At 70.7% G+C, this 110,647-nt stretch carries 109 protein-coding genes (2 of these 109 only partly in view); 62 read left to right on the top strand and 47 right to left on the bottom strand.

The window, feature by feature from the left end; genetic code table 11:
* Positions 1–48, top strand: partial view of a histidine--tRNA ligase gene (hisS, locus tag HNR00_RS02805; RefSeq protein WP_183564573.1) — the 3' portion only. The gene continues 1,464 nt to the left of window position 1, outside the view; 48 of the gene's 1,512 nt are visible here — the last part of the coding sequence; its start codon lies beyond the left edge, outside the window; the stop codon is at positions 46–48.
* A gap of 290 nt (positions 49–338) precedes the next feature.
* On the opposite strand, the gene HNR00_RS02810 is transcribed toward hisS, so the two are convergent.
* The 7 genes from HNR00_RS02810 to chpT form a co-directional block, all read right to left on the bottom strand.
* Entirely contained in the window at positions 339–545 is a 207-nt protein-coding gene (locus HNR00_RS02810; protein ID WP_183564576.1) for a DUF4926 domain-containing protein, read from the bottom strand.
* A 58-nt stretch (positions 546–603) separates the two neighbouring features.
* Positions 604–1,458, bottom strand: a complete 855-nt coding sequence (locus tag HNR00_RS02815; protein ID WP_183564579.1) for a CheR family methyltransferase — start codon at positions 1,456–1,458, stop codon at positions 604–606.
* Entirely contained in the window at positions 1,455–2,612 is a 1,158-nt protein-coding gene (locus HNR00_RS02820) for a protein-glutamate methylesterase/protein-glutamine glutaminase (protein WP_183564582.1), read from the bottom strand. The genes HNR00_RS02815 and HNR00_RS02820 overlap by 4 nt, the downstream gene beginning before the upstream one ends.
* 94 nt (positions 2,613–2,706) lie before the next feature.
* Complete coding sequence (locus HNR00_RS02825) at positions 2,707–3,093, bottom strand: response regulator (protein ID WP_183564585.1); 387 nt, start codon at positions 3,091–3,093, stop codon at positions 2,707–2,709.
* A gap of 11 nt (positions 3,094–3,104) precedes the next feature.
* Entirely contained in the window at positions 3,105–3,587 is a 483-nt protein-coding gene (locus HNR00_RS02830) for a chemotaxis protein CheW (RefSeq protein WP_183564588.1), read from the bottom strand.
* A 27-nt stretch (positions 3,588–3,614) separates the two neighbouring features.
* Positions 3,615–6,347 (bottom strand): hybrid sensor histidine kinase/response regulator, encoded by a 2,733-nt coding sequence (locus HNR00_RS02835; RefSeq protein ID WP_183564591.1) that lies wholly within the window; start codon positions 6,345–6,347, stop codon positions 3,615–3,617.
* A 329-nt stretch (positions 6,348–6,676) separates the two neighbouring features.
* Positions 6,677–7,423 carry a histidine phosphotransferase ChpT gene (chpT, locus tag HNR00_RS02840; RefSeq protein WP_183564594.1) on the bottom strand — a complete coding sequence of 249 codons (747 nt, stop codon included), beginning with the start codon at positions 7,421–7,423 and terminating at the stop codon, positions 6,677–6,679.
* A 386-nt stretch (positions 7,424–7,809) separates the two neighbouring features.
* On the opposite strand from chpT, the gene HNR00_RS02845 reads away from it, so the two are divergent.
* The 13 genes from HNR00_RS02845 (at position 7,810) to HNR00_RS02905 (ending at position 21,022) form a co-directional block, all read left to right on the top strand.
* Complete coding sequence (locus HNR00_RS02845; RefSeq protein WP_183564597.1) at positions 7,810–8,715, top strand: 3'(2'),5'-bisphosphate nucleotidase CysQ family protein; 906 nt, start codon at positions 7,810–7,812, stop codon at positions 8,713–8,715.
* A gap of 135 nt (positions 8,716–8,850) precedes the next feature.
* Complete coding sequence (locus tag HNR00_RS02850) at positions 8,851–9,441, top strand: DUF1134 domain-containing protein (RefSeq protein ID WP_183564600.1); 591 nt, start codon at positions 8,851–8,853, stop codon at positions 9,439–9,441.
* 433 nt (positions 9,442–9,874) lie between these two features.
* Positions 9,875–10,567 carry a hypothetical protein gene (locus HNR00_RS02855; protein ID WP_183565446.1) on the top strand — a complete coding sequence of 231 codons (693 nt, stop codon included), beginning with the start codon at positions 9,875–9,877 and terminating at the stop codon, positions 10,565–10,567.
* 190 nt (positions 10,568–10,757) lie between these two features.
* Positions 10,758–11,033: a 3',5'-cyclic-nucleotide phosphodiesterase gene (locus HNR00_RS02860; protein WP_183564603.1), complete on the top strand. Its 276-nt coding sequence runs from the start codon at positions 10,758–10,760 to the stop codon at positions 11,031–11,033.
* Between the two features lie 222 nt (positions 11,034–11,255).
* Positions 11,256–11,609: a hypothetical protein gene (locus HNR00_RS02865; protein ID WP_183565449.1), complete on the top strand. Its 354-nt coding sequence runs from the start codon at positions 11,256–11,258 to the stop codon at positions 11,607–11,609.
* A gap of 151 nt (positions 11,610–11,760) precedes the next feature.
* Positions 11,761–13,029 (top strand): diaminopimelate decarboxylase, encoded by a 1,269-nt coding sequence (gene lysA, locus HNR00_RS02870; RefSeq protein WP_183564606.1) that lies wholly within the window; start codon positions 11,761–11,763, stop codon positions 13,027–13,029.
* 274 nt (positions 13,030–13,303) lie between these two features.
* Entirely contained in the window at positions 13,304–16,021 is a 2,718-nt protein-coding gene (locus HNR00_RS02875) for a TIGR02302 family protein (RefSeq protein WP_183564609.1), read from the top strand.
* Between the two features lie 69 nt (positions 16,022–16,090).
* Positions 16,091–16,276, top strand: coding sequence for a twin transmembrane helix small protein (locus HNR00_RS02880; RefSeq protein WP_183564612.1), 186 nt, complete (start codon positions 16,091–16,093; stop codon positions 16,274–16,276).
* Between the two features lie 150 nt (positions 16,277–16,426).
* Positions 16,427–17,068: an acyloxyacyl hydrolase gene (locus HNR00_RS02885; protein WP_183564615.1), complete on the top strand. Its 642-nt coding sequence runs from the start codon at positions 16,427–16,429 to the stop codon at positions 17,066–17,068.
* Between the two features lie 239 nt (positions 17,069–17,307).
* The gene (locus HNR00_RS02890) at positions 17,308–17,880 is read left to right on the top strand and encodes a cob(I)yrinic acid a,c-diamide adenosyltransferase (protein WP_183564618.1); all 573 of its coding nucleotides are present in this window, start codon (positions 17,308–17,310) and stop codon (positions 17,878–17,880) included.
* A 335-nt stretch (positions 17,881–18,215) separates the two neighbouring features.
* A complete protein-coding gene (locus HNR00_RS02895) occupies positions 18,216–18,965 on the top strand; it encodes an electron transfer flavoprotein subunit beta/FixA family protein (RefSeq protein WP_183564621.1) in 750 nt (249 codons plus the stop codon).
* Between the two features lie 70 nt (positions 18,966–19,035).
* Positions 19,036–19,989 (top strand): electron transfer flavoprotein subunit alpha/FixB family protein, encoded by a 954-nt coding sequence (locus tag HNR00_RS02900; RefSeq protein ID WP_183564624.1) that lies wholly within the window; start codon positions 19,036–19,038, stop codon positions 19,987–19,989.
* A gap of 151 nt (positions 19,990–20,140) precedes the next feature.
* A complete protein-coding gene (locus HNR00_RS02905) occupies positions 20,141–21,022 on the top strand; it encodes a 3-hydroxybutyryl-CoA dehydrogenase (RefSeq protein WP_183565452.1) in 882 nt (293 codons plus the stop codon).
* A gap of 156 nt (positions 21,023–21,178) precedes the next feature.
* Here HNR00_RS02905 and upp read toward each other — a convergent pair whose 3' ends face one another.
* From upp to HNR00_RS02920, 3 genes are all read right to left on the bottom strand, one after another.
* On the bottom strand, positions 21,179–21,829 hold the full coding sequence (gene upp, locus HNR00_RS02910; RefSeq protein ID WP_183564627.1) for a uracil phosphoribosyltransferase: 651 nt from the start codon (positions 21,827–21,829) through the stop codon (positions 21,179–21,181).
* Between the two features lie 102 nt (positions 21,830–21,931).
* Complete coding sequence (gene glgX, locus HNR00_RS02915) at positions 21,932–24,025, bottom strand: glycogen debranching protein GlgX (protein WP_183564630.1); 2,094 nt, start codon at positions 24,023–24,025, stop codon at positions 21,932–21,934.
* A 147-nt stretch (positions 24,026–24,172) separates the two neighbouring features.
* Complete coding sequence (locus tag HNR00_RS02920) at positions 24,173–25,594, bottom strand: alpha,alpha-trehalose-phosphate synthase (UDP-forming) (protein ID WP_183564633.1); 1,422 nt, start codon at positions 25,592–25,594, stop codon at positions 24,173–24,175.
* Between the two features lie 516 nt (positions 25,595–26,110).
* On the opposite strand from HNR00_RS02920, the gene HNR00_RS02925 reads away from it, so the two are divergent.
* The 10 genes from HNR00_RS02925 (at position 26,111) to HNR00_RS02970 (ending at position 32,565) form a co-directional block, all read left to right on the top strand.
* Positions 26,111–26,587: a hypothetical protein gene (locus tag HNR00_RS02925; protein WP_183564637.1), complete on the top strand. Its 477-nt coding sequence runs from the start codon at positions 26,111–26,113 to the stop codon at positions 26,585–26,587.
* Positions 26,588–26,605: 18 nt separating this feature from the next.
* Positions 26,606–27,016, top strand: coding sequence for a phage holin family protein (locus HNR00_RS02930; protein ID WP_183564640.1), 411 nt, complete (start codon positions 26,606–26,608; stop codon positions 27,014–27,016).
* Positions 27,013–27,399 carry a DUF3618 domain-containing protein gene (locus tag HNR00_RS02935; RefSeq protein WP_183564643.1) on the top strand — a complete coding sequence of 129 codons (387 nt, stop codon included), beginning with the start codon at positions 27,013–27,015 and terminating at the stop codon, positions 27,397–27,399. The genes HNR00_RS02930 and HNR00_RS02935 overlap by 4 nt, the downstream gene beginning before the upstream one ends.
* A gap of 66 nt (positions 27,400–27,465) precedes the next feature.
* On the top strand, positions 27,466–28,254 hold the full coding sequence (locus HNR00_RS02940) for a hypothetical protein (RefSeq protein ID WP_183564646.1): 789 nt from the start codon (positions 27,466–27,468) through the stop codon (positions 28,252–28,254).
* 206 nt (positions 28,255–28,460) lie between these two features.
* A complete protein-coding gene (pxpB, locus tag HNR00_RS02945; protein ID WP_183564649.1) occupies positions 28,461–29,186 on the top strand; it encodes a 5-oxoprolinase subunit PxpB in 726 nt (241 codons plus the stop codon).
* Positions 29,183–30,202 carry a 5-oxoprolinase subunit C family protein gene (locus HNR00_RS02950; protein ID WP_183564652.1) on the top strand — a complete coding sequence of 340 codons (1,020 nt, stop codon included), beginning with the start codon at positions 29,183–29,185 and terminating at the stop codon, positions 30,200–30,202. Before pxpB ends, HNR00_RS02950 begins: the two co-directional genes overlap by 4 nt.
* 46 nt (positions 30,203–30,248) lie before the next feature.
* Positions 30,249–31,328 (top strand): apurinic/apyrimidinic endonuclease family protein, encoded by a 1,080-nt coding sequence (locus HNR00_RS02955; protein ID WP_183564655.1) that lies wholly within the window; start codon positions 30,249–30,251, stop codon positions 31,326–31,328.
* A 41-nt stretch (positions 31,329–31,369) separates the two neighbouring features.
* Positions 31,370–31,558: a nitroreductase family protein gene (locus tag HNR00_RS02960; RefSeq protein ID WP_183564658.1), complete on the top strand. Its 189-nt coding sequence runs from the start codon at positions 31,370–31,372 to the stop codon at positions 31,556–31,558.
* 29 nt (positions 31,559–31,587) lie between these two features.
* Entirely contained in the window at positions 31,588–32,139 is a 552-nt protein-coding gene (locus HNR00_RS02965; protein ID WP_183564661.1) for an RBBP9/YdeN family alpha/beta hydrolase, read from the top strand.
* A 147-nt stretch (positions 32,140–32,286) separates the two neighbouring features.
* Positions 32,287–32,565 (top strand): hypothetical protein, encoded by a 279-nt coding sequence (locus HNR00_RS02970; protein WP_183564664.1) that lies wholly within the window; start codon positions 32,287–32,289, stop codon positions 32,563–32,565.
* Positions 32,566–32,751: 186 nt separating this feature from the next.
* Here HNR00_RS02970 and HNR00_RS02975 read toward each other — a convergent pair whose 3' ends face one another.
* From HNR00_RS02975 to dut, 3 genes are all read right to left on the bottom strand, one after another.
* On the bottom strand, positions 32,752–33,381 hold the full coding sequence (locus HNR00_RS02975) for a TetR/AcrR family transcriptional regulator (RefSeq protein ID WP_183564667.1): 630 nt from the start codon (positions 33,379–33,381) through the stop codon (positions 32,752–32,754).
* Positions 33,382–34,008: 627 nt separating this feature from the next.
* Positions 34,009–34,206 carry a hypothetical protein gene (locus HNR00_RS02980; RefSeq protein WP_183564671.1) on the bottom strand — a complete coding sequence of 66 codons (198 nt, stop codon included), beginning with the start codon at positions 34,204–34,206 and terminating at the stop codon, positions 34,009–34,011.
* A gap of 103 nt (positions 34,207–34,309) precedes the next feature.
* Positions 34,310–34,786 carry a dUTP diphosphatase gene (dut, locus tag HNR00_RS02985; protein ID WP_183564674.1) on the bottom strand — a complete coding sequence of 159 codons (477 nt, stop codon included), beginning with the start codon at positions 34,784–34,786 and terminating at the stop codon, positions 34,310–34,312.
* 119 nt (positions 34,787–34,905) lie between these two features.
* On the opposite strand from dut, the gene HNR00_RS02990 reads away from it, so the two are divergent.
* The 3 genes from HNR00_RS02990 to HNR00_RS03000 all read left to right on the top strand — a co-directional run bounded on the left by HNR00_RS02990 (position 34,906) and on the right by HNR00_RS03000 (position 37,047).
* Complete coding sequence (locus tag HNR00_RS02990; protein WP_183564677.1) at positions 34,906–35,691, top strand: DUF429 domain-containing protein; 786 nt, start codon at positions 34,906–34,908, stop codon at positions 35,689–35,691.
* 13 nt (positions 35,692–35,704) lie between these two features.
* On the top strand, positions 35,705–36,220 hold the full coding sequence (locus HNR00_RS02995) for an NUDIX hydrolase (protein WP_183564679.1): 516 nt from the start codon (positions 35,705–35,707) through the stop codon (positions 36,218–36,220).
* Positions 36,221–36,363: 143 nt separating this feature from the next.
* The gene (locus HNR00_RS03000; RefSeq protein ID WP_183564682.1) at positions 36,364–37,047 is read left to right on the top strand and encodes a carbonic anhydrase; all 684 of its coding nucleotides are present in this window, start codon (positions 36,364–36,366) and stop codon (positions 37,045–37,047) included.
* 276 nt (positions 37,048–37,323) lie between these two features.
* On the opposite strand, the gene HNR00_RS03005 is transcribed toward HNR00_RS03000, so the two are convergent.
* A complete protein-coding gene (locus HNR00_RS03005) occupies positions 37,324–38,028 on the bottom strand; it encodes a DUF4142 domain-containing protein (RefSeq protein ID WP_183564685.1) in 705 nt (234 codons plus the stop codon).
* A 122-nt stretch (positions 38,029–38,150) separates the two neighbouring features.
* On the opposite strand from HNR00_RS03005, the gene HNR00_RS03010 reads away from it, so the two are divergent.
* The 4 genes from HNR00_RS03010 to bfr all read left to right on the top strand — a co-directional run bounded on the left by HNR00_RS03010 (position 38,151) and on the right by bfr (position 41,434).
* Complete coding sequence (locus HNR00_RS03010; RefSeq protein WP_183564687.1) at positions 38,151–39,293, top strand: acyltransferase family protein; 1,143 nt, start codon at positions 38,151–38,153, stop codon at positions 39,291–39,293.
* Positions 39,294–39,422: 129 nt separating this feature from the next.
* Positions 39,423–40,286 (top strand): universal stress protein, encoded by an 864-nt coding sequence (locus tag HNR00_RS03015; RefSeq protein ID WP_183564689.1) that lies wholly within the window; start codon positions 39,423–39,425, stop codon positions 40,284–40,286.
* Between the two features lie 324 nt (positions 40,287–40,610).
* Positions 40,611–40,886 carry a (2Fe-2S)-binding protein gene (locus HNR00_RS03020; protein ID WP_183564691.1) on the top strand — a complete coding sequence of 92 codons (276 nt, stop codon included), beginning with the start codon at positions 40,611–40,613 and terminating at the stop codon, positions 40,884–40,886.
* 50 nt (positions 40,887–40,936) lie between these two features.
* The gene (gene bfr, locus HNR00_RS03025) at positions 40,937–41,434 is read left to right on the top strand and encodes a bacterioferritin (protein ID WP_056240891.1); all 498 of its coding nucleotides are present in this window, start codon (positions 40,937–40,939) and stop codon (positions 41,432–41,434) included.
* A 122-nt stretch (positions 41,435–41,556) separates the two neighbouring features.
* Here the strand turns inward: bfr and msrA are convergent, their stop codons facing one another.
* On the bottom strand, positions 41,557–42,285 hold the full coding sequence (msrA, locus tag HNR00_RS03030) for a peptide-methionine (S)-S-oxide reductase MsrA (protein WP_183564693.1): 729 nt from the start codon (positions 42,283–42,285) through the stop codon (positions 41,557–41,559).
* An 11-nt stretch (positions 42,286–42,296) separates the two neighbouring features.
* Complete coding sequence (gene msrB, locus HNR00_RS03035; RefSeq protein WP_183564695.1) at positions 42,297–42,806, bottom strand: peptide-methionine (R)-S-oxide reductase MsrB; 510 nt, start codon at positions 42,804–42,806, stop codon at positions 42,297–42,299.
* Between the two features lie 370 nt (positions 42,807–43,176).
* Between msrB and metX the strand changes: the two genes are divergently transcribed.
* Both metX and metW read left to right on the top strand, forming a co-directional pair.
* On the top strand, positions 43,177–44,382 hold the full coding sequence (gene metX, locus HNR00_RS03040) for a homoserine O-acetyltransferase MetX (protein ID WP_183564697.1): 1,206 nt from the start codon (positions 43,177–43,179) through the stop codon (positions 44,380–44,382).
* Between the two features lie 11 nt (positions 44,383–44,393).
* On the top strand, positions 44,394–45,083 hold the full coding sequence (metW, locus tag HNR00_RS03045) for a methionine biosynthesis protein MetW (protein ID WP_183565455.1): 690 nt from the start codon (positions 44,394–44,396) through the stop codon (positions 45,081–45,083).
* 111 nt (positions 45,084–45,194) lie between these two features.
* On the opposite strand, the gene HNR00_RS03050 is transcribed toward metW, so the two are convergent.
* From HNR00_RS03050 to HNR00_RS03095, 10 genes are all read right to left on the bottom strand, one after another.
* Positions 45,195–45,986 carry a lysophospholipid acyltransferase family protein gene (locus tag HNR00_RS03050; RefSeq protein WP_183564699.1) on the bottom strand — a complete coding sequence of 264 codons (792 nt, stop codon included), beginning with the start codon at positions 45,984–45,986 and terminating at the stop codon, positions 45,195–45,197.
* Positions 45,987–46,119: 133 nt separating this feature from the next.
* Positions 46,120–47,877, bottom strand: coding sequence for a gamma-glutamyltransferase (gene ggt, locus HNR00_RS03055; RefSeq protein WP_183564702.1), 1,758 nt, complete (start codon positions 47,875–47,877; stop codon positions 46,120–46,122).
* Between the two features lie 36 nt (positions 47,878–47,913).
* A complete protein-coding gene (locus HNR00_RS03060) occupies positions 47,914–48,198 on the bottom strand; it encodes a hypothetical protein (protein WP_183564705.1) in 285 nt (94 codons plus the stop codon).
* Positions 48,199–48,487: 289 nt separating this feature from the next.
* Positions 48,488–49,498, bottom strand: coding sequence for an NAD(P)H-quinone oxidoreductase (locus tag HNR00_RS03065; RefSeq protein ID WP_183564708.1), 1,011 nt, complete (start codon positions 49,496–49,498; stop codon positions 48,488–48,490).
* A gap of 301 nt (positions 49,499–49,799) precedes the next feature.
* On the bottom strand, positions 49,800–50,156 hold the full coding sequence (locus tag HNR00_RS03070; RefSeq protein ID WP_183564711.1) for a DUF1330 domain-containing protein: 357 nt from the start codon (positions 50,154–50,156) through the stop codon (positions 49,800–49,802).
* Positions 50,157–50,855 carry an orotidine-5'-phosphate decarboxylase gene (pyrF, locus tag HNR00_RS03075; protein ID WP_183564714.1) on the bottom strand — a complete coding sequence of 233 codons (699 nt, stop codon included), beginning with the start codon at positions 50,853–50,855 and terminating at the stop codon, positions 50,157–50,159.
* On the bottom strand, positions 50,855–51,565 hold the full coding sequence (locus HNR00_RS03080) for a uracil-DNA glycosylase family protein (RefSeq protein ID WP_183564717.1): 711 nt from the start codon (positions 51,563–51,565) through the stop codon (positions 50,855–50,857). Before HNR00_RS03080 ends, pyrF begins: the two co-directional genes overlap by 1 nt.
* 121 nt (positions 51,566–51,686) lie before the next feature.
* Complete coding sequence (locus HNR00_RS03085; protein ID WP_183564720.1) at positions 51,687–54,041, bottom strand: calcium-binding protein; 2,355 nt, start codon at positions 54,039–54,041, stop codon at positions 51,687–51,689.
* Between the two features lie 182 nt (positions 54,042–54,223).
* Positions 54,224–55,345 (bottom strand): AI-2E family transporter, encoded by a 1,122-nt coding sequence (locus tag HNR00_RS03090; protein ID WP_183564724.1) that lies wholly within the window; start codon positions 55,343–55,345, stop codon positions 54,224–54,226.
* A gap of 35 nt (positions 55,346–55,380) precedes the next feature.
* Positions 55,381–55,836, bottom strand: a complete 456-nt coding sequence (locus HNR00_RS03095; protein WP_183564727.1) for a molybdenum cofactor biosynthesis protein MoaE — start codon at positions 55,834–55,836, stop codon at positions 55,381–55,383.
* Positions 55,837–55,974: 138 nt separating this feature from the next.
* On the opposite strand from HNR00_RS03095, the gene HNR00_RS03100 reads away from it, so the two are divergent.
* Both HNR00_RS03100 and HNR00_RS03105 read left to right on the top strand, forming a co-directional pair.
* On the top strand, positions 55,975–56,994 hold the full coding sequence (locus HNR00_RS03100; RefSeq protein WP_183564730.1) for a gamma carbonic anhydrase family protein: 1,020 nt from the start codon (positions 55,975–55,977) through the stop codon (positions 56,992–56,994).
* A 218-nt stretch (positions 56,995–57,212) separates the two neighbouring features.
* The gene (locus HNR00_RS03105) at positions 57,213–58,367 is read left to right on the top strand and encodes a protein-L-isoaspartate O-methyltransferase family protein (RefSeq protein WP_183564734.1); all 1,155 of its coding nucleotides are present in this window, start codon (positions 57,213–57,215) and stop codon (positions 58,365–58,367) included.
* A 79-nt stretch (positions 58,368–58,446) separates the two neighbouring features.
* Here the strand turns inward: HNR00_RS03105 and HNR00_RS03110 are convergent, their stop codons facing one another.
* Together HNR00_RS03110 and HNR00_RS03115 are read right to left on the bottom strand one after the other, a co-directional pair.
* Positions 58,447–59,145 (bottom strand): DsbA family protein, encoded by a 699-nt coding sequence (locus tag HNR00_RS03110; protein ID WP_183564737.1) that lies wholly within the window; start codon positions 59,143–59,145, stop codon positions 58,447–58,449.
* A gap of 122 nt (positions 59,146–59,267) precedes the next feature.
* The gene (locus tag HNR00_RS03115; protein ID WP_183564740.1) at positions 59,268–62,684 is read right to left on the bottom strand and encodes an acyl-[ACP]--phospholipid O-acyltransferase; all 3,417 of its coding nucleotides are present in this window, start codon (positions 62,682–62,684) and stop codon (positions 59,268–59,270) included.
* 308 nt (positions 62,685–62,992) lie between these two features.
* On the opposite strand from HNR00_RS03115, the gene HNR00_RS03120 reads away from it, so the two are divergent.
* The 4 genes from HNR00_RS03120 to hisG all read left to right on the top strand — a co-directional run bounded on the left by HNR00_RS03120 (position 62,993) and on the right by hisG (position 66,974).
* A complete protein-coding gene (locus HNR00_RS03120; RefSeq protein ID WP_183564743.1) occupies positions 62,993–63,622 on the top strand; it encodes a TetR/AcrR family transcriptional regulator in 630 nt (209 codons plus the stop codon).
* A gap of 247 nt (positions 63,623–63,869) precedes the next feature.
* The gene (locus HNR00_RS03125; protein WP_183564746.1) at positions 63,870–64,748 is read left to right on the top strand and encodes a TIGR01459 family HAD-type hydrolase; all 879 of its coding nucleotides are present in this window, start codon (positions 63,870–63,872) and stop codon (positions 64,746–64,748) included.
* Positions 64,749–64,857: 109 nt separating this feature from the next.
* Positions 64,858–66,000: an ATP phosphoribosyltransferase regulatory subunit gene (locus tag HNR00_RS03130; protein WP_183564749.1), complete on the top strand. Its 1,143-nt coding sequence runs from the start codon at positions 64,858–64,860 to the stop codon at positions 65,998–66,000.
* On the top strand, positions 65,997–66,974 hold the full coding sequence (gene hisG, locus HNR00_RS03135; protein ID WP_183564752.1) for an ATP phosphoribosyltransferase: 978 nt from the start codon (positions 65,997–65,999) through the stop codon (positions 66,972–66,974). The genes HNR00_RS03130 and hisG overlap by 4 nt, the downstream gene beginning before the upstream one ends.
* 151 nt (positions 66,975–67,125) lie before the next feature.
* Here the strand turns inward: hisG and HNR00_RS03140 are convergent, their stop codons facing one another.
* The 4 genes from HNR00_RS03140 to hemE all read right to left on the bottom strand — a co-directional run bounded on the left by HNR00_RS03140 (position 67,126) and on the right by hemE (position 69,623).
* On the bottom strand, positions 67,126–67,560 hold the full coding sequence (locus HNR00_RS03140) for a hypothetical protein (RefSeq protein WP_183564755.1): 435 nt from the start codon (positions 67,558–67,560) through the stop codon (positions 67,126–67,128).
* 89 nt (positions 67,561–67,649) lie between these two features.
* Positions 67,650–67,997 carry a lysozyme inhibitor LprI family protein gene (locus tag HNR00_RS03145; RefSeq protein ID WP_183564758.1) on the bottom strand — a complete coding sequence of 116 codons (348 nt, stop codon included), beginning with the start codon at positions 67,995–67,997 and terminating at the stop codon, positions 67,650–67,652.
* A gap of 86 nt (positions 67,998–68,083) precedes the next feature.
* A complete protein-coding gene (gene hemJ / locus HNR00_RS03150) occupies positions 68,084–68,524 on the bottom strand; it encodes a protoporphyrinogen oxidase HemJ (protein WP_183564761.1) in 441 nt (146 codons plus the stop codon).
* A gap of 31 nt (positions 68,525–68,555) precedes the next feature.
* Positions 68,556–69,623, bottom strand: coding sequence for a uroporphyrinogen decarboxylase (hemE, locus tag HNR00_RS03155; protein WP_183564764.1), 1,068 nt, complete (start codon positions 69,621–69,623; stop codon positions 68,556–68,558).
* A 764-nt stretch (positions 69,624–70,387) separates the two neighbouring features.
* Here hemE and HNR00_RS03160 point away from each other — a divergent pair.
* The 10 genes from HNR00_RS03160 (at position 70,388) to HNR00_RS03205 (ending at position 79,433) form a co-directional block, all read left to right on the top strand.
* Positions 70,388–71,218 carry a pyruvate, water dikinase regulatory protein gene (locus HNR00_RS03160; protein ID WP_183564767.1) on the top strand — a complete coding sequence of 277 codons (831 nt, stop codon included), beginning with the start codon at positions 70,388–70,390 and terminating at the stop codon, positions 71,216–71,218.
* A complete protein-coding gene (locus HNR00_RS03165; RefSeq protein WP_183564770.1) occupies positions 71,218–72,354 on the top strand; it encodes a glycosyltransferase family 61 protein in 1,137 nt (378 codons plus the stop codon). Before HNR00_RS03160 ends, HNR00_RS03165 begins: the two co-directional genes overlap by 1 nt.
* A gap of 12 nt (positions 72,355–72,366) precedes the next feature.
* Positions 72,367–72,981, top strand: coding sequence for a Maf family protein (locus HNR00_RS03170; protein WP_183564773.1), 615 nt, complete (start codon positions 72,367–72,369; stop codon positions 72,979–72,981).
* Between the two features lie 15 nt (positions 72,982–72,996).
* Positions 72,997–73,980, top strand: a complete 984-nt coding sequence (locus tag HNR00_RS03175) for a cation diffusion facilitator family transporter (protein WP_183564776.1) — start codon at positions 72,997–72,999, stop codon at positions 73,978–73,980.
* On the top strand, positions 73,977–74,813 hold the full coding sequence (locus HNR00_RS03180; RefSeq protein WP_183564779.1) for a shikimate dehydrogenase: 837 nt from the start codon (positions 73,977–73,979) through the stop codon (positions 74,811–74,813). The genes HNR00_RS03175 and HNR00_RS03180 overlap by 4 nt, the downstream gene beginning before the upstream one ends.
* On the top strand, positions 74,810–75,436 hold the full coding sequence (coaE, locus tag HNR00_RS03185) for a dephospho-CoA kinase (protein ID WP_183564782.1): 627 nt from the start codon (positions 74,810–74,812) through the stop codon (positions 75,434–75,436). The genes HNR00_RS03180 and coaE overlap by 4 nt, the downstream gene beginning before the upstream one ends.
* Positions 75,433–76,776 (top strand): leucine-rich repeat-containing protein kinase family protein, encoded by a 1,344-nt coding sequence (locus tag HNR00_RS03190; protein ID WP_183564786.1) that lies wholly within the window; start codon positions 75,433–75,435, stop codon positions 76,774–76,776. Before coaE ends, HNR00_RS03190 begins: the two co-directional genes overlap by 4 nt.
* 54 nt (positions 76,777–76,830) lie before the next feature.
* Positions 76,831–77,553, top strand: coding sequence for a DNA polymerase III subunit epsilon (dnaQ, locus tag HNR00_RS03195; protein ID WP_183564789.1), 723 nt, complete (start codon positions 76,831–76,833; stop codon positions 77,551–77,553).
* A gap of 113 nt (positions 77,554–77,666) precedes the next feature.
* A complete protein-coding gene (locus tag HNR00_RS03200; protein ID WP_183564792.1) occupies positions 77,667–78,125 on the top strand; it encodes a ribbon-helix-helix domain-containing protein in 459 nt (152 codons plus the stop codon).
* A gap of 78 nt (positions 78,126–78,203) precedes the next feature.
* The gene (locus HNR00_RS03205; protein ID WP_183564795.1) at positions 78,204–79,433 is read left to right on the top strand and encodes an extracellular catalytic domain type 1 short-chain-length polyhydroxyalkanoate depolymerase; all 1,230 of its coding nucleotides are present in this window, start codon (positions 78,204–78,206) and stop codon (positions 79,431–79,433) included.
* A 7-nt stretch (positions 79,434–79,440) separates the two neighbouring features.
* Here HNR00_RS03205 and HNR00_RS03210 read toward each other — a convergent pair whose 3' ends face one another.
* From HNR00_RS03210 to secA, 4 genes are all read right to left on the bottom strand, one after another.
* A complete protein-coding gene (locus tag HNR00_RS03210) occupies positions 79,441–79,890 on the bottom strand; it encodes an NUDIX hydrolase (protein WP_183564798.1) in 450 nt (149 codons plus the stop codon).
* Complete coding sequence (locus tag HNR00_RS03215) at positions 79,887–80,675, bottom strand: 4'-phosphopantetheinyl transferase family protein (RefSeq protein ID WP_246390232.1); 789 nt, start codon at positions 80,673–80,675, stop codon at positions 79,887–79,889. The genes HNR00_RS03210 and HNR00_RS03215 overlap by 4 nt, the downstream gene beginning before the upstream one ends.
* Positions 80,676–80,886: 211 nt before the next feature.
* A complete protein-coding gene (locus tag HNR00_RS03220; protein ID WP_183564801.1) occupies positions 80,887–81,300 on the bottom strand; it encodes a GNAT family N-acetyltransferase in 414 nt (137 codons plus the stop codon).
* A gap of 7 nt (positions 81,301–81,307) precedes the next feature.
* Positions 81,308–84,223, bottom strand: coding sequence for a preprotein translocase subunit SecA (gene secA / locus HNR00_RS03225; RefSeq protein ID WP_183564804.1), 2,916 nt, complete (start codon positions 84,221–84,223; stop codon positions 81,308–81,310).
* A gap of 340 nt (positions 84,224–84,563) precedes the next feature.
* Here secA and HNR00_RS03230 point away from each other — a divergent pair, with 340 nt between their 5' ends.
* The gene (locus tag HNR00_RS03230) at positions 84,564–85,472 is read left to right on the top strand and encodes a peptidylprolyl isomerase (protein WP_183564807.1); all 909 of its coding nucleotides are present in this window, start codon (positions 84,564–84,566) and stop codon (positions 85,470–85,472) included.
* A gap of 349 nt (positions 85,473–85,821) precedes the next feature.
* Positions 85,822–86,034 (top strand): hypothetical protein, encoded by a 213-nt coding sequence (locus HNR00_RS03235; RefSeq protein WP_183564810.1) that lies wholly within the window; start codon positions 85,822–85,824, stop codon positions 86,032–86,034.
* Positions 86,035–86,113: 79 nt separating this feature from the next.
* Here HNR00_RS03235 and HNR00_RS03240 read toward each other — a convergent pair whose 3' ends face one another.
* From HNR00_RS03240 to HNR00_RS03250, 3 genes are read right to left on the bottom strand one after another with little or no spacing between them, the layout of a single operon-like run.
* Entirely contained in the window at positions 86,114–86,860 is a 747-nt protein-coding gene (locus HNR00_RS03240) for a uracil-DNA glycosylase (protein WP_183564813.1), read from the bottom strand.
* The gene (locus tag HNR00_RS03245) at positions 86,857–88,362 is read right to left on the bottom strand and encodes a bifunctional metallophosphatase/5'-nucleotidase (protein ID WP_183565458.1); all 1,506 of its coding nucleotides are present in this window, start codon (positions 88,360–88,362) and stop codon (positions 86,857–86,859) included. Before HNR00_RS03245 ends, HNR00_RS03240 begins: the two co-directional genes overlap by 4 nt.
* Positions 88,363–88,372: 10 nt before the next feature.
* Positions 88,373–89,329: a class I SAM-dependent methyltransferase gene (locus HNR00_RS03250; protein WP_183564816.1), complete on the bottom strand. Its 957-nt coding sequence runs from the start codon at positions 89,327–89,329 to the stop codon at positions 88,373–88,375.
* A gap of 204 nt (positions 89,330–89,533) precedes the next feature.
* Between HNR00_RS03250 and hemH the strand changes: the two genes are divergently transcribed.
* A complete protein-coding gene (gene hemH, locus HNR00_RS03255) occupies positions 89,534–90,616 on the top strand; it encodes a ferrochelatase (protein WP_183564818.1) in 1,083 nt (360 codons plus the stop codon).
* Positions 90,617–90,859: 243 nt separating this feature from the next.
* On the opposite strand, the gene HNR00_RS03260 is transcribed toward hemH, so the two are convergent.
* Positions 90,860–91,270: a PBECR3 domain-containing polyvalent protein gene (locus HNR00_RS03260; protein WP_183564821.1), complete on the bottom strand. Its 411-nt coding sequence runs from the start codon at positions 91,268–91,270 to the stop codon at positions 90,860–90,862.
* A gap of 360 nt (positions 91,271–91,630) precedes the next feature.
* On the opposite strand from HNR00_RS03260, the gene HNR00_RS03265 reads away from it, so the two are divergent.
* The 5 genes from HNR00_RS03265 (at position 91,631) to HNR00_RS03285 (ending at position 96,864) form a co-directional block, all read left to right on the top strand.
* Complete coding sequence (locus tag HNR00_RS03265) at positions 91,631–92,200, top strand: F0F1 ATP synthase subunit delta (protein WP_183564824.1); 570 nt, start codon at positions 91,631–91,633, stop codon at positions 92,198–92,200.
* A gap of 71 nt (positions 92,201–92,271) precedes the next feature.
* On the top strand, positions 92,272–93,804 hold the full coding sequence (gene atpA, locus HNR00_RS03270; RefSeq protein ID WP_183564827.1) for a F0F1 ATP synthase subunit alpha: 1,533 nt from the start codon (positions 92,272–92,274) through the stop codon (positions 93,802–93,804).
* A gap of 207 nt (positions 93,805–94,011) precedes the next feature.
* The gene (locus HNR00_RS03275) at positions 94,012–94,902 is read left to right on the top strand and encodes a F0F1 ATP synthase subunit gamma (protein WP_183564831.1); all 891 of its coding nucleotides are present in this window, start codon (positions 94,012–94,014) and stop codon (positions 94,900–94,902) included.
* Between the two features lie 41 nt (positions 94,903–94,943).
* Positions 94,944–96,389: a F0F1 ATP synthase subunit beta gene (atpD, locus tag HNR00_RS03280; RefSeq protein ID WP_183564834.1), complete on the top strand. Its 1,446-nt coding sequence runs from the start codon at positions 94,944–94,946 to the stop codon at positions 96,387–96,389.
* A 73-nt stretch (positions 96,390–96,462) separates the two neighbouring features.
* Entirely contained in the window at positions 96,463–96,864 is a 402-nt protein-coding gene (locus HNR00_RS03285) for a F0F1 ATP synthase subunit epsilon (RefSeq protein WP_183564837.1), read from the top strand.
* Between the two features lie 158 nt (positions 96,865–97,022).
* On the opposite strand, the gene HNR00_RS03290 is transcribed toward HNR00_RS03285, so the two are convergent.
* Genes HNR00_RS03290 through HNR00_RS03310 form a run of 5 tightly spaced genes read right to left on the bottom strand, consistent with a single transcriptional unit; the run spans position 97,023 to position 100,331 of the window.
* A complete protein-coding gene (locus HNR00_RS03290) occupies positions 97,023–98,276 on the bottom strand; it encodes a CCA tRNA nucleotidyltransferase (protein WP_183565461.1) in 1,254 nt (417 codons plus the stop codon).
* A 5-nt stretch (positions 98,277–98,281) separates the two neighbouring features.
* On the bottom strand, positions 98,282–98,539 hold the full coding sequence (locus tag HNR00_RS03295; RefSeq protein ID WP_183564840.1) for a DUF6111 family protein: 258 nt from the start codon (positions 98,537–98,539) through the stop codon (positions 98,282–98,284).
* A 27-nt stretch (positions 98,540–98,566) separates the two neighbouring features.
* Positions 98,567–99,271 (bottom strand): CoA pyrophosphatase, encoded by a 705-nt coding sequence (locus tag HNR00_RS03300; RefSeq protein WP_183564843.1) that lies wholly within the window; start codon positions 99,269–99,271, stop codon positions 98,567–98,569.
* On the bottom strand, positions 99,268–99,861 hold the full coding sequence (locus HNR00_RS03305; protein ID WP_183564846.1) for a DUF1285 domain-containing protein: 594 nt from the start codon (positions 99,859–99,861) through the stop codon (positions 99,268–99,270). The genes HNR00_RS03300 and HNR00_RS03305 overlap by 4 nt, the downstream gene beginning before the upstream one ends.
* A gap of 44 nt (positions 99,862–99,905) precedes the next feature.
* Positions 99,906–100,331: a PaaI family thioesterase gene (locus HNR00_RS03310; RefSeq protein ID WP_183564849.1), complete on the bottom strand. Its 426-nt coding sequence runs from the start codon at positions 100,329–100,331 to the stop codon at positions 99,906–99,908.
* Between the two features lie 210 nt (positions 100,332–100,541).
* Between HNR00_RS03310 and HNR00_RS03315 the strand changes: the two genes are divergently transcribed.
* The 4 genes from HNR00_RS03315 (at position 100,542) to HNR00_RS03330 (ending at position 107,670) form a co-directional block, all read left to right on the top strand.
* On the top strand, positions 100,542–101,552 hold the full coding sequence (locus HNR00_RS03315; protein ID WP_183564853.1) for an AAA family ATPase: 1,011 nt from the start codon (positions 100,542–100,544) through the stop codon (positions 101,550–101,552).
* Between the two features lie 14 nt (positions 101,553–101,566).
* Positions 101,567–102,481, top strand: coding sequence for a DUF58 domain-containing protein (locus HNR00_RS03320; protein ID WP_183564856.1), 915 nt, complete (start codon positions 101,567–101,569; stop codon positions 102,479–102,481).
* Between the two features lie 10 nt (positions 102,482–102,491).
* A complete protein-coding gene (locus tag HNR00_RS03325) occupies positions 102,492–105,323 on the top strand; it encodes a DUF4159 domain-containing protein (protein WP_183564860.1) in 2,832 nt (943 codons plus the stop codon).
* A gap of 256 nt (positions 105,324–105,579) precedes the next feature.
* The gene (locus HNR00_RS03330; protein ID WP_183564863.1) at positions 105,580–107,670 is read left to right on the top strand and encodes a hypothetical protein; all 2,091 of its coding nucleotides are present in this window, start codon (positions 105,580–105,582) and stop codon (positions 107,668–107,670) included.
* A gap of 12 nt (positions 107,671–107,682) precedes the next feature.
* On the opposite strand, the gene HNR00_RS03335 is transcribed toward HNR00_RS03330, so the two are convergent.
* Both HNR00_RS03335 and HNR00_RS03340 read right to left on the bottom strand, forming a co-directional pair.
* Complete coding sequence (locus HNR00_RS03335) at positions 107,683–108,027, bottom strand: type II toxin-antitoxin system RelE/ParE family toxin (protein WP_183564866.1); 345 nt, start codon at positions 108,025–108,027, stop codon at positions 107,683–107,685.
* Positions 108,020–108,304, bottom strand: a complete 285-nt coding sequence (locus HNR00_RS03340; protein ID WP_183564869.1) for a ribbon-helix-helix domain-containing protein — start codon at positions 108,302–108,304, stop codon at positions 108,020–108,022. Before HNR00_RS03340 ends, HNR00_RS03335 begins: the two co-directional genes overlap by 8 nt.
* A 207-nt stretch (positions 108,305–108,511) precedes the next feature.
* Here HNR00_RS03340 and HNR00_RS03345 point away from each other — a divergent pair, with 207 nt between their 5' ends.
* Positions 108,512–110,647, top strand: the 5' portion of a protein-coding gene (locus HNR00_RS03345) for a hybrid sensor histidine kinase/response regulator (protein WP_183564872.1). It continues 1,161 nt past the right edge of the window; 2,136 of the gene's 3,297 nt are visible here — the first part of the coding sequence; its start codon is at positions 108,512–108,514; the stop codon falls past the right edge of the window.

Below are 110,647 nucleotides of genomic sequence, written 5' to 3' on the forward strand. Positions count from 1 at the left end.
CGGATGGTCGAGGGCGTCCGCGAGGTGCTGGCGCGGCACTTTGGGTGAGCAGAGTCTCAAGCCGAGGCTGAGCCGCATCCCCTGCGTAGCCAAAGTTGATCGCTTCGGTGCCCCATAGCCCCCCTCTCCCCGCACGCGGGGAGAGGGCTTCGGCGACCTTGTCGTCGCCGAAGCGAGGCGGCAGCCGAGGTGTGAGGGGGCTTCAGCGGAAGAGTCACTTTCGGACGCGCCCCCTCACCGCCGCTTCGGCTTCGCCTCCGCTTCCCGCAGACACGACAGGGTGTCTGCGGGCCTCTCCCCGCCTGCGGGGAGAGGGGGGAGCAGGCGCTGCCTCGACGTTACATCACGGGCCGAAGATCCTTCGCGGCGACCGTCGCCAGCGCGCCTTCCGGTTCAGGAAACTCGACCTCGAAGAACCCATCGGCCCAGACGCCGACGATCGTCCCCCGCGCACCCGCCTGCATCCGGTCGCCGTCGTCCGTCCGCACGTCGGCGGCGAGGCTGACGATGGCGAGTTCACGCAATTCGTTGGTCGGCTCGGTCATGGGCCGAAGTTGAGCCGATCCTTGCGGCGTCGGCAACGGGCACCGTGCACCCCCCGCCTCAAAACCCCGCCGCGAGACGCGTCGGCGGAGCCGCCCGGTGGACCGCGCCCTGGCGGTAGAGGCCCCGGTGCTGGCCGTCGGGCACCAGCGCCTCGGTCAGCCCGATCACCGTCTCGGCGGCGCCGAGCAGCACGGCGCCGTCGGGGGCCAGCGCCTTGGCGATGCGCTCCAGCACGTCGGCCTTGGTCGGGGCGTCGAAGTAGATCAACACGTTGCGGCAATAGACGATGTCGAACTGCCCGAGATGCTCGAACGGGTGCAGCAGGTTGAGCGGGCGGTAGCTCACCATGTTGGTCAGCTGCGGGCTGATGCGCCACTGCTCGCCGACTTGCGTGAAGTGCTTGACGAGGAGCTGCACCGGCAGGCCGCGCTGCACCTCGAAATGGCTGTAGAGGCCGAGCCGCGCCTTCTCCAGCACCTCGGTCGAGAGGTCGGTACCGACGATCTCGACCTGCCAGCCGGCGAGCTGGGCCGCCGCCTCGTGGATCATCATGGCGAGCGAGTAGGGCTCCTGCCCGGTCGAGGCGGCGGCCGACCAGATCCGCAGGCGCCGGGTCGCGGCGCGGGCCGCGAGGGCGCGGGGCAGCAGCACGTCGCGGAACAGGTCGAACGGGGCGCGGTCGCGGAAGAAGAACGTCTCGTTCGTCGTCATCGCCTCGACCACCGCCCGCTCCAGCGGGCCCTCGCGCGACAGGCGCAGGGTGCCGACGAGGTCGGAGAGGGTGGCGAGGTTGAAGCGGCGGCAGACCGGCGAGAGCCGGCTCTCCACGAGGTAGCGCTTCTCCGGGCCGAGCGCGAGGCCGGAGCGCTTCTTCAGGTAGTCGCGCAGGAAGGCGAAATCCGCCTCGGTCATGCCGCGCTCCCGCCGAGGGCGGTGCGGAGCGCCGGGCCGATCTCGGGCAGCGGCAGGACGGCGTGGCAGAGGCCCGCCTTGGCGACGCTACCGGGCATGCCCCACACCGTGCTGGTGGCCTCGTCCTGGGCCATGAGCTGGCCGCCGGCCTCGACCAGGGCGCGGGAGCCCGCGGTGCCGTCCGAGCCCATGCCGGTGAGGATCACGCTGAGCGTCGCGCCCCCGTAGAGGGCGGCGGCGTCGAGGAACAGCACGTCCACCGCCGGGCGGCAGAAGTTGACCGGCGGCCCGTCGTCGAGGCGGATCACCGGGTCGGCGGCGGAGCCGGTGAGCCGCATGTGGCGCCCGCCCGGTGCGACGTAGATGCGGCCGGGCTGGACCCGCTCATCGGCCTTGCCCTCGGCGGCCGGCAGGCCGACGCGGGCGCCGAGATGCTCGGCGAAGACCGCGGTGAAGACCGGCGGCATGTGCTGGACGATCAGCACCGGCAGCCGCCGCAGGGTCGCCGCGCCGATCTTTTCCAAGACCTCGCCGACCGCCTTGGGTCCGCCGGTCGAGGAGCCGACCAGCAGCACGCGCGGGGCGGTGACCGTGCGCGGGCGCGGGCGCAGGGTCACGGTGCCGGACAGGCGCGAGACCGGCGCGGGGGCCGTCGTCGGGGTGGCGGAGGAGGCGGTCTCGACCGCGGTCGGCGCCGGGCGGCGGCGGGCGCGGGCGGCGCCGAACACGCGGATGCGCTCCAGCAGGTCGGAGCGGAAGCCGTCGGAGGTGGTGACGCCGCGGTTGCTCTCGGGCTTGGGGATGTAGTCGACGGCGCCGAGCGAGAGGCAGCGCAGCGAGACGTCGGCGTTGCGCTGGGTCAGCGTCGACATCATCACGACCTGCACGCCGGGCTGGCGCGCCAGGATCAGCGGCAGGGCCTGGATGCCGTCGAGTTCCGGCATCTCGATGTCGAGGAGCACCACGTCGGGCGCGCAGCGCGCCAGCGCATCGACGGCGGCGCGGCCGTTCGGGGCGGTGGCGACCACCTCGTGACCGGCCTCGCCGAGCCAGCGCGAGACCAGCCCGCGCACCACCGCGGAATCGTCGGCGACCAGCACCTTCACGGCGCTGCGCGCCGCCGCGGCCGGGGCGATGGCCTGAATTGCCGACATGGATGTGGTTGCCTCCGCGGGAGGAAGGGGAGCGGGGTCCTGCGGCCTCCCCGGGCCGCTCGGAGGGGGCGTCGCGCGATATGCGCGACGCGGGTCAGGCGTGCTGGGGCCGATGCACCGCGAAGCCGACCTGATCGAGCTTGGCCATCATGATCTCCCGGTCGAAGGGCTTCATGATGTACTCGTCGGCGCCCGCCCGCAGCGCCCGCGCGATGGCGCCGACATCGTTCTCGGTGGTGCAGAACAGCACCTTCGGCCGGTCGCCGCCGGGGGACTGGCGCAGGTTCCGCAGAACCTCGTAGCCGTCCATGTTCGGCATGTTCCAGTCGAGCACGATCACCGAGGGCATCGCCTCGGCGCAGAGCGCCAGGGCCTTCTCCCCGTCCTCGGCGTCGCGGACGCTGAAGTCGAGGGTCTCCAGGATGCGGCGGGCGACCTTTCGGATCACCGCGGAATCATCGACGACGAGACCGGTCCTCATGGCGCGCTTCCTCAGGCGACCTTGGCGTCGCGCTTGGCGTCGCCGAAGGCGAGCAGCGCGTCGACGTCGAGGATGACGAGCAGGCGCCCGTCGAGGCGGTGGACGCCGAGCGAGATGTCGCGCCAGCGCGGATCGAGGTTGATCGGCACCGGCTCGTGGGTCTCGGCACCGAGCTTCAAGACCTCGCCGACGCCGTCGACGATGAGGGCGAAGGTCTCGCCCGCCTGCTCCAGGCCGATCGCCATCTGGGCCGCGCCCGCGTCACGGTCGGGCAGGCTGAGACGGCGGCGCAGGCACAGCGCGGTGACGACGCGCCCGCGCAGGTTCAGGAGGCCGACGATCTCACGCGGCGCCAGCGGCACCGGGGTGATGCCGGCGGGCACGAACACGTCGTGCACCCGGTCGATGGTGAGACCGAACATGGTCTCTCCGACGAACACCGTGACGTAGTCGGTGGTGTCGGCGGGGGCGGCGTTGGCGTTGGCGGCCTGCATGGCGGTCGATTCTTTCGATCAGAAGGATCAGGCGGCGCGGGCGAGGCCGGGCTCGCCGATCTCCGTGAGGGCGGCGAGCAGACCGGAGCGGTCGAACTTCGCAACGAGGTCGCTGATGGCGAGCTTGCGCGCCTGCTCGATCGCCTCGGGGCCGACGGTCCCGGTCAGGGCCACCACCGGCATCTCGGCCAGCCGCCCGCCGGCCTTGCGCATGGCGCCGACGAGGTCGAAGCCGCTGCGGCCGGGCATGTCGAGGTCGCTGACCACGAGGTCGATGCCCGGATTGGACAGGAGCGCCTTGAGGGCCTCGTCGGCGCTCGCCGCCGTGCTCACGGCATAGCCCGCCGCCTTGAGCACGGGGGTGAGCATGTCGCGGAAGAAGGCCGAGTCGTCGACGAGCAGCAGCGAGGGCGCCTTGACCGCGGCCTTGCGGGGGCCCCGCGCCCAGTCGTCGTAGGCGAGCGGCAGGAAGTGGGCGATGTTGATGATGTCGGTGGCCCGGCCCCGCAGCACCGCCGAGCCGATGAGGTCGGAGCGATCCGCGGCGATCTCGATGTCGAGGCGCTCCTCGACGATGTCGACGATCTCGTCCACCACGAGGCCCATCGCCCGGTCGCCGTCGGAGAACACGACGAGCGCCTGGGTGCCCTCGGTGCGAAGCGCGATCGACGGGTCGGCGGGCACCAGCGGCATCAGGCGGCCGCGGTACTGGATGAGCGGACGCCCGCCCAGCCACTCGATCTTGGCCGCGTCGATCTCCTCCAGTCGCGTGACGAGGGAGAGGGGCACCGCCTTGAAGCCGCCCGCGCCGCCCTTGAACACCAGCAGCGTCGCCTTGGCGTCGCCGGCCTCGATCTCCTCGGCTTCCGATTCGGCGACCGCGCCCGACTGCGCGCTCTGGCCGACGAGCCGGGCGACGCCGTTGGGATCGACGATGAGCACCACCGCGCCGTCGCCGAGGATGGTGTTGCCGGCAAACAGCGGGATGTGGCGCAGCTTCGACGACATCGGCTTCACGACGATCTCTTCCGTGTGGAAGACCTCGTCGACCAGCACGCCGAAGCGCTGGCGGCCGACCTGGGCGACGACGACGAAGCCGGATTCGACGACCTCGCCCTCTTCCACGGTCGCCTGCCCGCGCATCAGCCCCTGGAGGGTGACGATCGGCAGGAGCCGCTCGCGCAGGCGCAGGACCGGCGCGCCGTTGATGCGCTCGATGGCGTTGGCGCCTTCCTTGGCGCCCTTGGCATCGACGCGGACCAGTTCGAGCACCGCGATCTGCGGCACCGCATAGCGCTGGGCGCCGGCCTTGACGATGAGCGCCGAGACGATGGCGAGCGTCAGCGGGATCTTGATGGTGAAGGTGGTGCCCTTGCCCAGTTCGGTGGCGATGTCGACCACGCCGCCGATGGTCTCGATGTTGGTCTTGACGACATCCATGCCGACGCCGCGGCCCGAGACCGAGGTGACGGCCTTGGCCGTCGAGAAGCCGGCGTGGAAGATGAACTTCGCGACCTGCGCGTCGGTCATCTTCTCGATTTCGGCCGCGGGGGCGAAATTGCGCTCGACCGCCTTCTTGCGGATCGCCGCCAGATCCAGGCCCTTGCCGTCGTCGGCGATCTCGATCGTGATCGTGCCGCCCTCGTGATAGGCGGAGAGGCGGATCGTGCCGCGGGCCGGCTTGCCGGCCTTGATGCGCTCGTTGGTAGCCTCGATGCCGTGATCGGCCGAGTTGCGCACCATGTGGGTGAGCGGGTCCTTGATGACGTCGAGGACCTGCCGGTCGAGTTCGGTCTCGGCGCCGGACATCACCAGCTCGATGCCCTTGCCGAGTTCGGCCGAGAGGTCGCGCACGACGCGGGGCAGCTTCTGCCACGCATTGCCGATCGGCTGCATGCGCGTCTTCATGACGCCTTCCTGCAGCTCGGCGGTGACGTGGGAGAGCCGCTGCAGCGGCACCTTGTAGCCGGAATCCTCGTGGCGGCGGGCGATCTCGAGGAGCTGGTTGCGGGTCAGCACCAGCTCGGAGACCATGGTCATCAGGTGCTCGATGGTGTCGACGTTCACGCGGATCGTCTGCACCTTGGCGATGGCGCCCTCGCCCCCCTCGGAGGCGGGCGCGGCCGAGGACGAAGCCGCGGCGGAAGAAGCGGCACGCAGGGCGGCCGGCTCGGGCGCCTCCTCGGCGGGCATCTCGAAAGCGGGCGCCTCGGCGGCCACCGGGGCCGGCTCGGGCGCGAAGAAATCGTCGGGGCCGGGGGCCTCCAGGAAGGCGCGCTCCAGATCGTCGAGGGAGACCTCGCCGGGCTTCAGCTCGCGCTCGACCGGCGGCGGCAGCACGATCGCGGCGGGGACGGGGGCCGGAGCCGGGGCGGCGGCGGGCGTCTCGTCGGAGGCCATCTTCTCCAGCGCGCCGATCAGGTCGTCGTCGGAGCCCGCGGGCTCGGAGCCGGTCGCTTCGAGATCGCCCAGGATCGCCTTGAGCCGGTCGAGGGTGGCGAGAATCAGGGTGACGGAGGCGCCGCTGACCGGATAGCCGTCGCGGAAGCGGCCCATCAGGGTCTCGGCGGCGTGGGCCAGGGCTTCCAGCCGGGGCAGGCCGAGGAATCCGCAGGTGCCCTTGATGGTGTGCACCAGCCGGAAGATGTTGCGCAGGATCTGCTGGTTGTTCGGGTCCTGCTCGAAACGGACCAGCTCCGCATCGACCGTGTCCAGGTGCTCGGCGCTCTCGACCAGGAACTCGCGAAGCAGATCGTCCATGACAGGTACTCGTCAAACGCGCACGAAAGGACGTGCGCCGAGCACTCTCGCCTTGGAAAGTTAGTGAAGCGTTTCGGGACGAGCGGAAATCTCCAGTGAAGCGCTCAAGATTTCCGTCGGCGGGGCGGTTCCCCCGATTCACGCGCGCTCAAGCGGCGGCGACCGCCGTCTCAAAGTCACGAACTCGGATCGCCACGATCCGGGTCACCTTCCGATCAACCACAGCCGTGGTTCCGGGTTCGCCTGCAGCGCCCGGAAATGACGGGCGCTTGAGATAAGGGGGCGACCAGCCGCTCGCCCCGAGCGATGGGCCGGCCCTGTGTCGCGGTTCAGGCGAGCTGCGTATCCGAAGGCGGGGCGCTGTCGGAGGGGCGGTCGGCCTCGATGCTCGGGGCCGGGGCGCCGGGCAGGCCGACATGGGCCTCGGTCGGCGTGGCGGTGACGGTGACCTCGTCGCCCTCGATCACGAAGCGCACGTCCATGGCGGCGGCCCGCGCCACGAGGCCGGCGTAGAACGGCAGGATGCCGTGGGCGTCGACGGTGCCGCCCTCCGGCATGCCGGCGATCAGCGCCTCGACATGGTTCGGGATGCGGGCGTGGCTGCCCTTGGAGCGCAGGGTGAAGGTCGGCGCGTCGCCGGAGCCGACGACCTTCACGTCGATATGGCCGCCGCGAGGGATCGCGGTCGAGGCGATGACGACGAGGTTGAGCAGGAGCTTGACCTTGTTCTTCGGGAACAGGGCCTGGGGGGCGCTCCACGAGAGCTGGGTCTTCTCGTCGGCGAACATGGCGCGCGCGACCTTCTCGGCGTCGGCCAGATCGATCGAGGCGCCCGCCGAGCCCGCCGCCCCGAAGGCGATGCGGGCGAACTGGATGCGGGCCGAGGCGGTCTTGGCGCTCTTGCGGATCAGGTCGAGGGCGAACTCGCGCATCGACGGGTCGTTGTCGTCCTCCAGCACCTCCAGCCCGTTCACGATGGCGCCGATCGGGCTGATCACGTCGTGGCAGACGCGCGAGCACAGGAGCGCCGAGAGGTCGAGGCTGTCGAGGGTGAGGCTGGTGCTGGGGCCGCTCATGGCACGCTCCGTTGCCGGATGTCGCGGGCAAGCCGCGCGTTATGGTTCCGAGTTCTTCGCCCGCCCGGTCCGCCTCGTGGCTGCGACCGGGGCGGGCATCCGGGCACCGATAGTGATGGAAGGCGGCTTTGGAAAGGCGCCACGGACGGGCGCCGCCCACGGAACCGTCTACGGCCGGCTCGATCCGGGACGGGGAGCGGATCGGCCCGTCCCGCATTGTCCCAAGTCGTGTCACAGACGCGGCACGAGGGATCGTGCGGGTAGCCGTTCAGCAACGAGTCAGACGGGGACGCGTCTCTTGCCCGCCTCTTGCTTGCCGGACCTGCCGTTCCCTGCCCGCGATCCGCGTTCCCCAGGTCCCGACACCCACCGCACATGACCCCGCGATGACCGCCCCCGACCCGCTCCCCGCGCTCTCCCCGACGGCTCCCATGCCGGAGGCCCTGCGCGATCCCGTGGCGGAGGTCCTGGCGGGCATCGCCTGCGAGGCCGGGCGCATCCTGCGCGGCTATCACGGCGGCGACTGCCCGCACGTGGTCAAGCCGGACGGCTCGCCCGCGAGCCTCGCCGACGCGCGCTCCGAGGAACTCATCGTCGAGGCGCTGGGGCGCCGGTTTCCCGGCATCCCGGTGATCGCCGAGGAGAGTTCCTGCACCGCGCCGCCCGCCGCCCTGTTCTTCCTCGTCGACCCCCTCGACGGCACCCGCGACTTCCTGGCGGGCAACGAGCAGTACTGCGTCAACATCTGCCTCGTGCAGGGCGACCGGCCGATCGCCTCGGCGCTCGCCGCCCCCGGCCTCGGCCGGGTCTGGGCGGCGGGCACCAGCGCCCGCGAGGCGGCGATCGTGCAGGGTCGCCCCGCCGCCTTCCACCCGGTCGCGGTGCGCGAGCCGCCCGCCGACGGCCCCGTCGCCCTGGTGAGCCGCCTGCACGGCGACAGCGCGACCGATGCCTGCCTGGAGCGCCTCGCCGTGGGTGAGCGCCGCGTCACCTCCTCGGCGCTGAAGTTCTGCCTGATCGCCGCGGGCGAGGCCGACCTCTACGTGCGCTGCGCCCCCACCATGGAGTGGGACACGGCCGCGGGCGACCATGTGCTGACCATGGCGGGCGGGCGCGTCGTCGGGCCGGGCGGCGGCACCGTCACCTACGGCCATCACCACCGCTTCTACCGCAACGGCCCCTTCGCGGCCCTCGGCTCGGCCCGCTACCGCGACCGGCTCGACCTGCCATGCGAGCCCGCCGTCACCTATTTCGACCGGCGCCGGGCCGGCGAGGCGCTCGGCCCCCCTTAACCCCTCGTTAACCGAAACTTGACTTGATCGGGGCGTCGTTGCGCGCTTCCTCGCCGAACCTGTCCGGCCGAAAGCGCCCGCGTCGCGTCCCGGATGCACGGCACCGGAGGTCGGCGACGCCGAGGGAGACCGACCATGCCGCACGAAGCCCGTGCCACCCGCCGCGCCGCTTTTCTCGGACTCGCCGCCGGCCTGATCGCCGCCGCCGCGCCCGCGGGCGCCGTCGACGACGGGGGCCGCCCCGAATCCTTCCGCCCCTCGGAGATCGTCGAGAACGGCCACCGCTTCTTCGGCAGCGTGTCGCGGGGGCTGGCGCTCACCATCGAGGAGGCGTCCCGGCGCTGGGGCGAGCCCAATGGCTACATCCTCGGCCAGGAGGCCTCCGGCGCGATCGTCGGCGGCCTGCGCTACGGTGAGGGCACGCTCTACACCCGCAACGCCGGCCAGCGCCGGATCTACTGGCAGGGCCCAACGGTCGGCTTCGATGTCGGCGGCGACGGGGCGCGCACCATGATGCTCGTCTACAACCTGCCCGCCGTGTCCGGCCTCTACCGCCGCTTCGGCGGGGTCGACGGCTCGGCCTACTTCATCGGCGGCTTCGGCATGACGGCGGTCACCGACGGCGGGGTCGTGGTGGTGCCGATCCGCTCCGGCGTCGGCGCCCGACTCGGCATCAATGTCGGCTACCTCAAGTTCACCAGCCGCGCGACCTGGAACCCGTTCTGACGCAGGGCACCGAAGCCGAGCAAGCGCGCGGCACACAGTCGCTTGCGACGACGCGCCGTCGTTCCGGGGCGCCCCGGAAGCGTGCGATCCACGGCGGGGCACGACAGTTCAACGACGGTCGGGACCCGCGCATCGCGGGTGGTCCGCCGCGCGGCCCCGGAAGGACGGCCGTGGGGCGAGATGCAGGCGGTCCGCTCTGGTCGATCCGCAATCGAAGTCCCGTCCTGCGACGAGACGCTTGCCTCCGCGGCGGCAACCCGGGCAAAAGACCCGCGGCCGGACGGACCGGCCCGAGAGCGCAATCCGACGACGTGGAAACCGGTTCGTCGCGAGACTGCGCGGCAGAACGAGAAGCGAGAGCCGCCGGCCCGATGCAATCAGGTCGGATACGGCTCCAGGCCGCACGAGGGCGCCCCGCGTGATCGAGACCGTGATGATCTTCGGGCTCGGCTTCCTGCTGGCGAGCCTGTGCGCCCTGATCGCCCTGCCCACCGTCAACGCCCGCGCGACCCGGCTGGCCCGGCGGCGCATCGAGGCGACGCTGCCGGTGAGCACCGCCGAGGTCGCCGCCGAGCGCGACCACCTGCGGGCCGAGTTCGCCGTGGCGCAGCGCCGGCTGGAGCGCAGGGCGGAGGCCGCCGCCGCGCGAAGCCACGCCGACCGCGCGGCGCTCGGCGGCCGCACCATGGAGGCCGAGACGGCCATCGCCGCGCGGCTGCGCAGCGAGGCCGAGGTCGCCCGCGCGCTGGAGAAGATCGCCGGACTCGACAAGGACCTGTCGACGTCCCGGGACGAGGGCGCGGCGAGCCTCGCCACGCTGCACGCCCTGGAGGAGGCCCACCGCGCCGTCCTCGACGCCCTCAAGGCGGTCCGCCGGGCCCGCGCGGCCGATCCGCAGGCGGCCTCCGCCGCCACCGCGGCGCCCGACGAGGCCGAGGCCCTGCGCGCCGAGCAGGCGGCGCTGAGGGCGGAACTCGAATCGGCACGGGCGGCCTTGGCCGCCCGCGGCAGCGACGACACGGCCGAGTTGCGCCGCCGCATCGGCGAGGTCGCCGACGCGCTCGCCCGGCGCGACCGCCTGCCGAATGTCGGCGCCTTCCCGTCGGCCGCCATGGCGGAGCGCTGAGGGAGCCCGTGCGCGGCGGCACCCGGCCATGACCGGGCGCCCGCCGGCCCGGCGCGCCTCCCTTGCGGGCTTCTGTCCGAATCCGTAACAGAAAAGCCATCTCGCGATGGTCGTGGGTCCGCCTTGTTTCGGACAAGCGGCAGGCTCATCGCGCCCGGCTCACCTCCTCAACCACGATCGAGCGAACATCATGGCCTTGAAGCTGACGTCCCTCGCCCTCGTGCTGACGGGCGCGACCGTCCTCCTGATCGCGCCGGCGCAGGCGCAGCAGTCGAAGCGCGGCAACGAGACCCTGAAGAAGTACTGCACCGGCGATTACCTGAGCTATTGCGGCAACCTCGATCCGGACGATCCGGCGACCGACCAGTGCTTCAAGACCAACTGGGCCAAGCTCTCCGAGAACTGCCGCCGCGCCATCGACGCCTACACCCCGCCGAAGGACGCTTCGTCGCGCAAGAAGAGCTGAGGACGCCGAGCGGCTTCTCGGGGCACGCTCCGCCGTCATTCCGGGGCCGGGTTCGCGTCCCGGCGCCCCGGAATGGCGGGGTGGACGGGAAGCGCCGCTCGAATCTCGCTCGCCCCGAACTCGGCGCACCCGGTGGCCGCGACAGGCTCGCGCGGACGGCCGGCAACGGTTAAGCTGGCGCCGGAACCCTCGCCGGTATCATTGCCGGAATCTTGGCCGGAACTGCCGATGCCCTCCCGCCTGCCTGCCCTGATCGCGATCGGCCTCGTCGCGCTCGCCTGCACCGCCTGCGGGCGCCGCGGCGGGCTGGAGCCGCCCGGCACCGCCTCGGCCACCGTCGCGCCGGTCGCCGCGCGGCCGGGCGCCCCCGCCTCGCCCCGCAGCCTGCCGACCACCGGCGTCGGCGTCGGCGACCGGGCCGCCGCGCCCGATCCGGACGCGGTGGCGGCCGGCGACGAGCTGAGCCCCGCGGCGATCCCGCCGGGCGCCGACGGCGTCCCGGTCACGACCACCCGCGGCGGCAAGCGCGGCTACCGGGTGCCGAAGGAGCCGTTCATCCTCGACGCCATCCTGTAGTTTTCAGGTGGCACGCCGCCTCGCAGTCGCGAGGGCAATCGGCGATGGGCCGTTCATCGCCGACTGATTTCAGCCCGTGCTTCCGGGCGGCGCCTTCGAGGGCTAAAGACCGGGCGACAGCGACGCCTGAGCGCCCTTTACGAAGCCTGCCATGCATCATTTTCACTACCGCGACGGGCGCCTCCACGCGGAGGACGTCGATCTGGCCGCACTTGCCGGAGAGGTCGGCACGCCGTTCTACTGCTACAGCACCGCCACGCTGGAGCGGCATTACCGCGTCTTCGCCGAGGCGTTCGCCGACGACGACGCGCTGGTGTGCTTCGCCATGAAGGCGAATTCGAACCAGGCGGTGCTGACGACGCTGGCCCGCCGCGGCGCCGGCATGGACATCGTCTCCGAGGGCGAGTTGCGCCGCGCCTTGGCCGCCGGCGTGCCGGGCGAGCGCATCGTCTTCTCCGGCGTCGGCAAGACCAAGGACGAGATGGCCGCCGCGCTGGAGGCCGGCATCCTCTGCTTCAACGTCGAGAGCGAGCCGGAACTCGCAGGCTTGTCCGAGGTCGCCGCCTCGCGGGGCGAGCGCGCCCCGGTCTCGATCCGGGTCAACCCCGACGTGGATGCGCTGACGCACGCAAAGATCTCGACCGGCAAATCCGAGAACAAGTTCGGGATTCCGATCAGCCGCGCGCGTGAGGTCTACGCTCGCGCCGCGCAGATGCCGGGGCTCCAGCTCGTGGGCGTCGACACCCATATCGGCAGCCAGATCACCGATCTCGCTCCGTTCGAGAGCGCCGCGCGCCGGCTCTGCGAACTGGCCGCAGCGCTGCTCGCCGACGGGCACAAGCTGCATCACGTCGATTTCGGCGGCGGCCTCGGCATCCCCTACCGCGACGACAACGCCCCCCCGCCGGACCCGGCGGCGCTCGCCGCGATCCTGCGCCCGCATTTCCGGCCGCTCGGCCTGCGCCCGGTCTTCGAGATCGGGCGGATGATCGCGGGCAATGCCGGCATCCTCGTCACCCGCGTGATCTACGTGAAGCCGACCGAGGCCAAGACCTTCGTCATCGTCGACGCGGCGATGAACGACCTGATCCGCCCCACCCTCTACGAGGCGTTCCACGCGCTGCGCCCGGTCACCGAGGCCGCGCCCGACGCCCCCCGGATCACCGCGGACGTGGTCGGCCCGGTCTGCGAGACCGGCGATTATCTCGCGCTCGCCCGCGAGATGCCGGAGGTCGCGGCCGGCGACCTGATCGCGGTGATGAGCGCGGGCGCCTACGGCGCGGTCCAGGCCGGCACCTACAACAGCCGCCGCCTCGTGCCGGAGGTGCTGGTGAGCCGGGACCGCTCGGCGGTGGTGCGCCCGCGGCCGAGCTATGAGGATCTGATCCGGCTGGATCGGGTGCCGGAGTGGCTGACGTAACGCCGATGAACCCTCCCCCCCTCTGCGGGGGAGGGTGCCTCGCGGATGCGAGGCGGGAGAGGGGACGACGCTTCCGAAGACTTCACGTCGAACGCGGCCAAGCGGTACTGTCGCTCCCCTCTCCCGACCCCTGCTGACGCAGGGGCCACCCTCTCCCGCAGAGGGGAGAGGGCTTGCGTCGGCGCAAACGCGGCTGGGCTGATTTGACCCGATGGTGCCGGCCCGCCACCATGCTAGCTTCCCCTTCGATGTGCGGGAGCCGCGACCGATCACGATGAACGAGGCCGAACCGACCCCTCCCGAGACCCGGCCCGGCGACGCGCGGCGGCGCCTCGACCGGCTCGTGGCGGGCGCACGGGCAGCGGGCCTGTGGGAGCGGGTCTGGCCGGTGCTGTGGCGCCCGCTCGGCGTCATCCTCCTGTTCCTCGCCGCGTCCTGGCTCGGCCTGTGGCTCGATCTGCCGCCGCTCGGGCGCATGGTGGGCTTGGGCCTGTTCGCGCTTCTGGGGCTTGCCGCGCTGATGCCCATCCTGCGTGTCGCGCGCCCGAGCCGGCGCGAGGCGCTGACCCGGATCGACCGGGAGGCCGCGCGCGAGAAGGGCCTCGCCCACGATCCGGCCTCGGCGATCGAGGATACGCTGGCCGTCGGCGGGACCGATCCGGCCACCCGCGCGCTCTGGGCGCTCCACCAGAAGCGGGCTGCGGCCGCCGTCGCCCGGCTGCGGGTCGGCCCGCCGCGGCCGGACATGCCGCGGCACGATCCGCGCGCGCTGCGGGCGGGCGCGCTGGTGGCGGCGCTCGCGGCCCTGTTCGTCGCCGGCCCCGAATGGCGCGGGCGCGTCGCCGCCGCCTTCGACTGGCGCGAGCCCCCGGCCGCGGCCCCGAGCTTCCGCGTCGACGGCTGGATCGATCCGCCGATCTACACCCGCGTCCCGCCGCTGATCGTCACCATGGCGGGCGGCAAGGACGCAGTGCAGCGCCTGCGCGCGCCGGTGAACTCGACCCTGATCGTGCGCATCGCCGGCCAGGGCGAGGCGACCCTCACCCCGAACGCCGCCCTGGTGCCCGTGGCCAGGGACGAGGCCGCAGACCGCAAGCCGGCCCCGCGCCCCGTCCTGACGCAAGGACAAGGAGCCGATACCCGCGCGTCGCTGCGCGAGGAGCGCTTCCGCCTGACCGGCGGCACGGCCGAACTCGGCATCTCGGCCTCCGGCTCCGAGCCGCAGCGCCTCGTGGTCGAGACGATCCCCGACCTTCCCCCCGAGGTGCGGCAGGTCGGCGGGATCGAGGTGAACGGGCGCGGCACCTTCTCGCTCACCTACCGGGCCAAGGACGATTACGGCATCGCGTCCGCCGAGGGGCTGGTCGAGCCGCTGAAGCCCGGCCGCTCGCTGGTGCCGGTGCCCAAGCTCGCCCTGGCGCTGCCCGCCGACGCCACCGGCGAGCACGACACCAAGTCGCTGGTCGATCTCACCGACAATCCCTGGTCCGGCGCCCGCGTGCGGCTGACGCTCGTCGTGCGCGACGAGGCCGGGCAGGAGGGCCGCACCCAACCCGCTGAGACGCTGCTGCCGGGCCGCCCCTTCACCAAGGCGCTCGCCCGCGCCCTGGCGGAGGAGCGCCGCCGCCTCGTCACCGCCCCGGACGAGGACCGCAATCGCGTCCAGACCGCGCTCGACGCGCTCTTGATCGCCCCTGACCGGTTCACGCCGGAGCCGTCGATCTTCCTCGGGCTCACCACCGCGGGCAACCGCCTGCGCGCGGCCAGGACCGACGACGACCTGATCGGGGTGGCCGACCTCCTGTGGGAGATGGCCCTCAAGATCGAGGACGGCGACCTCTCGGATGCCGAGAAGGCCCTGCGCGCCGCCCAGGACCGGCTGAAGGAGGCGATCGAGCGCGGCGCCCCCGACGAGGAGATCAAGAAGCTCACCCAGGATCTGAAGCAGGCGCTCGACAAGTTCATGAAGGAGTTTGCCGAGCGCCAGCGGCAGAACCCGCAAAACCGTCAGCAGCAATCCGAGCGCCAGCAGCAACAGCAGCAGAAGGGCGCCAAGACCGTCACCCCCGACGATCTGGAGAAGATGCTGAAGGACATGCAGGACGCGATGGAGCGCGGCGACACGGCGGAAGCCCAGCGCCTGCTCGAACAGCTGCGCAACACGCTCGAAAACCTCCAGAGCGCCGAGAACCAGGGCCAGAAGTCCGGCGACGGGCAGGCCGAGATGAACCGGCAGCTCGACGAGCTCGACAAGATGTCCCGCGACCAGCAGGACCTGCGCGACGAAACCTACAAGGAGGGCCAGGACGGCCAGCCGCGCCCCCGGCCCGGCCAGCGCCCGCGGCAGGGCCAGCAGCAGCAGAACGGGCAGCCCCAGGGTCAGCAGGGGCAGCGCGGCCAGCAGCAGCAGGGTCAGCAGGGCCAGAACCAGCCCGGCGAGCAGGGACAGCAGGGCGAAGGTCAGAAGGGTCCCGGCCAGAAGGGGCAGCAGGGCCAGAGCCCCGGCCAGCGCCAGCAGGGCCTGCGCGAGCAGCTGCAGGATCTCAAGGAGCGGATGAAGCAGCAGGGCCTCCAGGGCGAGCAGGGGCTCGCCGATGCGGAGGACGCCATGAAGGAGGCCGAGGACGCGCTCGGCCAGGGCCGCAACGGCGACGCGGTCGATGCGCAGGGCCGGGCGCTGGACGGGCTGAAGCGCGGCGCCGAGGGCATGCAGAAGCAGATGCAGCAGATGGCCGAGGGCGAGGGCCAGGGGGAGGGCGAGGGCCAGCAGCAGGCCCAGCAGGGCCGTCCCGGCGGCGGCGACGACGATCCCCTCGGCCGCCCGACCCGCGGGCGCGACATCTCCGACGGCCGGGTCCGGGTGCCGGGCGCCGACGAATCGGCGGTCCAGCGCGCCCGCCGGATCATGGAGGAGCTGCGGCGCAAGCTCGGCGACCCCTCGCGTCCGCAGGAGGAACTCGACTATTTCGAGCGCCTGCTGCGCCGGAACTGACCGGCGCGCGGATCAACCACATGAGCCCCCGCGACGCGCGCAGGCTCCTATCGGGACAACTGCAAAAAAATGTCGGCCAACCAGCTCGTCCTCCTCGCCTGCGTCGCCGTGGCCGCCGTCCTCCTGTTCGGCCTCGTCAACATGATGCGCGGCGGCAGCGCCAACCTCTCGCAGAAGCTGATGCGCCTGCGCGTGCTGCTGCAGTTCGTGGCGATCGTCGTCATCATGGGCGTCGTCTGGTGGCGCTCGGCCTGAGGCCGACCCGCGCCTTGCGTGCGGGGCCCTCCGGGACAGTGTGGCATGGGCGCCCCACCGGCCCGGCAAAAGCGTGACGGGCGGATGAATCCGCGGGATGGCTCCGGGGCCGCGTGGTATTCGAGGGCGGTTCAACCGGATGCACCGCCGATGATGTCACCCTTTGCCCGGACTACGGCCCTGATCGTGGCCGGCGCGCTGGCCGCCACGGCCGCGCAGGCCGCCGACCTCGGCGGTCGCCGGGCGCCCGCGCCGCTGCCCTACGCCGCCCCGGTCCAGCCCTACAGCATCGTCTCCGAGATCCGCATCGGCGGCTCGGTGCAGGATCCGGGCAGCGCCGAGGGCAAGGTCCCCGGCTTCAGCACCGCCAACGTCAACGGCGAGATCCTGTTCGCCAAGCCGGTCGTCAGCCTCGATCCGTTCTGGCAGGCCTTCGTGCCGCGCCCGACGGTCGGCGGCAGCTACAACACCGGCGGGCGCACCAGCTACGCCTATCTCGGCGGCACCTGGACGATCGACCTCTTCCCCGAGACGCTCGGCCGCCGCGTCTTCATCGAAGGCTTCTTCGGCGGCGCCGCCCACAACGGCTATGTCGGCCCGAAGGAGGGCACGCCCTACGGGTTCAACACGCTGGGCTGCAACCCGCTCTTCCGCGAGGCCGCGGCTCTCGGCTTCCGCATCACCCCGCAATGGAGCGTGATGGCCACCGTCGAGCACATGTCGAACGCCGGCCTCTGCGGCGACAACCGCGGCCTGACCAATTTCGGCGGCAAGATCGGCTACACCTTCTGAGGCTTCGCGCCTCCGTATCGAACGGGCGGTCATCCCGGGGCCGCGCAGCGGAACCCGGGATCCACCCGTGATGCGCGGCCCCACTTGGCGTCGCGGCCCGTCGTGGATACCGGGTTCGCCTGCGGCGCCCCGGAATGACGGCGGTGTTGAACGTAGCCGCATCAATCCCCTTGCAAAGACCCGCTGCGCGCGAAACACCATCGCCCGGCGGGTTTTTCGGGCCCGCGGGGAGGGACGTCGTGGTCAAGCTGAACCGGATCTACACCCGCACCGGCGACAAGGGCACGACCGGGCTCGCCAACGGCGAGCGCCGCTCGAAGGCGGATCTGCGGGTCGAGGCCTACGGCACCGTCGACGAGACCAATGCCTGCATCGGACTGGCCCGCCTCCACGCCGAGCCGGCGCTGGACGCGATGCTGGCGCGCATCCAGAACGACCTGTTCGATCTCGGCGCCGACCTCGCCACGCCGCCGAGCGCGGAGCCGCTCGGCTACGAGCCCCTGCGGGTGGTGGCCGCCCAGGTGCAGCGCCTGGAGACCGAGATCGACGCGCTCAACGAGAACATCCCGCCGCTGAAGTCTTTCGTGCTGCCCGGCGGCTCGCCGACGGCGGCCGCGCTGCACCTCGCCCGCACCGTCTGCCGCCGGGCCGAGCGGCTGGTGGTGTCGCTCTCCGCCATCGAGAGCGAGGCGATCTCTCCGGAGGCGCTGCAATACCTCAACCGCCTCTCGGACTTCCTGTTCGTGGCCTCCCGCGCGGCCAACCGCGACGGGGCCGACGACGTGCTGTGGGTTCCCGGCCAGAACCGCTGATTTCAAAGTCGACATCGTTCGGAACGAGCGATGTCACGATATGCCGGGCGCGAAGAGCGCCCCGCGCAGCGGCCTCGGCCACGCCGAGGCGTCCAGCACAGCGAAAGCCCAAGCCCGCGGAGGCGGGCGCCGGCGATTGAGGTCGACAAAAAGGGGGCGTGACGATCGCTTCGAGCGATCATCACGGACCTGCCGATAACGCGCGTTGACAAGCGGGAAATCGGCTCGTTACGGTCCCGCCCGCTCTGACAATCACAATGGGATTGCCGTCGCACAGGCGTGGCCGCCTCACGGGCGCCCGCCTTCGGTCGGCGACACGGAGGAAAGCGACTGCCATGAAGGTTCTGGTGCCCGTCAAGCGGGTCGTTGACTACAACGTGAAGATCCGCGTGAAGGCCGACGGATCGGGCGTGGAACTCGCCAACGTCAAGATGTCGATGAACCCCTTCGACGAGATCGCCGTCGAGGAGGCGATCCGCCTGAAGGAGAAGGGCAAGGCCACCGAGATCGTCGCCGTCTCGATCGGCCCGCAAGCCGCGCAGGAGACCCTGCGCACCGCGCTCGCCATGGGCGCCGACCGCGCCATCCTGATCAAGACCGACGTGAATTGCGAGCCGCTGGCGGTGGCCAAGCTCCTCAAGGCGGTGGTCGAAAAGGAGAGCCCGGAACTCGTCATCCTCGGCAAGCAGGCGATCGACGACGATTCCAACCAGACCGGCCAGATGCTCGCCGCGCTGCTCGGCTGGCCGCAGGGCACCTTCGCCTTCAAGCTGGAATTCGGCGATGGAAGCATCGACGTGACCCGCGAGGTCGATGGCGGCCTCCAGACCGTGTCGCTCAAGCTCCCCGCCATCGTCACGACGGACCTGCGCCTCAACGAGCCGCGCTACGCCTCGCTGCCCAACATCATGAAGGCCAAGAAGAAGCCGCTGGAGGAGCTGGCCACCGACGCCCTCGGCGTCGACGTCGCGCCCAAGCTGAAGGTCGTGAAGGTCGCCGAACCGCCGGGCCGCTCGGCGGGCATCAAGGTCGGCTCCGCGGCGGAGCTCGTCCAGAAGCTCAAGGTCGAGGCCGGCGTCCTCTGATTTTCGAAGTTCGCGCGCCGCTCCCGAGAGGTCGAGCGGCGCTAACTCCCTCATTCGACAAGGTCTCCCGATGACCACGCTCCTCTACGTCGAGCACGCCGACGGCAAGATCAAGGACGGCACGCTCAAGGCCCTCACGGCGGCCAAGGAACTCGGCGGCCCGATCCACGCGCTGGTGGCCGGCGCGAACTCGAAGGCGGCGGCCGAGGCCGCGGGCCGGCTCGACGGCGTCGAGAAGGTGCTGAACGCCGAGGACGCGGCCTACGACCACGATCTCGCCGAGACCAACGCGGCGCTGATCGTCGCGCTCGCCGAGCCTTACGACGCGATCGTCGCCGCCGCGACGACGACGGGCAAGAACACCCTGCCCCGCGTCGCGGCGCTCCTCGACGTCGCCCAGGTCTCCGACATCATCAAGGTCGTCTCGCCCGACACGTTCGAGCGGCCGATCTACGCCGGCAACGCGATCCAGACCGTGCAGGCGGCCTCGGGCAAGAAGGTCATCACGGTGCGCACCGCCGCCTTCAAGGCCGCGGAAGAGGGCGGCTCCGCCGCCTCCGTCGAGGCCGTGTCGGCGGCAGCGCCCGACGCGCTCGGCGCCGCCTACAAGTCCGAAGAGATCGCCAAGTCCGACCGGCCGGAGCTGGCCTCGGCCAAGTTCATCGTCTCCGGCGGCCGCTCGCTCGGTTCGGCGGACAAGTTCAAGGAGCTGATCGAGCCGCTGGCCGACGCGCTCGGCGCCGCGGTCGGCGCCTCCCGCGCGGCGGTCGATGCCGGCTACGCCCCCAACGACTGGCAGGTGGGCCAGACCGGCAAGGTGGTCGCCCCCGACCTCTACGTCGCGGTCGGCATCTCCGGCGCGATCCAGCATCTCGCCGGCATGAAGGACTCGAAGGTCATCGTCGCGGTCAACAAGGACGAGGACGCGCCGATCTTCCAAGTGGCGGATTACGGGCTCGTCGGCGACCTGTTCCAGGTCGTGCCGGAACTCCAGGCCGAGATCGCCAAGGCGAAGGACCGGTAGCGTTCGAGCGTCTCCGCCCTCGTGTCACCCGAGGGCGGGCCGCTCCGGCCAGGACGTGGCGAAAGACGGGTTTGACGCATTTGTTGCAGTGCCGCATGGTATACAGGCGGTTCGCCCGGCGATGCCGCAGCAGGTGAGACGCGAGACGGTTATGGGCATCGAGATCAAGACGGTCGGCATCATCGGTGCCGGCCAGATGGGGACCGGCATCGCACATGTCTGCGCGGCCTCGGGCCTCGACGTCCGGCTGAACGACCGCGATCCCGAGCGGCTCGACGCCGGCCTCGCGCTGATCGACGCCAACATGTCCCGACAGGTGCAGAAGGGCAGCCTGAGCGAGGACCAGCGCCGCGTCGCCCTGGAGCGGATCGCCCTGGCGCGCGCCTACGAGGATCTCGGCCCCTGCGACCTCGTCATCGAGGCGGCGACCGAGGACGAGGCGACCAAGCGCAAGATCTTCCAGGCCCTGTGCCCGTCGCTCAGGCCCGACGCGATGGTGGCCACCAACACCTCGTCGATCTCGATCACGCGGCTCGCCGCCTCGACCGACCGGCCGGACCGCTTCATCGGCATCCACTTCATGAATCCGGTGCCGGTGATGCAGCTCGTCGAGCTGATCCGCGGCATCGCCACCGAGGACCCGACCTACGAGTCGGCCAAGGCCTTCATCGGCAAGCTCGGCAAGACCTCGACGATGTCGGAGGATTTCCCGGCCTTCATCGTCAACCGCATCCTGCTGCCGATGATCAACGAGGCGATCTACACGCTCTACGAGGGCGTCGGCTCGGTCGAGTCGATCGACACGGCGATGAAGCTCGGCGCCAACCACCCGATGGGCCCGCTGCAGCTCGCCGACTTCATCGGCCTCGACACCTGCCTGTCGGTGATGCAGGTGCTCTACGAGGGGCTGGCGGATTCGAAGTACCGCCCCTGCCCGCTGCTGGTGAAGTACGTCGAGGCCGGCTGGCTCGGCCGCAAGACCAAGCGCGGTTTCTACGACTATCGCGGCGAGACGCCGATCCCGACTCGCTAGTTTCGGCCTCAAGCGCCGGCGGCCGCGTCCGCGGCCTTAGGCTTTCGCTCCGCTAGACGCCTCGGCGTAGCCGAGGCCGCTGCGCGCGGCGCTCTTCGCGCCGGGCCATACGGTGCTGTCGCTCGCCTCGATTGGCAATGTGGGTCAGCGCGAGCCCTACCGCGTCCCGTACATCCGATCGCCCGCGTCGCCGAGGCCCGGGACGATGTAGCCGTGATCGTTGAGACGCTCGTCGATCGCCGCGGTCCAGACCGGCACGTCGGGATGCGCCTGCTGGAACCGGGCGATGCCCTCGGGCGCGGCGAGCAGGCAGACGAAGCGCAGGTCCTTCGCCCCCCGGCTCTTCAGCCGCTCCACCGCGGCCACCGCCGAGTTGGCGGTCGCCAGCATCGGGTCGAGCACCAGCACGGTGCGGTCGGCGAGGTCGGACGGCGACTTGAAATAATACTCGACCGCCTGGAGCGTGTCGGGATCGCGGTAGAGCCCGATATGGGCGACGCGCGCCGAGGGCATCAGCGACAGCATCCCGTCGAGGAAGCCGACGCCGGCCCGCAGGATCGGGGCGAGCACGAGCTTCTTGCCGGCGATCTGGCGGCCCTCCATGCGCTGGAGCGGCGTCTCGATCGAGATCGCCTCCAGCGGCAGGTCGCGGGTCACCTCGTAGGCCAGCAGCATGCCGATCTCGTTGAGGAGTTCGCGAAACCCCTTCGTCGAGCGGTCGCGGTCGCGCATCATCGTCAGCTTGTGCTGGACCAGCGGATGATCAACCACCGTCACCGCAGCCGCCCCGCCGCTTGCCGTCATCATCCGCTCCCGTCCCAATCCCAGACCGCGCCGTGAAACGCACGATGCCATAGTCGGGCCGGCGAAACCGAGACGCCGACAGGGTTTTCCCGGCCGATCGGCGCTTCACGCCACCGCTGGCGCGCCCTTGAGCACCAGCACGGCCCGCTCGGGCAGATCGACCGTGCCGCCGGCCTCGACCGCGGGGCGGCTGCCCTCGGGCACGGTGCCGACGGGCAGCGTGGTGTCGAAGACCGGGCGCCAGGGGCCGCCCAGCGCCGGCGGCAGGGCGAAGAGGCAGGGCGCGGTCGCGGCGTTCATCAGGATCAGCACGCGCTCGGAGCCGGCGATGTCGTTGCTCATCTGCATGCCGAAGGCCTGGCGTTCGCCGTCGGCCCAGGCGGCGCCGTCCATCTCGGCGGCGTTGGGGGAGAGCCAGTGCACGTCCTTGAGGCCGGTGCCCTCGACCTCGGCCCCCATCAGGAAGTGGCGCCGCCGCAGCGAGCGGCAGACGCGGCGCAGGGCGGCGAGGTTGCCGACGAACTCGGCGAGCGCCGGATCGGGATCGGTCTCCCAATCCATCCAGCTCAGAGCGTTGTCCTGGCAATAGGCGTTGTTGTTGCCGTTCTGGGTGCGCGAGCGCTCGTCGCCCATCAGCAGCATCGGCACGCCCTGCGCGAAGAACACGCAGGCCAGCATGTTGCGCTTCTGGCGGGCGCGAAGGCTCAAGATCGCGGGATCGTCGGTCGGCCCCTCGATCCCGTAATTGCAGGTGAGGTTGTGGCCGTGGCCGTCGCGGTTGCCTTCGCCGTTGGCCTCGTTGTGCTTGGCCTCGTAGGCGACGACGTCGGCGAGCGTGAAGCCGTCGTGGGAGGCCACGAAATTGATGCTGGCCAAGGGTGAGCGGCCGGACGGCAGAAAAATCTCGCGGGAGCCCGAGAGGCCCTGCGTTAGCTTGGCCAGCGTGCCGCGGTCGCCGCGCCAGAAACCGCGAAGGTTGTCGCGGAACTGGTCGTTCCATTCGCTCCAGCCGTAGGGATAGCCGCCGAGCCGGTAGCCGCCCATACCGATGTCCCACGGCTCGGCGATGAGCTTGACGCGCGACAGGACGGGGTCCTGCTGCACGGCCTGGAAGAACGCCGCTTCGGGCGAAAAATCGTGCGGGGCGCGGCCGAGGCTGGAGGCGAGATCGAAGCGGAAGCCCGCCACGCCGTAGACGGTCACCCAGTGACGCAGGCTGTCGAGCACCATCCGCATGACGCGGGGATGGGCGACGTCGAGGGTGTTGCCGCAGCCGGTGCAGTCGATGTTGCGGCGGCGGTCCTCCGGGTCGAGCTTGTAGTAGCTGGCGTTGTCGATGCCGCGGAAGGCGAGCGTCGGCCCGAGATGGTCGCCCTCGGCCGTGTGGTTGTAGACCACGTCGATCAGGGTCTCGATGCCGGCCGCGGCGAGTTCGCGGATCGCGAAGCGCAGGCCGCTGGCGTCGCCCTCGCCGAGATAGCGCGGCTCGGGGGCGAAGTAGTTGTAGGGCTGGTAGCCCCAGAAGTTCACGAGGCCCTTCTCGACGAGGAAGCGGTCGTCGGCAAAGGCCTGGATCGGCAGTAGTTCGAGCGCGGTGACGCCGAGCTTCAACAGGTGCTCGATGATCGCCGGGTGCGCGAGTCCGAGATAGGTGCCGCGCTCCGGCAGCGAGAGGGCCGGATGCGTCATGGTCAGCGCCTTGACGTGGGCCTCGTAGATGACGCTCTCGTGCAGCGGCCGGTGCGGCGGCAGGGCCACCGGATCGGGGGTGTCGGGCCGCGTCACCACGCAGCGGGGCATGAAGGGCGCACTGTCGCGCCGGTCGAACTGATCCTCGCGGGCGGCGCCGCGGCGGTGCCCGTAGAGCGCGTCGTGCCAGCGGATGCGGCCGGCGATCTCGCGGGCATAGGGGTCGAGGACGAGTTTCGCCGGGTTGAAGCGATGGCCCGCACTCGGCTCCCACGGCCCGAGCACGCGGTAGCCGTAATGCTGGCCCGGCAGCAGGCCGTGGACGTAGCCGTGAAAGATGTCGTCGGTCCGGCAGGGCAGGCGGATCGTGCGCGATTCGTGGCGGGCGCCCGGCTCGAACAGGCAGAGATCGACCGCGGTCGCGTGCTGCGAGAAGAGGGCGAAGTTGACGCCGCGGCCGTCGAAATGCGCGCCGAGCGGTGTCGGCAGGCCCTCCTCGATGACGATCATCCCGGTCCTTCGTCGTGGCCGGGCTGGAACGCCGCACCCGCCGGGCTCCCAGCCGCGGGAGGCTGCGGGACTTGGTTAAAGACTGGCCGGGCGAAGCTCAAGCGGCTGTGCGCCGCAAGTCGGAGCGCCGGTTCGAGACGGCGGAAGCTACTCGGCGGCGGCCGCCGCCCGCGGCGGTTCGCGCTCGACGGTGCGGAAGGATTCGAGTTCGGCCATGTAGCTGCGGGCCCACCAATCCACGTCCTCGCGCAGCATGCGGTCGGCCATCGGCTTCCAGCGCTCCAGGCGCTCGGCCCGCGGCATGTAGAGCGCCTGCCGGATCGCCTCCGCGACCTCGAAGCGGTCGTAGGGGTTGACGAGCAGCGCCTCGGGCAGCTGGCGCGCGGCACCGGCGAACTTCGACAGGACGAGGACGCCGGGGTCCTCCTCGCTCTGCGCCACGACGTATTCCTTGGCCACCAGATTCATGCCGTCGCGCATCGGCGTGACGAGGCCGACGCGAGCCGCGCGGTAGAGGCCGGCGAGCACGGGGCGCGGATAGGCCTTGGTGACGTACTGGATCGGCGTCCAGGCGGGCTCGCCCAGCGTGCCGTTGATGTCGCCGACCTTCTCGTTCACCTCGCGCGAGAGCTGCTCGTATTCCGGCACCTCGCTGCGGGATTTCGGGGTGATCTGGATGTAGACGACGTTGCCGCGCTGGTCCGGGTTCGAGGCGAAGAAGCGGTCCACCGCCTCCATCCGCTCGGGCACGCCCTTCGAGTAGTCGAGCCGGTCGACGCCGATAAGGAGCTTGCGGGTGCGCAGGCCCGCCATGGTCTCGCGCACCACCTTGTTGGAGCCGGCCTTGTCGGCGGCCTCCTTGAAGCTCGCCACATCGATGCCGATCGGGAAGGAGCGGATGCGGGTGCGGCGGCCATCGACCATCAGGGCGCCGCCGCCCAGAGGAATCGCCCGCATCGTGTCGATGAAGTTGCGCGAGAGGTTCTGCACGTCGGCGTCGGTCTGGAGGCCGATCAGGTCGTAATCGGCCATGGCGCGCAGCAATTCGTTGCTCGCCGGCAGGGTGTTGAACACGTCGGCCGCGGGCCAGGGGATGTGGTGGAAGTAGCCGATCGGGTTGGCGATGCCCTGGCCGCGCAGCTCGGAGGCCAGCGGCAGCAGGTGGTAATCGTGCACCCAGATCAGGTCGTCGGGCTCGACCAGCTTGGCGAGCGCCCGGGCGAAGGACTGGTTGACGCGCTGGTAGCCGGCATAGTCCGAGCGCGAGAAGGTGCCGAGCCCGATGCGGTAATGCATGATCGGCCACAGCGCCCGGTTGGCGAAGCCGGCGTAATATTCGCGGTGATCCTGGGGCGAGAGGTCGAGCACGGCGTACTGGATCGGCCCGCGGTCGATCAGCTCCGGCTCGAGGCTCGGATTGTCGCGGATGTTGCCGCTCCAGCCGAACCAGAGCCCCTCATAGGAGGAGAACGCCTCCTTGACCGCGACGGCGAGGCCGCCGGCGGAGACCGCGTCCTTGCCCTCGGCAGGCACGGCGACACGATTCGAGACGATGATCAGACGTGCCACGAACCCGGCTCCGGTCCTCGTTGCAGCGGGCGCGAGGGCTGCGCCCGCCTGTAGAGTCTTAAACGTCCGTGGGAAAACGCGCAGGAATCCCACGCGATCCGTCGGGTTGCAGCCAATCCCATCGTCCTCCGCCGGTCAAGCGAGCAGAACGGGTTCCCACGGCCCGTCGGAGGCCGCGCGGCGGCGCGCGACGGCACCGAAGCGCGAGGCTCCGACATGGCGACCCGCGCCGTGTCAGGCGGCGCGTCCGGCAAGCCGCTCCCATCGCCTTTCTCGCCAAGCCCTTTATCGCCAGGTCCTTCTGTCAAGCCGTTCTTCCCATGCGTCCGGTTGGCCGGCTCTCGGCCGTGGACCGGGGAAGCATCCGCGAGACCGAACGTCCGGAAGCGGAACCCTGCAGCACGGCCATCGGTTCTCAGGCCGAATTCTTTTGCTGCCGTCGCATCCTACGCCGGCCGCCTCACCCACACCGCTTTCCGGCCGCCTCACCCACACCGCTTTGCAGGAACCGAGACCATGACCGCCTCCGCATCACCGGACCCCGCTGCCGGAGCCGACCCGGCCGCCCGCCCGGCGGACCTGAAGGATCTGCGCCACGACGTCGAGGACACCGCGCATCTCGCCGCCGAGCGCGGCCGGGGGCTCGCTTCCGCCGCCCGCAAGCAGGCCTACGCCTATGTCGATCAGCGAAAAGGCGAGGCCGCCCGCTCGGTCGGCGACATCGCCCAGTCGATCCGCGATTCCGGCCGGACCTTCGAGGACCGCCCCAACCTCCGCGCCTTCTTCGACAGCGCGGCGGAGGGGCTCGAGGGTCTCGCCGGCTCGATCGAGCGGCGGGGCCTGGAGGACTTCTACACCGAGGCCGAGGCCTTCGCCCGGCGCTCCCCGGTGACAACGGCGGTCGCGACCTTCGCGGCGGGCTTCCTGCTCGCGCGCTTCATCAAGGCCTCGGGCGAGCCCGCACCGGCCTTCGACCGCGACCATCGGGCCTGAGGAGCGAAGGCGACCATCATGGCAAGCCCTCCGCCCCCACCTCCGCCGTCCTCCTCGATCCAGGCGCTCATCGCCGACGCGCTGCGCGAGGCGAGCGAACTCGCCGGCAAGGAGATCGCGCTCTTCCGCACCGAGATGACGAACAACGTCCGCTCGCTGTTCGTCGGCCTCGGCATGATGGTGTTCGCCGCGGTGTTCGCGGTGACCGCGATGCTGGTGCTGATCGGTGCGCTGGTGAAGTACGTCGCGACCCTCGTCGGCTCCGAATGGCTCGCCGCCCTCCTGGTCGGCGGAGGGATGCTCCTCGTCGCGGTGATCCTCGGCATCCTCGGCGCCCGCGCGATGTCCCTGTCCAACCTCGCCCCGACCCGGACCAGCCGACAGGTCCGGCAGGATGCCCGCGCGCTGACGGAAAGGGTCTCGGGATGAGCGAATCGATCTCGGATCTGGAAAAGGATATCGAGCAGCGCCGCGCCCGGCTCGACGAGACCATCGACCGCATCCAGGGCCGCCTCAACGCGTCGAGCCTCGTCGACGAGATGCTGGGTTCCGCCCGGCGCACGCCCTACAGCGGCTTCTACGACGAGGCCCTCGACACGGTGCGGCGCAACCCCGTGCCGGTGCTGCTGATCGCGGCCGGCGTCGGGCTGCTGCTCAACGGCATGCGCACCGGCCGCCAGCGGGCGAGCCGGGCGCTGGTGCCGGTGGAGACGAAGCCCGTCACGGTGACGGGCGCCGACCGCACCTACGATCCCGACGCTCCGGCCGGGAAGCCGCCGCACGACCTGCCCGGCGAGCGCCCGCAGGTCTGAACCCCGATTGCCCGCGCGCGGCGCCCCTTCCGGCGCCGCCGCGCCCCGCACGAAACGGAGCCCACCATGAACCACGATCCCGCCATCCCGCCCCGCCCGACCGAGGGCATCCCGGTCGAGACCCTGCCCGAGCACCTCGCCGCCAAGGCCGGCATGCCCCGCGCCGAGGGCGTCGAGCACAGCCTGCACAGCGCCTCCGAGCGCGCCACCGCCGCGGGCCGCGACGCCAATGCCCGGCTTCAGCAGGGCCTGCACGACACCGTGCGCGAGACCACCGACGAGGCTTCCGGCCTTCGCGACCGCGTCGCCGAGCAGGCCTCGTCCCTGCGCGATCAGGCCGCCGACAAGGCCTCCGAGCTGCGCGACCGCGTCGGCGACGCGGCGGGCACTGCCCGTGAGCGCGCGAGCGAGACCCTGCGCTCGGCCCGCGCGCGTGCCGAGGACACCTACGAGGACGCCCGCGCCTGGGCCGAGGACCGCTACGACACCCAGCGCCAGCGCGCCGCCGACCTCGCCGACCGCGGGGCGCAGCGCCTGCACCGCGGCCGCACCGCCACCGAGGCGTTCATCGCCGAGAACCCGCTGCTGGTCGGCGTGGTCGGCCTCGCCGCGGGCCTGCTGCTCGGCGCGCTCCTGCCGCGCACCCGCCAGGAGGACCGGGCCCTCGGCCCCTACGCCGACGACCTGCGCGACCAGGGCGTGCGCTACGCCCGCGACCTGACCCAGCGCGGCCGCACCTTCGTCGAGACCGCGCTCGATCCGGACAACATCGACGCCGCCGTCCAGCGGGCGGCCGGTCCGGCATCGGAGCAGGACACGCGCGACGAGGCGGAGCGCACGGCGCACCGGCTCTGAGGAACGGGTTCGCGACGCCTCACCACACACGTCATCCCGGGGCCGCGCAGCGGAACCCGGGATCCACGACCGGCCGCGACGCGGTGCGAAGCCGCGCGTCACGGGTGGGCTCCGGGTTCCGCTCCGCGGCCCCGGAGTGACGGTCGCGGGTTTCGTCTCGGGCCGATGCCTCGCGGCCCGATGCGTCTTCGGGTAGCCTCGCCCCCATGACGCACGACGCGCCGCGGCTGCTCGCCTGCGGAGACACGGCCTTCACCATCGAATTCGGCGCCGGCATCGATCCGGCGCATTCGGCCCGCGTGCTGGCCCTCGATGCCGCCCTTCGGGCGCGTCCCCTGCCAGGGCTGCGCGAGACGGTGCCGACCTATCGCTCGCTCACCATCCATCTCGACCCCCTCGCCGCCGACCCGGAAGCGCTCGGCCGCACCGTGCTGGCGCTCGCCGCCGAGCCGCTGCCGCCGCCCGCCACCACGCGGCTGTGGCGCATCCCTGTGGTCTATGGCGGCGAATTCGGGATCGATCTCGACGCGGTCGCCGCCCATCACGGGATCGCGCCGGAGGCCGTGATCGAGCGCCACGCCGCGCCGGAATACCGGGTGGCGATGATCGGCTTCCTGCCGGGCTACGCCTATCTCGAAGGGCTGGACCCCGGTCTCGCTCTGTCGCGCCGCCCGCATCCGCGCCCGGTGACGCCCGCCGGCACCATCTCCATCGGCGGGGCGCAGGCACTGGTCGCGAGCATCGCGGCCCCGAGCGGCTGGCACCTTCTCGGGCGGACGCCCTTCCGGAACTTCGTGCCGGAGCGCGACCCCGTCTTCCTGCTGCGCCCTGGGGACCGGGTGCGGTTCGTGCCGACGCCCGCGAAGGACTGGGACGCGCTGGCGGCCGCCGCCGAGGCCGGCGAAACCGTCGCCGAAGTGAGCGACCCGTGAGCGGCGTCCTCCACCTCCTGCGCCTCTCCGGTGCCGCCTCGATCCAGGACGGCGGCCGACCGGGCTTTTTGCGTGATGGCCTCTCGGCTTCGGGGCCGATGGACCGGCTGGCCCACGCCGCCGCCAATCACTTGGTCGGCAACCCGCCCGATGCGGCGGCGATCGAACTGGGTCTCGCGAGCGCGACGCTGCGCGTCGAGGGCGGGCCGGTGCGGCTGGCGCTCGCCGGGGCCTGCGGCCCGCTGCATTGCGACGGCGAGCCCCTCGCCGACCACCGCGCCTTCCTGCTGCGGGAGGGCGCGGCGCTGACGCTCGGGCGGCCCCGCGTGGGCATGTTCGCCACGCTCGCGGTCGCCGGCAGCTTCAGCCTGCGCCCCGTCCTCGGCAGCGTCGCGCTCCACCGCCGCGCCGCCCTCGGCGGCCTCGACGGGCGCCCCTTGCGCGAAGGCGACCGACTGCCGATCGCCGGTCCCGCCCCCGCGGGCGAGACGGATTATTGTCTCGATCCCGTCCCGCTGGAATCCGACCGGCCGGTCCGCGTCGTCCTCGGCCCCCAGGACGATCTTTTTCCGCCCGAGGGCCTCGCGACCTTCCTGCAAGGCACCTTCACGGTCTCGGGGCAGGCCGACCGGATGGGCTACGGGCTCGACGGGCCGGCCATCGCCCACGGGGAGGGCGGCTTCAACATCGTCTCGGATGCCACCGTGACGGGCTCGGTGCAGGTGCCGGGCTCCGGCCGCCCCATCGTGCTGATGGCCGACCGCCAGACCACCGGCGGCTACCCGAAGATCGCGACCGTGATTTCTTCGGACATTCGCCGGATCGCCCAGCGCCGGCCGGGCGAGTCCGTACGGTTCGAGGCGATTGATCTCGCCACCGCGCGAAAACTCGCCCAGGCGCGGGCCGCGGCGCTCGGTGCGCTCCAAAAGAATCGGCGACCGGTGGAGGGCGAGGCCGAGCGGCTGATGGCGGCCAACCTCGCGGGCGCGGCGGTGGACGCGTTTCGCGACGATTGAGCTTTTCCACTCCGTGACCGGAGCGCCCCTACCGCGTTGTCCGCCCATGTCGCGCGAACAATCCCCACCACCCCGCCTCGGCTTCTGCTGCACCTTCATCCCGGACCCGGACCCGGCGCACCGGACGCTCAAGGCCGCCAAGGACGCGGCCAAGCTGATGAATCTCGGCACCGTGACGATGGCCAACCTCCAGCGACTCGGGCCCGCCGAGCGGCGGCGCAAGCTGGAGGACGTGGTGCGCCACAACCTCGCGGCGCTGGAGCGGCAGGTGACGTGGGTCGCCGCCCGGCCGCCGCTGGAGCGGCTGCTGCGCATGGCGAGTTCGCTCCTGCCCGGCTACACCCACCCGACGGCGATGCCGCTCTACGCGGATACCGCGCTGCGCGCCCTGATCGAGGCCGGCCTCGCCCGCATCGGCGAGCGGGCGCGGGTGGGCGGCGTGCGCCTCAGCATGCATCCGGGCCCGTTCTGCATCATCGCCTCGCGCAACCCGAACGCGCAAGGAAACGGCATCGCCGAGTTGGAATATCACGCCGAGGTCATGGCGATGCTGGGCTACGGCTCGGGCTGGCACCCGCATGGGGCCCACCTCAACATCCATGTCGGCGGCCGCGAGCCCGGCATCGAGGGGTTTCGCGAGAGCCTGTCCTTGCTCTCCGAGACCGCGCGAAACCTGCTCACCGTCGAAAACGACGAGTCGCTGTTCGGCCTCGACGCGGTCCTGCGCCTCGGCGAGCGGGTGCCGGTGGTGCTCGATCTCCACCACCACTGGGTCGAGAGCCGCGGCGAGTACATCGAGCCGGACGATCCCCGCATCGCCGCCGTGATGGCCTCCTGGCGCGGGGTTCGGCCGGTGAGCCATATCAGCGTCTCGCGGGAAACCCTGCTGCCGGATCACGATCCGGGCGCCCTGCCGGACTTCGTGAGGCTCTTCGAGAACGGCCATTCCTGGCGCGACCTCGCCGCCCATTCTGACAAAATGTGGAACGAGGCGGTCAACGCGCTGGTGGCCCGCCACCTCGCCTGGAGCGATTTCGAGATCGAGGCCAAGGGCAAGAACCAGGCGAGCGTGCCGCTGGCCGCGCAGATCGGGCGCAGCGTCGGGGCCGCGCGGGAAGCGGCCTGAGGGCTTTCGCGTCCCGGCGCCCGTGGCCCTATGCTGCCGGCATGGGACCGCTGATCCACATCGCCCTCACCCTGTCGCGCCTTGCGCGCCGCCGCTGGACGCGGGCACAGGCTGCGGTCGCGCTCGGGGCCCTGGTCCTCGCGGCCGGGATCGTCACGGTCGATCGTCTCGGCTACTGGCCGGACTGGATGCGCGCCCTGGGCCATCAGGGATCGGGGCTGCGCCGGTGAGCCCGCTTGCGCTTTTCGAAAGGCCCATCATGAAGACAGCCGACTGCGACATCCTGATCCTGCCGGGCTATGCCGGCTCCGAGGCGGAGCACTGGCAGAGCCGCTGGGCCGGGCGCCTCCGGACGGCGCGGGTGGTCGAGCAGGCGGACTGGCACCGGCCCGATCCGGAATCCTGGCGCGCGCGCATCGTCGAGGCGGTGGAGGCGGCGCGCCGGCCCGTGATCCTGATCGCCCACAGCCTCGGCGTGGTCGCCGCGGTGGAGGCCGCCCCCCGCTTCCCGCCAAGAGTCGTGCGCGGCGCGCTGCTCGTGGCCTTCCCCGACATCGAGGCGGGGGCGGACCTGCCCGACAGCGTGCGCGCCTTCGCCCCCGTGCCGCGCGATCCGCTGCCCTTCCCCTCGCTGCTGGTGGCGAGCCGCACCGACCCGCACTGCACCTACGAGCGGGCCGAGGACTACGCCTATGCCTGGGGCTCGGCTCTGGTCGATGCGGGCGAATCCGGCCACATCAACGTGGCGAGCGGGCACGGCCCCTGGCCCGAGGGCCTGATGCGGCTCGCGGGCTTCATGAAGGGGCTCTGACGGGCGCGCGTCGATCTATGGGCGCTTGGCCTGCTCGGTGCCGGACTTGGCCGCCAGGAACATCCCCGGCGGGCGCGGCGTTGGCGAGGCATATCCCCGTCACACCGCAGGCGCCCGATGGCATCGGGCGTCCGAGAGAGGAACTTCATGGCCCCGATCGAGAATCCCACCGAGGCCCGCCAGGGCGAGAAGGGCAAGCCCGTCCTCTACGTGCTGGTCGCCAGCCTGATCCTGCTCGCCGTCGCCACCGTCGGCCTGCTGAGCTGGAACCGCGCCGAGTCTCCCGCCGACTACGCCGGCAAGAGCCAGGACTCGGCCCGCGAGATCACGACGGGCTCGGTCAACAAGGCCCCGTCCTCCAACAGCGGCAATGTCCCGGCCGAGAATCCAGCCTATCCGCAGCCCTCGCAGAACAAGGCGCAGTAAGCCGCACCGCGCGAGGTTCGAGACAAGCCTCCCGGGAGCGATTTCCGGGAGGTTTTTCATGGGATCACGGCTCGTCGATCGCGGCACGCGTCCCCGGGACGGTCCTGCAAGGCGCGACGACGACAGCCTCGACCGGACGCTCGGGCGACGGAAGCCGAGCGGGTCACCCGGCAACGATGCGGGAGGCTACAAGTCGGCGGCCTTGAGGGCGCCGAGCAGGAAGGCGATCATCGTTGGAAGCGGCGGCAGCGCCGTGTCCTGTTGCCGGCTCACCAACAGCGGATGGCAGTAGCGCACGATCGCGGCATGGAGGCAGGCGGCGACCGCCTTCGGGTCGGCGACGGCGAAGTGGCCCTCGCGCACGCCGTCCTCGACCACGCGCTCGAACACCGCCTCGATACGGTCGACATGCGCCTGGCAGACCGACCAGCTCTCGCTCATCGCCGCCTCGACCATCTCGTGGACCCGCGGATGCGCCTCCCAGCGGCGGCGGCAATCGTTGTGCAGGGCCGTGACGATGCGCGTGAGCCGCTCCGGCGCGTCGAGCCGCGGCGCGGTGGCGATCGCCGCGATCATCGCCTCGATCTCGCCGGTCACCCGCTCGACCACGGCCTCGTTGATCGCCTTCTTGGAATCGAAGAAACGGTAGACGTTGGCCGGGCTCATCTTGAGGGTCCGGGCGATGTCGGCGACCGTGGTCTTCTGGTAGCCGATCTCCCGGAATGATCGGGCCGCCACCTCCACGATCCGGTCGCGGGTCGTCGGCGTGGTCTCCTCGGCGGGGAGCGGGATGAGGTGGGCCGTGGCGGCGGACATTATCGTGAGTACCTAGGCCTCGCGCTTGGTGGCGTCAAAAAGAGTGGCAGCTACCTGACGGATAGCGGGCCACACTCCAAGTCGCGTAGCCGGCGATCCGTTCCCGGAACAGGCGGCGCGACGGGAACATCCCTGCGCGGTGTGGCCGATTTGCCCCACGACGGGCCGCCTCCATCCCCTGACAGACCACCCTGGCCATGGGCAAGGAAATTCCAGGGGAATGCCATGAAGTTCGACGGCCGTGCGCCGATCACCGGCGCGGATGCGGGCATCGGCGGGCGGGCGCCGAGCGCTTCGCATGCGCCGAGCGGAGCCTCGGGCCCCTCGACATCCTCGTCAACGATGCCGGTCAGGCCGTGTAGGGCAATCGCTCGAAGCCGCCTACGCGGCTTCGCGGCGCGAAGAGCGCCGCGCGGAGCGGGCTTTTCAGGACATGTGTCCTGAAAAGCGTCGAGCGGAGCGAAAGCCTAAGCCCGCGGAGGCGGGCGCCGGCGACTGAGGCAAGTCAACAAACCAGGGCAATCGCTTCAAGCGATTGCCCTGTCAGGCCGTGAGCGTCATGAAGGTCGCCGAGATGGACGACGTCGTGCCGGAGCGCATCCTGCGGATCGATCCGATGGCGTCGCTTCAGGAGCCGAACTGCGAGCCGAGCTGTTCCAGATACTCCGCGAGATCGAGGCCGCCGACACGGCGCCCGTACTCGAAGCGCTGGCCCCGGCGGATGTCGATCCGGCTCGACCGGGTGTTGAGCGTGAACGGCTTCACGCAGATCCAAGCACCGTCGGTGCGGTGCTCGAAATAGCCGAGGATCTCGTGGGCGGCCATGGCGTCTCGTCCGGGGCTCGGGGATCGACCGGACCAACGGACGAGGCAGCGGAAAGTTCGCCGGGACGAGCACTAAGTCTTTATATGGTCAAGCTTATCGTCGTCAGCGCGATCCCGTCGAGCCGAAGCCGCCCTGCCCGCGCCGGCCGACGCCGTCGCCTTCATCGGCGACCGGCTCCTCGATCAGTTCGAAGTCCGGCCGCACGATCCGGGTGAACACGATCTGCGCGATGCGCTCGCCCGGCTCGATGCCGATCGGCGCGCCCGCCGGATTGCGGTTCCAGGCGGAGATCAGGAGCGGACCCTCGTAATCCGCATCGATCACTCCCGTGCCGTTGCCGAGCACGAGGCCGTCGCGATGGCCCCGCCCGGAACGGGGATAGACCAGCCCGCACCAATCGGGATTGCCGATCCGCACCGAGAGCCCGGCCGGGATCAGCACCGGTGGGGCCTGCGGCGCCAGCAGCAGCGGCGCGTCGAGGCAGGCATGGAGATCGAGCCCCGCCGAGCCGGGACTGCCCCAGCGGGGAAAGCCCCAGCCCGAGAGGCGGGGATCGAGGATGCGCAGCCCCACCCTCATCGCGGGGCCTTCGCGAAAAACCGTTTCGTCGCATCCTCGCGCAAGCGGCGGCCTCGTACGATCCAGGATCCGATGCGACTCTGGTCGACGCCGGGCGGCGAGGCAATCGAGGATGGGGAATGGCGCGCTGGATCGCGGGACTGGACGGGTGCCGCGGCGCCTGGGCCGGCGTGCTGATGGACCGCGACGATCCCGAGCGCTGGCGCACCGCCCGCTTCGCAAGCGTCCGCGACGGGCTCGATGCGCCGGAGGCGCCCGAGATCGTCGGCATCGACGTGCCGATCGGCCTGCCCGAGCGCATCCGCGACAAGGGCCGCACCGCCGACAACGCCGCGCGGGCGCTGCTGGGTCGAAAGCGCACCAGCGTCTTCCCGGTGCCGCCCCGCGCCGCGGTCTACGCGGCGGATTACGCGGCGGCCAAGGCGCTCTCGCGCGAACGCTCCGAGCCGCCCTTCGCCCCCTCGCTCCAGTGCTGGAATATTTTTCGGTATATCAAGGAGGTGGACACGCTGCTGCGGGCGGAGCCGGCCCTCCGGACGCGGGTGCACGAGGTGCATCCGGAGGTCGCCTTCTTCCGCCTCAACGGCGACCGGCCGCTGCGGGCCGGCAAGCGCGAGGCGGCCGGGCTCGCCGAGCGCCGGATGCTGCTGGAAGTTGCCGGGTTGCCGCCCGCCCTCGTCGCCTCGGCCCCGCCGCGGGGCGTCGCAGCGGACGACCATCTCGACGCCATGGCCGCCCTCGTCGTCGCCCGCGACATCGCCGAGCATCGCGCCGTGGCGCTGCCGCCGGACTTCGAGCACGACGCGGAGGGGCTGCCGGTGGTGATCTGGGCGCCGGCCAAGGGACTGGAAAAGGGGCTGGAAAAGGGACTGGAAGCGGGGCTCGGAGGCGGCCCGGATTGCTGATAGGCCTTGAGCCATGAGCGATTCAGAGCTGCCGACCCGCGACGTCGCCCGTGCCCTGGTGTTCGACCCGGCCGGGCGCCTGCTCCTCATCGAGTACGAGGCCTTGCGCCCGATCGATCCGGACAAGCCCGACGCGCGCGGCTTCTGGTTCATGCCCGGCGGCGGCCTGGAGCCCGGCGAGACCCACGAGGAGGCCTGCCGTCGCGAATTGTCCGAAGAGATCGGCGTCGCGGACGTCGAACTCGGTCCGCTGGTCGCGGTCTGCGACGGGCCGTTCCACCTGTTCCGCAAGCCGCGCTACGCCCGCGAGCGCTACTTCGTGGTGCGGCTGCCGAGCGACGTGATCGACACGCGCCGGCTCGCCGAGACCGAGGACAATCCGGTCCGCGGCACCCGCTGGTGGTGCCTTGACGCACTTGCCGCGAGCGCCGAGCGGGTCGAGCCCGCCGGCCTCGCGATTCTGGCGCAACAAATCGTGACCGGGGACGTTCCGGGCACGCCTGTGCGTTTAAATTGGCGCAACGCGTGACGGCGCGGCCGGTGACGCCACCGGCCGCGGGGTCATGCCGCCAGAGGCGACGCGCGATGCGGCGCGCCCCGTCCGACGCTCGGAAGGTCGATCGGGGGCCGCACGTGCGCTGCCGCACCCGACCATAACCGGAGAGCGACACGATGTTTCCTGAGGTTCTGACGGAAGGCTACAAGACCTTCCTCGGTGAGCGCCTGCCGAACGAGCGGCGCAAGTACGAAGCCCTGGGCGCCGGCCAGGAACCGGACGTGCTGCTGATCGGCTGCTGCGACAGCCGCGTGGCCCCGGAGGTGATCTTCGACACCGGGCCCGGCCAGATCTTCACGATCCGCAACGTCGCCAACATCGTCCCGCCCGCCGAGGACAACAAGGGCGAGAGCCATCACGGCACGTCCTCGGCGCTTGAATTCGCGGTGGTCGCCCTCAAGGTGAAGCACATCGTCGTGATGGGCCACGCCACCTGCGGCGGCATCAAGGCCGCCGGCCTCGGCTCGGACCCGCTGTCGAGCGGCAACTACATCGGCAACTGGGTCTCGCTGGTGGAGCCGGCCAAGGCGAAGCTCGCGGCGGAGGGCGACCACAAGGACAAGGACGACTACCTCACCCGGCTCGAATACGCGATGATCGGCCAGAGCCTCGAGAACCTGATGACGTTCGACTTCGTGCGCGAGGCGGTCGAGGCCGGCCGGCTCCACCTGCACGGGGCGCATTTCGGCATCGCCACCGGCGAACTGCGCATCCGCGACCCGAAGACCGGCGAGTTCCACTCCGTCCTCGCCCGCGACGGCCAGAGCCTGGCTCCCTCCGCGCTGATCCACTGCAGCTGATCCGGTCATCCGCGCATCCCCCTCTCTCCGCACGCGGGGAGAGGGCTTCGGCGACCCTGTCGCCGCCGACGCGAAGCGGCAGCCGAAGGTGAGGGGCTTCGAAGGAGCCTCTTCCATCGGGTCCCCCTCATTGCCGCTTCGGCTTCGCCGCTTTCCGCAGGCACGACGAGGTGCGTGCGGGGAGAGGGAAAGCCGACCGATGCGGGAGAGAATAAAAAAAGCGGCGGGCCACTCGGCCCGCCGCTCTTTCATGACCGACTCAGTCGTCTAGGCGGCTCAGCGGGCGCCCGGCAGGCGCTGGGCCATCGCGTAATGCTGCTGCAGCACCGGCACGGCCTGCTGGGCATAGTTGCGCAGGGCCGGGTTGGGGCCGGACTGGGCGTAGGACTGGTGCATCTGAAGCGACATCTGATGCGACATCACCTGCTGGCGGCCGTAGAGGCGGTCGAACTGCGGGCCGGCCGGGGTGGCGGACAGCTCGGCGAGCATCTGCTGCTGCTGCGGGTTCAAGCGACCGCCGAGGCCGGTGCCCGCGGTGGTGTCGACGTCGAATGCCCGGGTTCCGGCCGCCGCGCCGCGCGCGGCACCCGTGCCGGCGCCTTCGAGGCCGCCGACCGGGCCGCCCTGGAGCGTGCCGCCGACGACGCCGACCGCTGCCCCCGTGGCCGCGCCGACCGCGCCGCCCGCCACTTGGAGCGGAGCCTCGATCAGGCCGCCGATCGGCCCGCCGATGCCACCCGCCACGGCGTCGCGTCCGCCGCCGGTCAGGGCCACGGCCGCGGCGTGATGGTCGCGGATGGCTTCCTTGGCGAAGGCGCGCACGGCCGGGTTGCGGCTCTTCTGCAGGGCGATCTGGCTGGACTGAATCTCGAACGAGTTGGCCTGCAGCGCGTCCATGCGGAAATCGCCCATGCCCTGAGCGAAGGCGGGCGTGGCCATGACGGCGACGAGAGCGGACGCGACAGCGTATTTCTTCAGCATACTGTACCTCTGATAAGGAGCAATCGACATAGGAACTGGCCCCATGGACCGGATGCACCGGTCGAGGCCGCGATATCGACTTCAGCCGGTCAACGATTCCCCTCCGCCATGGTTCCCTCACCTTGACATCGCGAGATTCGCAGCCCGCGCAGACGGACAAGCTCGTCCTCGTCCAGATCCTGCGCGCCGTCGCGGCGGGGCTCGTCGTGGTGCATCACGCCCAGCACGAGGCGGCGCTCCTCGCCGCGCGCACCGGTGCCGCCTTCGCTCCGGCCGCATGGCTGCCCTGGCCGGCGGGCGTCGACGTGTTCTTCGTCATCTCCGGCTTCATCATCGTTCACGCCTCCGCCCCGTTCTACGGGCGCGCGGACGGGCGCCGACGCTTCGCGGCGCACCGGATCGCCCGGCTGGTTCCGCTCTACTGGCTGGTGAGCGCGGCCTATCTCGCCCTCGGCCTCGCGGCGCCGTCCGTCCTCGGCGGGCAGGGCGGCGGGCCGGATGCGGGGGCCATCCTCGCCTCGTTCCTGTTCGTGCCGACGGCGCGGCCCGACGGGAGCGTGCTGCCGCTCTACGGGCTCGGCTGGACGCTCAACTACGAGATGGCCTTCTACGCCCTGTTCGCCCTGGGCCTCGGGTTCGGGCGGCGCGGGGCCGTCGCCTGGATCGCGCTGGCGCTCGGCGCGCTCGTGCTCGCCGCCCGCCTCGTGCCGGCTCCGCCCGTGCCCCTCGCCTTCTGGGGCGACCCGATCGTCCTCGAATTCGTCCTCGGCGCCGGGCTCGCGCTGGCGCGGGCGGACGGCCTGCGCCTCGGCACGCCGGCCCGCCTCGCCCTGGCCGCGTCGGGCCTCGCGCTGCTCGCCGCCGCGCCCGCAGAGCCGGCCCTGCGCCCGCTGGACTGGGGCGGCCCGGCGGCCCTGCTCGTGGCGGCGGCGGTGCTCGGGCGGGACCGGCCCGGTCCCCGGGGCAGCGCGTTCGGGGTGCGGGCGCTGTCCGTCGCGGCCTCATTCGCGGCGCGGCTGGGGGATGCCTCCTACGCCCTCTACCTGCTGCATCCCTTCGGGCTGCGGGCCGTCCGCGAAGCCCTGGCGCGCACCGGTCTCGCCGCTTGGCTCGGACCCTGGCCGAGCCTCGCCCTGATGGTCGCCTTCACCGTGCCGGTCGCGCTCGTCGCCTACGCCCTCGTCGAGCGCCCGCTGACCCGGTGGGTCCGCGCCCGGCTCGACCCGGACGGATCCGCAAAAAAAGCCGTCGGGTCGGACACATAGACCCATCATCATCGGGGACGGCGGCGATGGGCCCGGTTTTCCGGGAGACCGTTTCGCTCTAGCCTCCGATGCTTCGATCCTGCGGCCCGCGCCGCACAGTCACAAAGAACTTGTTCGAGGAGGTTGGCCATGAAGACCCTGCTCGTTCCGGTCACGCTGCACGACGCGCTGCCCTCCGTGTTCGCGACCGCGGTGCTCGTGGCGCGCCGCTTCGGCAGCGTGATCGAGGGTATCGCGCTGCGCCCCGCGCTCGCCGAGTACGTTCCCGTCGACATGGTCGGCGGCATGACGTGGCTGCGCGACGAGGAGGCCGACCAGGCCGAGGCGCAGGATGCCGGCGCCCGCTTCGTCGCCGCGATGGAGGCCGCCGGCCTGCCGCGCCGCGAGTTCGGCGCCGCCTGCTCGCCGGACGCGGCGGCCAATGCCGGCCCGCGCTACCGCTGGCGGCCGGACGTGCCGCCGGGCGACGCCTTCCTCGGCCAGTATGCCCGCCTGTTCGCGGCCACCGTGGTCGGGCGGCCGGGTCCGGAGGACGGCGCGCCGCGCATGACCACGTTCGAGACCGCGCTGTTCGAGAGCGGGCGGCCGATCCTGCTGGCCCCGCCCGAGGCTCCGGATTGCCTCGGCGAATCGATCCTGATCGCCTGGAACGGCTCGACCGAGACGGCGCGGGCTATCGCCTTCGCCATGCCGTTCCTGCGCCGCGCCCGGCGCATCCTCGTGCTCAGCGCCGAGGGCGGCATGGTGCCGGGCCCCAGCGCCGAGGACGTGGCCCGCTCGCTCGCCGCCGAAGGCATCGAGGCCTCGCACAAGGAGTTGCTCGCCGGGCGCCGCACGCCGGGCGAACTCTACCTCGACACCGCCGAGAGCACCGGCTGCGATCTCCTGATCAAGGGCGCCTACACCCAGAGCCGCCTGCGCCAGATGATTTTCGGCGGGCCCACGAGCCACATCCTGTCGCAGGCGAAGGTGCCGGTGCTGATGGCACATTGAGGCGGCGCGCCCGAACCGTCGTATCAGCCGCGCCCGCCAAGTCCTTGATGGTATGTCATCGAACCGCATTGCCCCAGTTGCGGCCGCTTCGTGGCGGCCACGATCGCGATGGCTCGTGCCGCGTTCGATTGCGCGCACGAGGAGTTGCCAAGCCCGAGCCTGCCCGCTAAAGTCCTGAAAAGCTTGAACTTTTCAATCATTCTAATCTACGGGCGTTTCAAAGCCGGCTTCCGGTGGCGCCGCGGGATGGGATGATCGGGAAGGCTCAAGACACCGCCGTCCCCCGGCGGAACCCGACAGGCACGACAGGTTCGCGATCCCCGCATGATCGTCTGCTCTTGCAACGTCCTCTCCGACGGACAGGTCCGTGCGTGCCTGCAGCCGGGCCCCGGCTGTCCCCGCACGCCGGCCCAGGTCTACGGCTGCCTCGGCTGCAGCGCGAAATGCGGGCGCTGCGCCCGCACCATCCGCGGCATCCTGCGCAACGCGCTGGCGGAGGCCGAGACTCATGCGGCCCACGCCTGCACCACCGGCTGCGAAGCGGCTTGCAGTTTGGGATCGTTCCAAACTACAAGGGAGCCAGAGGGCGTCGCTGCCTGAGACGGATCGACCGTTCGTCCCGACGCCTCGCTACTGAGGAGTACGGGCCGATGAAGGGTGACGCGAAGGTCATCGAATATCTGAACCGGGGCCTGCGCAGCGAGCTGACCGCGGTCAGCCAGTACTGGCTCCACTTCCGCCTGCTGAACGATTGGGGCTACGTCGACCTCGCCAAGTTCTGGCGCAAGGAATCGATCGAGGAGATGAACCACGCGGATCGGTTCATCGACCGGATCCTGTTCCTCGACGGCTTCCCGAACCTCCAGGAGCTCGACCCGCTGAAGATCGGGCAGAACGTCCAGGAGATCATCGAGTGCGATCTCGCGGCCGAGAACGAGGCCCGCGCGCTCTACCTCGAGGCCGCCAAGTACTGCGACTCGATCAACGACCGCGTCACCAAGATCCTGTTCGAGGAGCTGGCCGCCGACGAGGAGGGCCATATCGATTTCCTCGAGACGCAGCTCGACCTCATCGGCCAGATCGGCCTGCCGCTCTACGCCCAGCGCCACATCGGCGGTCTGCAGCAGATCGAGCCCGAGAAGGACTAAGCACCACCTTCCCCTCCCCCTTGCGGGGAGGGGTCAGGGGTGGGGGTCGGCCAGAAGGCACCGTTGCGATTCCTTCTGCACCACCTCCTACCTCCTCCCCGCAGGGGGGAGGAGAATGCTGCTCACGCCTTCGACTTCCCCACCAGCACCGGCTTCGCGTTCGCCCGCTCGGGGAAGAGCGTCTTCAGATCCTGCAGCTTCGGCGCGTCGTTGGTGACGATGTAGCCGTTGTTCGGATGCAGGGTCATGTAGTCCTGATGATAGTCCTCCGCCGGGAAGAAGGCGCCCTGTTCGATCGTCGTGGCGATGGGGCGCGAGAACGCCTTTCCGGCATCCAACTGGCCGATATAGGCCTTGGCCACCCGCGCCTGCTCGGCATCCGCCGGGAAGACGGCGGAGCGGTATTGCGGGCCGGTGTCCGGGCCCTGGCGGTTCACCTGGGTCGGGTCCAGCGCCACCGAGAAGAAGATCTGCAGCAGCTCGTCGTAGCGGATCACCGCCGGATCGTAGGTGATCCTGACCGCTTCGGCGTGGCCCGTGCGGCCGGTGCCGACCGCGTCGTAGGTGGCGCTGGCCTTGGTGCCGCCGGCGTAACCGGAGACGGCTTGGCGGACGCCCTTCACGTGCTGGAACACGCCCTGCACGCCCCAGAAGCAGCCGCCGGCCAGCGTCGCGGTGCGCAGGCCGGAGCCTTCCTGCGCCCGCTCGGTGGCGTCGGGCAGGCGCCGCCCGGCCTCCTCGGCGGAGACCGGCGCCAGCGGCAGAAGAGCACCGGCCAGCAGACCGAGCCCGGCGAGGCCGCCGATCAGCATCGTCTTCAGGGAATGCGGACGGCGCGCGGTGTCAGGCATCACTTCTTGGGTCATAACGCGGCTCCCTTCTGGTCGGCGGCGGGCTCGAAGCGCAGGGCCACGCCGTTCATGCAGTAGCGCAGGCCCGTGGGACGCGGCCCGTCCTCGAAGACGTGGCCGAGATGGCCGCCGCAGCGGCGGCAATGCACCTCGGTGCGGCGCATGCCGTAGGCGGTGTCGGTCTGCGTGCCGATCGCCTCGGGAAGCGGCTGATAGAAACTCGGCCAGCCGGTGCCGCTCTCGAACTTGGTCTCGGAGGCGAACAGCGGCAGGTCGCAGCCGGCACACACGAAGCGCCCGGCCCGCTTCTCCTTGTTCAGGGGGCTGGTGCCGGCCCGCTCGGTACCGTGCTCGCGCAGCACCGTGTAGGCGGCAGGGCTGAGAATCCGGCGCCACTCGGCCTCGGTCTTCGTCACCTCGAACGTCTTCCCGGCCTGGGCCGAAGCCGGTCCGGCGAGGCGCGAGGCGGCGAGCAGGCCGAGGAACGAGGCGCCGGCACACAGGGTTTGACGGCGGTTCATGCGGGGTCTCCGATCACGGGGCTCACCCAACGGACTTCGCCGGGGCCGGGCCGGCGGTTACGCCGGGTGTTTCGATCGCGCGCAATCGGATAGCACGGAATCCGCCCGTGCGCCGCGGGGACCATCCGCCGCATGGCTCCGCGCTTAGCCCTGCACCGCTGCGTTGACGCTGACGGGCCTGCACATTACCTCCTGCTGTCGGCCGGCCGAGGTGGCCTCGCGGAAGCGCTCCGCCGTTCCGGGGACGGGGCGGCAGGCCGAACCGGCTTCACGAGACTTCCCCGTCCACCGGGGCCGCCTCTCCGGCGGCGTGGCGCGGCGGGCGTTTCCCGAGAGACAGCGAGGGCCGATCGGCCACCCGGGACCCGCGATGGATTCGACCCTCACTCCCGATGCCGAGACGGCCCTGCGCGAGGACGCGCGCCGCGCCGGCTACGAGGCCTCGCCGGCCTCCGACCCGCGCAGCCCGGTGATGCGCTTCTCGAACGACGAGCCGCTGGCGATGGATTCCGGCGCTCGCCTCGGCCCGTTCCAGATCGCCTACCAGACCGCGGGCACGCTGAACGCCGACCGCTCCAACGCGGTGCTGATCTGCCACGCGCTCACCGGCGACCAGTACTTCGCGCAACCCCATCCGGTCACCGCCAAGCCCGGATGGTGGGAGACGCTGGTGGGGCCCGGCAAGCCGGTCGATACGAACCGCTACTTCGTCGTCTGCTCCAACGTCATCGGCTCCTGCATGGGCTCGACCGGCCCGGCCTCGCTCGATCCCGCGACCGACCGGCCCTACGGGCTCGACTTCCCGCTGGTGACGGTCCGCGACATGGTGCGCGCCCAGGCGATGCTGCTCGACCGGCTCGGCGTGCCCGACCTGTTCCTCTGCATCGGCGGCTCGATGGGCGGGATGCAGGTGCTGCAATGGGCCTCGCTCTTCCCCGACCGGGTCTTCGCGGCGATGCCGATCGCCACCGGCGCCCGACATTCGGCGCAGAACATCGCCTTCCACGAGGTCGGGCGCCAGGCCATCATGGCCGACCCGGCTTGGGAAGAAGGCCGCTATCTGGAAGCCGGCACCCGGCCGTCCAAGGGCCTCGGCGTCGCCCGGATGGGCGCGCACATCACCTACCTGTCGGAGCCGGCGCTGCATCGCAAGTTCGGCCGCCGCCTGCAGAACCGGGCGGCGCCGACCTTTTCCTTCAACGCCGACTTCCAGATCGAGAGCTACCTGCGCCACCAGGGCCTCTCCTTCGTCGAGCGGTTCGACGCCAACGCCTATCTCTACCTCACCCGCGCGATGGACTATTTCGACCTCGCCGAGGACCATGGCGGCGTGCTCGCCAATGCCTTCCGCGGCTCCAAGACCCGGTTCTGCGTGATGTCCTTCACCTCCGACTGGCTGTTCCCCACCGCCGATTCCCGCGCCATCGTCCACGCGCTGAACGCGGTCGCCGCCCCCGTCGCCTTCGTGGAAGTCGAGAGCGACAAGGGCCACGACGCCTTCCTGCTCGAAGAACCGGCGATGTTCTCAGCGGCCAAAGGCTTCATCGACGCGGCGGCGCGGGCGCGCGGCCTGTGAGCGGACCCGCCGTGGAGACGGAGCGCTTCACCGACGCCGCCTCCGGCGCGCCGTGGGACGCGGCCGAAGGGCTGCCCCGCGAGGCCGGCGCCCGCATCGACCACATCGTCGTGCTCGGCCTCGTGCCGCCGGGCGCCCGCGTCCTCGACATCGGCTGCGGCGACGGCTCGCTCCTGGCGCTGCTGCGCGACCGGCGCGGGGTCGACGGGCGCGGCATCGAGTTGTCGCGCGAAGGCGTCAACGCCTGTCTCAGTCGCGGCCTGCCGGTGATCCAGGGCGACGCCGACACCGATCTCGCCAACTACCCCGACGGCGCCTTCGACGTCGTGATCCTGTCCCAGACCATCCAGGCGACCCGCAACCCGCGCATCGTGCTGGAGCACCTGCTGCGGATCGGACGGCAGGTGGTGATCTCCTTCCCGAATTTCGGCCATTGGCGGGTGCGGGCCGAACTCGCCTTCCGCGGCCGGATGCCGGTCACCGAGATCATGCCGGAGGCGTGGTACGAGACGCCCAACATCCATCACTGCACCATCCGCGACTTCGTCGGCCTGTGCCGCCTCGTCGGCGCCCGCATCGAGAAGGCCACGGCGCTGGACGCCCGCGGCCGGCCGATGCGCTTCTCGATGCCGTGGTGGTTCTGGAACCTGATCGGCGCGCAGGGGGTGTTTTTGCTGCGGCGGGGGCGCCCCAAGTCCTGAGATTCCAAAGGGATCATCCCTTTGGCGGGGTGCGGGGCGGGGCCCCGCTTCGTCATCCCAGGGTTCCACCCTGGACCCGCCAAAGGGCTCGCCCTTTGGGAACCCCTGATTTCAGAGCGTGCCGGACGTGTCCGGCGCGGGCTCGGAGCCGCCCACCGGCACGGCGACGGGATGACCGTGGCGGGCGAGGTCTTCGCGGCCTTCCGCCAGAAGGGCGGCGGAGGCGGTCTCGATGCGCTCCTGCACCGTGTTCAGGAACTCGACGCGCGGCAGCCCCGGCGGGATCACCGGCAGGAACTCGATGACGGTGGTGCCGGGCATCCGCCGAAAGCCCCGGCGGCGCCAGTAGAGGCCGGTGTTGAGCGCCACCGGCAGGCAGGGCACGTTCAGCGCGGTGTAGAGGTGGGAGGCGCCCTGCTTGTAGGCGGGCGGGGCGCCGGCCGGGCGGCGGGTGCCCTCGGGGAAGATGATGAGCTGGCGCCCCTGGCCGATGGCCTCGATCGCCGCCGCGTTCATCGCCGCCATCACCCGGCTGCCCTTGGAGCGGTCGATCGGCACCATGCCGCCGCGGGCGAAGTACCAGCCGACCACCGGAACCCACATCAGCTCGCGCTTGAGCACGTAGGCGAAGTCGTCGAACGGGGTCGTCAGCGCCAGCGTCTCCAGGGCCGACTGGTGCTTGGCCGCGACCAGCAGCGGCCCCGGCGGGATGTTGTGCAGTCCTCGGAATTCGACCCGCGTGCCGCCGACCACCCGCAGCAGCCACAGGATCGTCCGGCCCCAGAACTGCGCCACCCGGATCACGCCCTTGCGCGAGACGAAGGCGGGCAGCCCCCCGATCGCGATCAATGCGGTCGCGACGTAGAAGCAGAGGTTGAAGGCGAGGGAGCGGAGGAGGAGCATCGGCGGTCCGGTGAGGCTGGCGCTCCTTTAGCTCGCGCGCCCGCGCTTGCCCACCGCCGCGTGTTTCGCCCCACCGCCGTCCCTCCGGGTTCCGCTTCGCGGCCCCGGAGTGACGGCGGAGAGTCGGATGGCCTCAATGCCCCTCGGCCAGCGTCCCGCGCTGGCGCGGGTCGGAAGCCCCGGCCAGCAGCCCGTCCTCGGCCATCACCGAGTTGGCCGAGCCCGAGCTCGATCCGACCTTCACCGGATGGCCCTTGGCCCGCAGCAGCGCCAGGGTGTCGGGCGAGACGCCTTCCTCGACCATCAGCATGTCGGGCTGCCACTGGTGATGGATGCGCGGCGCGGCGACGGCTTCCGCGAGGTTGAGGCGGAAATCCAGCACGTTGACGATCACCTGCAGCACCGTGGTGATGATGCGGCTGCCGCCGGGGCTGCCGGTGACGAGGTACAGCTTGCCGTCGCGAAAGACGAAGGTCGGCGTCATGGAGGAGAGCGGGCGGGCACCCGGCGCCACGGCGTTCGCCTCGCCGCCGACGAGGCCGTAGGCGTTGCGCGCGCCGGTCTTGGCGGAGAAGTCGTCCATCTCGTTGTTGAGCAGCACCCCCGTGCCCTCGGCCACCAGCCCGATCCCGTAGGAGAAGTTGAGGGTGTAGGTGTTCGACACCGCATTGCCCTCGGCGTCCACCACCGAGAAGTGCGTGGTCTGATCCGATTCGTAGGGCAGCGGATCGCCGGCCTTCACCTCCCCGGCGGGCCGGGCCCGCTCGGGGTCGATTTTTTCGCGCAAGGTTGCGGCGTAGGGCTTCGCCGTGAGGCCCGCGACCGGGACCTTGGTGCGCGACGGGTCCCCCAGCCACGTGGCGCGGTCGGCGTAGGCCGGCTTCATCGCCTCCGCCATGAGATGGAGCGCGCCCGCGCTGCCGGCGCCGAGTTTGGCCAGATCGTAGCCCTCCAGCACGTTGAGGATCTCGATGAGGTGGACCCCGCCGGAACTCGGCGGCGGCATCGAGACGATCTCGTAGCCGCGATAGGTGCCGCGCACCGGCTTTCGGATTTCCGGCCGGTAGGCGGCGAGGTCGGCCACCGTCATGATGCCGCCCGCGCCCTGCACCGCATCCGCGATCTTCTGGGCGATCGGACCCTCGTAGAACGCGTCCGGCCCGCGCTCGGCGATAGCCTTGAGGGTGTCGGCGAGGTCGGTCTGGCGCAGCGTCGCCCCGCGCGGCAGCACGTAGTCGCCCTCAAAGAAGATCTTTCGGCTCGACGGCCACGCCCCGAGCAGGCCCGAGGCCCGCGGCAGGGAATCGGCCAGCCCCGACTCGACCGGGATGCCCTCGCGGGCGAGCTTTTCGGCCGGGGCGATGAGGTCGGCCAGCGTCAGCTTGCCCGAGCCGTAGCGGCGATGCGCTTCGGCCAGTCCCCGCACCGTGCCGGGTACCCCGACCGCCTTGCCGCCGCGGGTCGAAGCCGCCTTGTCGGGCTCGCCCCTGGCGTCGAGGAACATGTCGGCGCTGGCCGCCCCCGGCGCGGTCTCGCGGTAGTCGATCGCCACGGTCTCGCGGTTTGCGGCGCGGTGCACCATCATGAAGCCGCCGCCACCGAGATTGCCCGCCCGCGGCAGGGTGACGGCGAGCGCGAAGCCCACCGCCACCGCGGCGTCGATGGCGTTGCCGCCCTTCTCCAGCACCGCGACGCCGACGCGGGTCGCCAGCGCCTCCTGCGACGAGACCATGCCGCGGGTCGCCAGCACCGGCAGCAGCCGCGCCGAATCCGCCTGGATCGGCGGCGGCTCGGGGGCGGTGGGGAGCGAGCCCGGCGTAACGTCCGGCTGCGCGCGGGCCGGGCCGGCGAGGACGAGGAGCGCGAGGGCGAGGCGAAGGCGGAGCGTCATGCCCGACGATGTAGCCCCCGCCCCGGTTGCGGCCAGCTATTGCCCGCTGATCGAGGGCCCGCCGGCCGCCCCGCCGGTGCCGGGCGGCCCGCTCGTCGGCGTCCCGCCGATCACCGCGCCGGGCGTCCCGCCGACGACCGCCGGCCGGTTCGGGGTGCCGGCGGTGCCGGGACCGGTAACGGGGGCGTCTCCGGTGGCGGATGCCTTCGGGCTCGGCGGGGAGGGAACGGCGGGCGTCCCTTCCCGTGGGACGGATTGCGCCAGGGCCGGCGCGGCCGAGAGACCGAGGGCGAGCGCCAGCGCGATCGGGAGAGGACGCATCGAGGGCCTGTGGGGTGCCAGCGCCGGAAGCGGCGGGTTCTGACGAACACCGGCCTTTGCCCAGAGTTCCTGTCGCTATCTGAAGACGGCTGGTTCTCCGAGCCCTCATCTAAGCCGGATCAAGCGCGGCCCCTCCCCCTTGCGGGGAGGGGTTCGGGGTGGGGGTCGCTCAGGATGAGGCGCAGCGGTGCCTCTTGAATTACCCCCACCTCCTACCTCCTCCCCGCAAGGGGGAGGAGGGGCGTCTCGTCCTGCTCGCAGGGAGGCGCGAAGGGAGGATGGGCGGCCCTCAGCGCCCGGTCGTCAGCAGAATCTTGCCCGAGTGGCTGCTCGTCTCCATCAGCTCGTGCGCCTTCCGCGCCTCTTCGAGCGGAAAGGTGGCGTGGACGATGGGGCGGATCTTTCCGGCCTCGACCAGCGGCCAGACCTCGCTCCTCACGCCCTCGGCGATGGTCGCCTTCGCCTCCTTCGACTGCGCCCGCAGGGTCGCCCCGGTGATGGTCAGGCGCTTGAGCATGATGGGCGTGAGCGTCAGGCTCTCGGCCTTGAAGCCCTGCATGAAGGCGATCTGGACGAGCCGGCCCTCGACGGCGAGCGAGGCGATGTTCTTCTGGAGGTAGGCCGCGCCCACCATGTCGAGGATCACGTCGACGCCCTTGCCGTCGGTGAGGCGCTTCACCGCCTCGGCGAAGTCGGCCTCGCGGTAGTTGATGGCGGCATCCGCTCCCAGCTCCTCGCAGAACCGGCACTTCTCGGCCGAGCCCGCCGTGGTGATCACGCGGGCGCCGTGCTGCTTGGCGATCTGGATCGCTGTCGAGCCGATGCCGCTCGATCCGCCGTGGACCAGGAAGGTCTCGCCCTTCTGCAACCGTCCGCGTTGGATGACGGTGGAATAGACGGTGAAGACGGTCTCGGGCAGGCCCGCCGCCTCGGTCAGCGAGAGGGAGGCCGGCTTCCTGAGCACTTGGCCCGCCTCGGCCACCGCGAATTCGGCGTAGCCGCCGCTGATGACCAGCGCGCAGACCTCGTCGCCCACCGAGAAGCCGGTGACGCCCTCGCCGAGCGCGGCGATGCGGCCGGCGATCTCCAGGCCGGGGATCTCGGTCGCACCCTTCGGCGGCGGGTAGCTGCCCTGGCGCTGCATGATGTCGGGGCGGTTGACACCCGCGGCCACCACCTCGACCAGCACCTGACCGGCTTCAGGCTTCGGCACCGGCGCCGTCTCCACCGCGATCACCTCCGGCCCGCCCGCGCCGCCGAAGCGGATCTGGCGCATGGTGTCGGGCGGGGACTGGGTCATCGGCGGGCTCCTGGGTCGCGCTTTTCGGGCTCCCTCGTCACATGGCGCAGCGGGCCCGCCCCGTCGAGGTTGCGCGGTGCCTCCCGTATCGAGCCGGGCAGGGATCGGGTCGTCGTCGCGCGCGAGACGGCCTCGGCCACGCCGCGTCCACTCTCCGTCCCGGCGAGGCCGGGCGTAAGCGGTCCGGAGCGCGGCGGTGCCCCGTGAAGTGGCCCGGCGGCGCGCCGTTCGGAGAACACCGAGCGCCGGATCGCCAGCGCCTCGCAACGACGGCGGGTCACGGCCTCGGGCGGAAGCCGAGTTACTCCGAGGCCGCGCCCGGCGTCGGAGCCGGCTCCGAGACGAGCGGCTGCGGGCCGTCATAGCCCTCGATCACCACGATGTCGGCCTCGGCGCCGCCCTTCTGCAGGGCGCGGGCGGATTGATAGAGGTCGGAGTGCCAGCACGCGAGCGCCGCCGCGTAGCTCGGGAACTCGACGATCACGTTGCGGGCCCGCGCCGTGCCGGTCACCGCCTCGTAGGCGCCGCCGCGCACGAGGAAGCGTCCGCCGAAGCGGGCGAAGGCGGCGCCGTTGGCGGAGGCATAGGCCTTGTAGGCCTCCGCGTCCTGCACATCGACCCGCACGATCCAGTAGCCCTTTGCCGTACCTTGGGCCATTCACGGTCCCTCCATCTCGGCGACGATTCCTTGCGCGACCGCGCGGGGGTCGTCGGCCCCGGTGATCGGGCGCCCGACCACGACGTGGTCGATGCCGGCATTGCGCGCCTGCCTCGGCGTCATCACCCGCTTCTGGTCGCTCAAGTCCGCATCGGCCGGGCGGATGCCCGGCGTGACGATGAGGCGCTCCGACCCCACGACACGGCGAACCGCTCCCGCCTCGATCGCCGAACAGACGATGCCGTCGATGCCGATGTCGCGGGCCTGGCCCGAGCGCCGCACCACCAGCTCGGCCACCGGCAGCGCGTAGCCGGCCTCCTGCGCATCCGCGTCGTCGTAGGAGGTCAGCACGGTGACCGCCAGGATCCTGAGGCCGTTGGCGCGCCCCTTCACGGCGGCCCGCATGGTCTGCGGATAGGCGTGCACCGTCAGGAAGGTCGCCCCGAGACCGGACACCGAGCGCACGCCCTCCTCGACGGTGTTGCCGATGTCGTGGAGCTTGAGATCGAGGAAGGTCTTCTTGCCCTGCTTGGCCAGCCGCTCGGCGAAGGCGAGGCCGTCCGCGTAGCCGAGCCGATAGCCGATCTTGTAGAAGGTCGCCGCATCGCCGATGCGTTCGACCAGCCGCTCGGCCGACGCCACGTCGGGCAGATCGAGGGCGACGATCAGGCGGTCGCGGGGGTCGGCGATGTCCGGCATCAGGCGCTCGACAATGAAGAACCGCGGGCAGCGATCCTCTCCCCGGGCGCGTCTGTCAACGCGGGGTCCGCGGCGCGCCCCATCACGGCGGCGACCTCCGCGCGCAGCACCGGCAGCAATTCCGCCTCGAACCAGGGGTTTTTCCGCAGCCAGCCGTTGTTGCGCCAGGACGGATGCGGCAGCGGCAGGATGCGGGGCCGCGACGACGCCTTCAGGATCTCGCGCCAGCGCGCCACCGTCTCGGTCAAGCCGCCGCGGCTCGGCCCGAGATGCCAGCCCTGCGCGTACCGCCCGATCACCAAGATCAGGTCGAGGGCGGGCAGGCCCGCGAGCAGCTCGGAGCGCCACGCGGGCGCGCATTCCCGCCGGGGCGGGCGGTCGCCGCCCTTGGCGTCGAGGCCGGGGAAGCAGGCGCCCATCGGCAGGATCGCGACCCGGGCGGAATCGTAGAACGCCGCCTCGGACAGGCCGAGCCACGCCCGCAGGCGCACGCCCGAGGGATCGCCGAACGGCACGCCGCTGCGATGCGCCCGGTTGCCCGGCGCCTGGCTCGCGATCAGCAGGCGGGCGCTGCCGCTCCCCTGCACCACCGGCCGCGGCTCGTGCGGCAGGGGCGCGCCGAAGCGGGGCGCGTCGCGGCAGATCCGGCAGGCGCGCAGGGCGGCGGCGCTCTGCGCGAAGTTTTTTTCGATGATGGGCGCGGAGGACATTCCTGCGAGACATGGGGCGGGAGAACCCGCCCCGCGATGCGTCATCCGCGCCCGTCTTCATTGATGTTCGAACCGCTGCCCGACGAACCGATCTCCGTTCCGTCGGACAGCGCCTCCGCCCTCACGCGATCAGGATGTCGGTGTGGTCGAGCGGCGTCCTGGCGTGGTTGTCCACCACGGCGAAGCGGATGGCCGCGAACGCCGTGCCGCTGCCGTCGGCGTCGTAGGACAGGTCGCCGGTGGAGTGGTCGTAGAGGATGCGGTCGTCGGCATCGACCGTCGCGCCGGCCACGCCCAGATCCTTGAACGCGCCCTCGGCGAGATGGCCCGGCGCCAGCGCCGAGAACACGCTCTTGGCGAGCCGGATCGCGTCGTCGGTGTGGGAGAAGTCGGCGATGCGGTCGATGTTGTCCGGGCCGAGCGTCGTGGCGAAAACGAACGTGTCGGCGCCCGCGCCGCCCTTCAGTAGGTCGTTGCCGAGCCGGCCGTCGAGCCGGTTGTCGCCCGCATTGCCGATGATCGTGTTGTCGAGGGCGTTGCCCACCAGCACGTAGCCGGCGGTTCCCGTCGATTTCGCGAGTTGCAGCGTCTCGATCGCCTGGCCGGTGCCGAGTTGGTAGGAGGTCGTCGCGACGACCGTGTCGCGGCCGCCGCCCGCCGCCTCCACCACCCGGTCGGCCTTGCTGTCGACGATGTAGGTGTCGTTGCCGCCCCGGCCGATCAGGGTGTCGGCCCCGCCCTGGCCGTCGAGGACGTTGACGCCGTTGTTGCCGATCAGCGTCTGCGCGAAGTCGTTGCCGGTCAGGTTCAGCGCCGCGTTCTTCGTCGAGGCGAGGAGTTGCAGGGTCTCGATCTCTTGCCCCGCCTGGAGCGTGTAGCTCGTGGAGGACAGCACCGTGTCGCTCCCGCCGCCCCGGCTCTCGAACACCTGATCGCCGGCATCGTCGACGAGGTAGGTGTCGTTGCCGCCGTAGCCGTACAGCGTGTCGGCCCCGCCCTTGCCGTCGAGGACATTGTCGCCGAACGTGCCGCGGATCGTCTGGGCGAATTCGTTGCCTGTGAGGTTGATCGCCGCGGTGCCAAAGTCGTCGCCGGATCGGAGATGCTCGATCTCCTGGCCGGCCTGGAGCGCGTAGCTCACCCTGGCCACGACGGTGTCGGTCCCCTGGCTGACATTCTCGAAAACGAAGTCACCGCCGTTGTCGACGATGTAGACATCGTTGCCCAGACCGCCCGAGAGCTGGTCCGCCCCCTTCCCGCCGTCGAGGCGGTCGTCGTAGGCCGATCCGAATATCGTGTCGGCGGCGGATGATCCGGTGATCGCGGCGCCCGAAGTCAGGACGCGCGCATCGACGGTCAGAGTGTTGTCACCACCGATCTTCGACTGGAAGTCGATCACCCCACCGTCACCGCGGAGAGAAAGATAGATGTTCTTGATGAGATCGTTTTTGAAGTAAATAGTCTGAAAAGAATTGAACTGGCCTATGGTTCCCGACGTACCGAGCGTCTTCAGCACCTCGATATTATTGAATGTGTATCCCTGCAAATCGATGTTCGACTCGACCGTATCGGTTCCCGTGCCGCCGTCGATGCGCCCGCGACCGGAACTGCTCGCATCGAGAACAAAGATGTCATCGCCGGCGTTGCCGTTCAGGAGGTCGATCCCCTCACTCGTCGTAAATATATCGCTTCCCTTGCCGCCTTCGATCTTGTCGTCATACTGTGATCCGAGGAAATAATCGTTATTGTTCGAGCCGGTAATGGTCACGCCGGACGTCGTCGATTCCGCGTGCATGGCGACTGAAAAACCGTCCGTCACCGATTTACTGAAATCGAGCGTTCCGCCGGCACCATCGATGAAGATATTTATCTTACTCGAAGCATCGTCGCTGTCGATGAACTTACTGAACGACCGGTACTGCTCCACCGTGCCGCGGTGACCGTAACCGTCCAGAATCTCGACGTTCTTGATCGTCGTATCGGTCAGACCGCCCAGCTGCAGGGTATCGATACCGTCACCGCCGTCGATCACCGCGCCGGTGTAAGTATATCCGCCCATCTTGAATGTGTCGTCGCCCTTGCCACCCGAGAGCCGGTCGGCTCCGCCGCTCTCGAAGAACGGATTGTCGGTGACGACGACGTCGTTGCCGTCGCCGCCGTCGATCGTGTCGGCGTCCGACGAGCGCGCCTCGATCACGTTGTCGCCAGCGTTGCCCTGGATGACGCTGCCCTTCTCGGAGCCATACACGCGGATCGGCGCATCGCCCACCAGGGTGAGGCGGGTCGCGTCGCCCTGAAGGTTGAGCGTGATCTGTTGAGCGGCCTTGCCGGCACCGACCGTCAGGTCGTCGGTTTCGGTCGTCACGTATTCCTGGGTCGAATAGGTGGTATCGGCGACGATGGTGTCGCCGGGCTTTGCTGCGTCTGTTGCTTCTTGGATCGTTTCGTAATCTTGCGGCACGCGAAGGACGGCCATGACGAATCTCCACACGTTTCTTGTGTGCCGATTGCTTCGGCATCACTTGTCACGCCCGCGTCGCGTGCGCGGTTCGACAGTCGAACCGCGCGCCCGCTCCAAGCGCGGCCGCGCACAGTGGTACAACGTGTGGCTTTTTCGGGGCTGACGCAGCAACCGTGTCGACGCGCCGTCCGGGCGCCTCAGCCGGCGCCGGGCGCGTCCTCGATGTAGAGTTCTTCCAGCAGAACCTTGATGATGGCGACCAGCGGCAGGGCCAGCGCCACGCCCCACAGGCCGAACAGCACGCCGAGGAGAAGCTGGCCGGCGAAGATCGTGGCCGCCGGCAGATCGAGGGCGCGGCGCTGGATGAAGGGGGTGAGGCCGTAGCTCTCCGCCGCCTGCACCGCGAGGTAGACGCCCGCGGCACCGAGCGCCCCGTTGAGGCCCGAGGCGAGGCTGCTGAGGATGATGATGGCGCCCGCGATCATCGGGCCGATGGTCGGCACGAAGGCCAGGAGCCCCGCCTGAAGCCCGAGGATCAGCGCGCCGCCGATGCCGAGGAATTCGAGCCCGCCCCAGGTCAGCAGAAAGATCGCCGCCATGGTGAGGAGCTGGCCGAACAGCCAGTGCCGCAGGGTCTCGCCCGATCCGTCGAGGACGCGGGCGCCCTTGTCGCGGTGGCGCGCCGGCACGAGGCGGAGCGCCCCGTTGCGGTAGCTGCCCGGATCGGCCGCGACGGCGATGCCGAGGAAGGCGATGACGAGGACGTTGCCCAGCGCGTTGAACAGCCCGAACACCACGGTCGCCGCCGGCCCGAGCACGCTGCCGGCATCCGACAGGAGCGAGCCGGGGCTCTTCAGGGCGCCCGAGGCGAGGCCGGCGAGCCCGCCCTGCTTCTGTCCCTTGTCGTCCTCCTTGTCCTCGCCCGGCTTCGGGGCGGAGGTCTCCGGCCCTTGCGAGAAATCGAGCTCGATGCCGTGATCCTTGAGCCAGGTCCGCACCGTCTCGGATTGCTGGCGCACGGTGGTGCCGAGGTCGCGCGCCTGGGCCGCCACCGTGGCGCCGCCGAAGGCGACGAGGGCCAGCGAGAGCGCAGCGAGCGCCAGCGTCGCGATCGTGAGCCGCAGGCCTCGCGGCAGCGGCAGCACGTGGCCGAGGCCCCGCGTCAGCCCGTCGAGGAAGACGGCGAACAGGATGCCGGAGAAGATCAGCAGCAGCGTCGCCGAGGCGGTCCAGGCGAGCCAGAGCGCGGCCGCGAAGGTGACCACCGCGATGCCGGCGGCCGTGAGCCGGCGCGGCCCGATGGAAGAGGAGGCGCTCATCGGGCTTTTTTCGCTTTCGAAGGATGCGTCGGGCATCAGGTCCAGGATTCGGCCGCAGCCTCGTCGGCCGCATTGGCCTCGACCCAGCCGCCGGTCGTGCCGTCGGCGAGGTGCTCGCGCTTCCAGAACGGGGCGCGGGTCTTGAGGTAGTCCATCAGGAAGTCGGCCGCAGCAAAAGCCGCCTTGCGGTGGGGCGCGGCGGTGATCACGAGCACGATGCCCTCGCCCGGCCGCACGAGGCCGTGGCGGTGGATCACCCGCACGGCCTGGACCGGCCAGCGGCCCCGCGCCGCCTCGACCACCCGGCCGATCTCGGCCTCGGCCATGCCGGGATAATGTTCGAGTTCCAGCGCGGCCAGCCGCCCGCCCTCGTCGCGGCAGAGGCCGGAGAAGGTCACGACGGCGCCCGCACGCCCCATCAGTTCCGCCTCGACCGAGGCGATCTCGGCGGCGGTGTCGAACGGCTCGGACTGGATGCTGACCGGATTCATGTCTGCTCGGAAACCGTCTCGGGCCGTGCCGGGTCCGGCGAGACACGTCTCGACTTAACCCCAGGCCCCGTGCGCCTATATGGCTCACCCGAGCCCGCGCGCCACGGCGCGCCGGACCTGCCAGCTGACGAGCCGCCCGTGACGCCCGACCTGATCCTGCCCTACGACGGCGTCCTGCCGGTCTTCGCCTCGCGGCCCGTCTGGTGCGGGCGCGGCAGCACCGTGATCGGCACCGCGACGCTGGGGGCCCAGGCCTGGCTCGGCGACGACAGCGTGATCCGCAGCGACGGGCAGGTCATCACCGCGGGCGAGCGCCTCTGGCTCGGGGCCCGCTCCACCGTCCACATCGCCACCGAATCGCTGCCGACCCATATCGGCGACCGCGTCACGGTCGGCCGCAACGCGGTGGTGCATGCCTGCACCGTCGGCTCGGACGTGGTGATCGAGGACGACGCGATCATCCTCGACGGCGCCTCTGTGGGCGACGGCGTGCTGATCGAGGCCGGCGCCACGATCTTTCCGCGCTCGACCTTGGAGGGCGGCTTCGCCTATGGCGGCAACCCGGCCAAGCAGTTGCGCCCGGTGACGCTCGAAGAAATCGCCGAGCGGGCCGAGCGCCTGCGCGAGGCCGCCGACGAGCGGCCCGCCGGGCCGGAGCCCGTCCCGCCGGAGGTGGAGGAGAGCGTGTTCGTGGCCCGTACGGCCCGGCTCTCCGGCCGCATCGCGCTCGGCGCGGGCGTCACCGTGCTGTTCTCCTGCGAACTCGCAGCGGAAGTCGGCCCGATCGTGATCGGCGCCGATACCAACATCCAGGACAACACCGTGATCCGCACCCGCGGCGAGGGCGTGGTGATCGGCCGCGACACCACCATCGGCCACAACGTCCGCATGAACGATTGCCGGATCGGCGCCCGCTCCCTCATCGGCATCGGCTCGGTGCTCGCACCCGGCACGGTGGTCGCCGACGACGTGATGCTGGCCGGCGGCTCGACCACCGATCCGGGCCAGTTGTTGGAAGGCGGCCACCTCTGGGGCGGGCGCCCGGCGCGCATCCTCGGGACGCTGGACCCGAAGAAGCGGGCACTGATGGCCCACATCGTCGAGGGCTATTGCCGGCACGGGCGGGAGTACCGGGCGTTGCAGGAGGCGGAGGGGTGAGCGATCGGATTCGACCGCCATGAGCGCTCACGCGGTTGCTCTGCAACGTAGCGGTCGTACGACACGGATAGCGCAGCTCTGGTGGCAGGACGCGGTGAGGCCCCAGGAGCGGCACCGACGATCTCGAAACGGCGTCTGCTCCGCATCGTGAGACGTTTCTCACACATCTCGACGATGCCTTCCGTCGCTATGGATATCCTGAAGGTCTCCCGGAGCGCTTGCGAGCCGCGGTGCGGGCGACGCCTCGCCACCGCTTCGTCCATCGCTTTCGCGCCAATTCCGATGGGCCGCTGCACGACCTTGATGCGGACCCGATCAGCCTGCTCCCTGTGGTCTATCACGGTCAGCCCCTGACTCATGTCGCTGCCGACGGCACGCCGTTGCCGTCGACCAACTCCGAAGCGGCCTACGTCCTCTGGCTCGTGGAGCGACTCGGAGTCGAACCGACACAGCAGATCCTCGAAATCGGGAGCGGGTCCGGTTGGCTGCTCGCCGTCATGGCTCACCTAGCCGGGCCGGAAGGGGCCGTGACCGGCATCGAGATCATACCGAGCCTCGCAGACCAATCCAGAGCAGACTTGGCCGAGCTGGGGCGTGGCAACGCACGGGTCTTGACCGCAGACGCGACATGCGAGCCGATCTCCGGTGCCCCGTTCGACCGGGTGATCATCACGGCCGCGACCTGGAGCCTTCCTGCCGCTTTCTTCGACCTCGTCGCCGAGGGCGGAAAGCTGCTCGTGCCCTTGCGTCTGCCTCGCGACGAGGGCTGCGAGGTGACGCTCCTTCGCCGCGAGAGCTGCGGCTTCAGGGCCGAATGGAGCTTCCCTGGCTTCTTCGTACCGCTCGTCGGTGCGAGCCAGAGCGCTGAAATCGCGCGCGTCCGCATTGACGAATGGACGGTTCAGGCGGGCATCGATGCCGAGCCAAGCCTGTCCTATCCATTTTGGTTCGCGAGCCTCGCCCCATCCCTGCCCGGAACGGCCTCTCCAGCGTTCCGTCGCCATCTGGCGATGACGGAGCCCGGCTTCACGATCTTCGAGCCGGCTGCCGCCCGTCCGGCAGCGGCGAAATGGCTGAGTGATTTCGGTCTCTTGGATGGAAAAGCTGGCTCGGCTGCGATCATGCGCGCCGGTCGCTTGATCGGTTACGGCGCGCCAACCGCAACACGACAGCTTCTCGAATCATATCGGCGATGGTGTGATCTGGGGATGCCTGGACCGACAGCGTACAAGCTTCAGGTCATCCCGACCGAGGCCACGGTGAGCAACGAAACCGCTGCACTGACGGAAGTACGCGGCGACAGCACCTTCATTCGCTCGATCGATGCGCATGCTGGCGCGTGGTGCAACCTCCTCGAACGAACATCAAGCTGATGGAATCGACCACTCGATGCGGAGCGGCCAGCGCGTCGGTGATGCTGCTGGATGGCAGCCCTCGGCCGCCTTGCCGGCTCTACCCGCACGCGATCTGATCGCACCGCCGCACCGCCGCGATCATGCGCGCCAGCGACTTCACGCCCGGATGCCCCAACATGCCGGTGTTGCCGAGCACGTAGGAGGGCGTCGCGGTGAGCCCGAGATTGGCCGCGACGTTCATGTGCGCGCGCAGCGCCTGGCGCACCTCCTCGCTGTCGGCGATGGCTTCGAGTTCCGCGCGGGGGACGCCGGTCCGGGCGCCGACATCGAGGGCCTTGAGGCCGTCGATCTGGCCCTTGGTGGCCAAAAGCTGGCCGTAGAAGGCGAAGGCCGCGGCCGAGCCGAGCTTGCGCTGGACCGCGAGCGAGACCTTTGCGGCCTGCGCCGACATCGGCGAGAGGATCGGGTTGTGGACGAGGCCGATGCGCAAGGCCGGGTCGGTCCCCGAGAGCGCGGTGACGTCGGCGGCGGCCTTGCGGCACCAGGGGCAGTTGTAGTCGAAGAATTCGTAGAGCGTGACCTCGGCGTCGCGCGGGCCGAGATAGGTGACGCCGCGCAGTTCCGGGATCTGGCCGGTGATCTCGCCCGGCAACCGCATGTTGGCGACCGGGCGCCCCTCGTCGTTCTCGACCTTGAAGAACTGGCCGTAGCTCTGCGCGGCGGCAGGCCCCGCCCAGGGACTCGCCGTGACGAGGCCGAGCGAGGCGGCGAGGAAGCGGCGGCGGTCGAGGCTCATGGCGCGAAACCCTGTCGGCGCGGCCGGCGAGGACCGCTCGCTGCGCGCCTTATCGGCCGAGCATGGTTGAAATTCGGCTTAAAAATCTCGCCCGCTGCCCTTGGGCAACGGGCGAGGCGCCCTTACGCCGCCTCCGCGGTCGCCGCCCGTTCCTTGGCGAGCTTGCCCACGCTCACCTGATCGACCTTGCCGGTGCCGAGCATCGGCAGAGCATCCAGCACCACCACCTCGGCCGGGACCGCGAGGTCGGGGGCGCCGCGGCCCTTGGCGAAGGTCTGGTAGGCGGCCCGCGTCGCGGCCTTGGCCTCCGTGAACAGGATCAGGCGCTCGCCCTTGCGGGCGTCGGGCACGGCGGCGACCGCGCTCGGAGCGTCCGGCCAGAGTTCGGCGGCCAGCGCCTCGACGCCGGCCAGCGACACCATCTCGCCCGCGATCTTGGCGAAGCGCTTGGCCCGGCCCTTGATCGTCACGAAGCCCTCGGTGTCGAGGGCGACGATGTCGCCGGTGTCGTGCCAGCCGTCCACGGGGGGCTCCAGCACGCCGGGTTTTTCGGCCTTGAGGTAACCCAACATGATGTTGGGGCCGCGCACCGAGAGCCGCCCGCCCTCGTCGATGCCGGGGACCGGCTCGAGCCGCGATTCGATGCCCGGCAGCAGCCGGCCGACCGTGCCGAAGCGGTTGAACATCGGCGTGTTGAGCGCCAGCACCGGCCCGCACTCGGTGACGCCATACCCTTCGAGGATGCGCAGGCCGAACTTTTCCGCCCAGGTCTTGCGGGTCGTCTGCTTCACCGGCTCGGCCCCGGCCACGACGTAGCGGAGACTCCGCAGGTCGTAGGAATGGGCCATCTTGGCGTAGCCGGTGAGGAAGGTGTCGGTGCCGAATAGGACGGTGGCGTTCGAGCCGTAGATGAGCTCGGGCACGATCCGGTAGTGCAGCGGCGAGGGGTAGAGGTAGACCGGCACGCCGGAGACCAGCGGCAGCACCAGCCCCGCCGTCAGCCCGAAGGCGTGGAAGACGGGCAGCACGTTGAACACCTTGTCGCGCGGACCGAAATCGATGCGGGCGGCGACCTGGGCGGTGTTGGCGAGCATCGCCCGGTTGGCCAGCACCACGCCCTTCGGCGTGCCCTCGCTGCCGGAGGTGAACAGGATCGCGGCCGGGTCGCTTCCCTTTCGGGCGACGAGCGGTCGACGGGGGCTGAGGAAACCCTTGAGCTTGTCAGCCGTGCCGACGCTCCCGCGCACGTCCTCCAGATAGATCAGGCGGACGCTCTCCTTGATCCCGTCGATCAGGGCGCCGAGGCGGCCCTTCTCGATGAAGGCGCGCGACGTGAGGATGGTGTCGACCTCCGCCGCCTTGCAGGCCGAGAGCACCGCGGCCGGGCCGGCGGAGAAGTTGATCATCGCCGGCACGCGGCCGGCGCTCGCCAGCGCGAAGAAGGTGACGGCCGCGCCGTTGGCGTTGGGCAGCATCAGCCCGACGGGCTTTTTGCTGTCCGGCAGCAGGGTCTGGAGTTTGCGGGCGAGGATGTTGGCGCCCATCACGAGGCGCGCATAGCTCATCGTGCCCGAGACCGGGTCTTCCAGCGCCGTGCGCCGCCAGCCGTGATCGCGGCCCGCCTCGATCAGGGCGGAAAAGACGCCGCGCTCGATGTCGGCGGTCTCGAACACGAGGTCCGACATGATGTCGTAGAGGGCGGCGCCCGCGGCGCGGCGGCGGTTCTTGCCCTTGAGCGCCGGATCGACCGTGAGCCGCACCGGCGGCATGATGGTGACGGTGATCTTGGGCCACCACGCCCGCCGCACCTGATCGCGCTTCAATCGCGAAAAAATGGTGCGCTCCGGGCCGTCGATCTTCACCGGCACCACCATGGCGCCGGACTTGTCGGCGATCAGCCCCGCGCCGTCATAGACCTTCATCAGGCTGCCCGTGACGGTGAGACGGCCTTCCGGAAAGATGATCAGCGTCTCGCCGGACTTGACCGCGTTGATCAGCGTGCGGGTGGCGAGCGGGCGGGTCGGATCGAGCGGCATCGCCTTGGCGACGCTGAGGAACGGCTTCACCCACCAGCGCTGGGCGATGCCGTGGTCGATGGCGAAGACCGGGTCCTGGTCGAGCAGCGACAGCGCCAGCGGCGCGTCGAGGAACGAGACGTGGTTGAGCGCGACGATGGCGTTCGGGCCGGCCTTCTCGACGTTCTCCAGCCCCTTCACCTCCAGGCGGTAGACCGCGCGGAACAGGATCGAGAGCGCGTCGCGCAGCGGGTTCGTCGGCAGGGTCTTCAGGATGACGACGCCGACGACGAGGTTGAGCACCGCCACCAGCGCCAGGAGCTGCGCCATCGACAGGCCGGCGGCCTGGAGCGCGGCGAGCGCGAGCGTGCCGCCGACCATGAAGGCGGCGGTGAGCACGTTGACCGCGCCGATGACGCGGGCGCGCTTGGCCTTCTCGGTCCAGGCCTGCACCGCGGCAAACGACGGCACGACGTAGAGCCCGCCCGCGGTGGCGAGCCCGGCGAAGTCGATGGCGATGCGCAGGCCCGACGCGCTGGTGATGAAGTCGAGAGCGCCGATCGGCGCGTCCCCATGCGGGGGCACGTGCGAGACCGCCCAGGCGAGATCGAGTCCGAACAAGCCCATCAGCACCGCGCCGACCGGCGTCGGCAGCAGCACGATCCGGCCGCTGGCGAGCCACGAGGCCAGCCCCGAGCCGACCGCGATGCCGATGGAGAAGATCGCCAGCAGCGTCGTGGCGACGATCTCGGTGCCGTTGAGCGTCTGGCGCACGAGGGTGGGCAGCAGCGAGAGCACGACGACGCCCACCAGCCAGAACCAGCTGACGATCACCGAACCGCGCCACAGCCGGGTGTCGGCCCAGAGGTCCTTCAGGAGGTCGGCGGTGGAGCGGGCGATGTTGGGATCGACCCTGAGATCGGGCGCGCCCTCGCCGGTCTTGGGGATCGCGCGCGCCGCGAGCCAGCACAGCACCGCCATGCCCATCAGCCCGGCGCCGAGGCCCAGGGCGTGGCCGCCCATCGCCATGGCGAGACCCGCCGTGATGGTGCCGAGGAGGATCGCCAGGAAGGTCGCGGCCTCGACCAGCGCGTTGCCCGCGGTCAGTTCCTCGCGCTTCAGGTGGTCGGGCAGGATGCCGTACTTGATCGGCCCGAACAGCGCCGCGATGATCCCGAACAGGCCGAGCGCGCCGAACAGCAGCGGCACCGAGTGCAGCCAGAAGCCCAGCACCGAGAGCAGGGCGGCGAAGATTTCCGCGAATTTCAGGCGCTTGGCGAGCAGCGCCTTGTCGTAGCGGTCGGCGAGCTGACCGCCGAGGCCCGACAGGATGAAGAACGGGCCGACGAACACCGCGCTCGCCAGCGTCACCAGCACGCTGCCGCTCTCCCCGCTCTCGGCGTTCACCTGGAACAGGATCAGCAGCGCGAGCGCATTCTTGAGGAAGTTGTCGTTGAACGCGGAGAAGAACTGGCACCAGAACAGCGGCGCGAAGCGCCGCGTCGTCATCAGCGTGCGGAACATCGTGGTCTCCCGGCTTGCGGCATGACTGCCCGCCGACGGGCGGTGCGTCAAATCCTGCCTTTGCACGGTGTTCAAATTATCCGTCAGGCATCGGCCCGCAAGCTTGATTTTGCACGACGTGCAATCTATCGCCGCGAAGCGTGCGAGCCCGCACGTTTCTTTTCGGACTTCCCACCCACCCCCTCATCCTGAGGGAGGGCTCCAGTTCGCGCGCGATCCCTGGAGCCCACCTTCGAGGCCGCTACGCGGCACCTCAGGATGAGGAGAGTGGGTGGGAGGGGCCTTGCCGACGAGCCGCCCCGACCACGATGCAGGACCAACCGGCACCGCCGCCCCGCAAAAAAGCCGCCCGCAGCAGCGGACCGCGGGGGGAGCACGACCGCGACGGCTTCGTCGCGCTGGTGGCGGGCGCCGCCGAGAGCCTCGTGCGCCACGAGGGGTTTCGCGCGCTCGGGATGCGGCGACTCGCCGGCGCCATCGGCTACGCGCCGAACTCGATCTACAACGCGGTCGGCGACCTCGATCAGGTGGTGCTGCGGGTCAACGCCCGCACGCTGGAGCGCCTGCACGGGGCGCTGGCGGCCGCGACCGATCCCGGCCGCCCGGCGCGGGAGAACGCGCTGGCGTTGGCGGATGCCTATCTCGTGTTCGTGGCCGCCGATCCGCGGGTGTGGAGCCTGCTGTTCGAGCATCTGGCCGCGCCCGACCAGCCGTTTCCGGATTGGTACGCGGCGGCTTTGGCCCGCCCGGTCGGCCTCGTCGATGCGGCGCTGGTGCCGCTGATCGCCGATGCGGGCGAGCGGCGCCGGGCGGTGGCGGCGTTGTGGGCGGCGCTCCACGGGCTCGCCTCGCTCTCGACCTCGGGCAAGCTCGCGGTGCTGACGCCCGACGCGCCGCGGGAGCTGGCGCGGCTGCTGGTGGGGCGGTTTCTGGGATAGGCGCGCCGCGAAAAAACCCTCCCCCCTCTGCGGGGGAGGGTGCCCGCGGAGCGGGCGGGAGAGGGGAGCGACGGTGCCGCTTGGCCGCGCTCACCGAGAACTCTCGGGAAACGTCGCTCCCCTCACCCGACCCGCTTCGCGGGCCACCCTCTCCCGCGGAGGGGAGAGGGTTGTGCGGTGGCGGCCTTCAGCGATGGGCGAAGACCGGTATAGAGGCCGCAACGCTGCCGTCCGCACGGATTTATTGATGACCCCTCCCCCCGTCCCGACCCTCCACCACTTCGAATCCGTCGCCGAGCGCTACGACCTGATCCTCTGCGACGTCTGGGGCGTGCTGCATGACGGGCGCCACGCGCATGTCGCGGCGGGCGAGGCGCTGATCCGGTTTCGCGCGTTGCCGGGGCGGCGCGTGATCCTCGTCTCGAACGCGCCGCGCCCCTGGCCGGGCGTTCAAAAGATCCTCGACGGCTACGGCGTGCCGCGGGAGGCCTACGACGCGATCCTCACCTCCGGCGACCTGACCCGGCGGCTGATCGCCGAGCATCCGGGCGAGCGGGTGCATCACCTAGGCCCGGAGCGCGACGCGCCGATCTTCGAGGGGCTCGACCTGACGCTGGTGCCGGGCGAGGCTGCGCAGCGCGTCGTCTGCACCGGCCTGTTCGACGACGACACCGAGACGGCGGACGACTACCGCGACACCCTGGCCGCGTTTCGCGAAAGGAACGTGCCGATGATCTGCGCCAACCCCGACCTCGTGGTCGAGCGCGACAAGAAGCTCATCCCCTGCGCCGGCCTGATCGCCCAGGCCTACGAGGCGATCGGCGGCGACGTGGTCTATGCCGGCAAGCCGTACCGGCCGGTCTACGAGACGGCGCTGAAGATGGCGGGCGAACTCGCGGGCGGCCCGGCGCCCGCCATCGCCCGCACGGTGGCGGTGGGTGACGCGATCCGCACCGACATCGCGGGGGCGGCCGCCTACGGCATCCCCTCGATCCTGGTGGCGCGGGGCATCCACGCAGAGGAACTCGGCGTCACCGCCGACCACCACAGCCTCGGAGATATCGCCGATTGGCTCAGCCGACAGCCGGTGCGGCCCGATGCCGTGATCGAGCGTCTGGTCTGGTAGCCGGAATTATCCCTGCGCAGTCAAAAGCCTGTCCCCCGGCCTTTCCACAGGTCGCCAACCGGGCGAGCGGTTGCTATGGGGGCCGGGATCCAAGCGGGACCCGAAACCCATGACGAGACCGGAGGCAGGCGGCCCCAGCGGGGCGGAGGCCGTGCGGCACGAGCGGCTGCGGGCGCACTTCGCGGCCTGCGGCTACGTGCCGGCCTCGCCGCCGGTGCTGCAGCCGGTGGAGCCGTTCCTCGAACTCTCAGGGGAAGACATCCGCCGCCGCATCTTCGTGACCCAGGATTCCGCCGGGGCCGAACTCTGCCTGCGGCCGGAATTCACGATTCCGGTCTGCCGCCTGCACCAGGCGACGCGGCCCGGCGAGGCCGCCGATTACAGCTATCTCGGCCCCGTCTTCCGGCTCGCGGCGGGTGAGCCCGACGAGTTCGTCCAGGGCGGCATCGAGTCGATCGGGCGCACCGACACGCCCGCCGCCGATGCCGAGGTGATCGGGCTGGCGCTGGAAGGGCTCGACCTCCTCGGCCGCACCGAGACCGCCGTGCGGCTGGGCGACATGGGCCTGACCCACGCCTTCCTCGACGCCCTCGCCGTGCCGCCGGTCGCCAAGCGCCGGACGCTCAGGGCCATTGCCGCCGGCCGGCCGCTCGCGGATGTGGCCAACAGCGCGCAGACCGAGGACCCGCATGCGGGCCTGCTCGCGGCGATCCAGGGCCAGGATGCCGGCGCCGTGCGCGGCTTCGTCGAGGACGTGCTGTCGATCGCCGGCATCTCGCAGGTCGGCGGGCGCAGCGCCGGGGCCATCGCCGAGCGGTTTCTCGCCCGCGCGGCGGCGCAGGCGCAGGGCGGGGCGGGGCTCAACCCGGGGAACCGCGACCTGATCGAGCGCTACTGCGCGATCACCGGCGATCCCGACACGGCTGCGGTCTCCGTGCGCGCGCTGGCCCGCGAGGCGGGGCTGGAGCACGCGGGGCTGGACGCCGCGCTGAGCCTCTTCGAGGAGCGCACCGGCTTCATGGCGGCGCGCGGGCTCCCCATCGAGCGGTTCCGCTTCTCCGGCGGCTTCGCCCGCAATCTCGATTACTACACCGGCTTCATCTTCGAGGTGACCGCCGAGACCGGCGGCCCGACGCTCGTCGGCGGCGGGCGCTACGACGGCCTGTTGCAGCAGCTCGGCAGCCCCGTGCCGCTGCCGGCGGTCGGCTGCGCCTTCTGGCTGTCCCGGTGCGCTGAGGGAGCGTCTGTATGAGCGATCAGCCCCTGGTGCTGGCCGTGCCCTCCAAGGGCCGGCTGCAGGAGAATGCCAGCGCCTTCTTCTCCCGTGCGGGGCTCAAGCTCGTGCAGAAGGCGGGCGGGCGCGAGTATCGCGGGACGCTGGCGGGCGTGCCCGGCGTCGAGGTGCGCTACCTCTCGGCCTCCGAGATCGCGGGCCAACTCGCCAGCGGCGCGGCCCATCTCGGCGTCACCGGCGAGGACCTGATCCGCGAGACGCTGCCCGATCCGTCGGCGAGCGTCGAACTGCTGACGCCGCTCGGCTTCGGCCATGCCAGCGTGGTCGTGGCGGTGCCCCAGGCCTGGATCGACGTGCGCGCCATGAGCGACCTCGACGAGGTGGCGAGCGAAATGCGCCTGCGCCAGGGCAAGCGGCTGCGCATCGCCACCAAATACGTCAACCTGACCCGCCGCTTCTTCGCCGAGGCCGGCATCGCCGATTACCGCATCGTCGAGAGCCTAGGGGCCACCGAGGGCGCGCCTGCGTCCGGCTCGGCGGAGATCATCGTCGACATCACCACCACCGGCACCACGCTCGCGGCGAATGCGCTCAAGATCCTCGACGACGGGGTGATGCTGCGCTCGGAGGCCAATCTGGTCGCCTCGCTGAAGGCGCAGTGGGGCGAGACCGCGCGGGGGGCACTCCGCACCGTGCTCGGCCGCATCGCCGCGGAGGAGCGCGCCCGCACGACGCGGGAGGTGCGCGCGGGCCTGCCCGAATCCGGCGCCATCGATCTGGCCTCGCTCGCGGCGCTCCACGAGGCCGAGCTGCCCTACGGCGCGCCGCGCGGCCCCGACGGCGAGATCGTGCTGCGCTGCCCGGCGGATGGGGTGTTCGACCTCTCCGACGCCCTGGTGCAGGCCGGGGCGCGGGCGGTGACCGTGCGGCGGATCGACTACGCGTTCCAGGCGGAGAACCCGCTGGCGGAGCGGCTGCTGGCGCGGTTGTGAGAGGTACTTGCGGCCTCTCTGGAAGCCCCAGCTTCCCGGTGCTATATTGTCGTTCGTGAGCGACACGGTGACACTCTGCCTGCCGTAGCACTGTCGTCTCATCGATGGCAGGAGCGCAATGCGGGGTTCCGGCAGGCCCCGCCTCACAGCGTTAGGGGGCTTCGGCCCCCTTTCGTGTTTCAAGATGTGGGCGGATTACCGGGAAGGGCTTGCGTTGCTCGCGCTTGAGATCGCGATCCCGCATGATCAAGAACGAGAGCAGATATATCTCATCGCCACTCTGAGTGGCTTTCAAATAGACACGAAAATTTTGATACGGCTCTACGTTGTGGGTGTAGAGAACAATGGCAGATCGTGGGCTGTCTTGCCGATATTCGCCCATAACAAGGGCATTTCTTACGTACCTGTACGCACTTATCGGTAATTCGCGATGATGCTTGAGCTGTTTTCTAATCGTATCGGCGGATAAGAGAACCGTTGTTACATTTGCGCTGAGTGAGCGCGCAATCGGAGGAGAAATTTCAGTGATAGCAAGCGAGTGATGGTACGTGCCGGTGTGTAAACCCAGCAAATGCTCAAAGTCCATACAAGCTCGTGGTGGCGGCGCAAAGCTGTAACTTGATACATGAAATCAATCGGAGCGCGCAAACACTGAATGAAGGCTTCAGGCAGGCGCTATTGCCCGCCCTGCTTGGCGAACTCCGACAGCACACTGCGAAGAATCTTCAGCCGGCTCTCGTAGGCCGCGGTGAGGCACGCCACGTCCGCACCGCAGGCGCGGCGGTCGGTGAGCCACGTCTCCTGGTCGTCCTGCATCTTGGTGCGGTTGCCCATCGGCAGCAGGTCTTTGAGGATGTCGAAGCGCACGCCCATCTCGACGTCGAGATCGTTGAGGGCGCGGGTGTCGCAGACCGCCCGCTCGTCCGGCGTCTCGGCCTTGGCGCAGGGAAAGCTCGCGGCCGCGGCGGGGCCGGCGGCGGCGAGGCTCAGGGCGAGGGCGAGGGCGAGGATCGGCGCGCGCATCGGACAGGGCTCCCCGCGCGGCCGAACGGCCACGCTCGTCCTCCCAACACGCAAGCCCGTTCAGGGTGCCGGCCGGCCGAAAAGAATCACGACCACGGCTTCACGATCGCCAGGATGACGATGAGGATCATCAGGAGCGTCGGCACCTCGTTGATGATCCGGTAGAAGCGCTGGCTGCGGGTGTTGCGGTCGGCGGCGAAGTCCTTGACCGCGCGGGACAGGAAGCCGTGGACGCCGCTCATGGCCACCACCAGGGCGAACTTCGCCTGCAGCCAGGGCGAGGCGTAGAAGCCGCTGGCCCACGCCAGCCACAGGCCGAGCCCCCAGGTGACGATCAGGGCGGGCGTCATGATCGCCTTGAGCAGGCGCCGCTCCATCACCTTGAAGGTCTCGGACTGCACCCGCGAGCCCGCCGGCAGGCCGGCGTGATAGACGAACAGCCGCGGCAGGTAGAGCATCGCGGCCATCCAGGCGATTACCGCCACGACGTGGAAGGCCTTGATCCAGAGGTACAGGTTTTCGCTCACCGGCCGAAGGACTCCTCGAAACGCGAAAAAATCAGCGGCCGGCCCTGAGACGGGCGAGCATCCGCTCGACATGGGCGACCGGCGTCTGCGGGGTGATGCCGTGGCCGAGGTTGAAGATGTGCGGCAGCCCCGCCGTCGCCGCCAGGATCGCGTCCACCTCGGCGTCGAGCTTGTCGCCGCCCTCGATCAGCGTCTCGGGATGCAGGTTGCCTTGCGTCACGGTGGTGGCGGGCACGCGCTGGCGGAGCGCGGCGAGATCCACGCCCCAATCGACCCCGACGGCGTCGGCCCCGGTCTCCGGCACGACGCGGGCGTGGCCGTCGAGCCCCGAGCCGCGGGCGAACACGATGATTTTCGCGTTCGGCACCTCAGCCCTGATCCCCGAGATCATGCGGGCGATCGGCCCGAGGGAGAAGCGCTTGAGCGCGTCGCCCTCAGCGGAATCGGGCAGCACGCCGGCATGCGACTCGAAGATCTGCACCGCGTCCACGCCCGCGCGGAACTGGCGCACGAGATACTCGGTCTGGACCGTGACCAGCCGGTCGAGCAGCGCGTCGAGCAAGGCCGGATCGGAGGCAGCCAGCGCCCGGGCCGGGGCGAGGTCGGGCGTGCCGCGCCCGCCGATCATGTAGCTCGCCACCGTCCAGGGCGCGCCGCAGAAGCCGAGCAGCGTGGTCTCGTGGGGCAACCCAGCCCGGATGCGCTCCACCGCCTCGAAAACCGGCGCAAGGTGGGTGAAGATCGCGGGGTCGCCGGCCTCGCGCAGGCGCTCGAACTGGGCGCGGCCCTCCAGCGCGTCGAGGCGCGGCCCTTCCCCTTCGACGAAGCGCACGTCCTGCCCGAGCGCGTGGGGCACCACGAGGATGTCGGAGAACAGGATCGAGGCCTCGAAGCCGAAGCGGCGGATCGGCTGGAGCGTCACCTCGGTGGCGAAGGCCGGATTGTAGCAGAGGTCGAGGAAGGAGCCGGCTTCCGCCCGCGTCGCCCGGTATTCCGGCAGGTAGCGGCCGGCTTGGCGCATCATCCAGGCGGGCGGCGGCGAGACCGCCTCGCCGGAGAGCACGCGCAGCACCGGCCTGTCCATCGTCGCGTCCGCCATGCCGTCTCCCGCCCCGCTCGGTCGCCTTGGTCGGGTGCCGGCGAGGTCGCGACCGCGCCGTCCCCAACCCGGCCCCTCTTAAAGAAAGAGAGATTCTAGACTCTCTGTTTTTTCTCTTGGACGTTGGATCGTGATGCCGCAAGCGCGTCCACAGGCCCTCCCCACAGCGGCGGCGTTAATCGGCTCTTAACGGATTGCCTCTAATCTCCCGGATAGGCCAAGCTTGCCAGGAGCTTGTGCGACGGCGCACGTCCGCCTGCGGCCGACGGTCCCGGATTCTCCCATCGGGCCGATTTCGGCAAGGCGCTTCGGACGCCGTGTTGAGGGCGGAGTCGATAAGAACCCGCCCACTCCGGGACCGAGCGTTTCGAGAGCCGGCTTATCCCCATCCATCGACTCCCGCCGGGCGGGCTGGGGATGAAGGGGCGGTTCGAAACCAGCAAGTCGTTCGAAACACTGAAACTTTCCGCGACTTCATCACTCTGCCAGCTCCCCTTGCCGTCATTCCGGGGCGCCGCAGGCGAACCCGGAACCCACCCGTGATGCGCGGCTTCACGGGGCGTCGCGGCCCGTCGTGGATCCCGGGTTCCGCCGCGCGGCCCCGGGATGACGGTGGTGGGGTGCATCGGCAGGCTTCGAACCCGCACAAGGAGCCCCGTCGAAACCGTCCGGCTTCCCTGCGGGCGCGCGCGCCTCTAAGCATCGGCGAGGCGGGCGGCGTTCGCGCGGCCCTGATGCGTCATCGAAAGCCGATCTTCTCAGCGATGAGCCGCAGCTACTTCCATCTCCATCTCGTCTCGGATTCCACCGGCGAGACCCTGATCAATGTCGGGCGCGCCGCGGCCGTGCAGTACGAGGGCATCTCGGCCATCGAGCACGTCTATCCGCTGGTGCGCTCCGGGCCGCAGCTCGAACGGGTGATCTCCGAGATCAAGGCGGCGCCGGGCCTCGTGCTCTACACGCTGGTCGGCCACGAGCTGACCGAGCGGCTGGAGGAGGCCTGCCGCGAGACCGGCTCGCCGACGCTCAACGTGCTCCAGCCGGTCCACGCGCTGCTGCGCTCCTATCTCGGCGCGACCTCGACCGAGCGGCCCGGCGCCCAGCACATGCTCAACGCCGAGTATTTCAAGCGCATCGACGCGATGAACTTCACCCTCGCCCACGACGACGGCAACCTGCCCGCCGACCTCGACGAGGCGGACGTGGTGCTGGTCGGCGTCAGCCGCACCTCGAAGACGCCGACCTCGATCTATCTGGCCAATCGCGGCCTCAAGACCGCCAACCTGCCGCTGGTGCCGTCGATGCCGCTGCCGCCGAGCTTCGACCGGGTGCGCAAGGCGCTGATCGTCGGCCTGATCGCCAGCCCCGAGCGCATCGTCCAGATCCGCCAGAACCGCCTGCTCAGCCTCAAGGCGGACGACAACTCGTCCTACGTCGATCGCGAGGCGGTGGCCGACGAGATCACCGCCTCGCGCCGGCTCTGCGCCAAGTACCGCTGGCCGACGATCGACGTGACCCGCCGCTCCATCGAGGAGACGGCCGCCGCGATCCTCGACCTCTACCGCGAGCACCGCCTGAAGTTCATCGCGACCTGATGGCGGAGACGGAGGAGACGGATTTCGCAGCGGGCGAGCTGCGCGACGCCGTCCTGAACGGACGCGGCCGGTGCACCGATCTCAGCCTGTCCCATCGCGCGCGGGTGCCCCCGCCCGACCTGACGCTCGGCGCGGTCCACGCGGAGCTGATGCGGGTCTATTTCGATCAGCCCGTCGTGCTCGGCACGAGCCTGTACGAACTGCCCGACGCGGAGGTCCTGGCCGAGGGCGTGGTCGTCCTCGACGGCGCGCTCCAGTATTGCAGCCAGCTCAACCTCTTCCCGGTCGACAGCGAGCCCCGCTTCCGGGCGCTCTCCGCGCGCCGCCCCGGCCTGCGGCGGGAGAGCGTGGCGGAGCCGGTCGTGCTGCTCACGGGGCCCGGCCATCACATGTACGGGCACTGGCTCGTCGATTTCCTGCCCAAGCTGTTCCTGCTCGACCGGGCCGGACACGACATCGCCCGGTTGCGCTACCTCCTGCCCGCCGACACGCCGGACTTCGCCCGCACGTGGCTCGCGCTCCTCGGCATCGGGCCCGACCGCATCCTCCCCTACGACAGGGAGCGGGATCGCCTCGCCTGCGCCCGGCTCCTCGTGCCGACGGGTTTGCGCTTCAACGGCCGCGCCGCGCCGCTGATGCGCGAGGCCGCCCGCTTCCTGCTCGACCGCCTCGCGCCCCGTCCGCGCTGGCGCCTCGGCCGTCGGCGGGTGGATCGGCCCGTGTCCCGCCGCCTGCTGATCGCCCGCTCGGACAATGCCGTCACGCACAACCGCCGCACGCTCGTGGAGCGGGCGGACCTGGAGGCGCGGGCGAGCGCCCGCGGCTTCGAGGTGGTCCGGCCCGAGCGCCTGAGCGTGGCGGACCAGGTCGCCCTGTTCCGCTCCGCCGAAACCATCCTCGGCGAGTACGGCTCGGGCCTGCACGCTTCGCTCCTCGCGAACCCCGGCGCGAGCGTCGTGGCGTTGCGCGACAACGGGCTCGATGCCGGCTTCCTGCAGACGTCCCTCGACCACGCGCTGGGCCATGCCAGCGGCTACGTCTTCGGCACGGCCCGCGATGCCGAGGGGTTCTTCTCGGTGCGCCCGCAGGATATCGATCTCGCCCTCGACTGGCTCGATCTGCGCGGGCCGCGCTGAAGGACCACCCGCTTGACGGCCTCTTCTCCCTGGCGCCCCGCGGACCCTCTGATCCTCGCCTCGGGCAGCCGCACCCGGCGCGATCTCCTGACGGGCGCGGGCCTGCCGGTCACGGCTCTGCCGGCGGCCATCGACGAGCGGGCGGTGGAGGCGCAAGCCGGGGGCCTTCCGCCCGCGGCGCTGGCGCTCCACCTCGCCCGCGCCAAGGCCCGGGAGGTCGCGGCGCGCCATCCCGGCCGGGTCGTGGTCGGGGCCGATCAGGTGCTCGAAGTCGACGGCAGCGTCCTGCACAAGCCCGCCGACTTGGCAGCGGCGGCCGGCCATCTCGCCCGGCTCCAGGGCCGGACCCACGCATTGCATTCCGCGGTCGCGCTGGTGCGGGAGGAGCAGGAGGACGGCTTCGTCGAGACCGCGCGGCTGACGATGCGGCCCCTCGATGCGGCGGGCATCGCCGCCTATCTGGCCTGCGCCGGCGAGGCCGTCACGACCTCGGTCGGCGCCTACCAGCTGGAGGGTCTCGGCATCCACCTGTTCGATCGGATCGAGGGCGCGCACGAGACCATCCTCGGCCTGCCGCTGCTGCCGCTGCTGGCGCGGCTGCGGGATCTGGACCTGATGGCCTTCTGACGAATGGGACGCGGCATGCACGGCCATTCGCACGGCCATTCGCACGGCAACGCGCAGGATCGCTGTCACGACCACGACGGTCACGACGGCCACAGCCATGGGGCCGGCCACGCGCATGCCCACGTCCCGAAGGATTTCGGGCGGGCCTTCGCCCTCGGCATCGCGCTCAATGTCGGCTTCGTGGTGGTCGAGGCGGCCTACGGGTTCCTGTCGAACTCCATGGCGCTGGTGGCGGATGCCGGCCACAACCTCTCCGACGTGCTCGGGCTCGCCGCCGCGTGGCTCGCCTCGGTGCTGGTGAAGCGCGCGCCCACCGCCCGCTTCACCTATGGGCTACGCGGCTCCTCGATTCTCGCCGCCCTGTTCAACGCGGTGACGCTGCTGGTCGCGACCGGCGCCATCATCGCCGAGGCGATCCAGCGGTTCCTGGAGCCGGCACCGGTGGCGGGCACGACCGTGATGGCGGTGGCCGGCATCGGCATCCTCATCAACGGCGTCACCGCGTGGCTGTTCACGTCGGGGGAGAAGCACGACATCAACATCCGTGGCGTCTACCTGCACATGGCCGCCGACGCCGCGGTCTCGCTGGGCGTGGTGCTGGCGGGCCTCGCCATCCTGGCGACCGGCTACGATTGGATCGACCCGGCGGTGAGCCTCGCCATCGCCGTGCTCATCGTCGTCTCGACCTGGGGCCTCCTGACCGAGAGCCTGCGCATGGCGCTCGCCGCCGTGCCGCCGCGGATCGACCCGCTCGCGGTGCGGGCCTGCCTCGCCGAACGCCCCGGCGTGGTGAGCCTGCACGACCTCCACATCTGGCCGATGAGCACCACCGAGGTGGCGCTGACCGCCCATCTCGTCGTGGCGGACGCGCCCGCGGACGCCTTCCTGAGGGAGACGGCCGAGGCCCTGCGCGAGCGCTTCGGCATCCACCACGCCACCCTCCAGATCGAACTCCAGGGCCGCACCGCCTGCACCCTGGCCGAGGACTGCACCGCATGACCCGCAAGGCCTTCGTGGTCGGGCATCCGATCGCCCATTCCCGCTCCCCGCTGATCCACGGCCACTGGCTCGCCGAGCACGGCCTCGACGGCACCTACGAGCGCCTCGACGTCGCGCCGGACGCCTTCGAGGCGTTTTTTCGCGGATTGCCGGGCTCGGGCTTCGCCGGCGGCAACGTCACGATCCCGCACAAGGAGGCGGCCTATCGCCTGGCCGATTCCCTGACCGAGCGGGCGAGAGCGATCGGGGCGGTGAACACGCTCGTCGTCACGGACGGCCGAATCGTCGGCGACAACACCGATGGGATCGGCTTCATCGCCCATCTCGACCGGAGCCTCGGCGAGGATTGGCCCGAGCGCACCGGCCGGCAGGCCCTGGTGCTCGGCGCGGGCGGGGCGGCGCGCGCCGTCGTCGCCGGGCTGATCGGACGGGGGCTGACGGTTCGAATCGCCAACCGCAGCCCGCAGCGGGCCCAGGCGCTCGCCGCCCTCGATCCGACGCGCGCGAGCGTCCTGCCCTGGGAGGCCCTGCCCGAGGCGCTTCCCGAGACCGGGCTTCTGGTCAACACCACCTCCCTCGGCATGGCCGGGCATCCGGCGCTGGCCCTCGACCTCGCGCCCCTGCCGGCGCGGGCCGCGGTCTGCGACATCGTCTACGTCCCGCTGGAGACGCCGCTGCTCGCCGCCGCCCGTGCGCGGGGCCTCGCGGCGGTCGACGGGCTCGGCATGCTGCTGCATCAGGCGGTGCCGGGCTTTTCCGCGTGGTTCGGCGTCCGTCCCGAAGTCACCCCCGCCTTGCGCCAAAGAATCGTCGCGGATCTGACGGCGAAATGAGCGCCCCCGGGAAAAAACCCTTCGTGCTCGGCCTCACCGGCTCGATCGGCATGGGCAAGTCGGCCACCGCCGGGATGTTCTCCGCCCGCGGCGTGCCGGTCCACGATTCGGACGCGGCGGTCCACGCCCTCTACGGGCCGGGCGGTGCGGCGGCGCAGGCCATCGGCGCAGCCTTCCCCGGCACGCTGACGCCGGAGGGCGGCGTCGACCGCCCGGCCCTGCGCGAGGCCGTGCTGGGCGAGCCCGAACAGCTGCGGCGGCTGGAGGGGATCGTGCATCCCCTGGTCGGCGCCGAGGCCCGCGCCTTCCTGGATCGCCACGCGCACGCCCCCCTCGTCGTCCTCGACATCCCGCTCCTGTTCGAGACGGGGGGCGAGGCCCGCTGCGACGCGGTCCTCGTCGTCACCGCCCCGCCCGAGGTGCAGCGCGCCCGCGTGCTCGCCCGCCCCGGCATGACGGGAGCCGCCCTCGACGCGATCCTCGCCAAGCAGATGCCCGACGCCGAGAAGCGGGCCCGCGCCGATCACGTGATCGACACGAGCCGGGGGTTGGCGGCGGCGGAGGCCGAGGTGGAGCGGCTGATCGAGCGGCTGACCGCGTCCGGCCCGGGATCCGAGCGATGAGCGCGGACGCTCCGACCGACCCCACGCTCCGGGCCCTGCGCCGCGGCGACCTCGCCGGTGCCCGCACCGTGCGCCTGACCGGACCTCTCGACGCCCTGCCCGACGAGGTGTTCGGCCTCGCCGACACCCTGGAACAGCTCGATCTCAGCGGCTGCGGGCTCGCCGAACTGCCAAACGATTTCGGGCGGCTGCGGCGGCTGCGGGTGCTGTTCTGCTCGGGCAACCGCTTCGAGCGGCTTCCCGCCGTCCTCGGCGATTGCCCGGAACTGGCTCAGGTCGGCTTCCGCGGCACCGGTCTCCGGGAGGTGCCGGGCGAGGCGCTGCCGCGGCAGTTGCGCTGGCTCACCTTGACGGACAACCGGATCGCGCATCTGCCCGACGCGCTGGGCCAGCGCCCGACGCTGCAGAAGCTGATGCTGGCGGGCAATGCGCTGACCGCTTTGCCCGCCTCGCTCCAAGGCGCGCAAAACCTCGAACTGGTGCGGCTTTCCGCCAACGCCTTCGCGGCGCTGCCCGCCTGGCTCGCCGATCTGCCGCGGCTCGCCTGGATCGCCTGGGCCGGCAATCCCTTCGAGGGCGGGACGGCGCCGGCCCGCGCGCCGGACGTGCCGTGGAGCCGGCTGGAGCCGGGCGCGCTCCTGGGGGAGGGCGCCTCCGGCCGGATTTTTTCGGCCTCCTGGCGACCGGGGGAGGGGGAGCCGCCCCAAACCGTGGCCCTCAAGCTGTTCAAGGGCGTCATGACCAGCGACGGCCTGCCCGAGCGCGAGATGGCGGCCTGCCTCGCGGTCGGCCGCCATCCGAATCTCACGGGGGCGCTCGGGCAAATCGTCGATCATCCGGAGGGGGCACAGGGCCTGCTCATGCCGCTGCTGCCGGCGACGTGGCGGGTGCTCGCCGGCCCGCCGAGCCTCGAGAGCTGCAGCCGCGACGTCTACGATCCGGCGCTTCGCCTGCCGCCTGCCGCGGCCCTGCGGATCGCGCGTTCGGTCGCCGTGGGCACCGCTCATCTCCACGCCCGCGGGTTGCTGCACGGCGACCTCTACGCCCACAACACCCTGTGGGACGGGACCTTGGGCGCGGCGGTGCTGAGCGATTTCGGCGCCGCCTCCCTGCTGCCGCCCGGCTCCGAGAGCGAGGCATGGCAGCGGATCGAGACCCGCGCCTTCGGCCTGCTGCTCGGGGAATTGCTCGACCGGTGCGTCAGCGAGCCCGAGGACATCGCCCGGCTGCGGGACCTGGAGCATGCCTGCATCCAGGCCGATACCGGGGGCCGGCCGCTCATGGCCGAGGTGGCGCAGGCTCTATCCGGGCTCGCGGGTGGGGCCCGCTCGGACGAGTAACCATTCCGGGTTAGAACCGCTCGATCCGCTTCCCTTCGGCCGAGTGCGAAAAAAATGCTGCGCGAGATCGTCCTCGACACCGAGACCACCGGCACCGACGCCAGGGGCGGGGACCGGCTCATCGAGATCGGCTGCGTCGAGCTGATCAATCACGTCCAGACCGGCCAGACCTTCCACCGGCTCGTCAACCCGCAGCGGGCGGTGTCCGAGGGGGCCTTCGCGGTCCACGGCATCTCGGACGCGATGCTCGCCGACAAGCCGGTCTTCGCCGACATCGTCGACGCCTTCGTCAAATTCTGCGGCGATGCCCGGCTGGTGATCCACAACGCGCCGTTCGATGTCGGCTTCCTCAACATGGAGTACGGCCGGCTCGGCCCCGCCGCCCCGCCGCAGATCGTGCTGGAGGACGTGGTCGACACCCTGCTGCTGGCGCGGCGCAGGCATCCGGGCGCGGCCAACAACCTCGACGCCCTGTGCAACCGCTACGGCATCGACACGACACGCCGGGTCAAGCACGGGGCGCTGCTCGACGCGCAGATCCTGGCGGAAGTCTATGTCGAGCTGCTCGGCGGCAAGCAGACGAGCCTCGGCCTCAGCGTCGCCGAGCCGGCCGAGACCGCCGCCGTCCTCGCGGCGGTCGATTCGGGTCCCGTCGGGCCACGGCCGATGCGCAGCCGCCTGACGGACGCCGAGCGCGAGCGCCATGCCGCCTTCGTCGCCGGCTTGGGAACCAATGCGGTCTGGCGGGAATACATGAGCGATCCCGAGACGGCGTGACCGTCACGGTTCCGTGTATCGCCCACGCAATGCTGCGATGCAATAAATCTCATCTTGCGGTGCAGCATGAACGACCCCATACCATCCCTGTGGATGGCGCCGGGATGGGCGGGATGATGGAAGCGCTTCAGGACGTGCGGGTAACGGCGGCTCCGATCCGGATCGCGACGCGGGAAGGGATCCGAATCGCCGACAGCGAGAAGATCACGGTCAATCTCGGCTACGTCGATCTCGGGCATGTCGACCTGCTGGTGTCCGAGGGCGCCTACGCCAACCGCAGCGACTTCATCCGCACGGCGGTGCGCAACCAGATCGAGCGCCACGCCGACATCACGCGCCAGTCGGTCGCCCGCAAGGCGGTCGAGATGGGCCTGCGCCATTTCGGCCGGGCCGAGCTGGAAGCCGCCAAGGCTGCCGGCACCCTCCTCGACATCCGCGTGCTCGGCCTCGCGGTGATCGCCGCCGACGTCTCCCCCGATCTGGCGCGGTCGACCATCGCCTCCGTCGAAGTGCTCGGCAGCCTCCAGGCGAGCCCGGCCGTGAAGCGGGCGCTCGCCGACCGCCTGCGCTGATCCCCTCCTTCCCCCTCAACCCCTCGTGACCCCCGGCGCGTGCGCGCGCCCGTCGCCGACCCGGAAAGCGAGACTTCAATGACCGATCATCCCTCCACCCTGATGTCCGACATGGCCGAGGCGACCCGGCTGACCCGCGCCGGGCGGCTCACGGAGGCCACCGCGCTGCTCCAGCGCAGCCTCGGCGGGGCGGGCCGGTCGACGCCGGGCGGCGCGCCTCGGACCGAGGACGCGGCTCGGCTCGAAGGGCCCGCCGGCGCCTCCCATGCGCCCTCTCACGAGGCCGTGATCCCCGAGCGGCTGCGCGACGGCATCGACCAGATGATGCGCAGCCTGCGCACGCTCGCCCCCTCGCTCAAGGGACTGGTCGGCGGCGACGCGCACGAGCCGCAGAACCGGCCGGCGCCCGGCGGCACGCATCCCGAGGACGGATCCTTCGTCGAGCGCAGCTTCTCCAACGCCGCGGGCGCGCGGGACTACAAGCTGTTCGTGCCGAGCCCGCGACCGGGCCCGCGCCCGCTCGTGATCATGCTGCACGGCTGCACCCAGTCGCCGGACGACTTCGCCGCGGGAACCCGCATGAACGAGCTGGCCGAGGAGGAAGGCATCTTCGTCGCCTATCCGCGCCAGTCGGGCCGCGCCAACGCGCAGAAATGCTGGAACTGGTTCGAGCCCGCCGACCAGGGCCGCGAGATGGGCGAGACCGGCATCATCGCCGGGCTCGCCCGCGCCATCGCCACCGAGCATTCGATCGACCGCAGCCGCATCTACATCGCCGGGCTCTCGGCGGGCGGCGCGGCGGCGGCCAACATCGCCCGCGCCTACCCGGACCTGTTCGCCGCGGTCGGCGTGCATTCGGGCCTGGCCGCCGGCTGCGCCCGCGACCTGCCCTCCGCGCTCTCGGCCATGCGGGTCGGCGCGCCGGGCTCCGAGGCGCCCGGCGGCGCGTCCGGCTTCGGCGCCGGCTCGGTGACGCAGTCCCTGCGGGTGCCCACCATCGTCTTCCACGGCGAGGGCGACGGCACGGTCAGCCCGCGCAACGCCGAGGCGGTGCTGGCTCAGGCCGGCGTCGCCGGGCTGAAGCCCCAGGCCGAGCGGGGCAGCAGCGCCGGCCATTCCTACCTGCGCACCCGCTACGCCGACGAGGCCGGCCGGGTGCAGGTCGAGGCGTGGTCGATCCAGGGAGCGGGCCATGCCTGGGCCGGCGGCAGCTCCACCGGCAGCTTCACCGATCCGGGCGGACCGGACGCGTCGCGGGCGATGCTCGACTTCTTCCTGAGCCACAGCCTACCGAGCCGACGCGACTGATTTTCTCTCACGGCCGCGTCATGAGCGCGGCCGTGAGGCCGTCGGGGAAGAGCGCCACGCCCTCATCCAGGGCATCGGGCCGGAACCAGCGCGCCGTGCAGGGCGTGCCGTTGTCCTCGCAAAAGTGGATCGGGTCGCGCCCGTAGAGCGCCGCGTCGTGGAGGCCGACATCGGCCGCGAAAACGATCTCGTGGCCGATGTCGGCCTCGTGCCGAAAAATGTTCTCGAAGACCGACCAGGGGCCGGCGATCGCCACGCCGCAGCCGAACTCCTCCCGGAACTCCCGGATCAGGGCCTCTTCGCGGGTCTCACCGAAGGCGATGCTGCCGCCCGGCGGACGCACGCCCTTGAGGCGGCCGGCATCGTCGCGCACCTCGACGGCCAGCAGGCGGTCGTCCCGCCACGCCAGTCCGATCACCTTGGCGCGGATGTGCTGGGGCAGGCGCCATCGCGTCATTCGCGCCACTCCCTCGCAGCCTCGGCGAGCGCCGCCTGCCACGCCGCCCAATCCGCCGGTGCGAGCGTGACGGTCTGGGGCAGCACCAGGGCGGCGGCGAGATCGCCGGCGACAAGGCTCAGGCCGCGATACTGCGCGAAATTGGCGAAGCCGGCCCAGAGCCCGGTCGGGTGCGGCTCGACGCTGCCCACCGCCAGCAATTCCAGCGGGACGGTGAGGCCGCAGCGCAGGGTCTTCGACAGCGCCTCCTTCAGGCACCATAGCCGCATCAGCCGTTCGGGTTCCGGCCCGTCGAGGCAGGCGGCGAGGCGTCGCTCGGCTTCGGGGCTCTGGCTCAGGAGCAGCGGGACCGCGTCCGCGCGCACCCGTTCGAGATCGATCCCCATCGGGCAGCCCTCGGGAAAGACCACCGCCACCGCCACCGGCCCGGCATGGGACAGGCTGACGCCGAGATTGCGCACGCCTGCGCCCGACAGCACCGGCTGCTCCAGCACGCCGGGCCGGATCGCGAGCGCCCGCGGATCGATCGCCGGATGGAGCATGGCGAGCGCCCGCTTGGCCGCGTAGCGCCCGACCAGCAGCCCATGGCGGCGGCGCGCGTGCAGCCGGTCGGTGACGAGCGCCGCCTCGTCCGGATGCAGGAATTTTTCGGAGTTCGCGTCGAGCCAGTCGAGGGGGGCGGCGGCCAGCGCGAGGCTCGCATACAGGGGCTCGCCCCGGCCGGTGAGGGTGAGCGGCAGGGTGTGGACGAAGGGGGCCGAGGGCTCGGCGGATGGTCCGGTCATGAGGGCTGCTGGGTCATGTCCGGAAGACGCGCTCGGTCGGTGCGATGCTCGTCCCCTCCCCCTTGTGGGGAGGGGTTCGGGGTGGGGATGGTGCAGGAGGGACAGCTCCGGTGCCGTCTGCACCACCCCCACCTCCTCCCTCCTCCCTCCTCCCCACAAGGGGGAGGAGAGCGCCCTTCACGGGATGATCCGCTCATCGAAAGAACCCGCCTCACACCTCCCGGTCATACCGGAAGGCATGGGCCACCCGCGGCATGCCGATCTTTTCGTAATACGCCTCGACGCCCGGCGCGGCGGTGAGCAGCACGCTCGTCTCGGGCCCTGCGGCCCGGCGGGTCTCCTCGATCAGGCGGCGGCCGATGCCGAGGCCCTGGACGTCGCGGGCCACCGCGAGGTCCGAGAGGTAGGCGCAGAACGAAAAGTCGGTGAGCGTGCGGGCGACGCCGACGAGTCGCCCGTCGCGGCGGGCGGTGACGATCAGGTCGGAGCCCGCCAGCATCCGCCCGAGGCGCTCGAGGAAGTCGGCCGGGCGGCGCGGGGCGAGGCCGGAGGCGACGAGCACCTCCTGGAATTCCTCCGCGCCGAGATCGGGCTCCAGCGCGTAGACGAGGGCCTCGCCCACCATCCCGGCCTCAGGCCTCGCCGGCTTCGGCGAAGCGGCCGTGGCAATGCTTGTACTTCTTGCCCGAGCCGCAGGGGCAGGGCTCGTTGCGGCCGACCTTGCCCCAGGTCGAGGCGTCGGCGGGATCGCGCTCCAGCACCGCGGAATCCGCCGAGAGCTCGCGCGCGGCGTAGCCGTAGGCCGGCCCCGCCCCGCCGTCGCTGCCCGTGCCGTCGAAGGCCATCTCGTTGCGGCCGGTGACGGGGTCGCGGTGCTCCTCGAATAGCGGCGGCAGCTGCCCCCCACCGAAGCCCGCCTGCTCGAACGACGCGCCGGGCTGTCCTTCCGGCTCCTGATACAGGATCTCGACGCGGGCGAGCTGCGCCGTCACCTGCTCGCGCAAAGCCGTGACGAGGCCGTTGAACAGCTCGAACGCCTCCGACTTGTACTCGTTGAGCGGGTCGCGCTGGGCGAAGCCGCGCCAGCCGATCACCTGACGCAGGTGGTCGAGGGTCACGAGGTGCTCGCGCCAGAGGTGGTCGAGGGTCTGCAGCACCACCTGCTTCTCGATGTAGCTCATCACGTCGGGCGTGTTCTTCTCGACGCGCTCCTCGTAGGCCGCGTCGGAGGCCTTCTTCAGGCGCTCGCGGATCTCCTCGTCGGCGATGCCCTCCTCCTTCGCCCATTCCTCCACCGGCAGGTCGAGGTTGAGCAACTCGACGGTGCGCTCCTTCAGCCCCGCCACGTCCCACTGCTCGGCATAGGCGTTCTCGGGGATGTGGGTCGCGACCACGTCGTCGATCACGCCGTGGCGCATCTCGTCGACGGTCTCGCGCACGCTGTCCTGGCCCATCAGGTCGCGGCGCTGCTCGAACACGACCTTGCGCTGGTCGTTCATGACGTTGTCGTACTTGAGCACGTTCTTGCGCATGTCGAAGTTGCGCGCCTCGACCTTCTGCTGCGCCTTCTCGATCGCCTTGTTGATCCAGGGATGGATGATCGCCTCGCCCTGCTCCAGGCCGAGGCGGGTGAGCATCCCGTCCATCCGGTCGGACCCGAAGATGCGCATCAGGTCGTCCTTGAGGGACAGGTAGAACTTCGAGCGGCCGGGATCGCCCTGGCGGCCGGAGCGGCCGCGCAGCTGGTTGTCGATGCGGCGCGATTCGTGGCGCTCGGTGCCGATGATGTAGAGCCCGCCCGGCAGCGCCTTCTTGCGGCCCGCCTCCGGATCGGCCGGCTCGCCGGACGCCAGCACCTTGGCCCGGTTCTCCTCGATCTCGGCTTTGAGCGCCGCGATCGCCGCCTCGCGCTCCGGCCCCTCACCGAGCCCGCCGAGTTCTTTCTCGATGCGCATCTCGAGGTTGCCGCCGAGCTTGATGTCGGTGCCGCGGCCGGCCATGTTGGTCGCGATGGTGATCGCGCCCGGCACGCCGGCTTCCGCGACGATGTAGGCCTCCTGCTCGTGGAAGCGGGCGTTCAGCACCGCGAAGCGGCGCGTCACCCGGCCCTCGCGGGCGGCGGCGTAGACATCGGTGAGCGCGTTCGGGTCCGAATAGTCGAGCGCTTTGTAGCCCGCCTTGCGCAGCAGGTCGGCCAGCACCTCGGACTTCTCGATCGAGCCGGTGCCGACGAGGACCGGCTGAAGCCGCTGGTGGGCCTTGTCGATCTCCTTGATGATCGCGTCGAACTTCTCCTCGACGGTGCGGTAGACCTCGTCGTCCTCGTCGACGCGCTCGATCTCCTTGTTGGTCGGAATCTCGACCACGTCGAGCTTGTAGATCTCGGCGAACTCGTCGGCTTCCGTCGATGCCGTGCCGGTCATGCCGGCGAGCTTCTTGTAGAGGCGGAAATAATTCTGGAAGGTGATCGAGGCGAGCGTCTGGTTCTCGGGCTGGATCGTCACCCGCTCCTTGGCCTCCAGGGCCTGGTGCAGGCCTTCCGAGTAGCGCCGGCCCTGCATCATGCGGCCGGTGAACTCGTCGATGATCACCACCTCGTCGTTCTTGACGATGTAGTCCTTGTCCAGCGTGAACAGGGTGTGGGCGCGCAGAGCCTGGTTCACGTGGTGGACGAGCGTCACGTTGTGGGCGTCGTAGAGATCGCCCTCCTTGAGGAGGCCGGCATCGCGTAAGGCGCCCTCGATGAACTCGTTGCCGGCTTCCGTCAGCGAGACCTGACGCTGCTTCTCGTCGAGGTCGTAATGCTCCGGCAGCAGCTGCGGCAAGATCGCGTCGACGGCGACGTAGAGTTCCGAGCGGTCGTCGACCGGGCCGGAGATGATGAGCGGGGTGCGCGCCTCGTCGATCAGGATCGAATCGACCTCGTCGACGATGGCGTAGTGGTGCCCGCGCTGCGCCATCTGCGACAGCTCGTACTTCATGTTGTCGCGCAGGTAATCGAACCCGAACTCGTTGTTGGTGCCGTAGGTGATGTCGCAGGCATACGCGTCCTTGCGCTGCGTATCGTCGAGCCCGTGGACGATGGTGCCGACCGACATGCCGAGGAAGCGGTAGACCCGGCCCATCCACTCGGCGTCGCGCGAGGCGAGGTAGTCGTTGACGGTGACGACGTGGACGCCCTTGCCCTCCAGGGCGTTGAGATAGACCGGCAGCGTCGCGACCAGCGTCTTGCCCTCGCCGGTCTTCATCTCCGAGATGCCGGACTCGTGCAGCACCATGCCGCCGATCATCTGCACGTCGAAGTGGCGCTGGCCGAGCACGCGCTTGGCCGCCTCGCGGACCGTGGCGAAGGCGGGGACCAGCAGGTCGTCGAGGCACTTGCCGGCGGCGAGCTGATCGCGGAACGCTTGCGTGCGGGCGCGCAGCTCATCGTCGGAGAGGGCGGCAAGCTCGGGCTCCAGGGCGTTGATCGCGGCGACGCGCGGGCGAAACCCCTTCACGCGACGGTCGTTGGACGAGCCGAAAATCTTCTTGAGGGCACCGAGCATCGTGAACCTGCGGTCCTGGAAAAAGTCGTGCGGCGGCATTCGGCTTCGGAACGCCGCCGGCCTCGCGTTGGGCGGGGCTTATAGAGGTAATTAGGGCGCCCCGCATCCGGAAGTGACGGGGCGAAGCTGAAGACTCGTCGAGGACCCGCGAAGTGGTTCGTCCGGAGTCACGAGACCGCGTGCGGGTGTCCTGTCACGCTTGCCTTTGATCCGAAGAGATTCCACCTCTGGCCCGCCGCGGCAGCCGCCGCGCCCTGAAAGACCAGCGCCCTCCGCGAAGACCGGCCCCGAAAAAAAACGCCGGCCCGCGGTGGCCTCGCCCGAGGACGAGCCTCTTCCGATGACGATCCCGACCTTTCTCCGGCGCGCCAGCGCCGCCGCCCTGATCCTGGCGCTGCCGTCGCTGGCGCTCGCGCAAGGCGCGGCACCTGGAGCGGCACCCGGATCGTCACCGGCAGCGGCTCCGGCGCCCGGCCCCGACACGGTGGTCGCCAAGGTGAACGGCCAGCCGGTCACCGGCGCCGACCTCGCGCTCGCCGCCGAGGACCCGGCCCTGTCGCTGCCCGGCGTGGACGAGGCGGCCAAGCAGAACTTGCTCGTGGACTACATGGTCGACCTCAAGGTCGGCGCCCAGGCGGCCGAGGCCGCCAAGGTCGGCGACAGCCCGGAGTTCAAGCGCAAGCTGGCGTACTTCCGCGACAAGCTGCTGCTCGACGACTATCTCGAGCGCGAGACCAAGAAGTCGGTCACGCCGGAGGCCGCCAAGGCGCTCTACGACCAGACGGTCAAGTCGATGAAGCCCGAGGAGGAGGTGCGCGCCCGCCACATCCTCGTCGAGAGCGAGGACGAGGCCAAGAAGATCGCCGCCCGCGTGAAGGGCGGCGAGGACTTCGCCAAGATCGCCGCGGAGGTCTCGAAGGACCCCGGCTCCAAGACGGAAGGCGGCGATCTCGGCTTCTTCACCAAGGAGCGGATGGTGAAGCCCTTCGCCGAGGCCGCGTTCAAGCTCGCTCCCGGTCAAGTCTCGGATCCGGTCAAGACCCAGTTCGGCTGGCACGTGCTGCGGGTCGAGGAGAAGCGGACCAAACCGGTGCCGAGCTTCGACGAAATGAAGGAGCAGATCGACCAGTACCTGACCCGCAAGGCGCAGCAGGACACGATCATCAAGCTGCGCGAAGCCGCCAAGGTCGAGCGCACCGACGCCGCCCCCGCCGCGACCCCGCCGGCCGGCGAGACGAAGAAGCCGTAAGGGATCGGGCATTCGGGCCGCGATGGGAGCCGCCGCGGGGCGGCGTCCTTTCTTTTTCGCGCGGCGCTTCCTCCGCCTCGCATTGACGGCGTGGAGCGGAAACCGAGGCGGTCAGCCGGCAACGGATGAGCTTGCTGCCATGTCGGCAGAGCCGCGTGGGTTCGGAAAGACTTTGGTCGCCGTCACCTTACGGCGTCGCCCGACCCTCAAATGATATATTTAATCCCGCCGGATGGCCCTTGAGCCATGCGCTGGAGGAATATCGGCTTTTCGGCATCTGGCATACCAAATTCCAGTGTGCAGTGCGATATGAAGCTCAACGCAACGCACCAAACACGGACCCGCCCCGATGATCGCTCTCCTCGTTCTCGCCGCCGCCATCGCCAACGTTTCGCTCGTCGTTTTCCTGGCCCAGCGCTTCGGCGGTGAGGGTTCGCACGTCTCCGCCGGCGAACTGACCAGCCTGCAGGCGACCGGCACCGCGAACACCGCTCCGGCCGCGACCTATGCCCCGGCCAACGAGAACGTCACGGTCCCGGCCGGCACCCGCCTCGCGGCGTAATACTTCCAAAAAATCCGGTCGGCCGATCAGCCCCGCCCCTGTGGCGGGGCTTTTCGCATGTGCGAAGAGGAACGATATTTCAGACGAGCCGCCAGTCGATCGGCGCTCGCCCGTTCTTTTCGAGCCATGCGTTTGCGTGCATGAACGGGCGCGATCCGGGGAAGTCGCGGGCGCGATTGAGCGGGGAGGGGTGGCCCGAGGCGATGATGCCGTGGCGGCTCTGGTCGATCAGCGCCTCGCGGGCGCGGGCCTGGGCGCCCCAGAGCAGGAACACGGAAGGAGCCTCCCGCGCGGAGACCGCCGCGACCGCCTCGTCGGTGAGCCGCGACCAGCCGAGCCGCAGATGCGCCCCCGCCTTGCCGGCCTCGACCGTCAGGGCGGCGTTGAGCAGCAGCACGCCGCGCTCGGCCCAGGGGGACAGATCGCCGGTCGAGAGGTCGGGCTTTTCGCCTTCAGGGGCGAGTTCGGCCAGGATCACCTTGAGCGAGGCCGGCAGCCGGCGCCCGCCGACATAGGAGAAGGCGAGCCCGTTGGCGTCGCCCGGCGTCGGGTAGGGGTCCTGGCCCAGGATCACCGCCTTCACCGCCGGCAAAGGCGTCAGCGTCAGCGCCCGGAAGATCGCCGACGGGTCGGGCAGAACCTGCGCGCCGGCCGCCACGCGGGCGTCGATCTTCTTCGCGACCGCGTCGGCCGCACCCTCCCGGAAGAAGGGAAGGGCGAGCCAGGGGGAGCCGCTGTCGCGGAAGGCCGCCAGCGCGGCCGCGACGGGGCCGGGTCCGGCCGAGGGCTTGGCGAAGAGGTCGGCAAAGGGGTCTGTCTTGGTCACGGCAACACCTTGAGGCGCGGGCCCGTCACCATCGGCAGCGGCGCGTGGGTGCGGATGTAGGTCATCACCTCGTTGGCCAGGAGCTTTCCATCGGTCGCGCCGATCAGGGTGCGGCCCTTCGCCAGCATCCCGTAATCGTTGCCGCCGCGCAGCATGAAGTCGTTGGCGGCGACCCGGTAGGTCCTGCCTGCGTCGAGCGGTTCGTCACCCACCTCCACCGCGACGACGCGCCGGCCGGGCGGTGCCTTGGGATCGAGGGTGACGGTCAGCCCCGAGACGTGCAGGAAGCGGCCCGACGAGCGGCCGAAATCGCGATACCCGTTCTCCAGGGCTTCGCGGAGCGTCGCCCCGTCGATCGCCACCAGCACCACGGTGTTGCCGAAGGGCAGTTCACTGAGGATGTCGCGCCGGGTGATCGCGGCGCCCGCCGGATAGAGCCGGTCGCCGCGGATGCCGCCGCCGTTCATCAGGCCGATCTCGGCGCCGGTCCCGGCCCGCACCGCGTCGGCGACGAGGCTGCCGAAGCTCGATTCCCGCGTCCGGACGCTGGCGATGCGGCTGTCGAGGGGCGCCAGCGTCGTGCCGAGTACGACGTCGAGTTCCCGCGACAGGTCGCCTTCGAGATGCGCGACCAAAGCCGCGGTCTCGGGGTCCGGCGTCACCTGCGCGGTGTCGTGGACGCGGAAGGCCGCGCGCCAGCGCAACGGTCCATCCCCGGCGGACGTGACGAACACGTCGACCGCGGTGACGTAATGGGCGTCGTGGCTCGACTCGACCAGCACCGCCTGCCCGTCGTCGCGCACCACGAGGTCGTGGTCGTGGCCGGACAGCAGGATGTCGACGATGCGGGCGCGCACGATCGCGTCGTCGGTGACCCGCGCGGTGTGGCATACCCCGACGATCATCTGCGCGCCGGCTGCCCGCAGCGTCTGCGCTTCCGCCGCCAGCGTCTCGATCTCGGGGCCGAAGCGGAGATCGCCCGATTGCGATTTCTCGGGGGTCGCCTGAAGCGCGATGCCCACGATCCCGAGCCGCACGCCGCCGAGTTCGATCAGCGCCGAATCCTTCACCCCCGGCAGGGGCCGGCCGTCGGCGTCGCGGAGATTGGCGGCGAAGAACGGGAAGCGCGCCTCCGCCCGCCGCTCGGCGAAGATTGTGGGGCCGAAATCGAATTCGTGATTGCCCGGCACGAAGATGTCGGGCGGCGCGAGGTTGTGGAGCGCCACGATATGGGCGCCCCGGTCGAAACCCGACATCAGCGAGGGCGAGAAGCAATCGCCCGCATGCGCGTAGAGCAGCGGCACGCCGCGAGCCCGCTCCGCCTTCACCACGGCGTTGAGCCGGGCGAAGCCGCCACGGCCCTCGGCCTCGTCCATGGCGTAGATGTCGTTGACCAGCAGCAGCGTGAAGGTCGGCGTGGCGGCGAACGCCTGTCCGGTGCCGGCGGCGAGCAGGCCCGCGCCGAGCCCCGCGACGGTGGCGCGGCGGGTCGGATGGCGCATCATCGGCGCCTCAGCGCCGGACGAGCCCGTCCCGCACCGCCTTGGCGTTGCGCCGCAGCGCCGGCCAGATCCAGGCGCCGGAGGCGAGGAACAGTCCCGCCGACATCGGCTTGAGATCGACGGCGAGGCGCTGGGCCAAGCCGGGATTGACCAGCGGCACCGGCGGCGCGTCGGTCTTGCGGTAGACCACCGTGGTGTCCTCGCGCCAGTACTCGGTGTGCGGCACGAGCCCGGCGCGGCGGGCCAAGAGATCGAAGGTCTCGCGGACGTAGCCGTGGACATGGGCGAAGTGGAAGCGCTCGTGCGGCGGCTTGCCGGTGGCGGCCATGTTGGGCACCGCCGCGTAGAGCACGCCGTCGGGCTTCAGCCAGCGGGCGAGACGCTCCATCGTCTCGGCCGGGCTGCGCAGGTGCTCCAGCACGTGATGCGTCGAGATCACGTCGAAATGTCCGGCCGAAAAAGTCTCGGGATTCTCGGCCTCGTCCAGCACGGTGACGCCGTGATGGTCGCGGGCGTAGGTCGCGTAGTCGCGCCCCGGCTCGACGCCGATGACCTCGCAGCCGCGCTTCTTCGCCTCGGCCAGGAACTCGCCCGAGCCCGATCCGAAATCGAGCAGCCGCGCGCCGGGCTTGAGCTTGGGCGCCAGCAGGTCGGCGCGAAAAATCGCCTCGCGGGCCGAGCGGTTGAGGTGATGCCGCGGCGGGCCGCCGGCGAAGGCGAGCTGGTAATCGGCCCGGTAGGCGGTGGCGTAGTACTCGGCCAGCTCGTCCGGCGTCGGCATCGGATCGGTGCGGATCAGGCCGCACTGGGTGCAGGCGATCGAGCGCAGGGTCTTCAGCCGCCGGTCGGTCTCGGCGACGGTCACGGCCTCCCGCGCGCCGCACAGATTGCACGCGCTCGGCGCCCCCTTGTACGGGTAGCCGGTGAAGGGCACGAAGTGCTGCAGGAAGTAGCGGGGGGACGGCATGTCGCGCTGGCCTCCGGAGCGATTTCGGGCGAAGGGTTCGCCACACTCTCCGTCTCAATTCGCCTCAAGACACCGGAACCGGGATTCTTGGTCTTGGATGGCCGCCTGCTCTAGATCGAACGGCGGGACCGCACAACCGGATCGCTCGGGCCGCCCGGACGGCCCGATGTCGAGGAAGGCGGGACGCCCGTGACCGGAAGCCCGATGAACGAACGCGTCGAACCTCAGACCCTCTTGCGCGAACCTGTTCGCGAGCCTCTGCGCGTCGCGCCCGCCGCCCTGCCGCCCGACCATCCGGCGGTGCGGACCGGTCGCGTCGGCGTGCTCCTGATGAATCTCGGCACCCCCGAGGGCACGAGCTACTGGCCGATGCGCCGCTATCTCAAGGAGTTCCTCTCCGACCGCCGGGTGATCGAGGTGCCGCGCCTGATCTGGTGGCCGCTCCTGAACCTCGTCATCCTGACGAAGCGACCCGGTCCGAAGGGGCGCGACTACGACAGCATCTGGAACAAGGAACTCGACGAGGGCCCGCTCAAGACCATCACCCGCGGCCAGTGCGAGAAGCTGCAGGCCGCGATGGGCGACACCGTGCTGGTCGATTGGGCGATGCGCTACGGCAAGCCGGAGGTGTCGGTGCGCATCCAGGCGCTGCTGGATGAAGGCTGCGACCGCATCCTCCTGGTGCCGCTCTATCCGCAATACGCGGCGGCGACCTCGGCCACCGCCTGCGACCAGGCGTTCAAGGCCTTGATGCAGATGCGCTGGCAGCCGACCGTGCGGGTCTCGCCGCCCTATCACGACGACCCCGTCTATATCGAGGCGATGGCCCAATCGATCCGCGAGGGGTTGGCGAAACTCGACTTCGAGCCGGAGGTGATCCTCACCTCGTTCCACGGCGTGCCCAAGAGCTACCTGCTCAAGGGCGATCCCTACCATTGCCAGTGCCTCAAGACCGGCCGGCTGATCCGCGAGGCGATGGGCTTTTCGCCCGAGCGGATGCGGGTGACCTTCCAGTCGCGCTTCGGCAACGAGGAATGGCTCAAGCCCTACACCGACGAGACCGTGCAGGCGCTGGCGAAATCCGGCGTGAAGCGCATGGCGATCGTGGCGCCCGGCTTCACCGCCGACTGCCTGGAGACGCTGGAGGAACTCGACGGCGAGAACCGCCACTATTTCGAGGAGAACGGCGGCGAGCACTACGCCTTCATCCCCTGCCTCAACGATTCCGACCTCGGCATGCGCGTGATCGAGCACGTGGTGCGGCGGGAATTGCAGGGCTGGGTGTGAGATGACGCCGCGCTCCGGCCGCCCTTGCGGAACCCGGGGCGGCGTGCATAGCTATCTCTCACGCGGAACACGGTTCTGAGGTGAGAACGGCCTCCTCACGCGCCCACGCATTCACGGCGTTGGCAAAGTAGCACGAGCCGCCGAGCGGTTCGGGTGAAGAGATCCGGAGTTGGGCATCCCGGCAGGTGTTCGTGGACTGCGTTCGCATCGGGGGTTCCGGCAAGCCGGGACCCCCGGCGTGTTTCAGCGCCGCCGCACGGCGACGCGCAGGAAGCCGCGCTCCCGCCGCGGCTGAATCTTCTTGTCGCTGATCGGGTAGAAGCTGCACACGTTGTAGCGCCCTGCCGCGTCCCGCTCGATCGTCACGGCGACGAGCATGAAGGCGCCGATGGCCGGCACGCGGCCGATCAGTTCGATCCGGCCGGGGTTTCGGAAGTCGTCTCCGATGTAGAGCGGTTCGGCGACGACGGCCGCGACATGCGGCAGGCAGATCGGGTAATCGTTCGGATGCGAGGAAAGGGCGTGCTTCTGCGCCCCCCGGCTCAGGATGACGAGGCCGGGTTCGAGTTCCAATTCGAGCGTCGCGTTGATGACATCGGTCGGAAGCGGCCCGAGTTGCAGATCGACGATCCGGCCCCCGCGGCTCTTGCCCATCCGATCCCGACCGCTCCCGCATGGCCCCGTCGCCGACTGCCGATGCAGACGGCGAAGATCAACCTTCGCGGGCACGGCTGACGCATGCAAGTTCGGGCGGGCGTGTTTCGTCCGCTCGCTCCGCGGATTCACCGGGTCAGGAACGACAGGCTGCGCCGCCCCAGAACCGCCCGCTCCATGCCCTGACTTCGCCTTGCGCCCCCCTGGAACCCATGCTAGGCGACAGCCGCGCCGCGGGGAGACCCTTCTAGGGCCTTCCGTGCCCGGTGCCATTCCAATCCCCACGTGCCTCGAAGCCTCTGCCGTCACGGGCGGATGCGGGCTGAGAGAGCGGCGGGCAAGGACAAGAGAGAGCGACGGGTGGCGCAGAACGGTTCCGAGGGTCCCCTAGTGTCAGGCGTTGCCGGCCGCTACGCTTTGGCCCTGTACGAGCTGGCCCGCGACGAGCGGCAGGTCGACGAGGTCGCCAAGAACCTCGAGGCGTTCGACGCGCTCTATAAGGAAAGCGCGGATCTCCGCCGCCTCGTGAAGAGCCCGGCCTTCTCCGCCGCGGAGCAGACGGCCGCCATCGGCGCCCTGCTCGCCAAGGCCGGCATCGACGGGCTGGCCGCCAACTTCATCAAGCTGTCGGCCGCCAACCGCCGCCTGTTCGCCCTGCCGGACATGATCCGCGCCTACCGCGCGAAGGTGCGCGAGGCCAAGGGCATCGTCCGCGCCGAGGTTCGCGTCGCCGAAAAGCCCTCCGACGCGATCGTCGAGGAGATCAAGGCTTCGCTCCGCGAGGTCGCCAAGTCCGAGATCGAGATCGACCTGCACGTCGATCCCAGCCTGATCGGCGGCATCGTCGTCAAGATGGGCTCGCGCATGGTCGACGCCTCGCTGCGGACCAAGCTCAACAGCATTCGCCTCGCCATGCGGGAAGCCCGCTGAGGCTTGTTAAGCCTCGCGAAGCACCCGATCCGACCAAACAGACACGCATTCGACCTTAAAGAGGCCCGACGATGGACATCCGCGCCGCCGAGATCTCCGCGATCCTGAAAGAGCAGATCAAGAACTTCGGCGAGGAGGCCGAGGTCACGGAAGTCGGGCAGGTGCTCGCGGTCGGCGACGGCATCGCCCGCGTCTACGGCCTCGACAACGTCCAGGCCGGTGAGATGGTCGAGTTCGAGTCGGGCGTGCGCGGCATGGCCCTCAACCTCGAGCAGGACAACGTCGGCGTCGTGATCTTCGGCTCCGACCGCGAGATCAAGGAAGGCCAGACCGTCAAGCGCACCGGCGCCATCGTGGACGTGCCGGTCGGCAAGGGCCTGCTCGGCCGCGTGGTCGACGGCCTCGGCAACCCGATCGACGGCAAGGGCCCGATCCAGACGACCGAGCGTCGCCGCGTCGACGTGAAGGCGCCGGGCATCATCCCGCGCAAGTCGGTGCACGAGCCGATGGCCACCGGCCTCAAGGCGATCGACGCCCTCATCCCGGTCGGCCGCGGCCAGCGCGAGCTGATCATCGGCGACCGCCAGACCGGCAAGACCGCCATCGCGCTGGACACCATCCTCAACCAGAAGCCGGCCCATGCCGGTTCGGACGAGAACGCCAAGCTCTACTGCGTCTACGTCGCCATCGGCCAGAAGCGCTCGACGGTGGCCCAGTTCGTGAAGGTGCTGGAGGACCAGGGCGCGATGGAATATTCCATCGTCATCGCCGCCACGGCGTCCGACGCCGCGCCGATGCAGTTCATCGCGCCGTTCTCCGGCTGCGCCATGGGCGAGTATTTCCGCGACAACGGCATGCATGCCGTGATCGTCTATGACGATCTGTCGAAGCAGGCGGTGGCCTACCGCCAGATGTCGCTGCTGCTGCGCCGCCCGCCGGGCCGCGAGGCCTATCCGGGCGACGTGTTCTACCTCCACTCGCGCCTGCTCGAGCGCGCCGCCAAGATGGGCGACGCCGCCGGCAAGGGCTCGCTCACCGCGCTGCCGGTCATCGAGACCCAGGCCAACGACGTGTCGGCCTACATCCCGACCAACGTGATCTCGATCACCGACGGCCAGATCTTCCTCGAGACCGACCTGTTCTACCAGGGCATCCGCCCGGCGGTGAACGTCGGCCTCTCGGTGTCGCGGGTGGGCTCGTCGGCCCAGACCAAGGCGATGAAGAAGGTTGCCGGCAAGATCAAGGGCGAGCTCGCGCAGTACCGCGAGATGGCCGCCTTCGCGCAGTTCGGCTCCGACCTCGACGCCTCGACCCAGCGCCTGCTCAACCGCGGCTCGCGCCTGACCGAGCTCCTGAAGCAGCCGCAATTCTCGCCGCTGAAGATGGAAGAGCAGGTCGCGGTGATCTACGCCGGCGTCAACGGCTACCTCGACAAGCTGCCGCTCGCCAAGGTCCGCACCTTCGAGGACCAGCTGCTCGGCACGCTCCGCTCGAAGCACCAGGGCCTGCTGGACGCGATCCGCGACTCCAAGGATCTCTCCGACGAGAACGCGAACAAGCTCAAGGGCGTCGTCGAAGGCATCGCCAAGTCGCTCGAGGCCTGAAGCCTCCTCCCTCCCCACCGACCTCGGGCTTGCCCGAGATCGGATCAGCGCTTGCCCAGATCAGGCAGGCCTGATCTGGGTGGGGAGGGGTAGGGGTGGGGGTGGTCCCGGATAAAGCTCCGCGGTGCCACCTGAAACACCCCCACCTCCGGCTCCTCCCCGCAAGGGGGAGGAGAGGCCCTTTGGAACGGACCCGGACGCCCCTCGATGGCCAGCTTGAAGGACCTGCGCAACCGCATCACCTCGGTGAAGGCGACGCAGAAGATCACCAAGGCGATGCAGATGGTCGCCGCCGCCAAGCTACGGCGCGCCCAGAATGCCGCCGAGAGCGGACGGCCCTACGCCGAGAAGATGGCGAGCGTGCTCGGCAACCTCGCGGGCAACCTCGTCGGCGGCGTCGGCGCCCCGAAGCTGCTGGCGGGCACCGGCCAGGACCGCGTCCACCTGCTCGTCGTCGCCACCGGCGACCGCGGCCTGTGCGGCGCCTTCAACTCCTCGATCGTGCGCCTGGCCCGCGAGCACATCCGCAAGCTCGAGGCCGAGGGCAAGACGGTCAAGATCATGACCGTCGGCAAAAAGGGCCTCGACATCCTGCGCCGCCAGTACCGCGATCGCATCGTCGAGAGCATGGACATCCGCGGCACCCGGCCGGTCGATTACGCGTTCGCCTCCGAGATCGCCGACAAGATCGTCGCCCGCTTCGATGCCGGCGAATTCGACGTCGCGACGCTGTTCTACTCCGAGTTCCGCTCGGTGATCTCGCAGATCCCGACCGCCCAGCGCCTGATCCCGGCCGAGCTGCCGGAGACCGACGGCAAGACCTCGACGGGGGCGTCGGCCGACGCCGCCATGGAGTTCGAGCCCTCCGAAGAGGCGATCCTCGAGACGCTGCTGCCCAAGAACCTGACCGTCCAGGTCTACCGCGCGCTCCTGGAGAACGCCGCCTCCGAGCAGGGCGCGCGCATGAGCGCGATGGATTCCGCGACCCGCAACGCGGGCGAGATGATCAAGAAGCAGACGCTGATCTACAACCGCACGCGTCAGGCCATGATCACCAAGGAACTCATCGAAATCATCTCGGGCGCGGAAGCGCTCTGATCCACAAACACGCGCCCGCACGCATTCGAAGGACAGGCATCATGGCCAACACCGCCGCCCCCACCAACGCCAAGGGCAAGATCACCCAGGTCATCGGCCCCGTGGTCGACGTGCAGTTCGAGGGTCACCTGCCGGAGATCCTGAACGCGCTCGAGACCAAGAACCAGGGCAGCCGCCTCGTTCTCGAAGTGGCCCAGCAGCTCGGCGAGAACACCGTCCGCTGCATCGCCATGGACACCTCGGAAGGCCTCGTGCGCGGCCAGGAGGTCGCCGACACCGGCGCGCCGATCCGCGTGCCGGTCGGCCACAACACGCTCGGCCGCATCATGAACGTCATCGGCGAGCCGATCGACGAGGCCGGCCCGATCGAGTCCGACACCCTGCGCGCCATCCACCAGCCGGCCCCGGCCTACGACGAGCAGTCGACCGAGGCGCAGATCCTCGTCACCGGCATCAAGGTGGTGGATCTCCTCGCCCCCTACGCCAAGGGCGGCAAGATCGGCCTGTTCGGCGGCGCGGGCGTCGGCAAGACCGTGCTGATCATGGAGCTGATCAACAACATCGCCAAGGCGCACTCGGGCTACTCGGTGTTCGCCGGCGTCGGCGAGCGGACGCGTGAGGGCAACGATCTCTACCACGAGATGATCGAGTCGAACGTCAACAAGAACCCCAAGGAGAACAACGGCTCGGCCGAGGGCTCCAAGTGCGCGCTGGTCTACGGCCAGATGAACGAGTCGCCCGGCGCCCGCTCGCGCGTGGCCCTGACCGGCCTGACCATCGCCGAGCAGTTCCGCGACGAGGGCCAGGACGTGCTGTTCTTCGTCGACAACATCTTCCGCTTCACCCAGGCGGGCTCCGAGGTGTCGGCGCTTCTCGGCCGCATCCCTTCGGCGGTGGGCTACCAGCCGACGCTCGCCACCGACATGGGCGCCCTGCAGGAGCGCATCACCACCACGAACAAGGGTTCGATCACCTCGGTGCAGGCGATTTACGTGCCGGCGGACGATCTGACCGACCCGGCGCCCGCCGCCTCGTTCGCCCACCTCGACGCCACGACCGTGTTGTCGCGCTCGATCGCCGAGAAGGGCATCTACCCGGCCGTGGACCCGCTCGACTCGACCTCGCGCATGCTCTCGCCGGCGATCCTCGGTGAGGAGCACTACGACGTAGCCCGCCGCGTCCAGCAGACCCTGCAGCGCTACAAGTCGCTCCAGGACATCATCGCCATCCTGGGCATGGACGAGCTGTCGGAAGAGGACAAGCTGACGGTGGCCCGCGCCCGCAAGATCGAGCGCTTCCTCAGCCAGCCGTTCCACGTCGCCGAGGTGTTCACGGGTTCGCCCGGCAAGCTCGTCGCGCTGGAAGACACGATCAAGGGCTTCAAGGGTCTGGTCGAGGGCCAGTACGACGACCTGCCGGAGGCCGCCTTCTACATGGTCGGCTCCATCGAGGAGGCCCAGGAGAAGGCCAAGAAGCTCGCTGCGTAACGCGACGCCGCTTCCTCTCGGCGCGCGGGACAGACGCTCGCGCGCTGCTCAACCTCTCGCGGACACCTGACGCATGGCCACCTTCCAGTTCGATTTCGTCGGCCCCGAGCGGACGCTGTATTCCGGTGAGGTCGAGGCGGTGCAGCTGCCCGGCACCGAGGGCGAGATGACCGTGCTGCCGGGCCACGCGCCGGTGCTGACGTCGCTGAAGGTCGGCGTCATCACGGTCACCGAGAAGTCCGGCTCGGGCAAGCGCATCTACGTGCAGGGGGGCTTCGCCGATATCGGCCCGAAGGCCGTGACGGTGCTGGCCGAGCGCGCCGCGCCGATCGAGGAGGTCAACCCCGCCATGATCGACAAGGAGATCGAGGCGGCCGAGATGGCCCGCGACGCCACCGAGGATTTGGCCAAGCGCGAGGCGCTGAACGGCCAGATCGTCCAGCTGCGCGAAGCCAAGAACACGCTCAACCTCTGAGTTCTTTTGGGATTTCGGTTTTGGAGGGCGCTGGCACACCGGCGCCCTTTTCGTTTTCAGCTGGCGCCATCCGTCTCTCCTCCCCCTTGCGGGGAGGAGCCGGAGGTGGGGGTGGTTCAGGATCGAGCGGTGCGGTGCCTTCTGCACCACCCCCACCCCTACCCCTCCCCGCAAGGGGGAGGGGACAGCGCGGCGAGCCCGTGCGCGACCAACCGGTCCTTCACCGCCGCATCGCTCGGGCAGCCCTCGGCGAGCCATAGCGTCCGCGCCGCACGCAAAGCCGCCCCTACGCCCGGCCCCGGCGGCACGCCGCGCGCCACGAGATCGGCGCCGGTCACCGGCAGGACCGGGCGCGTGCCTGCCTTCACCATCCGATCGAGCGCGATCCGAGCCTCGTTCGTCACCCGCGGGCGCGGTTCGCCGTCGAGGATGCGCAGCACCGTTTGCAGCAGCGCGGCGCCGTGATCGGCCACGAGGGCCGGCACCTCGGCGGCGTCGAGGGCGGGGCGGTCGTGCAGGAGCGCGAGCGCGTCGGCATAGGCGGCAAGATGGGCGTGCTCGGCCTTGGACAGGCGCAAGCTCTCCTGCAGCCGGTCGGCATCCTCGCGCGTCAGGACGCAGAGCGCGCCCAGCCGCGCGACTGCCTCCGCATCCGGCGCAACGCGGGCGAGGCGGCCGAGTTCGCCGACGCCGCCGGTGATGCGTGACAAGAGTCCGGTCTCACTCAAGGTGGCGACCGCCTCAACGGCGCGGGGCGCCAGCAGCAGCTTCAAAAACTCCGCCCGCACCCGCTCGCGCGAGAGCCGAAAAAGGCCGTCGCGCGCCGCCACCGCCGCGGCGAGCCCCTCCGGGTCCGGGTCGCCCCGCCCGTAGCGAGCGTGAAATCGAAAGAAGCGCAGAATCCGCAAGAAATCCTCGCGAATGCGGGTGGCGGCCGCCCCGATGAAGCGGACGCGGGCCCCGGCGAGGTCGGCCACGCCCCCGGTCGTGTCGTGGAGCGTGCCGTCGGGCGAGAGCGAGAGCGCGTTGATGGTGAAGTCGCGCCGCTCGGCATCCCGCGCAAAGTCGCGGCCGAACCGGACCACGGCGTGGCGCCCGTCGGTCTCGATATCCTCGCGCAGCGTCGTGACCTCGTGCGGCGCGCCCTCCACCACGAGGGTGACGGTGCCGTGCGCGATCCCCGTCGGCACCGCCTTGAGGCCGGCGGCGCGAGCCCGCGCGATCACCGCCTCGGGCCGAAGCGTGGTGGCGAGATCGACGTCGCTGGCGGTGCGCCCGAGCAAAGCATCGCGCACGCAGCCGCCGACGAGGCGGGTCTCCTCGCCGGGCACGTCGAGGGCGGAAAGGCAGGCCCGCACGCCCTCACGCGCCAGCAGCCGCGGCGGGCCCTCGGGGTCGAGGCCGGAGGGCAACGAGGTCACTGGAAATGGCCCGGCACCAAGCGCCCGTTCTCGTAGCGCGGCGGCACGTAGCCTTCGGCGTGGCGCTCGCCGGTCAGCCCGGTCATCACCAGGGAGACCACCACGACGAACAGCCCCGCCAGCACGAGGCGGGTCCATTGCGGCTTCCACTCGGCGTGATCGAGGGGCGAGCGGCGGGCCAGCAGCAGCCAGCCGGCGAACAGGACGAAGGGCAGCGAGAACAGGGCGATCTGTTCGAGAACGAGGCGCAGCATTTTTTGGGTTTTCGCGGGGCTGAGTTTTCAGGCGTAGAGGCGCTCGTAGAGGTTATGCACGATCCCCGCCGTGACGCCCCAGATCAGGTGCTCGCCGTGCGGGATGGCGTAGAAGTAGCGCGTCCGGCCCTGCCACGCCCGCGAGCGGACGAGATGCCGCGCCGGGTCCATCAGAAAGCGCAGCGGCACCTCGAAGGCGAGATCGACCTCGTCGCGGTTGAGGGTGAGGACGGCTCCCTCGGCCACGAGGCCGACCACCGGCACCACGAGGAAGCCGGTCGCCGAGAGGTAGGGATCGAGGAAGCCCAGCGGGCGCACGTCCTCCGCCGCGAGCCCGATCTCCTCGCGGGCCTCGCGGAGCGCCGTGTCCAAGGCTGAGACGTCGCCGGGATCGACCTTGCCGCCGGGGAAGGCGATCTGGCCCGAATGGTCGCGCAGATGCGCCGCGCGCCGGGTCAGCAGCACGCTCATGCCCTCGGAGCGCTCGACCACCGGCACCAGCACCGCGGCGTCGCGGTGGGGCGCGGCGGGCGCGACGGCCGAGCCGCCAGGATCGAGGTCGTGGTCGCCGCGCGGATTGGAGAGCGGCACGCCGGGGCCGGGCGGCACCCGCGACAGGCCGATCTCGGCCCGCGCCAGGAAGCCGGCTCGGTGGAAATCGGCAGGGTTGGCCGGCTCGGTCCCGGCCGGCGGAGCGGTCGTGCGGTCGGCCGCCTCGTCGGGTAGCTTCATGCGGCTTCCCCGGCCGGGGCGATACGGTGGAAGGCGCCCCCGGCCCACAGGCCGAGCCATGCCTGCCCGTCGATGCTCCGCTCCTCGGCAAGCTCCACCAGATCGTAGGTGAGCGCCCGGCTCACCAGCGCCTGAAGGCCGCCGCGCACGCGGATATAAGGCTTGAGGCCGTCGGCACCGTCCTCGAAGCGCAGGGGATGCTCGGCATCGACCGAGACGAGGTCGTCGACATTGGTGCGCAACGCGATGCGGCGCGCCTCGCCCTCGCCCTCCACCGCCATCTCGACCGCGGTGAAATGCGCATCCTCGACCGCGATCCGCACCTTCTCGACCGGCGTCACCAGCACGGTCGAGCCGTCGGGCTCACGCCGCAGGATCGAGGCGAACAGTTTTACGAGTTTCGGCCGGCGGATCGGCGCGCCGTTGTGGAACCACGTCCCGTCGGCCGCGATGCGGATATCGATTGTGCCGCAATGCTCGGGGTTCCACCGCTCCACCGGCGGCGGTCCGCGCTTCGGCAGATCGCCGAGGGCGGCGCTCAGGCGGGCGAGGGCGGGATCGGGGGCCGGATCCGAGACATCTTGGCTCATGCCCCCGAATATATGGCAGGCCGCGCCACGCAGGGAGATGGCCGTTAGCCGGGCTTCTTCTTCAGCACCTTCCAGATGCCGGTGACGGCGACGAGCGCCCGGCCGCCGCTCGTCAGCGTGCCGCGCACGAACACCAGCGAGGCGGTTTTTCGTACGATCTCCGGCGTCACCTCGATCAGGTCGCCGATCTTGGCCGCGTCCACGAACTGGCTGGACATCTCGACGGTGACGCAGGGGGCGTCGTCGGCGGCCTCGCGCACCACGATGCTGAGCGCCCGGTCGGCGAAGGTCAGCAGCGCGCCGCCGTGGACGATGCCCACCAGATTGCCGTGGCGCTCATCCGTCCGGAACGCGAAGTCGCGCCGCCCCTCGACCGTGCGGTGATGCACCGGCCCGACATGGGCGATGAAGCCCGGATCGGTGAAAGCCTCCCAGCCGGCGGGAAACGCCGCTTGCTCCGCGTCGGTCATGAAGAGTCGTCTCCGCGCCAAAAGTCCGAACGGGCCACCCGCGGATGCATGATGTCGCGGGCGGCCTGCCCTACCGTCCTGCGGAGGCCATATAGGACCGATCCGCCGCGCGGCAGCGCCGCGCTTGCGTTCGGTGCGCGTTCGGCGCCAGACTTGCACCTTCATCCGGGCGCTCGACTTCCGCCGCCCGGCATCCGGAGATTCGACCGCATGGCACAGGGCGCCGGTTCGGCCAGCACGACGAGCCTCGACGACGGGATCGTCGCCACCGCCGAGACCTGCCTGTCCGCGATCCACGAGGCGCGGGAGGCGATCCACGGGGTCATCTTCGGCCAGGAAAAGATCGTCGATCTCGCCCTCGTCACGATCCTGGCCGGCGGCCACGGCCTGCTCGTCGGCCTGCCGGGTCTGGCCAAGACCAAGCTCGTCGAGACGCTCGGCACCGTGCTCGGGCTCGACGCCCGGCGGGTGCAGTTCACCCCCGACCTGATGCCCTCGGACATCCTCGGCACCGAGATTCTGGACGAGGATGCCGACCGCCGCCGCTCGTTCCGGTTCGTGAAGGGCCCGGTCTTCACGCAATTGCTGATGGCCGACGAGATCAACCGCGCGAGCCCGCGCACGCAATCGGCCCTGCTCCAGGCGATGCAGGAGCATTTCGTCTCGGTCGCGGGCGAGCGCCACGACCTGCCGCGCCCGTTCCACGTGCTGGCGACCCAGAACCCGATCGAGCAGGAGGGCACCTACCCGCTGCCCGAGGCGCAACTCGACCGCTTTCTGCTGGAGATCGATGTCGGCTACCCCGACCGCGCCGCCGAGCGCCGCATCCTGATCGAGACGACCGGCGTCGAGGACGCGCGGGCCAGGACCGTGATGACCACCGAGCAGCTGCTCACGGCCCAGCGCCTCGTGCGCCGCCTGCCGGTGGGCGACGCCGTGGTCGATGCCATCCTCGACCTCGTCCGCTCGGCCCGCCCCGAGGGTGGCGATCCGAGCGTGGGGAAAAAGCTCCTTTGGGGACCCGGCCCCCGCGCCAGCCAGGCGCTGACGCTGGCGGTGCGCGCCCGCGCCCTGATCGAGGGCCGCGTCGCCCCCTCCGTCGCCGACGTGAAGGCGCTGGCTGAGCCGGTGCTCAAGCACCGCATGGCCGTGACCTTCGCGGCCCGCGCCGACGGCGAGAGCGTGACCGGCCTGATCGGCCAGCTCGCCGCCAAGCTCTGACGGGACCGACCCGCATGGCCTCCACCCGGCTCGTCGAGGCCGACAGCCGCCGCCCCGGGCGGCCCGAGACCGGCGGGGCGCTGGACCTCGCCGGGCGGATGCCGCGCCTCGTGCTCGAATCGCGCCGCGTCTCCGGTACGCTGGCCCACGGCCTGCACGGACGCCGCCGGGCCGGCCCCGGCGAGAGCTTCTGGCAGTTCCGGCCCTTCGTCACCGGTGAGGCCGCCGCGCGGATCGACTGGCGCCGCTCGGCCCGCGACGACCGGCTCTACGTGCGCGAGCGCGAGTGGGAGGCCGCCCACAACATCTGGATCTGGATCGACCGCTCCGCCTCCATGGGCTTCGCCTCCGATCTCGCCCAGACCTCGAAAGTCGAGCGCGCCCTGGTGCTGGGGCTGGCGCTGGCCGACACCTTCGTGGACGGCGGCGAGCGGGTCGGGCTTCTCGGCCTCACCCGGTCGAGCGCCGCCCGCGGCATCGTCGAGACGCTGGCGCAGTCGCTGGTCAACGACAGCGCCGGGCTGACCCAGGACCTGCCGCCGGCAGCACAGCCCGGCCGCTTCGACGAGACGGTGCTGATCAGCGATTTTCTCACCCCGCTCGATGCTTTGCGCGCCTCGGTGCAGACGATCTCTGCCCGCGGCACCCACGGCCATCTCGTGATGGTGGTCGATCCGGTGGAGGAGACCTTCCCCTTCACGGGTCAAGCCGTGCTGCACGATCCGGAAGGCAACACCAGCCTCGACATCGGCGAGGCCGGCGCCTGGGGCGAGGCTTATCGCCAGCGCATCAGTGCCCACCGCGAGGGGCTCTCCGAGATCGCCCGGCAGCGGGGTTGGACGCTGACGATCCACCGCACCGACCGGCCCGCGACCGAGGCGGCGCTCCGCGTCCTCACTCTGGTCGCCGCCGCGCGCGGGCTCGGCTGAAAGGCAAGGCGTGTTCGGGATTCCCCTCACCTTCGCCGCTCCGCTGGCGCTGGCCGCCCTCGTGGCGCTGCCGGCCCTGTGGATCCTGCTGCGGGTCACGCCGCCGCGCCCGCGCCGCATCAGCTTCCCGCCGCTGGCGCTGATGGCCGACATTCTCCCGAAGCGCGAGACTCCGGCCCGCACCCCGCCCTGGCTGCTGATCCTGCGGATTCTCGCCGCAGCCTGCCTGATCCTGGCCGTCGCCGGCCCGGTCTGGAATCCATCCGGCATCGGTGCCGCCTCGGGCCGCAGCCCGCTGCTCTTGATCCTCGACAACGGCTTCACCGCCGCCCACGACTGGCGCGACCGCCTGCGCGCCGCCACCGACGAGGTCGAGGCCGCCGCCCGCGACGGTCGCCCGGTCGCCCTGGTGGCGAGCGCGGAAGCCCCGGCCCCGTTCGAGGCGAAGGCCCCCGCCGCCGCGCTGGAGCGGCTGCGGGCGATCAAGCCGCGCCCGCACCTCGCCGACCGGGGCGCGCATCTGCCGTCCATCGGCACCTTCCTGGAGCGCACGCCCGGCGCCTCCCTCGTCTGGATCGCCGACGGCGTGCGCGGCGCGGGCGACACGGACTTTTCCAAGGAACTCGGCGAACTCGCCGCCCGCCACGGCAACGCCATGACCCTGCTCAAGGCCGACCGCCCACCCGCCCTCGCGCTGGAAGGCTCGCCGCAGCAGCCGGGCGAGAAGCTCGCCGCGCAGGTGCTGCGCGCCGCCCCCAACGGCCGCGACACCGGCCTCGTCCGCGCGCTCGACCCGAAAGGCCTGCCGCTCGCCGAGAGCCGCTTCACCCTGGAGCCGGAGGCCCGCGAGGCGACCGTCACCTTCGATCTGCCGGTGGAGCTGCGCAACGCCATCGCGCGCCTCGAAATCGAGGGCGAGGGCTCGGCCGGGGCCGTGGTGCTGATGGACGAGCGCGGACGCCGCCGCCGGGTCGGCCTCGTCTTCGGCGGAACCCTCGATCAGGCCCAGCCGCTGCTGGCGCCGACCTATTACCTCGCCAAGGCGCTCTCGCCGTTTGCCGACGTGCAGCAGCCCCGCGGCGGCCAGGGCACGGCGGAGGCCATCGGGCAGATGCTCGACAATCAGGTCTCGGTGCTGGCACTCGCCGATGTCGGCGCGCTCGACGAGCGCACGCTGGCCCGCGTCGAGCAATTCGTGGACGAGGGCGGCCTGCTCCTGCGCTTTGCCGGCCCGCGCTTGGCGGCGGGCAACGATCCCCTCGTGCCGGTGCGCCTGCGCCGCGGCGGGCGCTCGCTCGGCGGCACGCTCTCCTGGGACCGGCCGAAGACGCTGGCCGCCTTCGCCCCCGAGAGCCCGTTCGCCGGCCTCGTGCCGCCGGCCGACATCGGCATCCGCCGCCAGATCCTGGCCGAGCCCGACGGCGACTTGCCGGGCAAGACCTGGGCGGCTTTGCAGGACGGCACGCCGATCGTCACCGCGCAGAAGCGGGGCCAGGGGCTGATGGTGCTGTTCCACGTCACCGCCGACACCACGTGGTCGAACCTGCCGTTGTCGGGCCTGTTCGTGGACATGCTGCGCCGGGTCGTCGGGCTGGCCGGTCCCTCGGCCAAGCTCGTCGAGGGCGACGGGCGCCAAGCCAAGGCGGCGCTTCTGGCCCCGCGCCTGACGCTCGACGGCTTCGGTGCGCTGGGCTCGCCGCCGGCCAGCGCCACCGCGGTCCCGGCCGATTTCGCCGACCGCGCCGGCCCCGAGCATCCGCCGGGCTTCTACGGTGCGGCGGAGGGCGGCATCGCGGTCAATGCGCTGCGCCCCGGCGACCGGCTCGAACCGCTCGACATCGCCGCGCTCTCCGGCGCCCGGATCGGCTCGCTGGCGGGGGCCGAGACGGTGGACCTGCGCGCCACGCTGTTCACCCTCGCGCTGCTGCTGCTGGCCCTCGACACCCTGGCCGGCCTCTGGCTCGGCGGCTTTCTACGCGGCTCCCGCCTCGCCCGCGGTCGCGCGGCGCCCGCCGCCCTCGTCCTCGCCGCCGCGCTGGGCGCCGGGCTTCTGGCCACGGCCCCGCCCGCCTTCGCGCAGGTGCCGGCCGCCAACCGGCCGAACGGCACCGAATCCGCTCTCAACACGCGGCTGGCCTACGTCGTGACGGGCGATTCCGCGATCGACACCGCGAGCCGGGCCGGCCTCACCGGCCTGACCCAAATGCTCGCCGCCCGCACCGCCCTGGAACCGGGCGAGCCGGCCGGCCTCGACCCCGAAAAGGACGAGCTGGCCTTCTACCCGCTGATCTACTGGCCGATCGTCGCCGGGCGTCCGCAGCCGAGCGAGGCGGCGATCCGCAAGATCGACGCGTTCATGCGCAACGGCGGCACCGTGGTGTTCGACACCCGCGACGCCCAGACCGCCCGCGCCGGCGGCCCGCCGACCCCGGAAACCGCCTACCTGCGCAAGATGCTGGCGACCCTGGAGGTGCCCGAACTGGAGCCGGTGCCGCCCGACCACGTGCTGACCAAGGCGTTCTACCTCGTCGATTCGTTCCCCGGCCGCTTCGGCAACGGCCAGACCTGGGTCGAGACGATTCCCCCCGCGGCGGAGGGCGGCGAGCGCCGCCCGGCGCGCGCAGGCGACGGCGTCACCCCGCTCATCATCACCGGCAACGATCTGGCCGCCGCCTGGGCGGTGGGCCGCAACGGCGAGCCGCTCTATCCGGTCAACGGCGACCAGCGCCAGCGCGAGATGGCCTTCCGGGGCGGCATCAACATCGTGATCTACACGCTGACCGGCAATTACAAAGCCGATCAGGTGCACGTGCCGGCGCTGCTGGAGCGGCTGGGGCAGTGATGACCGCGTGGTTTCCGGCATGTCTTCCCCTCTCCCCGCACGCGGGGAGAGGGCTTCATGCCCCCTCGTCGGGGCATGAAGCGAGGCGGCAGCCGAAGGTGAGGGGGCGCATCCGGGTGTGCTCGATCCTGAGATACCCCCTCACCCTCGCTTCGGCTTCGCCTTCGCTTCCTGCCTGCACGACGAGGTGCAGGCAGGCCTCTCCCCGCCCGGCGGGGAGAGGGGTTTTGGTGTTTCATCCTGAAGGCCTCACCTCATGCTGAGCCTCAGCTTCACCCCTCTGGTCCCCTGGCCGGTGCTCGCCGGGTTCGGCGTGCTCGCCGCGGTCCTCGTCGTCGTCGCGATCCTCGCCCGCGGGCGCACCGCGCTCCTGCGGGCGATCGCGCTCGCCCTGGTGATCGCCGCGCTCGCCAACCCCTCGCTGGTGCGCGAGGACCGCGACCCGGTGAAGGACGTCGCCGCCATCGTCGTGGACCGCTCCGGCTCGCAAAGCTTGGGCGAGCGCCCGGCCATGACCGACGCGGTGAAGGCCGAACTGGAGCGTCGCTTCGGCGCACTCACCAACATCGAGCCGCGCTTCATCGAGGTCGGCGACGCGCAAGGGGGCGAGGGCGACGACGGCACCAAGCTGTTCACGGCGCTGACCCAGGCGCTCGCCGATGTGCCGGCCGAGCGCATCGCCGGCATCGTCATGCTCACCGATGGGGTGGTGCATGACATCCCGGCCTCGCTGGAGACGCTGGGGCTCAAGGCGCCGCTCCACGTCCTCGTCACCGGCCGCCCGGACGAGCGCGACCGCCAGATCCGCATGCTGGAAGCCCCCCGCTTCGGCATCGTCGGCAAGGACGTGACCATCCGCGCCGAGGTGATGGAGCGCGGCGGCACCGGCTCTGCGACCGTCAGCGTGCGCCGCGACGGCGAGGAGATCGACCGGCAGAGCATCGCCACCGGCACGCCGTTCGCGCTGACGACGCGGATCGAGCATGGCGGCCCGAACGTGGTCGAGATCGAGGTCGAGCCGCTGCCGGGCGAACTGACCACGGTCAACAACCGCGCGGTGCTGCCCATCGAGGGCATCCGCGAGAAGCTGAGGGTGCTGCTGGTCTCCGGCGAGCCGCACCAGGGTGAGCGCACGTGGCGCAACCTGCTGAAGTCGGACGCCAGCGTCGATCTCGTCCACTTCACCATCCTGCGCCCGCCGGAGAAGCAGGACGGCACGCCGATCTCCGAACTGTCGCTGATCGCGTTTCCCACGCGCGAGCTGTTCGTCCAGAAGATCAAGGACTTCGACCTGATCATCTTCGACCGCTACGCCAACCAGAGCGTGCTGCCCTCGGCCTATTTCGACAACATCGTCCGCTACGTCCGCGAGGGCGGCGCGCTGCTGATCGCCGCCGGTCCCGAATTCGCCGGCCCCGCGAGCCTCGCCCGCACGCGGCTCTCGCAGGTGCTGCCGGGCGATCCGTCGATGAAGGTGGTCGAACAGCCGTTCAAGGCCGCGCTCACCGACACCGGCCAGCGCCATCCGGTCACCCGCGCGCTGCCGGGCTCCGAGTCGAATCCGCCGGCCTGGGGCGACTGGCTGCGCATCGTCTCGGCCCAGACGCGGGCGGGCGTGCAGCCGATCCTGTCGGGCGCCAACGGTCTGCCGCTGCTGGCCCTGTCGCGGGAGGACAAGGGCCGCGTCGCCCTGATGCTGTCGGATCAGGCGTGGCTCTGGGCCCGCGGCTACCAGCAGGGCGGGCCCTACCTCGATCTGCTGCGGCGGCTGGCCCACTGGCTGATGAAGGAGCCGGCCCTCGAAGAGGAGGCGCTGCGCGCGCAAACGACGGGGCGGGGCCGCGAGGTCCGCGTCGAGCGCCAGACCATGGCGGAAGAAGCCGGCCCCGTCACGGTCACCGGCCCGACCGGCAAGGAGCGGACGCTGACGCTGTCGAAGGCCGAGCCCGGCCTGTTCAGCGCCACGTTCGAGGCCGAGAGCCTTGGCCTGCACACGTTGCGCTCCGGCACCCTCGTCGCCTTCGTCAGCGTCGGCCCGGCCAACCCGCGCGAACTCGCCGACGTGTTCAGCGACACCGAGCGCCTCAAGGGCGTGGCCGAAGCCTCCGGCGGCACGATCCGCCGCGTAGCGGCGGCGGGCGGCGGCCTCGACGTGCCGCGCTTGCAAGTCACCCGCGGCGGGCGCTTGGGCGGCGCCGACTGGATCGGCTTCCGCCCGAGCGACAGCGCCACGATCCGCGGCGTCGAGGTCTACCCACTGGGCATCGGCCTGTGGGCGCTGGCGGCGCTCGCCGCGGCGGTGCTGGCGATGTGGCTGATGGAGGGACGGCGGGGGCGGGCGGCGTAGCTCCGGCAGCGTTCAGTCTCGGGAGGGTGTCGACGCGTCCTCGCCGGAATCAGATCTGTACAGAGCCTCGAAGTCCCGCCCTCCGTAGAACACGTTGGTGACGAGGACCCGACCGGGTTCGATCCGGTACGCGATCACGGCTGTGTTCTCGAAGGGCACCGTCCGCAATCCAGGCTCAAGGTCGTCACGGGGGCGACCGCCTCGGGGTGCATCACCGATGCGCTGACAGCGGTCTCTGATCCGCTTCACGAACCCCTGCGCGGTCGGAACATTCTGACTGACGTGCAGCACGATACGGAAAATGTCCGCGAGGTCGCGCAGAGCCTCGGGCTGAAGCTCGACGCGCAGCCTACGCACGAGCGGCGTCTTTCTCCGCCTGGGCGAACAGCTTCTCCAACTCTGCGTCCACCTCTTCAAGGCTCAGTGCCGGCCGCGGATCGTCCAGGGACCGCCGAATGCGCGCCCGGATGACCTCCAGCCGCTCGGCATCCTCCCGGCGCTGGCGCTGCCACAGCCGCACGGCGTCGCGCAGAACCTCGCTGGTCGAGGCGTACTCGCCGGCCTCGACGCTCTCGCGCACCGCACGGAGCTGTTCGGTGGTCATGGTGACGTTGATCGTCTCAGGCGGTGGCATACCGGTCACCTTCCTCGAATTCCCCGCAATGGTCGCATAGGATCAGGTCCGACGCACGCCGTTCGTTGTGACGGGCGGGTTGTCGGGATCAGACCGCCGAGCAAGACCCGGCCCCATGTCTCCCGAAAGCCGACATCCCGGCATATCGGGCAATTGTCCGTGAGCGGGAGTTACACGGGGGCCTCTCACCTGTGTAAATCCCGCCGCATGACCGAACGACCCCCCTTCCTGGCCGGCGGCGGCGAGGCCGCCCGCATGATCGCCGAGCGCGATTGGTCGGGTCATCCGCTCGGATCCCCGGAGACGTGGCCGGAATCGCTGCGCACGGCGCTGAGCCTCGTGCTCAACTCGCCCGAGAGCATGATCCTGGCCTGGGGGCCGGAGCTGCACTTCTTCTTCAACGACACCTACTTCCCGCTGCTCGGGCCGCGCCTGTCCTGGGCGATGGGCGAGCGTTTCGATAAGGTGTGGGCGGACGGCTGGGATCAGGCCAAGCCCATCATCGACGAGGCCTTCGCCGGCCGCAGCCGCCGCTTCGAGGACCTGCCGTGGAAGCTCGCCACCGACCGGGGCGAGGCCGACACGTGGTGGTCGTTCTCCTACTCCCGGGTGCTCGACGGGCAGGGCCGCATCGCCGGCCTGTTCATCTTCACCAACGAGACGACCAAGCGCGTGCAGTCCGAGGCGCGGCGGCAGGAGGTCGAGGCCGAATTGCGGGCCGAGCGCGACCGGGCGCAGGGCGTGCTCGCCAACATGGGCGACGCCTTCTCGCTGCTCGACCGCGACTTCCGCATCCTCGACGTCAACGCCGAGGCGATGCGCCTGGAGACGCGTCCGCGCGAGGCGATCGTCGGCGGCCTCCAGTGGGCGGTCTATCCCGGCACCGATCCGGTCTTCGACGAGACGATCCGGCGCGCCATGATCGAGCGCGTGCCCGTGGCGATGGAGCACCGCTACACGTGGCCCGACGGGCGCACGGCCTGGATCGACATGCGCGGCTATCCCGTGCCCGAGGGCCTCGCCCTGTTCTACCGGGACGTGACGGCGCGCCGCGAGGCGGCGGACGCCCTGCGCCGCAGCGAGACCCTGCTCGCCGCGACCCTCGACGCGCTCCCGGTCGGCGTCATCCTGGCCGACGCGCAGGGCAGGATCCTGCGCGACAACGCCGCCAACCGGGCGCTCTGGGGCATGCCGCCGGAGACCGGGAGCTGGGAGCAGTACGGGGACTGGGTCGGCTACTGGCCCGAGACCGGGCAGCGGCTGCGCGCCGAGGAATGGGGCTTGGCCCGCGCGCTCCTGCACGGCGAGACCGTGCGCGGCGAGCTGATCGAGATCGAGCCGTTCGATGGGGGGGAGCGCCGCCAGTTCCTCAACAACGCGGCACCGATCCGGGATGCGGCCGGCGCCATCGTCGGCGGCGTGGTGGCCGAACTCGACGTGACCGAGCGCATCGCCGTCGAGCGGCGCCTGCGGGAGAGCGAGGCGCTGGCCCGCGAGCACGCCGAGCGGGTCCAGCTCGCGCTCGCGGCGGGCGCGATCATCGGCACGTGGTTCTGGGACGTGACCGCCGACCGGTTCACCGTGGACGAGGCCTTCGCCCGCGCCTTCGGCCTCGATCCGGCACTGGGCCGCGTCGGCTTGAGCCTCGGGCAGGTGGTCGAGACGGTCCATCCCGACGACCAGGCGGGGCTCGCGCGGGCGATCGAGGGGGCCATCGCCCGCGGCGGCGCCTACGCCCACCAGTACCGGGTGCGGCGCGCCGACGGGCGCTACTACTGGATCGAGGCCAACGGCCGGGTCGAGCACGGACGCGACGGCGGGCCGATCCGCTTCCCCGGCGTGCTCATCGACGTGGAGGAGCGCCGCGCCGTCGAGGCCGAGCGCGACCGGGCGAGCGCGCTCGCCCGCGAGAAGGCGGTCGAGTTCGAGACGCTGGCCGACAACATCCCGGTCCTGTGCTGGATGGCGCGGGCCGACGGGCACATCTACTGGTACAACCGGCGCTGGTACGCGTATTCGGGCACCGATTTCGAGGCGATGCAGGGCTGGGGCTGGGAGGCCCTGCACGATCCCGCCGCGCTCCCCGCCGTGGCGGCGCGCTGGGGGCATTCGCTGGCCACCGGCGAGCCCTTCGAGATGACCTTCCCGCTCAAGGGGGGCGACGGCGTGTTCCGGCCCTTCCTGACCCGCATCGTGCCGATCCGCGACGAGGCGGGCGCGGTGGCGCGCTGGTTCGGCACCAACGTCGACATCACCGAGCAGCGCGCGGCGCAGGATGCGTTGCGCGAACTCAACGAGACCCTGGAGGAGCAGGTCGCGCTGCGCACCCGCGCCCTGATGCGG

Origin of the sequence: Methylorubrum rhodinum, from assembly GCF_014199935.1 — a bacterium.
GTDB lineage: Bacteria > Pseudomonadota > Alphaproteobacteria > Rhizobiales > Beijerinckiaceae > Methylobacterium > Methylobacterium rhodinum.

Excerpts from the sequence above, each read along its gene's own strand:
- HNR00_RS02810 (WP_183564576.1), bottom strand. The coding sequence starts at position 545 with ATGACCGAGCCGACCAACGAATTGCGTGAACTCGCCATCGTCAGCCTC.
- HNR00_RS02815 (WP_183564579.1), bottom strand. The coding sequence starts at position 1,458 with ATGACCGAGGCGGATTTCGCCTTCCTGCGCGACTACCTGAAGAAGCGC.
- HNR00_RS02820 (WP_183564582.1), bottom strand. The coding sequence starts at position 2,612 with ATGTCGGCAATTCAGGCCATCGCCCCGGCCGCGGCGGCGCGCAGCGCC.
- HNR00_RS02825 (WP_183564585.1), bottom strand. The coding sequence starts at position 3,093 with ATGAGGACCGGTCTCGTCGTCGATGATTCCGCGGTGATCCGAAAGGTC.
- HNR00_RS02830 (WP_183564588.1), bottom strand. The coding sequence starts at position 3,587 with ATGCAGGCCGCCAACGCCAACGCCGCCCCCGCCGACACCACCGACTAC.
- HNR00_RS02835 (WP_183564591.1), bottom strand. The coding sequence starts at position 6,347 with ATGGACGATCTGCTTCGCGAGTTCCTGGTCGAGAGCGCCGAGCACCTG.
- chpT (WP_183564594.1), bottom strand. The coding sequence starts at position 7,423 with ATGAGCGGCCCCAGCACCAGCCTCACCCTCGACAGCCTCGACCTCTCG.
- HNR00_RS02845 (WP_183564597.1), top strand. The coding sequence starts at position 7,810 with ATGACCGCCCCCGACCCGCTCCCCGCGCTCTCCCCGACGGCTCCCATG.
- HNR00_RS02850 (WP_183564600.1), top strand. The coding sequence starts at position 8,851 with ATGCCGCACGAAGCCCGTGCCACCCGCCGCGCCGCTTTTCTCGGACTC.
- HNR00_RS02855 (WP_183565446.1), top strand. The coding sequence starts at position 9,875 with ATGATCTTCGGGCTCGGCTTCCTGCTGGCGAGCCTGTGCGCCCTGATC.
- HNR00_RS02860 (WP_183564603.1), top strand. The coding sequence starts at position 10,758 with ATGGCCTTGAAGCTGACGTCCCTCGCCCTCGTGCTGACGGGCGCGACC.
- lysA (WP_183564606.1), top strand. The coding sequence starts at position 11,761 with ATGCATCATTTTCACTACCGCGACGGGCGCCTCCACGCGGAGGACGTC.
- HNR00_RS02875 (WP_183564609.1), top strand. The coding sequence starts at position 13,304 with ATGAACGAGGCCGAACCGACCCCTCCCGAGACCCGGCCCGGCGACGCG.
- HNR00_RS02880 (WP_183564612.1), top strand. The coding sequence starts at position 16,091 with ATGTCGGCCAACCAGCTCGTCCTCCTCGCCTGCGTCGCCGTGGCCGCC.
- HNR00_RS02885 (WP_183564615.1), top strand. The coding sequence starts at position 16,427 with ATGATGTCACCCTTTGCCCGGACTACGGCCCTGATCGTGGCCGGCGCG.
- HNR00_RS02895 (WP_183564621.1), top strand. The coding sequence starts at position 18,216 with ATGAAGGTTCTGGTGCCCGTCAAGCGGGTCGTTGACTACAACGTGAAG.
- HNR00_RS02900 (WP_183564624.1), top strand. The coding sequence starts at position 19,036 with ATGACCACGCTCCTCTACGTCGAGCACGCCGACGGCAAGATCAAGGAC.
- HNR00_RS02905 (WP_183565452.1), top strand. The coding sequence starts at position 20,141 with ATGGGCATCGAGATCAAGACGGTCGGCATCATCGGTGCCGGCCAGATG.
- upp (WP_183564627.1), bottom strand. The coding sequence starts at position 21,829 with ATGATGACGGCAAGCGGCGGGGCGGCTGCGGTGACGGTGGTTGATCAT.
- glgX (WP_183564630.1), bottom strand. The coding sequence starts at position 24,025 with ATGATCGTCATCGAGGAGGGCCTGCCGACACCGCTCGGCGCGCATTTC.
- HNR00_RS02925 (WP_183564637.1), top strand. The coding sequence starts at position 26,111 with ATGACCGCCTCCGCATCACCGGACCCCGCTGCCGGAGCCGACCCGGCC.
- HNR00_RS02930 (WP_183564640.1), top strand. The coding sequence starts at position 26,606 with ATGGCAAGCCCTCCGCCCCCACCTCCGCCGTCCTCCTCGATCCAGGCG.
- HNR00_RS02935 (WP_183564643.1), top strand. The coding sequence starts at position 27,013 with ATGAGCGAATCGATCTCGGATCTGGAAAAGGATATCGAGCAGCGCCGC.
- HNR00_RS02940 (WP_183564646.1), top strand. The coding sequence starts at position 27,466 with ATGAACCACGATCCCGCCATCCCGCCCCGCCCGACCGAGGGCATCCCG.
- pxpB (WP_183564649.1), top strand. The coding sequence starts at position 28,461 with ATGACGCACGACGCGCCGCGGCTGCTCGCCTGCGGAGACACGGCCTTC.
- HNR00_RS02955 (WP_183564655.1), top strand. The coding sequence starts at position 30,249 with ATGTCGCGCGAACAATCCCCACCACCCCGCCTCGGCTTCTGCTGCACC.
- HNR00_RS02960 (WP_183564658.1), top strand. The coding sequence starts at position 31,370 with ATGGGACCGCTGATCCACATCGCCCTCACCCTGTCGCGCCTTGCGCGC.
- HNR00_RS02965 (WP_183564661.1), top strand. The coding sequence starts at position 31,588 with ATGAAGACAGCCGACTGCGACATCCTGATCCTGCCGGGCTATGCCGGC.
- HNR00_RS02970 (WP_183564664.1), top strand. The coding sequence starts at position 32,287 with ATGGCCCCGATCGAGAATCCCACCGAGGCCCGCCAGGGCGAGAAGGGC.
- HNR00_RS02975 (WP_183564667.1), bottom strand. The coding sequence starts at position 33,381 with ATGTCCGCCGCCACGGCCCACCTCATCCCGCTCCCCGCCGAGGAGACC.
- HNR00_RS02980 (WP_183564671.1), bottom strand. The coding sequence starts at position 34,206 with ATGGCCGCCCACGAGATCCTCGGCTATTTCGAGCACCGCACCGACGGT.
- dut (WP_183564674.1), bottom strand. The coding sequence starts at position 34,786 with ATGAGGGTGGGGCTGCGCATCCTCGATCCCCGCCTCTCGGGCTGGGGC.
- HNR00_RS02990 (WP_183564677.1), top strand. The coding sequence starts at position 34,906 with ATGGCGCGCTGGATCGCGGGACTGGACGGGTGCCGCGGCGCCTGGGCC.
- HNR00_RS02995 (WP_183564679.1), top strand. The coding sequence starts at position 35,705 with ATGAGCGATTCAGAGCTGCCGACCCGCGACGTCGCCCGTGCCCTGGTG.
- HNR00_RS03000 (WP_183564682.1), top strand. The coding sequence starts at position 36,364 with ATGTTTCCTGAGGTTCTGACGGAAGGCTACAAGACCTTCCTCGGTGAG.
- HNR00_RS03005 (WP_183564685.1), bottom strand. The coding sequence starts at position 38,028 with ATGCTGAAGAAATACGCTGTCGCGTCCGCTCTCGTCGCCGTCATGGCC.
- HNR00_RS03015 (WP_183564689.1), top strand. The coding sequence starts at position 39,423 with ATGAAGACCCTGCTCGTTCCGGTCACGCTGCACGACGCGCTGCCCTCC.
- HNR00_RS03020 (WP_183564691.1), top strand. The coding sequence starts at position 40,611 with ATGATCGTCTGCTCTTGCAACGTCCTCTCCGACGGACAGGTCCGTGCG.
- bfr (WP_056240891.1), top strand. The coding sequence starts at position 40,937 with ATGAAGGGTGACGCGAAGGTCATCGAATATCTGAACCGGGGCCTGCGC.
- msrA (WP_183564693.1), bottom strand. The coding sequence starts at position 42,285 with ATGCCTGACACCGCGCGCCGTCCGCATTCCCTGAAGACGATGCTGATC.
- msrB (WP_183564695.1), bottom strand. The coding sequence starts at position 42,806 with ATGAACCGCCGTCAAACCCTGTGTGCCGGCGCCTCGTTCCTCGGCCTG.
- metX (WP_183564697.1), top strand. The coding sequence starts at position 43,177 with ATGGATTCGACCCTCACTCCCGATGCCGAGACGGCCCTGCGCGAGGAC.
- HNR00_RS03050 (WP_183564699.1), bottom strand. The coding sequence starts at position 45,986 with ATGCTCCTCCTCCGCTCCCTCGCCTTCAACCTCTGCTTCTACGTCGCG.
- ggt (WP_183564702.1), bottom strand. The coding sequence starts at position 47,877 with ATGACGCTCCGCCTTCGCCTCGCCCTCGCGCTCCTCGTCCTCGCCGGC.
- HNR00_RS03060 (WP_183564705.1), bottom strand. The coding sequence starts at position 48,198 with ATGCGTCCTCTCCCGATCGCGCTGGCGCTCGCCCTCGGTCTCTCGGCC.
- HNR00_RS03065 (WP_183564708.1), bottom strand. The coding sequence starts at position 49,498 with ATGACCCAGTCCCCGCCCGACACCATGCGCCAGATCCGCTTCGGCGGC.
- HNR00_RS03070 (WP_183564711.1), bottom strand. The coding sequence starts at position 50,156 with ATGGCCCAAGGTACGGCAAAGGGCTACTGGATCGTGCGGGTCGATGTG.
- pyrF (WP_183564714.1), bottom strand. The coding sequence starts at position 50,855 with ATGCCGGACATCGCCGACCCCCGCGACCGCCTGATCGTCGCCCTCGAT.
- HNR00_RS03080 (WP_183564717.1), bottom strand. The coding sequence starts at position 51,565 with ATGTCCTCCGCGCCCATCATCGAAAAAAACTTCGCGCAGAGCGCCGCC.
- HNR00_RS03085 (WP_183564720.1), bottom strand. The coding sequence starts at position 54,041 with ATGGCCGTCCTTCGCGTGCCGCAAGATTACGAAACGATCCAAGAAGCA.
- HNR00_RS03090 (WP_183564724.1), bottom strand. The coding sequence starts at position 55,345 with ATGAGCGCCTCCTCTTCCATCGGGCCGCGCCGGCTCACGGCCGCCGGC.
- HNR00_RS03095 (WP_183564727.1), bottom strand. The coding sequence starts at position 55,836 with ATGAATCCGGTCAGCATCCAGTCCGAGCCGTTCGACACCGCCGCCGAG.
- HNR00_RS03110 (WP_183564737.1), bottom strand. The coding sequence starts at position 59,145 with ATGAGCCTCGACCGCCGCCGCTTCCTCGCCGCCTCGCTCGGCCTCGTC.
- HNR00_RS03115 (WP_183564740.1), bottom strand. The coding sequence starts at position 62,684 with ATGTTCCGCACGCTGATGACGACGCGGCGCTTCGCGCCGCTGTTCTGG.
- HNR00_RS03120 (WP_183564743.1), top strand. The coding sequence starts at position 62,993 with ATGCAGGACCAACCGGCACCGCCGCCCCGCAAAAAAGCCGCCCGCAGC.
- HNR00_RS03125 (WP_183564746.1), top strand. The coding sequence starts at position 63,870 with ATGACCCCTCCCCCCGTCCCGACCCTCCACCACTTCGAATCCGTCGCC.
- HNR00_RS03130 (WP_183564749.1), top strand. The coding sequence starts at position 64,858 with ATGACGAGACCGGAGGCAGGCGGCCCCAGCGGGGCGGAGGCCGTGCGG.
- hisG (WP_183564752.1), top strand. The coding sequence starts at position 65,997 with ATGAGCGATCAGCCCCTGGTGCTGGCCGTGCCCTCCAAGGGCCGGCTG.
- HNR00_RS03140 (WP_183564755.1), bottom strand. The coding sequence starts at position 67,560 with ATGGACTTTGAGCATTTGCTGGGTTTACACACCGGCACGTACCATCAC.
- HNR00_RS03145 (WP_183564758.1), bottom strand. The coding sequence starts at position 67,997 with ATGCGCGCGCCGATCCTCGCCCTCGCCCTCGCCCTGAGCCTCGCCGCC.
- hemE (WP_183564764.1), bottom strand. The coding sequence starts at position 69,623 with ATGGCGGACGCGACGATGGACAGGCCGGTGCTGCGCGTGCTCTCCGGC.
- HNR00_RS03160 (WP_183564767.1), top strand. The coding sequence starts at position 70,388 with ATGAGCCGCAGCTACTTCCATCTCCATCTCGTCTCGGATTCCACCGGC.
- HNR00_RS03165 (WP_183564770.1), top strand. The coding sequence starts at position 71,218 with ATGGCGGAGACGGAGGAGACGGATTTCGCAGCGGGCGAGCTGCGCGAC.
- HNR00_RS03175 (WP_183564776.1), top strand. The coding sequence starts at position 72,997 with ATGCACGGCCATTCGCACGGCCATTCGCACGGCAACGCGCAGGATCGC.
- HNR00_RS03180 (WP_183564779.1), top strand. The coding sequence starts at position 73,977 with ATGACCCGCAAGGCCTTCGTGGTCGGGCATCCGATCGCCCATTCCCGC.
- coaE (WP_183564782.1), top strand. The coding sequence starts at position 74,810 with ATGAGCGCCCCCGGGAAAAAACCCTTCGTGCTCGGCCTCACCGGCTCG.
- HNR00_RS03190 (WP_183564786.1), top strand. The coding sequence starts at position 75,433 with ATGAGCGCGGACGCTCCGACCGACCCCACGCTCCGGGCCCTGCGCCGC.
- dnaQ (WP_183564789.1), top strand. The coding sequence starts at position 76,831 with ATGCTGCGCGAGATCGTCCTCGACACCGAGACCACCGGCACCGACGCC.
- HNR00_RS03200 (WP_183564792.1), top strand. The coding sequence starts at position 77,667 with ATGATGGAAGCGCTTCAGGACGTGCGGGTAACGGCGGCTCCGATCCGG.
- HNR00_RS03205 (WP_183564795.1), top strand. The coding sequence starts at position 78,204 with ATGACCGATCATCCCTCCACCCTGATGTCCGACATGGCCGAGGCGACC.
- HNR00_RS03210 (WP_183564798.1), bottom strand. The coding sequence starts at position 79,890 with ATGACGCGATGGCGCCTGCCCCAGCACATCCGCGCCAAGGTGATCGGA.
- HNR00_RS03215 (WP_246390232.1), bottom strand. The coding sequence starts at position 80,675 with ATGACCGGACCATCCGCCGAGCCCTCGGCCCCCTTCGTCCACACCCTG.
- HNR00_RS03220 (WP_183564801.1), bottom strand. The coding sequence starts at position 81,300 with ATGGTGGGCGAGGCCCTCGTCTACGCGCTGGAGCCCGATCTCGGCGCG.
- secA (WP_183564804.1), bottom strand. The coding sequence starts at position 84,223 with ATGCTCGGTGCCCTCAAGAAGATTTTCGGCTCGTCCAACGACCGTCGC.
- HNR00_RS03230 (WP_183564807.1), top strand. The coding sequence starts at position 84,564 with ATGACGATCCCGACCTTTCTCCGGCGCGCCAGCGCCGCCGCCCTGATC.
- HNR00_RS03235 (WP_183564810.1), top strand. The coding sequence starts at position 85,822 with ATGATCGCTCTCCTCGTTCTCGCCGCCGCCATCGCCAACGTTTCGCTC.
- HNR00_RS03245 (WP_183565458.1), bottom strand. The coding sequence starts at position 88,362 with ATGCGCCATCCGACCCGCCGCGCCACCGTCGCGGGGCTCGGCGCGGGC.
- HNR00_RS03250 (WP_183564816.1), bottom strand. The coding sequence starts at position 89,329 with ATGCCGTCCCCCCGCTACTTCCTGCAGCACTTCGTGCCCTTCACCGGC.
- hemH (WP_183564818.1), top strand. The coding sequence starts at position 89,534 with ATGAACGAACGCGTCGAACCTCAGACCCTCTTGCGCGAACCTGTTCGC.
- HNR00_RS03260 (WP_183564821.1), bottom strand. The coding sequence starts at position 91,270 with ATGGGCAAGAGCCGCGGGGGCCGGATCGTCGATCTGCAACTCGGGCCG.
- atpA (WP_183564827.1), top strand. The coding sequence starts at position 92,272 with ATGGACATCCGCGCCGCCGAGATCTCCGCGATCCTGAAAGAGCAGATC.
- HNR00_RS03275 (WP_183564831.1), top strand. The coding sequence starts at position 94,012 with ATGGCCAGCTTGAAGGACCTGCGCAACCGCATCACCTCGGTGAAGGCG.
- atpD (WP_183564834.1), top strand. The coding sequence starts at position 94,944 with ATGGCCAACACCGCCGCCCCCACCAACGCCAAGGGCAAGATCACCCAG.
- HNR00_RS03285 (WP_183564837.1), top strand. The coding sequence starts at position 96,463 with ATGGCCACCTTCCAGTTCGATTTCGTCGGCCCCGAGCGGACGCTGTAT.
- HNR00_RS03295 (WP_183564840.1), bottom strand. The coding sequence starts at position 98,539 with ATGCTGCGCCTCGTTCTCGAACAGATCGCCCTGTTCTCGCTGCCCTTC.
- HNR00_RS03300 (WP_183564843.1), bottom strand. The coding sequence starts at position 99,271 with ATGAAGCTACCCGACGAGGCGGCCGACCGCACGACCGCTCCGCCGGCC.
- HNR00_RS03305 (WP_183564846.1), bottom strand. The coding sequence starts at position 99,861 with ATGAGCCAAGATGTCTCGGATCCGGCCCCCGATCCCGCCCTCGCCCGC.
- HNR00_RS03310 (WP_183564849.1), bottom strand. The coding sequence starts at position 100,331 with ATGACCGACGCGGAGCAAGCGGCGTTTCCCGCCGGCTGGGAGGCTTTC.
- HNR00_RS03315 (WP_183564853.1), top strand. The coding sequence starts at position 100,542 with ATGGCACAGGGCGCCGGTTCGGCCAGCACGACGAGCCTCGACGACGGG.
- HNR00_RS03320 (WP_183564856.1), top strand. The coding sequence starts at position 101,567 with ATGGCCTCCACCCGGCTCGTCGAGGCCGACAGCCGCCGCCCCGGGCGG.
- HNR00_RS03330 (WP_183564863.1), top strand. The coding sequence starts at position 105,580 with ATGCTGAGCCTCAGCTTCACCCCTCTGGTCCCCTGGCCGGTGCTCGCC.
- HNR00_RS03340 (WP_183564869.1), bottom strand. The coding sequence starts at position 108,304 with ATGCCACCGCCTGAGACGATCAACGTCACCATGACCACCGAACAGCTC.